The organism is Pseudonocardia sp. C8 (assembly GCF_014267175.1).
Classification (GTDB): domain Bacteria; phylum Actinomycetota; class Actinomycetes; order Mycobacteriales; family Pseudonocardiaceae; genus Pseudonocardia.
Map to the genome: position 1 here is coordinate 4,883,206 of NZ_JACMTR010000002.1, position 113,758 is coordinate 4,996,963.

Sequence of the window (113,758 nt, forward strand, 5' to 3'; positions counted from 1 at the left end):
GCGCGAGGATGGGCGGGCAACACGAGCACGTCGGCGTCGTGCACTCGGCACAGTCGCAGCAGGGCGGCGGCCACGCGCCGATGCCGGCCGCCCGGCCCGCGACGGTGATGCCACGCGGTGGTGTGGATCCGCACGCCCCGCTCGGCCAGCCCGGATGACGGGAGCCGTGACAGCGCGGGAGCGAGCGCCGCGGCGGTGACCTGCTCCCGGCGGACCTGCTGCCAGGCGATCAGCCGCGCGTTGAGCGTGAGCCCCGGCGGCGGGTGCAGCACGGCGAGCACGAGGTGGCCGTGGTCGGCGATCAGTTCGACCGCCGCGGGCAGCTCGGCGGCCGGCGCGGGATCGGTGGCGTCGACGACGCAGACGAGGGTTGTGCACTGGGCGGGCATCAGCGGACCTGCTTTCCACGGCACGGATCGAGGAGGCCGCGCGCTGGCCTCATTTCCAGATTGACGAAGTACGGTTCGCCAGTCAAGCCTTGACAGGCGAACCGTATTTCGTCATTCTGGTGGTGCGGAGGGGAGTACCCACCACGTCCGGGATCGTCATTACGGCAGTTCGATGGCTGCCCGGTCCCGGCGCCACCGGACCCAGCGCACGTGCTCTGGCGGTTGGGGAGACCTCCGGTTTCACTCGACGTGACCGGAGGTGCTTGACTGTGGTTGTTCCGTTGTGGGCGTGGGCCGCGGTGCTCGGCGTGATCCTGGTGATGCTCGCGATCGACCTGTTCGCCCACCGCCGCGCACACGTGGTCGGGGTCCGCGAGGCCGCCGCCTGGTCGGCGGTGTGGGTCGCGCTCGGCCTCGGGTTCGGCGCGATCGTGTGGTGGGCGTGGGGCAGCGAGTTCGCCGCCCAGTACTTCGCGGGCTACGTGATCGAGAAGTCCCTCGCGGTGGACAACGTGTTCGTCTTCGCGATCATCTTCGGCTACTTCGCCGTTCCCCGCGAGTACCAGCACCGCGTGCTGTTCTACGGCGTGCTCGGCGCACTGGTGTTCCGGGCGGTGTTCATCGCCGCGGGCTCGGTGCTCATCGCGTCCTTCGCCTGGATCCTGTACGTGTTCGGCGCCTTCCTGGTCGCCACCGGTGTCCGGATGGCCGTGCACCGCAACGAGACCATCGACCCCGACCGCAGCGTCGTGCTGCGCCTGTTCCGCAAGGTCATCCCCACCACCGAGGAGTACCACGGGCAGAAGTTCCTGGTGCGCCAGGCCGGGCGCTGGGTGGCCACCCCTCTGTTGGCGGTGCTGGTGCTGGTCGAGGTCACCGACATCGTCTTCGCCGTCGACTCCATCCCGGCGATCTTCGCCATCACCCAGCAGCCGTTCCTGGTGTTCACCTCCAACGCCTTCGCCATCCTGGGCCTGCGCGCCATGTACTTCCTGCTCGCCGACCTGATGCACCGCTTCATCTACCTCAAGCTAGGCCTCGCCCTGGTGCTGGTGTGGGTCGGCATCAAGATGCTGCTGCTCGACCTCTACAAGATCCCCACCTGGTTCTCGCTGGCCGTGGTCGCCCTCCTGCTCGCCGTCGCCGTCACGGCCAGCTGGATCCGCACCCGCACCACCCCGGCCACCCCAGCGGCTGCCTCTGCCGATTCGCTGGCCGGTGCGGAGCCCGACACGGTCACGACCGAGCCAGCCCAAACCGGGGCGGCCGCAGCCGAGACGGCCCCGTCCTCGCCCACTGGCCTGTCGACGCGCGACTGACGCGCGTCGACCGCCCCGGTGCCGCCCACCGCTCACTCCCCCCACCAGCGGTGGGCGGCACCACCCCACAGACCCAGCCCATCCGGAAAGGAACCCGCTCATGCGCATCTCGACTCGATGGACCTCTGTGCTGCTCGGCGTGGGCGTCGTGGCGGCGATCAGCGGCTGCGGCGCTGTCCAGCAGGCCGGCGACACCGCCGGTTCGGCCGCGGACACCGTGACCGGCGCGGTCGCCGCCGCCGAGGTGTGTAGCGACGCGCTGGCACTGGTCGCCAACCCGCCCGACCTCAGCGCACCGCAGGCCGCACTGGACCAGGCGCACACCACCGCCACCGAGCTCACCGACCTGGCCGCGACCACCAGCGACACCGACATCGGCCGCGCCATCACCGACCTGGCCGCCACCCTGCAGACGGCCACCCTGGACACCCTCACCAGTGCTCCAGCCGCCTGGCTGCAGACCAGGGCCGATCAGGCCGCCGCGCTCACCACCGCCTGCGCGCCCTGACCAAGTAGGGTCACGGGCACGACAGGAAGCAGCCCGTGATGAGCACCGTCGGCGACCCCGCTGAACGTTCGTCGGTCGTCCCTCCCTTCCAGGTGAGCGGCCCACTCGCAGGCGAGGTCAGGTTGTCGAGAGCTCCACCCCAAGCTCCTGGGCGAGGGTTTCCTGGGTGAAGCCGAGAGCCTCGCGCCGTGCTGCGAGAGCATCTCGTCGTATCGCCATAATCACTCCCAGATTCGCTAGCGCACCCACGCTACCCGGCGTTGATCGGACCTGATCAGCGGCCATGTCAACGACGAAACGGCGGACGTTCACGTCCGGACGTGCGACCCAGACCGCCCATGAAAACGCCAGAGCGGGATGGTGCTTGGGACGATCTGTGCTTGTCCGCAGGGGCCGCCACCAACTAAAGCCCCGCCCGACAGGATCAGCGCGCCTCGACCGCGTGCTCTGCCGCGAGCCTGCGCACATACGCGCGGATTCGGTCGCGATCCTCGGGGAACACGCTCTCCCACGATTCGTCCAGGTCGACCCACTTCGGCGGCTGTCCCTTCTCCCCGCCGAGTGGCGCGTCGCGGTTGATGACGGCTCCGTAGGACAGGCTCAGCGTTGGCGTCCAGTCGGCGCGGAAAGAGCGGACAGCGACGGCCGCCGGCACTGACAGCAGCTCGCCCAGCAGGCCGGTCTCCTCCAAGAGTTCACGGGCTGCTGCGGCTCGAGGCGTCTCGCCTGGCTCGACGGTTCCGCCAGGCGGTACCCAGCCTCGCACCCGGTGCCGCACGAGCAGCACGTGGCGGTGCTCCGGGTCGGTGACCCAGACCTCGGCTGCGAGCGGCTCCAACGCGGTCGAACGTGCGTGTAGCCACGCCTGAGCGTCGTCGTACTCGGTCTCGGCAAGGCGAGCATCGACGGCCGCAGCGTCGATCGTCGCCTGGTCAGGCATCGCGTTCGATGCGCTCGAAGATGTCGATATCCGTCGCCTTCTGCCAGTCCGGCAAATCGTTCCAGTCCGCGACGTACGACGGCTTCGGCTCGGGGAAGTGCTTGAAGATCTGGCCGATCCAGCACAACGCCACAAAGCGGCCTTTCTGGTCTGGGGTCAGTTTGGTGGTGGCGCCGTCGGTGGCCTTGATGAAGGCGACGACCTGGTCGTACACGGCGGTCGCGGCGTCGCGTTCCCAGTCGGGGGTCTGGTCCCACGGGGTGATGTAGCCAGGCTTCGGCTCACCGGGGTAGTGCTTGGTGACTCCGGCGATCCACGCCTCGCGGAACACGCGGCCACGGTCGTTGTGCATTCGGTCGTCCTCCATCACGCGGCGCGGTTGCCGACGAGTTTGGTGATCTCGGCATCGAGTCGCTGGATTTGTTGGTCGTTGAGCAAGGAAGCAAGGTGTGGCTGAAGGACCCGCAGCTTCTGTGCGATGACCCCCGAGCGGGTCTGGCGGGCGGTAGTCAGGACGGTGTCGGCGTAGGTGACGACCTGGTCCGGGTCGCGACGGTGCACGCCGATCATCGCCAGGTCGGTCAGGACGCCTGCTTTCCGGCGGGCGGTCAAGGTGCCCTGCAGGGCGTCGACCAGAGCCGCTTCAGCTAGGTCGTGGCGGCCCAGCGTGACGTAGCAGGTTCCGCGTTCTTCAGCCAAGCGGGAGCCATCAAACCGGAGCCAGCCGCCGTTGTGCACCTGGCCCCGTAGGCGCTGGACCTCAGCAGCGGTGTCGAGGGCATGTTGGCAGGAGTCAAAGTCGCCGAGGCCGGCGAAGGTCTCGGCCTGCACCACGGCGACCCAGTGTCGGGTCGACAGGCTGGGGTCGCCTCGACGTGCGATGGTGGCGGCCACGTCGAGCATCGGCGCGGCATCCGCGAATCGGCGCTCGTACACGGCGACGAAAGCATGCCTGGTCAACGCGCAGGCCCACAGGTCGGAAGCGACGGCCTCCTTGCTCGCTGTTGCCGCAAGCGTGTAGCAGTGAGCGGCGTCGGTGTATCGGTTGCCGTCGAAGAAGATTTCCCCCGCCAACTGGAAGAGGTCGGCGGTCAGCTCGCAGAGCCGTTGTCGGATGGTCGGTGTCTGCGGTCGTCGCAAGGAGTCGCTGAGTACACCGAGTTGGGCTCGGACCAGCGGCGGCACCTGGGCCTTGGTCGGCGACAGTGCGTACACGCGCCACAGGTGGGAGTTGAGCTGGGCGAACTCCGCTGCTCCCGCCGTGTCCACCGTGCCCGCGTGAGCTGTGGCGGCGAGCCGGTCGACGTCGCCGAGTACTGTCTCGCCAGCAGGCAGCGCGAGCAACGCGCCGGTCATGCTGAACAAGCGCAGCAGGTCACGACGGTTCATGTCGTCGGCCTCCGCAGGGTCGGCTGGTTCAGTGGCAACGGTAGAAGCTTGCCGGTTCGGCGTGAGCAACGCATCCAACTGGTCGAGGCTCACATCGAGGGTCTTAGCCAAACACGGTCGACGGTACGGCTGCGGGGTCAGGGTGCCGCGTTCCCAGCGTCCGACCGTGGAGAACTCCACGCCCACCGCCGCGCCGAAGCTCTCCTGGGTGTAGCCCATCTGCTCACGCCGCGCGGCGAAGGCATCTCGTCGGTCACTCATGAACACCACCTCACCCCGTCGGTCACCTGCCACGATAGCCAGCTACGGGTCAAGGCTGATCACCCGCTCGGCGAGCTGTACCCGTTCGGACTACCGCCTCTGAAAAGGCGTTTATGCAGGTCAGAGGTGATGACGCCTCATTGCCGCCTCATCGACGCCGCGTCGGCGCTCTGGCTATCGTTGATCACCAGGGGTTTGACTGATATCGCTGCGGTCCGGGCGAGCTTCCGCTTCGGCGCAGCCCGAGTATCCGGAAGCGTCTTTCACCGGGACGTGCCGTCGAGGGGTGTGTGGTGGTAGGACTGCCCTCCACTTCGATGGAATTCCGCTCGCGGGTGTGCTGGCGGGAGCGCTCGGTACCTCGGTCGAGTTCCGGGCTGGTCCGCCTGGCGGGCGAAGTCACGGCCGACTCGCCGGGACTCGGAGCGTAAAACCCACGAAGGAGGATCTGTGACGGTTCAGATGGAGTGGTCGCCGACCACGGTGGCCACGCCCGCCGCGGAGGTCGAGATGGGCTCGGAGTTCGACCTCGACATCACGCTGGTCGAGGTGGTGGACCCGGCGCATCTGATCAACATGACGGATGACGGCTGCGGGACGACGTGCGAGAAGTCGACCTGCATCAGCGCCGCCTGATTGTCACGAGCGACCGGACTCCCGCCAGGGGCTTCTTGGGCGGGCGTCCGGTTTCCATCCGTCGCTTTGGAGAGGTGTCCCGTGTCCACGGCCTTGCCCGACCGCGTCGGCTTTCGAGCCGCGGGTGGCCTGTTGGTCCGGGCTGTTGCAGAGGGCGAGCTGAAACTTCCGCCGTGGCCGACGCTGACCGCGACCGGGGCCGACGCCGTCACCGCGTGGGTGGACTGGCTGCGCGAAGTGTGGGAGGTCGAAGCCGTCCGTGACGCCATCGGCCTGGCCAGCCCTGTCCTTGCTGACCGCGTCCACAACCTGTGTGGCGCTCAGGTTGCCAGCGAGCGCGAATCCCGGCGCGTGGTGCTGTCCGTTCTGCGGTACCTGGCACGGTTGACCGGCCGTCCGACTCCCAACGGCTTGTTCGCCGGGGTCACCGCCGCGCGGTTCGACGCGGATCCCTCTCAGCGTTGGGGTGATGATCATCGCGCGGACGCTGCGGCCGACGCCGGGTGGCTGGCCGAGGTCATCCGACGGTTGGAAGGTCAGGCCGAGATCCTGGAGCGCTTGGTCCTCGTCGCGAACTCCACGTTGATGGTGCGCGGTGAGCGGCTTGTGGTTCCGTACCAGCCGACCGTCAACCATCGAGGCACCGGCGCAGTCGAAGTCGAACTTCGCTACACCGGCCCGGTGCGCGCGGCCGTGCGAGCTGCGCGGACACCGATTCCTTTCGATGACATGCGCGAGCAGGTACAGGCCGAGTTCCCGAGCACCGCCGGGAGCACGGTGACCGGCTTGCTGGCCACGTTGGTCGCTCGTCGCGTGCTCGTCACCAACCTCCATGCGCCGAGCACGGAGCCCGACGCACTTGGCCACTTGGTGCGCGAGCTGGCCACGGTCGGCGAGGCTGCCACCGAGCGGTGCATGACGCTGAACGACATCCACGACATGTTGCGGCGACATCGGAACAGCCCAGCGGAAGCGCGGCGCAGGCTACGGACCGACGCCGCCGCGTCCATGAGCCGCCTGGCTCCGTCACGGCGGAGCCCAGTCACGGTCGACCTGCGGCTGGACCTGGACGTCGTGCTCCCCAGCGCAGTCGCCCGCGAAGCGGAACGTGCCGCGCTGGTCCTGGCGCGCCTGACCTCCCGCGCCAGCGGTACGGCAGCCTGGGCGGACTTCCACCGACGCTTCTACCAGCGGTTCGGCACCGGCGCACAGGTGCCACTGCTCGAGGTCATTGCCGACAGCGGGATCGGCTGGCCTGACGGCTACCCCGGCACCAGCGGAGTGGTCACACGACCCCAGCAGACGCCTCGGGACGAACGGCTGCTGGCGTTGGCCCAGGCCGCCGCGTTGGACGGTCAGCAAGAGGTCGTCCTCGGCGAGAGGTTGATCGCCGAGCTGGAGCTGGCGCCTGTGCACTCGATGCGGCTGCCCTCGCACCTCGAGTTGTGCGCCCGTGTCGACTCCCCGAGCCTGCAAGCCCTGAAGCAGGGCAACTTCCAGCTCGTCGTTACCTCAGTCTCGCGATCGGCCGGCGTCGTCAGCGGCCGTTTCCTGCACCTGTTCGACGAACACGACCGCCGAATGCTGATCACGCCGCTCGCCCCGCCCGCGTCTGACGGGGTAATCCAGGCCCAGTTGTCATTCCCGCCTCTGGACCCCGCCACCGCACACGTCGCCCGCAGCGCCCAGGTCCTGCCAACCATCGTCAGCCTCGCCGAACACCGCGACACCGCCGCGTCAACGGCGGTCCTCACGGCGGCGGACTTGGCGGTCAGTTGCGACAGCGACCGCCTGTATCTGACCGCACCCGCCCTCGGCGCGAGGGTCGAAGCGTGGGGCTTGCACGCACTCAACCTACGCAAACACACTCCGCCGCTGGCCCGCCTCCTGGTCGAACTGACCCGCGCACACTGCGCGGAGGTCACCGACTTCGACTGGGGCACGGCGGCCACGTTGCCGTTTCTTCCTCGGCTGCGCTTCGGCCGCATCGTGCTGTCCCCGGCCCGGTGGCGGTTGGCCGCAGCCGACCTTCCCGACCGGACCTCCAGCTGGGCGACCTGGGACAGCGCCCTGGCCGAGTGGCGCACCCGCCGCCGCCTCCCGCAGGCGGTGTTCCTGGTCGACGGGGACTGGCGGTTGCCGCTCGATCTCGTCGAGGACGCACACCGGGTCCTGCTGCGCGAGCACCTCGGTACCCACCCCCACGCGGTGCTGGAGGAAGGACCCGCTGAGGACGCCGCCGGATGGCTCGATGGCCGTGCTCACGACGTCGTCGTGCCCATGGCCAGCTGTCAGCCGCAGGCCACGACGCGGCCACCGCGCCCGACGCCCCAGCGGATCGTCCGGCCAGGTGAGCACGGGCTGTCGCCGGGTGGTTCCCCCATGCTGTTCGCCAAGCTCTACGGCGACCCGCAACGTCACAACACCGTGCTCGCCAAGCACCTGCCCGCACTGCTGGCGGAGTGGGGCGATGCCCAACCGCGGTGGTGGTTTCTGCGATTCCGCGAGGGCAACGAGCACTACCTGCGCTTGCGGATCAGTCTCCTCAGCACTGAGCCAGTGGTGTTCGGCGAGGCGGCCGGCCGGGTCAGCGCCTGGGCCGACCGGCTCCGCCGCCTCGGCCTGCTGCGCGACATCGCTTTCGCGACCTCCTACCCGGAGACCGGCCGCTGGGGCTCAGGTGCGGCACTATCAGCCGTCGAGGCGTTCTTCACGGCTGACTCCCGCGCCGTGCTCGCCGAGCTCGCCTGGCCCGCGCGACCGCACGACCATGCTCTGGCCGCGGCGAACTTCGCCGCCATCGCCGTCGCCTTCATGGGAGGGACCGAGGCCGGGATGCGGTGGCTGGTCGACCATGTCCCGGCCAAACCTCCTACCGTCGTGCCCCGGCCGGTGTTCACCGAGGCACAATGCCTCGCCGACCCCTCCGAGAATTTCCGCGCCTTGCGCAGCACGCCGGGTGCGGCTTCGGTCGTCGCGACATGGGCCGAGCGCGCCCAGACCGTAGCTGCCTACCGAGCGCACCTGTCCGGGGCTGAGGCCGAGGGCGTCGACCCGGACGCCGCCTTGGGCTCGTTGCTGCACACGCACTTCCTGCGGGCCTACGGCATCGAGCCCGACGACAAGGCGGTGTGCCTTTACCTGGCCCGGACCGCGGCCCTGACCTTCGCCGCCCGCACCGGAGGACCGCGATGAACGCCGACCTCGCCTCGGATGCCGCGGTCGAGTACGCGACGGGGATCGCCGATCGCCTCGCCCGGCCGGACGCCCCCCACCTGCCCACGGACGAGCCGTGGTGGCACCAATCCCTCGCCCACGGCGCTCCTGGTGTGGCACTGCTGCACATCGAGCTGGCAGCCGCCGGGATACGGCCGTTCGACCGCGCCCATGACTGGCTGACCGCCGTCACCAGCAAGCCGATCACCGCCGGAGCGAGCACCGGCTTGTTCTACGGCGCGCCGGCAGTCGCGCGCGCCCTCGCGGGAGCCGCCACAGTCCGTCCCGGCACGTACCAGTCCGCCCTCACGCCCTTGACCCGGCAGATCGCCGCCGACGCCCACAACCGCGTCGACAAGGCCCACGAGCGCATGGACGTCGTCGGGATGTTGCCGCAGATGGCCGAGTTCGACACGATTCGGGGCCTCGCTGGTCTCGGTGCCCATCTGCTGCACCACGACCCCGACGGCACCGCCCTGCCGGCCGTTCTGGGCGCCCTCGTGCGGCTCACCCAACCGGTGATGGTCGAAGGAGAGGCCCTGCCGGGGTGGTGGACCCTCACCGGTCCCACCGGCCACGAGGACGACGAGTTCCCCGGAGGCCACGGCAACTTCGGCGTAGCACACGGCATCGGCGGCCCGCTGGCACTGCTGGCCCAGGCCCTGCGCCGGGGCATCGCCGTGGACGGGCAGCGCCAGGCCGTCGCGACGATCTGCGCGTGGCTGGACTCCTGGCGCATAAGCACTCCGAGCGGGCACCGGTGGCCCTACATGGTCACCCGAGACGAGGCGCGTTCGACGCCGATGTACGTGCGGCACAGCGGGGCCAGCCGACGCCCGAGCTGGTGCTACGGAACAGCGGGCATCGCCCGCACCCTGCACCTCGCCGCCCTGGCCCTCGACGACGCCGATCGCCGCCAGATCGCCGAGGAAGCCGTGATCAGTGCGGTGACCGACCCGGAACAGGATGCGTTGATCAGCGACGCTTCGCTGTGCCACGGCTACGCCGGACTCGCCCGGATCACCGCTCATACCGCCATCGACACACCGGAGCCGGCCGCTTCCCGACTCCGCGCGCTGGCCACCGAGATGCTGCACCGCGCCTGCGCCCAGGCCGTTCCCGAAGGCCCCGGCTTCCTCGAAGGCGCTGCCGGGGTCGGCCTAGCTGCCCTCGCCGCTGAGATCGAGCCCGCGACAGGCTGGGGCACCGGCCTGCTCATCACCTGATCCGTCCGAACGCGATCCGTCCGACCGAGAGGAGATTCCGCGCTGATGCTGCCGGACAGCTGGCACCACTACCTGGTCGAGTTCGCCGACCCGACCACGGCCGAGCACACCGCCGCGACCCTGCTCGTACCCGCTCTCGACCAGGCCCAACAGGACGGCGAACTCGACACGTGGTGGCACCTGCGCAAGACACCCGCCTGGCGGCTGCGTTACCAACCGGTCAACCCCGAGACGAAAGCGGTCGACACGCTGCTGTCCGACCTGGAGGCCGATGGGCATCTCGCGCGCTGGACTCGCGGCATCTACGAACCCGAAACCCTTGCCTTCGGTGGACCCGCCGCGATGGACATCGCGCACTCGCTGTTTCACCACGACAGTCGCCACTGCCTCGCCCGTGCCACGAAACCCGCTGCCTTGGGTCAGAGAGAGACCACCGTCCTGCTGTTCAGCTCGATGCTGCGCGCCGCCGGGCTGGACTGGTTCGAGCAGGGCGACGTCTGGGACAAGGTGGCTGCGCTCCGGCCCACCGCCCAACCCCACTCCAACAACTCTCCGCACACCGAGCGGTTGAGCCAAGCCGTGCGCCGACTGATGACCACCAACACGCACAAGGTCGCCGACGTCGCCCCCGACGTGGTTCCCGAGACCTGGTGGACAGCGTTCGACACGGCCGGTCGCCAACTCGCTCGCGCCGGACACCTCGAGCGGGGCCTGCGCGCCGTCCTGGCGCACCACTTCATCTTCCACGCCAACCGCGCCGGTCTCTCCGGCACCGACCAGGCCACCCTCGCCGCGCTGGCCGTCGACACCGTTTTTTACAGCACGCCTACCCGGCAGGCACCAGCCGGGACCACCTCCAACACCGTTAGGGTTCCCGCAATGACAACCACCGTCAGTGACGGTTCCACCGGCTCCGCCGACGAGCTGCGTACCAAGCTCGCCGACCGCCTCGTCAAGGACGGCACCGTCCGCACCGACGCTGTGGAGGCCGCGTTCCGGCAGGTGCCCCGACACCTGTTCCTGCCCGACGTCCCCCTGGTCGAGGCGTAAGCCGACGAGCCCGTCTACACCAAACACGAGGGCGACGGCACCCGAATCAGCGCCGCGTCCCAGCCCAAGATCGTCGCCATGATGCTCGAACAGCTCGGCATCCAGCCCGGCGAACGGCTGCTCGAACTCGGCGCGGCCACCGGCTACAACGCCGCCCTGATGGCCACCCTCACCGGCGCCGACGGGCATGTCACCACGATCGACATCGACGAGGACCTCGTCGCCGGAGCACGCGAGCACCTGGCCGCAGCCAGCATCGACAACGTCGAGGCGGTCGCCGCCGACGGCGCACTCGGCCACCCAGAAACTGCGCCTTTCGACCGCGTCATCGCTACCGTCGGTGCCCACGAGGTCCCGGCTGCCTGGCTCGACCAGCTCACACCCGGCGGACGTCTGGTAGCTCCGGTGCGCCTGCGTGGTTGTGCCTCTCGCAGCATCGTCTTCGAACGCGACCAGGACGGCTGGCGCAGCCTGGGCAGTGAGATGGCGATCTTCATGCCGCTGCGTGGCCTTGGCGACGACGCTCGCCGCGTTCTGGACCTCACCGGCACCGGGGAGGTGACGCTGCAAATCCATAAGGACAACAACCACGCCACCGACCCGGACACCCTGACCGGCGTCTTCGACAGCCCTGCCTGCGAAGTGTGGACCGGCGTGCACTTCGTCCCGATGGAATCCTTCGAATGGCTGGATCTCTGGCTGGCTTGCCACCTGCCCAACCCGCTGATGCGCATGGAGGTCGCTCCCGCTGCGAAGGAAAGCGGCCTTGTGCGGCCGATGTTCCCCTCGGTGGCGATGGCCACCACCGCCGCCGACGGCAGCCTCGCCTACCTCACCATCCGCGCCGCGGACCCCGATCCGGACGGCGGCCGACGCTACGAGGTCGGCGTCATCGGCCACGGCCCCAACGCGCAGGAACTCGCCGAGCAGGTCTCGGTCGAGATCTCGACTTGGGACCAGGGCTTCCGCGCCAGCACCGTCCGATTCGCCATTCCCGACACCGCGCCCCAGCCGGACACCAACCCCGGCTTCGTGGTCCTGGACCGCCCCACCAAGCCCATGACCGTCACCTGGGAGTGACGCCCGTGGACCCCGCCGGCCAGTTCGCCCGCCGCTTCCCCCTCGTTGCCCGAACCCGCCCGGCCTGCCTCCCGCTGGCCCGGCGGGTGGCCGAGCTGTGCGACCGAGCACGCCAAGTCGAGCACAGCGGCGAGCTCGCCGAAGCCGCCGCCGTGCACAACAACGCGGCGCTCATCGCCTCCGACTGCGGCCTGCCCGAACTGGCCCGGCGGTGGTGCCACCAGCAGGTGAACATCTACCTGCGCGCCCGCCCCTTGGGCGCGCAGGTAGCCCGCCTCGCTCTCGAACCGATCACCAACCTCGCCCGCCTCTACATCCGCGAGGGTCAGGGCGAGCGCGCCTTCGCGCTGATCGACACCCTGTTCACCGCGGTCTCCGCCCGAACTGACGCCATCGTCGACGGCATCGAGATCCCGGCCGACCTCACCGACTCCGCCGAGACGCACCAGCACATCCGCAGCTGGCTGTGGGCAGTCCTGCTGGCCACCGGTGGCCGCGCTCTGGCCGCAGCCGGCCGCTGGGCGGAGGCACGCGCCCGGCTCGACGCGTACAAGGGCGTCGGGCGACGGATGCTTGACGGTCGCCAGATCGCGGTCATCGCCCACGCCGTATCCGGGGACACCGACAGCGCCCTCACCCTCTTGGCCGACACAACACCAGGAGACCCTTGGGAGAACGCCGTGACCGCCTGCCTGACCATCCAGTGCCACGGCGCCTCGGGCGTCGCCGATCTGCCCACGCTCCTGAACCAGTACCACCGACTCGACACCTCCGCGCCCGGCTTGGCGGTCTTCCACACACGGCTCGGGTTGTCCTTCATCGACGCCATCGGCACCGTTGACGATCCACCCGTGCACCAGATCGCCGTTGATCTGATCGACTACGCCGCCGCGACACGAGACGGATACGTCGCTCGCGATGTACTCGCCCACAATGGTTGCCGCGAGCTGCTCACCGACTCCCAAGCGCGCGAGTTGTCCGATTCGGTCGAAGCGTGCGCGCTCGGCAGCGGCACGCTCCCGGCCACACTGCTGGCAGACCTCACGACAGCACTAGCCTGCGCCGAAGAGGCCATGGCACGCAGCGTGAAGACGATGTCCTGCAACGTCAACGCTCCAGCGAACCCGTAGGGCGGGTCCTAGGGCGTGTTGCTAAAAGTTGTTCCGGGATGTGTGGGCGATGCTTGGGGGGTGTCGCGAGATGTCATCACTGACGAGGTTTGGGAGCTGATCCAGGACGTGTTCCCGCCGGTGAGGACGCGGGGCCGTCCGCCGGTAGATCGACGCACGGTGGTCGAGGCGACCGCGTGGCGGTTCCGGACGGGCTCAGCATGGCGGGACCTGCCCGAGCGGTTCGGGAGCTGGAACACGGTTTACAAGAACTTCCGCCGGTGGGCCGCCGCGGGCGTCTGGGACGACCTGCTCACTCACGTGCAGAAGCGAGCGTCGTTGGCAGGAGAGATCGACTGGGTTGTGTCGGTGGACTCGTCGATCGCGCGTGTGCATCAGCACGGAGCGACGATGAGGCGGGTCACGGGGGGCTCCATCGAACTACAAGAAGGCCGGGCTGGAACCGCCTGATCACGCGATCGGCCGGTCACGGGGCGGTGTGACGACGAAGATCCACCTCGTCTGCGATGGGCAGGCCCGGGCTCTGGCGTTCGTACTGACCGGCGGGCAGGTCGCGGACACGAGCATGTTCACCGACGTGCTCGACGAGATCCACGTCCCCGGCCGGGGCCCTGCGCGCACACGCCCGGACCGCGTGCTCGCAGACAAGGGGTACCCGTCGAAGACGAACCGGGGCTGGCTACGCGAGCGCGGTATCAAGGCCACCATCCCCGAGCGCGCCGACCAGATCGCGAACCGGCGCACGCGGCCAGGCCGCCCGATCGACTTCGGCAACGAGCAGAAGGAACGCTACAAGGGCCGCAACGTCGTCGAGCGGTGCTTCAACGCGTTGAAACAGTGGCGAGGACTCGCATCGCGGTTCGACAAGACGGCCTGCTCATACGCGGCCGGGATCCGTATCGCCGCAGCCCTCCAATGGATTTAGCAACACGCCCTAGCGCGGTCGTGGGCACGATCCGAGCCCCCGCTAGCGAGAGCGCTGCCCAGCCCGATCTGCGGGTGGGGGCACCACAGGCCCCACCCGCAGATCGACGCTCTAGCGGAGTCAGCCTGCGGCGATGGAGCGGCACTGGCGGGCGCACTCGCGGCAGGCGTGCGCACACGCCCGGCAGTAGTCGGAGTCGCTGCGCTCGCACTGCTCGGCGCAGGCATCACACACCTGCGCGCACAGAACAGCCACCTGCGGTGCCCACTGCGAGCCGCGCGCCATCAGTGTCTCGCACAGCCGACAAATCTCCGCACAATCCACGCACAGCCGACCACAGTCGGCGCTGCCGTTGGGCAAACAGCAGTTGTAGTGGCAGGTCTCGCAGGACTGGCGGCAGCGCGCGCACGCCTCCACTGCTTCCTGATAACGCTGCTCGATCATCGTTGCGGCCATCACAGCCTCCTCGGAAACGGGATCTTTGGCAGGTCCGGTCACGGCCTGCAACGCCGCTTTTACCCATTTCCCCCATGGGCAAGCGCAAATCACGATCAAGCTTCCGCGTGGCGTAGGAACCGGGACGAAGCCCGGGGTGCAGAAAGACCCTGTGGCCGGTGCCGTCGAAACCCACCCCGGAACAGGACAACTGCGCCTCCCGTCGGACTTCTCGACCAGTGCTTGTGTGAAGCGGCGTTGTGTAACGCCAGTTACCGAGCAGACCGGACGCGGCCAACCACGCTGGAGAGGCGAACTGATTGTTGCGTCAAAATTGGAAGGACCTGCTCATGTCCACTACTGCTCGCCCCGTCCACCCGGTGCAGGCGGCTGCCTCCCGCGTGCTCTACGGGGCGGTCGCCGGGATCGGTGGCGGCATCATGTTCGGCATCCTGATGGCGATGATGGGCATGCTGCCCAAGGTCGCGATGCTCGTGGGCAGTGACAGCGCCGCCGTTGGAGCCGTGGTGCACCTGGCGATCTCGGCGATCCTCGGCGCGGGCTTCGGGCTCGTCGTGCCATTGATCCGGTTCTGGCCGCTGCTGGGGGCGGGGGTGGCCTACGGCGTGATCTGGTGGGTGCTCGGCGGCCTGCTGCTCATGCCCGCCGGGCTGGGCATGCCGGTGTTTCAGATGGGCGCCAATGCGATGCAGAGCCTGATGGGCCACCTGATATACGGCATCGTCACCGCGCTGATCTTCTACGGGTTCCGGCGCAGGGCGAATCACGCATGACGCGCCCAGAAGTACCGGTGCTGCGGATCTACACCTCACCCGGCTGCGCCAGTTGTCGGACGGCGGAAAAGCTCGCCGACACCGTGCGCCGCGTGCGGCCAGCCCAGCCGGTCGAGGTCATCGATCTCGCCCAGCACGCGGGGCCGAAGCCCGACGGGCTCGTGGGCACCCCGACCTACCGGCTCGGGGAGACCACCATCGCACTGGGTAACCCGTCATTGCGGGAGCTCTTGTACCGGCTGGACAACCCGCGGATCGATGACGATGGTGACTAGTGTCGCAACCACTACCGGAGGGCCGGTGCCGGACAACCTCTACTGCCTGTCCGAGGTCGATCTCTTCCGGGACTTGTCCCGGCGGGAAATGGCCGACCTGGGAGCGCACGCCCCGCTGCGCAACGTCGCGGCGGGGCAGGTGCTCTACAGCCCACAGCGGCCGACCGAGACACTGTTCATCGTCAAACGAGGCCGAGTGCGCCTCTACCAGATCAGCGCCGCTGGCCAGACGGTCACCACCGCGCTACTTGGCCCCAGCACCGTGTTCGGGGAGATCCCGCTCATGGGGCTGCGGATGGGCAGCAACTGGGCCGAGGCCCTGGAACCCTCGCAGCTGTGCCTGATGAGCCTGCACGACGTGCGGCAGCTGCTGCTGGCTGACCCGCGAATCGCCACCCGCATCGTCGAGCACATGACCGAGCGGATCACCGAACTCGAACACCGCCTGACCGACCTGGCATGCAAGAGCCTCCCGGAACGACTGGCCAGCACGCTGTGGACTCTGACCAAGGGAACCCTCTCGGGAACGGTGCCGGAGCCGGTCCGGTTGACCCATCACCAGCTCGCCGGTCTGGTCAACGCCACCCGCGAACGCACCACCACCGCCCTGGGAGAGCTGGCCGACCACGGGCTAATCCGGCTGCATCGCGGAAAGATCACCGTCACCAGCCGGGAGCGTCTGTTGACCTATGCCGAGGGCGGTGGCCGAACGGCGACCAACTTCCCGCTTGAGCACTAGATCAGGGAGAGCGGCCCCGGCGTCTTCGGCCCCAAATGAGAGCGGTAGCGGGAAGGAGGCGTGGGCTTGCTGTGTATCGGGCACACCTGCAGCAGTGTGCGGAGTCTTCCTTGGAGGTCAAGCTGTCGATCATGCGTACCAGCGTTGGCGAGGCTGCCCTGGCGACGACTGCCGTCGGTGCTCCTGCTCTGGCGGCAGCGGAGTTGTCCACCCCAATGCTCATGGCCCGCCCTCCCGGCTATCGCGAGTTGGAGATCGCCTGGCGGGGCCGCATTCCCCTGGCAGCGACCGGAGTGATCTCGGCAGCGGCCCTGGTCGGGCGGGCCGTGCGCGGCAGAGCGCCGCGGCGCACTGCGTTGACGACGGTGGTTGGCTTGCTCGGCGTGTCCGCTGGTGCGGCGGTGAGCTACGACCCGTGGCTGTTCGCTCCGCGGCGAGGGCGCCCCCAGGTCCGTCCGGCAGCAGAGGCCGACCGCGTGCTCGGCAGCGATACCGAGGTGCTCGGGGTGCGACTCAACGGGCAGGCGCGCGCCTATCCCGCGCGTGCCTTGGCCCGGCCGCACATCGTCACCGACATCCTGGGCGGCGAGCCCGTGGCGGTCAGCTATTGCGGCCTGACCAACAGCGCCATCGCCTACCGTCTCGGCGAGGGCCGAACGCGGATGCGGCTGTCCGTGCTGTCCGCGCCCCGCAACAACATCCTCTACCGCGAACACTCCACGGGAAGCTTCGTCCAGCAACTCCTGCCCGAAATCGCCCACGGCGAACTCCTCGGCCAGCGGCTGACCACCGTGCCCGTCGTCTATACAACCTGGGCCGCGTGGCAGGAGCTCGCCCCGGAGACCACCCTGGCCGACAGCCCGGTCCGGTCACCGGGTGACCGGCTGGTCACCAGCTTGATGCGAGCCGAACACACGCGCACCCGGTCACGCTCCCGCACACTGCTGGCCACCGACAGCGTGGACGAGCGGATCCCGGCCAAGACCCAACTACTCAGCTTGGTCGAAGACGGCGACGCCATCGCCTACACCCGAGCCGCGCTCCATGCCCAGCCGGTCATCAACGACGTCGTCGGCACCCAGCCCACCGTCGCCTTCTACGAACCAAGCAGAGATATCGCCACAGCATTTCGCCGCCACATGGACGGCCGCCCACTCGAATTCCGACCAGCCACACCCACCACCGGCGGGTATGAGGTGGCGGAGGACACCGACACCGGCAGCACATGGGACGTGCTCGGTCGCTGCATCCGTGGCCCCCGGGGCGGACAACAGCTGCAGGCAACGCCGTTCTCCTTCGACAAACCCTTCTGGTTCGCCTGGGCCGCCTACCACCCGCACTCCCGACTGCACGCCACACCCGACGAGCTCACCACTGGTCAGTCGCGGTGAGCGACGCACCAGGTGCGTGATCGACGATCCGAAGACGCCCCCGCCTCGCGAGGAGGATCACATGCAAGAACGGACCGCCGTCGTCGACGACATTCCCATGCGCTGGATCGAGCACGGTGACGGCCACCCGGTGGTGTTCGTGCACGGCATTCCCACCTCGGCCGAGCTATGGCGCCACGTTCTCCCCCGTCTCGACAGCGCACGGTGCCTGGCCTGGGAAATGCCTGGCTACGGCGCCAGCATTCCGGCAGGAACCGATCGGGACCTCTCAGTGGCTCGCCAAGCCGACTACCTCGTGGCGTGGCTGGACCACCTCAGCATCGACCGAGCCGTGTTCGCGGGACACGACCTCGGCGGCGGAGTCATCCAGATCCTGGCCGCCCGTCACCACCATCGGGTTGCCGGTCTCGTGCTCACGAACGCGATCTGCTACGACTCCTGGCCCATCCCCAGCGTTCAGGCGATGCAGCGCGCCGCACCGGTCCTGCGGTGCCTGCCCGACAGCGCCATATACCCCTGTTCGTCTCCCTCCTGCGGCGTGGCCACGACAACACCGCCCGCGCCAGCGAGTCGATCGGTGTGCACTGGCGGCACTACGCCACCCACGGTGCGGCCCGTTCCCTGGTCCGGCAGGTCAACGCGCTCAACTCGCGCGACACACTCGCGGTCACCGACCAACTGCCTCAGCTGGATGTGCCCGCTCGGGTGGTCTGGGGCACCGCCGACCGGTTCCAGAAGGAGCACTACGGCGCCCGTTTGGCCAGTGACTTAGGGACCGACCTTCGGCGCATCGACACTGGTCGCCACTTCACGCCCGAAGACCACCCCGACCAGCTCGCGGCCGCCGTCGACGAGATCACCGCACGGGCGTCCCGTTGATCCCACGATGTGCTTCGCTCTTGCTTGTCCCTGCCATGCCACCGTGGGTACGGCGGCTGGAACTACCCCGGCGTGTCCTAGCGCTGAGATCCTCCAAGGCCGGTTCGATCGCGGTGCGGTTTCGATCAGAGCGGTGTCGCTGCCGAAGCGGGTGAACACCTGGGCGAATTCCATGCCGACCGGGCCCGCGCCGAGCACTATCAGGGAGCGTGGGACCTCGCGGGCCCGTACGGCGTCTCGGTTGGTCCAGAACGGTGTGCCGGTCAGTCCTCGATCGGTGGGATCGCCGGTTCAGTACCGGGGTTGAGCACGATCCCGCGATGGGCCCGGAAGGACCAACTGTCAGCAGCCGGACACGAACGCCTGCTCGTTGGAAAGCCGTGCGAACGCCACCGCAACCCGTGACCAGGTCGCTCTACGCCGATCTGCCCGGCACCAACCCTCCTGTGTTAAGCGGGGTTGGCTTCGAGAAGCCGGTACAACCCGTCACGGTCGATCAGCTCGATGGCGGCGTAGCGCACAGCGATCAAGCCCTGCCGCTCGAACTCCTTGAGCACCTTGTTCAGCGAGGGCCGCTGCACCCCGACCATGGCCGCCAGCGTGCGCTGCGGCAGCAGAACCTGGTCCACAACGGCTTCGTCGAGCAAGAGCTGGGCCACCTGCTCGGTCAGCGACCGGCCCAGCAGGCCGATCACCCGGTGCTGGCTGGCCGCCAAGCGCTCGGCCACACTGGACAGCCACCGTCGCGTGATCGTCAGGCGTTGCCCGAGCAGCTGTTCGAAGTCGGGCGCAGCCAAGAACAGCACGGTGGCTTCGTCCAGCGCGTGGGCGGTGTAGGGCAGGGGCATGTCCAGCAGATGCTGGATGTCGCCGTCGACGTCGCCGGGTTGCAACACGTGCACCACCGAACGCCGCCTGCCCGCGCCCACCGACAGCTCGACCCGCCCGTGCTGGATGATCCACACCCCCGGCGGTGCCGAACCGGCCGGGAACAGCAGCTCGCCCCGAGCGAGCGCGCGGGTGCGCAGGAATGCCGCCAGCGCGGTGAGATCATCCGGACTCAACGGCGAGGACTCCCCGCGCCCGACGCACCGTGCCACCCACGCGGCCTGCCGGATAGCCATCTCCGTAGCACCACCGGGACCCAGCAGACGCACGGCACGGTCCAACGCCGCAGACGACACGCGGGAGAACGTCATAGGCCCATCATGTCATCGCGCTGACATTTTCGTCGGCTCCAGCGCGAGGGCGGGGTCGGATGGGGGCACGGTCAGTAAGCGGCGGGAAGACGCGCTCGCCCGCCCGAGCGCCGAGGCGGGAAAGGCATGCCTAAAGCCGCCATCGTCGTCCTCGCCGACACCGGGGAGGCATGCTGAGACCAAGGCGCGTGGTGAACGCAACTCGGTGGTCGCCGTCTGACATTCCACAGCCCTGTTGCGGAGTGGTCTGCCAACCACCTAACTTGGAATGGTCGTTCCAAGTTGGAGGTGTGGTGCCGGACGTTAGACACTTCGATCCTGATGTGGCGGTGGCCCAGGTGGTGCCGCTGCTGTGGCGGCGCGGCTGGTCACACACCGGGATGCAGGACATCGTCTCCGCCACCGGCCTGAGCCGCTCCAGCTTGTACGCGACATTCGGCAGCAAGAGCGCGCTCTGCCTGAATGCCCTGCGGCGATACTTGGCCGACCACGCGGACCCGGCGTTCCGAGAATTGGAGACCGACGGGCGGGGGTTGCCGGCCATCGCGGCGTTCTTCGATCAGCTGATCACAGCGCGCTGCTCGGGGCCGCACGCCCGCTGGGGCTGCCTGGCCACCAATCTGCAAATCGCCGCCGAAGGAGCCGACCCCGATGTCCGCACGGTGCTGGACGAGCATCACCAGCACCTCGTCGCAGCCCTGGCCACGGCGCTGCGCGCGGCCGAGCAGGCTGGTCAGCTCCACGAGGACGTGGTGATCGGTGCCAGTGCCGAACACCTGGCGCTGTTGGCACAAGGGGTCAACCTGCGTTCGCGCGCGGGCGCCGAGCCGTCCAGCTTGCGGTGGGCCGTCGAGGCCGCCTTGGGCGCACTGCGCCGCCCGGGCAGCCATGCCACGCCCGGCCCGGAGATGTCCCCTGGCTGATTCCAGCACACCGGTTCCCGCCAACGAAGCACCAGCACACCACGCACGAAAGGATCGAGTCCATGGTGGAATTCCGCATCCACGACGAGCACACCGCCCCACACGACGTGGCCCCCTCGCTGGAGCACGCCAAGCAGAGCTTCGGGTTTGTGCCGAATCTATACGGCGTGTTCGCCGAGTCGCCGCAGGCGTTCAACGCCTACCAGGCGCTCAGCGACCAGTTCCAGAACACATCACTATCCACACAGGCCAAACATGTCGTGTGGCTGGCAGCCAGCCGACAGAACTCCTGCCACTACTGCATGGCAGTGCACTCAGCGATGGCCCAGCAAGCCGGGGTGAATACCGACACCATCGACGCCCTGCGCAACGACAAGCCCATCCCGGACGAGTCGCTGGAGGCCGTGCGGCGCTTTACCCAGGCCGTGGTCGCCCATCAAGGCTTCGTGCCCGAGGACGAGACGCAGGCATTCCTTGCCGCCGGGTACAGCCAACGCCAGATCCTGGACATCGTGTTGGGCGTGGCGATGAAGACGCTGTCGAACTACACCAACCACTTCGCCAACACTCCGGTCGACGACGCGTTCCAGCCGCACACCTGGAACGCCTGACCCACCGGGGGTGGGGTGGCACGAACGCCCACCCCACCCCCGGTCCTCATCGGGCAAGCAGCCACGACCACAGGAGGCAGATCCCCATGCCCACCCGGCCTCGAACAGTGGCGTTCGACGTCGTGGAGACGCTGATGTCCCTGGAGCCTCTCCGGCCCCGATTCACCGAGGTGGGCCTGGCCCCGCAGCTGCTGGAGCGGTGGTTCGACCGGCTGCTGCGCGATGGCATGGCGTTGACCCTGGCCGGCGACTACGAACCGTTCCCGAACGTGGCCGCAGCGGCCCTGCAGACGCTGGCCCGCGGTGAACTCGACGATGAGGCCATCGCCCATGTGCTGACTGGCTTCGGTGACCTGCCTGCCCACCCCGACGTCGAACCCGCCATGCAGATCCTGGCCGACGCGGGGATTTCCGTGGCGTGCCTGAGCAACGGCACCGCCGAGACCACCACCCAGTTCCTGCACCGCAACAAGCTCGCCGACTACGTTGATCAGGTCCTGAGCGTGGCCGATATCCACAGCTGGAAACCGCCAATGCGGGTCTACGAGCATGCGCTGAATGAGATCGGCCATGCCGCTTCCGAGGTCGCCTTGGTTGCCGTGCACGCTTTTGACTGCCACGGCGCGAAACGCGCCGGACTGACCACCGGCTGGGCCAGTCGGCTGGAAGGCCACTACGCCGACGTGTTCCTCCCCGCAGACGTCGTCGGGCAGGACCTCGTCGAGGTCGCTCGGCGACTCACGGCACTGGCCACCGTCCTGCCGGGCGACCCGACCCGGCCATAAGTAGCGGCTGCTGATTCCCCTTGTTTCGGATCGGGCGGCAGACGTGTGCACCTGCGCCGTCTGCGAGCAGGCGCACCGACTGGACGTCGCATCCGGACATCTCCCTCGACTCAGGTCCCGGCCGGCACCCGCACCGCCGACACCCCGCAGTCGCCCCGCGAAGCCTGCTCGCTAACGCGCCACGTCGGACAATGCTGACAACCAGGCTCGGTCTGTACCGGCAATCGAGCGAGCCGGGCAGCACGTCGCACCTGCTGCCAGGCCAACAGCCTAGGGTCACCGTGCGCTGGCCACGCCAGCTTGCGTCGCGGTGTCGAGATAAGCGTCGAGGCCGCGGATCATCAGGTCCAGGCCGATGTCGAACTGGGCATTCATGTCGCAGTCGCCGCAGACCAGCAGCGCGGTGCGGACCAGGTCGTCGGAGGCATCCGGGGACAGCATGTTGGTGATACGGCGAATGCGGCTCACCGCGTCGTCGCCGTCCGCGGAGTCCGGGTAGGCCAGTTCGGCAAGGGCATAGCCAATGGCGTACGGGAAGATCGTGCGCAGCAAGGCCACCGCACATTGTTCCGGGACGCCGCTATTGCGCATCACGGTCAGCAGGGCGCTGGAGATTTCCAGCGGGCGCTCGTGGATGGTTTGCCGGCTAGTCAGCAGCGAGGCCGAGCGGGGATGCTGATGGACGAGGTTCCGCAGGGCTGCCGCGAGCCGTTTGATGGCCTTCCGCCAGTCGGCGCTGGCCGGCTCAATGGGGATCTCCGCCCACAGCTGCTCGACGATCCCGTCGAGCAGATCGTCCTTGCTGGCCACGTGCTTGTACAGCGACATGGCCTTCACGCCGAGTTCCGCGCCGAGCTTGTGCATGCTCAGCGCATCGAGGCCGTGCTCGTCGACGTAGCGCACCGCGCTCGACAGCACATGGTCGCGGGTTAGGGGTGCGCGGGTCTGTTCACTGTTCGCCATCGCCACAGTCATAGCTTACATCGTAGCCCTTGACGTGATACACCGTAAGCTTATTCTGGATTACACCATAATCCCACGTTGGAGGCGATGATGCCGACGTTCACTACTGCCCAGGCCCCTCCAGCCCTGGCCGACATCGACCCGGAACTGCACCACGTACTGACCGGTGGCGAGATCGCGAGCACAGCGGATCCCTACCCGCTCTACCGGACACTGCGACGCGACTACCCGGTCGCGGACATTTCCGGCGCCGTGTGGGTCTTCCGCTACGATGACGTGGCCACGGTGCTGCACAACCCGCAGATGTCCACCGACGACCGCAACTCGGCGGCACACCAGGCCCAGCAGGCGCAAGGCGCGCTCTCGGCGCCGTATCTGGCGCAACTGGACGATCAGTCGTTCCTGCACCGCGATCCGCCGGAGCACACCCGGCTGCGCAAACTGGTCGCCAAGGGCTTCACCCCGCGCCGCGTCGACGCCCTGCGCGGATTCATCCAGCACTTCGTCACCGACGTACTCGACGAAGCAACCCGGCGCGGGCGACTCGATTTCGTGGACGAGCTGGCCTACCCGTTGCCGATCGCAGTGATCTGCGAGCTGATCGGCATTCCCGAAACCGACCGTGCGTTCGTCGCCTCATGGCCGCGCACCCAGCTGTGCTGCTCGTTCGAGTCCGGCAGCCTCAAAGCCGCCGCCGAGCTGGACCAGGCCGGCGAGGGTGCCCGGCAGGTCGAGGCCGACCGCATCCAGCAGCAGTTGCGGGACTACTTCGCCTGGCTGATCGACCATCGCCGCGAGAACCCCGGCAATGATCTGGTGTCCGCGCTGCTGGCGGCCGAGGCCGACGGTGGGCAGCTGTCGATCGAGGAGATCAACGCCACGCTGCGGCTGCTGTTCGTCGCTGGCTACGAGAACGCCGTCAACCTGCTCGGCCACGGCACGCTGGCCCTCCTGCGCCATCCCGATCAGTGGGCCGCGCTGCGCGAGAACCCGGCCCTGGCAGCGAGCGCCGTCGACGAGGTACTGCGCTACGACGCTCCGTTCCAGTTCACCCGGCGCGTCGCCCTAGCCGACCTCGACCTCGGTGGCTACCGCATCGGCCGTGGCCAGCACGTGTTGGTCTGGATCGCTGCCGCCAACCGCGACCCGGCCCGCTTCGCCGATCCGGACACCTTCGACATCCACCGCAGCGACAACCGGAATCTGGCCTTCGGCAGCGGCATGCACGCCTGTCTCGGCGGGCCGCTGGCCCGGATGCAGGCCGAGATCACGTTCGTGGTCCTGACCCAACGTCTGGACAATCCGCGCCTGGACGCCGATCCACCCCGCTACCGCCCGGATGTGTTCCGGTCGCTGGAGGCGCTGCCGATCAGCATCAGCCACCCACCCGCCGCAGCTTGAGCACCCACCACACGAGACGGAGAAACGTCATGGACGCCAATGACCGCAGCGCCGAGGACTTCTGGGCCACGGCGCGCACGCTGCTCACGAGGTTCGCCGCCCGCGGACATATCAGTGTCGGCCTGCACCTGGCCCGCCTGACCAATCTCGGAGAACACCCCGTGCCGATTGAACGTCTGGCCCAAGAGGTAGGCCGCCCGGCAGAGGAAACCGCGACCCTGGCGCAACAGGGACCTGGTGGGCATTGGGTACGGCTGAACGACGGTCAGATCACCCTGGATCTGTCGCAGCACACCGGCATGCTGCGGCGCCGGCTGCGTATCGGCCAGCGCAGCTTCCCGGTCAGCGGATGCGCCCCCGACGTGCTGCTGTGGGCGGCCGTGCTCGACGAACCTCTCACCATCGAGGAGACCTGTCCCGCCACGGGTGCCCCGATCCGGGTGGACCTCACCCCGGACGGTGTGGCTAGCCTCGACCCGGCGGAGGCAGTCGTGGGCTATCCGGCCCTGCCCGCGTTCGAGGAAATCGCCGCCATGCCCTCCGAGGAAATCGACGCGACCATCTGTACCCAGGGGCCGCTGTTCGCCTCCGCCGAGGCCGCCAGTACTTGGGTCGCCGACCATCCTGGCGTCCACGTCTTCGGCGTCCGGGACGCCTACGATCACCTGCGCGAGATCGCTCGCGCCCTTCTGGAAGCGGTCAGCCCGACCCCACAGTGATCCGGCTCCGGTCCCGTCCGTGGCCACCTCGCAGCCTAGGCAACGGCGACCACGGGTGAGTCTTAGTGGCTGGCGGAGTGCTCTCGGCCACAGCACTCTCCATCCTCCCGCGCCACGGCGGTGTGGCACGCGAGACGTCGGATACTCCACCACACCAGGAGAACGAAGAGTACGACCGTGCCCATGAGGATCACGGTCGCGTACGGGGCGATGGTCTTCATCGTGGCGGTGGCACCGCCGGCACCGACACCGAACAGCGCGAGGACCGTGGACAGGACGGGGCTGCAGCACAGGCTGGGCACGAGGCTGGCCAAGAAGCCAAATCCCCCGAGGGCAGCCCGGCCGCTGGCACTGCGGCGAGCGGCGAGGGCTTGGCGCGCGGCATAGACCTGCACAGTGAGCACGGTGGCCAGCCCCAGGGCAAGCACAATGCTAAAGCTCCACTGCAGCCCGGTCAGATATGTCCAGTTGGACAGACTCAGGCGCCCGCTGGCTTCTTCGGAGGGCAGCACCGTGGCGTAAACGGCGAAGCCGATGACAGCCAAGACCACCAACAGCACACGCGAGGGGCGATCACGGGCCAGACGAGCCAGCGCGGTGCTAGTGCTGACGGAGCGGGAACGTGCGGGGGTCGCGTGGGACGGCGAGGACATCACCACTCCTGATCAGAACGCGGACGGGCAAGAACGGGCGGATTACGGCGCGGATGGTCGGTCATCATCGTGATTCCCGGGCAGACCTGAGCCGCCACCAGTGCTGTACCGCCCGCGGTGCCGGGCCCAGACCTGCCAGGCCACGACGAGCGCGGCGCCGAGGGCTGCGCCGATCACCCAGGGGTTCCGCAGCCACGCGCCGAGCACGCCGAGCGCCCCCGCGGCGATCAGAGCAGGGACGGCGCAGCACAACACCAGCAGTACGCCAAGGCCGATCGTCGCGAGCACGCCGCGCTTGTCCGTGGTGGCCATTACGCGCCCCTGGTCGAAGTTTGCGCCTTGGCGGTGGAGGTGGCGTCGATGCGCTCGCAAGCTGCCAGCGCCGCGCAGTTGTCGGCCGCCAGCGCGCGGGCCAGCATCACCAACTCGGCCACCCGCGGGTCGGCCACCCGGTAGTAGCACCAGCGGCCCTCGCGGCGGGCATGGACGTAGCCGCAGTCGGCCAAACACGTCAGATGCGTGGAGGTCCGGCCCTGCGAGAGCCCGATGTGGGACACGCAGTCGCTGACGCTGCGCTCGCGGTCGAGCAGGAACTCCAGCAACCGCAGCCGGCTCGGATCGCCCAGCGCGCGGAAGAACTTCGCCACCGTGCCCACCTCGCCGCCATCACCGAGCAACCCGCCAGACCGGGCACTGTCCGCAGCCTCACTCATGCGGGGGTTCCTCCCAACCATCCTGTACATATTCGCCAAGGCGGATACTATGATGCCAGAATACATCCGGAAATACGAATACGACCAGGCGGGCGGGGTCCGCTCGCCACGAAAGGGGTGACCGGGATGGTGTTCGATCTGGCGATCATCGGGTCCGGGGGTGCCGCCTTCGCCGCAGCGATCGCCGCACGGCGCGAAGCCCGATCGGTGGTGATGGTTGAGCGCGGCACCGTCGGCGGCACGTGCGTGAACACCGGGTGCGTGCCGTCGAAGGCGTTGCTGGCCGCCGCCGAGGCCCGGCACGTCGCGCTCTCGGCCGACCGCTTCCCCGGTGTTCGGGCCAGTGCCGACGAGGTCGCCGTCGCCGAGCTGATCAAGGGCAAAGCCGACTTGGTGGCCGGGATGCAGCAGGACAAGTACACCGGTTTGGCCGCCGAGTACGGCTGGGAGATCCTCGCCGGCCAAGCTCGGTTCGTCGACGGTCCTGCGCTGGAGGTCGTCCTCGCCGAGGGCGGCACGCGTCGGATTGAGGCCGAGCACTACCTCGTCGCCACGGGATCGGCGCCGTGGACCCCGCCGGTGGACGGGCTCGACGAGGTCGATTACCTGACCTCCACCGCGGCCATGGAACTCAAAGCCCTGCCCGAGTCGATGCTGGTGGTCGGCGGCAACTACGTCGGGCTGGAACAAGCTCAGCTGTTCTCCCACCTGGGCACGCGCGTCGAGGTCGTGGAGATGCTGGATCGCCTGGCCCCGGCCGAGGAACCGGCGATCTCTGGCGCGCTCGCCGAGGTCTTCACCGGCGAGGACATCGGCGTGCGCACCGGCACGGTCCTCGCCCGCGTGAGCCGCGAGGACGGGCAGGTGGTCGCCGAGCTACGCGACGCGGACGGACACACCCACTGGCTGCGGGCCGACGAGCTGCTGATGGCCACCGGCCGCAAGCCCGTCACCGACGGGCTCGGTCTCGACCGTGTCGGGGTGAGCCTCGGTGAGCGCGGCCAGATCGTCACCGACGAGCAGCTGCGCACCGACAACCCGCGGATCTGGGCCGCTGGGGATGTGACGGGGCACCCGCAGTTCGTCTACGTCGCCGGTGCGCACGGTGCGGTCGTGGTCGACAACGCCTTCCACCAGGCCGGGCGGACGCTGGATTACCACCACCTGCCGCGGGTGACCTTCACCCGCCCCCAGGTCGCCGCCGCCGGTCTCACCGATGCCGAAGCCCAGGCGCAGGGCTGGGACTGCGAATGCCGCGTGCTGCCGCTGGAACACGTGCCCCGCGCGCTGGTCAATCGCGACACCCGCGGCCTGGTCAAGCTGGTCGCCGAACGCGGCACCGGGCGCCTGCTCGGCGCGCATGTGCTGGCCGACGGTGCCGGCGAGGTGATCGCCACCGCCGTCTACGCGCTGCACAACCAGATGAGTGTCTACGAGATGGGCGAGCTGTGGTGCCCGTATTTGACCATGGCCGAATCCCTCAAGCTCGCCGCGCAAACCTTCACCCGCGACGTGGCCAAACTTTCCTGCTGCGCCGCATAACCCCAACGCACAAAACAGAAAGGGCCATGATCGTGGCCACCGAACGCGACCAGATTGCGTCCACACTGGACTCTGTCTTCCGGCCCGAAACCAGCGCGAGCGAAGGATGGCGCGGGCTCACGCTGCTGCGCCTGCTCGCCTGCGGCGAACCGGTAACCATCGAGGATCTGGCCGCCGCCCACGGCCAACCGGTGCGGGAGGTTCGCCGCGCTCTGGCGAGCACGCCGGACATCGAATACGACGAGGCGGGCCGGATCGTCGGCGCAGGACTCACTCTACGGCCGACCCCGCACCGCTTCGAGATCGACGGGCGAGTGCTCTACACCTGGTGCGCCATGGACACCCTGGTCTATCCCCGGCTGCTCGGCCGACCCGCCCGCGTCACCTCGCCGTGCCAGGTCACGGGTATCCCGATTCACCTCGCCATCGACGACACCGGGGTGACCGACGTCGACCCACCTACCGCCGTTGTCTCTCTGGTCACCCCCGAGGACCTGACCTCCGTCCGCGCCGACTTCTGCAACCACGTGCACTTCTTCACCAGCCAACAGGCAGCACAACCATGGCTGGACGACGATCCCGACGCCTCCGTGCTGCCCGTCACCGAGGCATACGACCTCGCACGAGGTCTCACTGCCACGTCGTGCCAGCAAGCCGACACCGAGGGCTGCTGACCCACGCTGCAAGGGCAATCCGCCGCGTGCCGACACAGGATTGCCCGAAGCTCCTGGGGGGCACTCCGACTGCGGACATCCAGTAATGCCCGAAGAGGTACGTATCCATGCCGACGACCAGGTTCCAAGATCTTGCTGAGCAAGTGGCAGTACCTGACTCCCTGGCAACACCACCGTCTGCGCCACCGCCTTGGGGAACAGAGTCGCCATGTCGGCCATCGTCGACGCAGCCCTTACCTGCGTTGAGCTTCAGCACTCCCAATCATGCCTACCCCGCCAGCAGCCACCTCCGCAGCATCCTCGCCCAGCTCACCTTCGGCGCAGCCCACGCCGCAATCACCGAGAGCGGCTGGACACACTCAGGCGCCACCGTCGGTGACAAGCACCGTAGGAGAACAGGAGCAGCATCGTGACCAGTGACTTCGACGCGATCGTGATCGGCGCCGGCCCCGGCGGCGAGGTCGCCACCTCCCGCCTGATCGCAGGCGGTTTGCGGGTGGCCGTCGTGGAGCGGGAGCTCATAGGCGGGGAGTGTGGCTACTGGGCCTGCATCCCGTCGAAGACCTTGCTGCGCCCACCGGAGGCTCGTGCCGAGGCCACTCAGGTTGCGGGGCTGGCCGAACCTGCACTCGACTGGCCAGCCCTGCGCGACTATCGGGATGGCATGATCCGCCACCTCGATGACAGCAAACAAGTCGAATCATACCGACAGCGCGGCGCCACCGTACTCAAGGGAACGGCACGCGTGACCGGGCGCGATCCGTGGCGCGTGCAGGTCGGCGGCGAAGAACTGAGCACGGAGCATGTGGTGGTGGCCACCGGCTCCGAGCCCGTCCGGCCCCCGATCGACGGGTTGGATCAGGTGCCGGTGTGGACCAACCGCGAAGCCACCACGTTGACCGACATTCCCCAGCGCGCCGTGCTCATCGGCGGTAGTGCCGTCGGAGTGGAGCTCGGCCAGTTCCTGGCCCGCATGGGTAGCCAGGTCACCCTGGTGCAACGCGGTCCTCGCCTCCTCGACCGCGAAGACCCACGCGTCGGGGAGCTCACCGCAGAGCTCCTGTCCCAAGACGGGATCGACGTGCGACTCGGCAGTGAGGCCCGTGCTGCCCGTCGTGACGGGGCGGACACCGTCGTCGAACTGGACGACGGCACCACGGTACGCACCGACGTGACCGTCCTCGGTGCCGGGCGCCGGCCCCGTACCGACGATCTCGGGCTGGAACAATCGGGCATCCACCCCGACGCCAGCGGTGCGCTGCCCGTCGACGAGCACTGTCGAGCGGCACCGGGCCTGTGGGCGCTGGGCGATGCCACCGCCGTCGCCTTGTTCACGCATGTCGCGCAATACCAGGCGCGCGTCGCGACCGACACGATTCTCGGTCGACCACGCACTGCCGAATACACCGCAATCCCCCGTGTCGTGTTCGCACACCCCGAGATCGCCGCGGTTGGCCTCACCCACGCCCAAGCCACCGAACGCGGCATCGATGCCGTCAGCACCGAACTCGACCTTCCAGGCGCGCTGGCGCGCCCCTGGACCTACGACACCAGCCCGCAGGGCACCCTCGGACTCCTCGTCGACCGCGCCCGTCGAATTCTGATCGGCGCCTGGGTCGTAGCCCCGCTGGCCAGCGAATGGATCCACACGGCCGCGTTGGCCATCCGTGCTCGCATCCCCCTCGAAACTCTCCTCGACGGCATCCCACAATTCCCCACCTACAACGAGGCTTACCGAGCCGCCCTGGAACAACTCGACCTCGAACCAACGCGGATGCCCCGCTGACACCAGCGTGACTCGCGGGATGACGCGCTCTTCAGCGAAGTCACGCTGATCCGCCGGGGGCCGTCCGCCGGTGGGTGAGGTTAGTGGCTGGCCCCGCCCGGGCGGGGCTTACTCGGATGGGTGGTTTAGCCACTCCATTGCTGGGTACGACGTTGACCTTGTCTCCGGGACAAGCCTTTACGTTCGCGAGGCGGTCGACGGCGGCGCACCTGACCTGTGTGCGGGTCGCTGTGGACGCGCAATGCCAGAAGACATAGCTATCGAAGGAGGGTTCGTCATGGCTGTCGCGACCGTGGGTGAGGCGAACAAGGCGTGCTTGGATGCGTGCGCGGAGTGCCAGCAGGCATGCGAGACGTGCAATTACAACTGTTGCGCCAACAACCCGGACATGGCCGAGTGTGCCCGGTTGTGTCTGGACTGTGCGGCGATCTGCGCTGCCTGCGTGACGCTGCTCGCCCGGGACTCACGCTGGGTTGCCCAGCTCTGTCAGCTCTGCGCTGAGGTCTGCGAGGCGTGTGCGGCCGAGTGCGACAAGTACGACCTGGATTACTGCCGCGAATGTGCCGCAGCCTGCCGCCGCTGTGCTCAGCAGTGCCGGGCGATGGCCTCGGTCTCCGCCTGAGATGACGCGTCGCACACCGAGGGACAAGACTCACGGCCCAGCCCCTCGGTGTGCGATGCCGAGGAGAGCCTCATTTCGGTGGGTTGCCATTGGGGTGGCAGCCCAGCCCAACAGATGCGCGCTGCACTGCGCAGAACGCTGACAAGTGACAGCGCAGAACCGCAGGTCGGAGCCACCCGATTCTTTCGGAAATGCGCGTGGCGGGTAGCTGGGAAGCTGAAGGGTGTTGCGGCGCCAAGGTTCCAAGGGCTTCCCCGTGCAGGTCGAGAGTCGAGCTGCACGGCTGTCTTGCTGGGACCGGTGACAATCGCGACGTTCGGGACGTCCCGTCCCGCATAGTCCGTTCGCCGTCTCGGGTGTGATTGACGCGTTTGACCTTTCCCCTGGGGCAGGGTTCTAGCGTGCGTGGAGAACACCGGGTGACCGGTTCGTGCATGGTTGAGGAGTCAGTGATGCCCACTCCCGCTTCGGAGACGGTTGCCGAGGGACGCGCACGGCTGACGATGCCAGTCAGCGGTATGCAGTGTTCGCTGTGTACCGGGATCATCGAGCGGAGGCTGGCCGAGCTGCCAGGGGTGGAGCAGGTTTCGGTGAACCTGCCGGATGAGCAGTTGCTGGTCGACTACGACCCGGAACGCACTGGCCCCGAGCAGCTGCAGGCTGCGGTGGGCGAGCTCGGGTTCGCCGTCGGGGACTCGGCGGCCTCGCGCGGCGGGCAGGAGTCGGACGAGGATGCGGCCAAGGTCGTCAGCGAGGGACGCCGATTGCTGATCCTGGCCGCGCTGAGCGTGGTGACGGTTCCGCTGATGCTGCTGGAACTGACCGGCGTGGTCGGTGGCTGGGTGGGCTGGCCGCTGGGGGCGCTCGCGGTGGTTTCGCTGGTGGTGGCCCCGGAATTGTTCTCGGACACGCTGCACTCGCGGCGGCGCGGGTTGCTGACCAACCGCCCCGTGGTGCGCGCCTCCATCCTCGGCGGGCTGGTCGGTGGGCTGCTCGGCCTGGCGCTTCCGCTGGAGGACTACCCCACCGGTGGCTACTTCGCCGTGACGGTGCTGGTGGCGACGTATCACGTGTTCTCGATGTGGCTGTCGCTGCTGGTGCGCACGCAGAGCTCGCACTCGGTGAAAAAGCTGATGGCGTTGCAGCCGGACACGGCCCGGCTGGTGCGCGACGGACTCGAAGGGGATGTACCGATCCAGGCCCTGTCGGTGGGTGATGTCGTGCGGGTGCGGCCGGGCGAGCGGATCCCCATCGACGGGCGCGTGTTCTCCGGGCACTCGGCGGTGGACGAATCACTGGTGACCGGCGAGTCGGTGCCGGTGCAAAAACGCGAGGGTGGTGAGGTCATCGGTGGGGCGATCAACGACTCCGGAACTCTGCTGGTGGAGATCACCCACGTCGGTGAGGACACCTTCCTGCGGCAGATCGTGCACAACATCGAGGAGGCCCGCGCGCTCAAGCCCGCGGTGGTGGACCTGGTCGGGCGCGTGCTGAAGGTCTACATTCCGACGGTGCTGGTGCTGGCCGGAGCAGCGGGGCTGTTCTGGGCGCTGGGTCCGCTCGTGCTCGGCGAGACGCCTGAGCTGAACCGGATCCTGTTCGCCACGCTCGGCGTGTTGATCATGGCCTATCCGTGTGCGATGGGCATGGCCGCACCCCTGGGGCTGGTGCGCGGTGCGGGCGATGCGGCCGAGCAGGGCATCGTGTTGCGCACCGGGGACGCGTTCCAGACTTTCGGGCAGGTCCGCCGGGTCGTGTTCGACAAGACCGGCACGCTAACCGAGGGGGTGTTCACCGTGCGCGAGCTGGACACCAGCGGCGATCGGGATGAGCTGCTGGCGCTGGCCGCAGCCGCGGAGGCCCCCTCCGAGCACCCGCTCGGGGCGGCGATCAGCGCCGCGGCCCGCGAACGCGGGCTGGCGCTGGCCTCTGCCGAGGAGTTCGAGGCCATCCGCGGCCACGGAATCCGGGCGACCATCGATGGGGCTGCCGTGCTCGTGGGCAGGCCGTCGTTCGTCGCGGACCGCGCCGGCGGGCTGGGTCGGTTTGCCGAGCGCGCCGAAGAGCTCGAAGCGGCCGGGCGCACCGTGGTGGCCGTCGCCCGTGACGAGGAGGTCCAGGGGGTAATCGCGCTGGGCGACGAAATCCGCGCCGACGCCCCTGCGGCGCTGGAGCAGCTGCGGCGCCGGGGCATCACCCCGGTGATGGTCACCGGGGACAACCACCGCGCCGCGGTGGTCGTCGCCGAGAAGCTCGGCATCGACGAAGTCCGCGCCGAGGTCCTGCCGCAGGACAAGACCGAGATCGTGCGCGAGCTGCAGCAGCACGGCCGGGTGGCCATGGTCGGTGACGGCGTCAACGACGCGCCCGCGCTCACCCAGGCCGACGTGGGCATTGCCATGGGCAGCGGCACCGACATCGCCATCGAATCCGGCGACGTCATCATCGTCGGCAACCGGCTCGATGCCGTGCTCACCGCCCGCACCATCGGCCAGCGCGGCTACCGGCGGACCGTGCAGAACGTGACCCTGGCGTTCCTGTTCAACGGCATCGGCGTTCCCCTGGCCGCCACCGGGCTGGTCGAACCCATTTGGGCCATGGCTGTCATGATCGTCAGCGTTACGGCGGTCTTCGCCAATTCCATGCGCGGCAAGTGGTCCATGATGTTCTCCACCCTGCGCGACATCATCACACGCCAAGCGCTCACCCCCGCACCGACGGCATAAGCGCTTCTCCGGCCGGGGCCGCGATGGTCCGGCTGCGTCCGCATGGACCTAATAAGGGCGTCACCCGTCATGTGACCGGTGATGACCGGGCGGCAGGCGGTGGCGCGATCATTGCCCGGGCTCAATCAGCGTCCGGCGTCTTCTCGCCGGCTGCGCCCTGCTGGTCCTCGCTGTCGGTGTGGTTTTCGATGAGGCGGCAGACCACGGCGTGCTCGCCGCGGCGCTGGCTGTCGCGGGCGGAGCGGCGCACGGTAGCCAGGGAACGGCGGAGCTGGCGCAGGTCGGCCACAGTCCGGTCGATCTCGGTGATCCGGGCATCGAGGAGTTCGGTGACCCGCGCGCACGGCACGGATCCTTCGCGTTGCAGGTCGAGGATGTCTTTGATCTCGGTCAACTGCAGCCCGAGCGCCTTGGCCTGCCGGATGAACCGCAACACGCCGAGATCGTCCTCGGTGAACAGGCGATAGCCGGCCTCGGTGCGCTCGGCCGGCGGCAACAGTCCCTTGGATTCCCACAGCCGTACGGCTTTCGCGCTCACGCCTGCGGCCCGAGCCGCAGTTCCCACCGTCATGTCCACGACAGTCTCCCAACGCGTCGAGATTTCTCCCTTGACCTTACCCCAGCGGCAAGGTTCTAGCGTGTCGGTGAGCAAGAAAACGGCAGCTCGGACCTAGTGAGGAGCAGGCGATGGAATCGATCGTCATGCAGGTATCCGGCATGCATTGCGGCGGGTGTGCCCAGCGGATCGGCACCGTGCTGCGCCGGGTCGAGGGCGTACGAGATGTCCAGGCCGACCACGTCAGTGGACGCGTCGAGATCCAGATCGGTCCGGAGTTGGCCGACCGGGCCATGGTGGCCGACTTGACCGAGCGGATCGAGGCCGCCGGGTTCCAGGTCGTGGGAGAAGAGGTGTCGTCATGAGCACGACCACCGAGGAACGCAGCGAGCTGTGGGCGCCGGAACCGAGCCCGCACCCTGGGCACGAGCGGATCCGCGCGAAGATCGCGGGGCTGCACTGCTCGTTGTGCACCGGCACCATCGAGAAGGCCCTGGGCCGGATGGACGGCGTGGGCACGGTGGCGGTGAGCCTGACCCACGAACAGGTGCTGGTCGACTACGAGGCCGACCGCACCAGCCCAGAGGCGATCCTAGGCACGCTGCGCGATGTCGGCTACGAGCTGTACGACCCGCGCAAGCTCCGCGCGTTCGAAGACGAGGAACGCGACCTCATCCGCGAAGGCACGCGGCTGCTGGGCGCGGTCGCCGCCAGCCTCACCGCGATCGGGCTGATCGCCGAGGTCACCGGCATCTGGTCAGTGCTCGTGCCACTGACCGTGGTCGCGCTGATGGTGCCGGTCTCGTATGCCGTGCTGCGCCCGGCCGGGCACGCGAAGGCCACGGGTGGCGCGGCAGCGATCGTGGCGCCCGGCCTGGCTGCGCTGGGTGCCCGCGGCGCCGGGTGGCTGGAGCCGCCGGTGATCGGGTGGCTCGCCGGGGCGATCGGGATCGGCGTGGTGGTCGGCGTGGCACCGCACATCCTGCGCATGGCCTATCAGTCCGCCCGGCGCGGGATCCTCAACCAACACGTGCTGCTGGAGGTCGGCGCGTTCGCCGGCATCGCCGGGGGTTTGATCGGGCTGACCAACGTGTTGCCCGGCTATCCCACGGCGGCGTTCTTCGCCGTCTCGGTGCTGGTGGCCAACTACCACATCTTTTCGGAATGGTTGTCGTTGCTGGTCAAGACCCGCTCCAGCCAGTCGATCAAGAAACTGTTGGACCTGCAGCCCGACCTGGCCCGCCTGGTGACCACCGAGGGCGAGGCGGAGGTGCCCGTGGAGCAGGTGTCCGTGGGCCAGCACGTGCGCGTGCGCCCGGGCGAGCGCATCCCGCTGGACGGCACGATCCGCTCCGGCTATTCGGCGATCGATCTCTCCCTGGTCACCGGCGAACCCGTCCCGGCCGAACGCGGACCGGGCGAGGAGGTCGTCGGCGGGGCCATCAACGGCACCGGCAGCCTGCTCATCGAGGTCACCGCCACCGGCGCCGAAGGATTCCTCGCCCAGGTGGTGCGCCACGTCGAAGACGCCCGCGCCCTCAAACCCGGCATCCTGCACCTGGTCGACCGGGTGCTGCGCGTCTACACCCCCACCGTGCTGAGCATCTCGGCGCTCGCTCTGATCGCCTGGCTGACCGGCAGCTGGGTGCTGGCCGGGGAACCGGACGTGCGCCGCGCGGTGTTCGCCGCGCTGTCCGTGCTGGTGATGGGCTATCCCTGCGCGGTCGGGATCGCCGCGCCGCTAGCGATCGTGCGCGGCACCGGGCACGCCGCCGACCGCGGCATCGTGATGCGCACCGGTGAGGCGTTCCAGACCTTCCGGCTGGTGCGCCGCATCGTGCTGGACAAGACCGGCACGCTCACGAAGGGCACACCGACCGTGCGCGGCATTCATGCCCTCGATGGCGACACTGACGCGGTGCTGGCGGTGGCCGCCGCCGCGGAAAGCCACTCCGAACACCCACTGGCCCGCGCTGTCGTCGACGCCGCGCATGACAAGGGGTTGACCGTTCCCGAGGTCGAGGAATTCACCTCGGTCACCGGTGCCGGGGTCCGCGCCACCGTCGGCGGGCACACCGTGCTGGCCGGGAAACCGAGCCTGCTCACCAATGAGGGGGTCGACAGCAGCACGGTCACCGCCCCCACCGACCAGTGGGAGACGGCCGGACACACCGTCATCCTCATCGCCCGCGACGGGGCTGCCATCGGGTTGATCGCGCTGGGCGACGAGCTACGGCCCGACGCCACCGAGGCCGTAACCAGGATGCGCCAGGCAGGCATGGAACCGGTGCTCGTGACTGGCGACAACGAACGCGCCGCCGCCCACATCGCCGGCCAACTCGGCATCGACGAGGTCCGTGCCGGCGTGCTGCCGGAGGGCAAGGCCGAGATCGTGCGCGAGCTGCAGGCCGACGGCACCCGCGTAGCCATGGTCGGCGACGGCATCAACGACGCACCCGCGCTGATGCAGGCCGACGTGGGCATCGCCGCGGGTGGCGGCACCGACATCGCCGTGGAATCCGCCGACATCGTGCTGCTGCGCGACGAGGTCAGCACCGTCCTCGACGCCCGCGAGATCAGTGCCCGTGCCTACCGGCGCACCCGCGCCAACGTGGCCATCGCGTTCACCTTCAACGGCATCGGCGTGCCCCTGGCCACCACCGGCCTCGTCTACCCAGTCTGGGCGATGATCGCGATGGCCGCCTCGGTCACCTCGATCTTCATCAACTCCATCGGCACCCGCCCCTCCCTGCTGTCCCAAGCCATCGGCAGCGTCGGACGCACCCAGCAGAGCGCGAAGGAACGTCCGGAACCCGCGCAACCGGCCCACGACTGACTCTCCCGTGCGAGCGAGGGTGCCTCGCTCGCACGGTTCCACCACTCATCGCGATGAAGGAGCACGACGTGAGCACGCAGGCACAAACACCCGCCGCGCTAGTGATCGGCGCCGGGGTGATCGGGCTGAGCACCGCGATCACCCTGCGCCAGCACGGCTGGCGGGTCACCGTGGCCGCCGCCGACTCCGGCCCGGGAATCGTCTCCACAGTGGCCGGCGCGTTGTGGGAGTGGCCCCCATCGGTCTGCGGCCGGCATCACGACGAAACCCTGCTCGAACAATCCAAGAGCTGGGCCATGGTCTCCTACCGGCAGTTCCAACACCTGGCCACGCACCCTGAACACACCGGGGTGCATCTGCGCCCGGCCGTGTCCTACTTCCACCGGCCAGTCGACGAGCAACCACTGGAACTGGCCAAGATGCACGAAGTCGCCGCACACGTGCCGGGATTCGCCCACGATCCGGGGCTGATCGACCGCCACGGGATCAACCCGCGTGCCGGCGTGCTGGATGCCTACCAGTACACCGCGCCGATGGTCGACACCGACCGCTACAACGCCTGGCTGCGGGACCAGGCTCTGGCCACCGGTGTCCGCCTCGTCCCGCGCCGCATCACCGGCGACCTCCGCGACCACGAGTCAGCTTTGCTCACCGAGTTCGACGCGGACGTGATCGTCAACTGCTCCGGACTCGGCGCGCGCGAACTCGCCGGCGACACCACCCTCTCGCCGCACCGGGGAGCGCTGCTGTGGCTGCGCAACGACGGCACCAGCATGCCCCGGATCACCACCGCGCACGCGCTGGCCAACGACCCCTCCAGCCCGCAGCAGGACATGGTCTTCATCGTGCCCCGCGGCCAGGATCGGCTGCTGGTGGGCGGAATTGTCGAAGATGGCACATGGAACACCGACCTCACCCCGGACAACTACCCACCGGTGCGGGACATGCTCCGCCGCTGTCAGGAATTCCTCCCCGCCCTGGCCGACGCGGAACTTGACACCGACGACCCGGTGCGCGTGGGCTTGCGCCCCTTCCGGCGCGACAACGTCCGCCTGGAAACCGAAGCCGGCACCCGCATCGTGCACAACTACGGCCACGGCGGCGCCGGCGTCACCCTGTCCTGGGGCTGCGCCGACGACGCCACCCAGCTCGCGCACCAGCTCGTCGGGAACACCACCGCACCCGCCGCCTAGCCACACCAGTGCAGAGCCGGCTTCAGAGGACGGCCCGTCCCTACAGCCGGACGTGCGATCAGCGGTTACGAACTCGGTTTCCCGCGCGGCAGCGTGTGACGGAACGCGCAATCGTGTCGGTCTGTCGAGAACGTGCTTGACCTTTTCCCCGGGGGAAGGTTCTAGCGTTTCGCTGCTGACGCACCGTTGACTCGCCTTGGAGTCAACGCGTCCGGATCGCTGCAGGCATGTTTGAGGAAGGACTGGATGCCCCACGAACACGAGGACGCCTCCGACACCGTGGCCGGTGGATTGTCTCGGATTGACGTGCCGGTAGCGGGGATGACCTGTGCCGGGTGTGCCAATACCCTGCAGCTCGGCCTGGCCAAAGTCGCTGGCGTGTCGCATGTGGACGCGGATCTGGATGATGATCGTGTCACCATCCACGGTACGCAGTTGGACGAGACGCGGCTCCGCGCGGTGATCGAGGAACTCGGCTACACCGTTGGAATCGGGATTCAGGACACGGCACGCCGAGCTGGGTGGCTGCGGCCCGCGGCGATCGCCGCCAGTGTGGCGCTTGTGTTGGGCATGGGCACCGTGGCTTTCCAGATGAGCTCGGGAGCGTATTTCGCCGCTGGAGCGCTGCAGCAGCTCAACGCCCTGTTCAGCGAGGTCTCCGTGGCCACGGTGGGCATTGCGCTGCTGTTCGGCTTGGCCGTCGGGTTCGCTCCGTCCAGTTACGCCATGGCTCCAGCGGTCATGGGCCTGGTCACCAGCACGCAGACTCACTCCGCCGGACGCGCGGCTCGGCTGTCCGGGTCGTTCGTCGCCGGTATGGCTGTCGTCGACATGCTCCTCGGGGCCGCGATCGCGTCCTTTGGCACCGCGGCGTTGTCCTACCTCGGGGCGCACTTGGCCTTGTTCAACGCCGTCGTGACGGTGCTGTTGCTGGTGCTGAGCCTGGTGATCCTGCGGCTGTGGCGTCCTCGGCTGCCCTCGTTTCTGCCCCGATTGCGCCAGCGCCACACCGCGGGCGGGGCCTTCGCCCTCGGGATGCCGTTCGGATTGCTCACCTGCCCGGCCTGCACCCCGTTACTACTGCCCGTGGCGCTGGGCGCCGCGGCCACCGGCCAGGTGTGGTACGGGGCGCTGCTGCTCGGCGCTTTCGCCATCGGGCGCGGAATCCCGCTAGTGGTGCTGGGCACCTCCACCGCAGCGTTTCACAACATGCGTGGTCTGACCCGATGGGTGCCCTGGATCGAACGCGCCGTTGGGGTCCTGCTGCTCGTCGGAGCAGCCTACTTCGCCGCGGAATTCCTTGCCGTGGGCGGATTCCCGGCCTTGCTGAAGGGAATAGCGGGATGAGAAAGATCGTCATTCGCTCCGTCTCCCGCACCGCGCTCATAGGAACGCTGCTGGTCCTGATCGCGGGCATCCTTCTGGGCTCCACTGCGCACGCCGGTGCGACCGAACAGGCAACGCTTACCGTCGACGGGATGGCCTGTCCCAACTGCGAACGCACTGTCGAAGCAGTGCTGCGTGACAGCAAGGGTGTGCAGACGGCCGACGCCGACAGCGCCAGCCAGCAGGCCCGGGTTACCTTCGATCCCACGCGCACCTCGCCGGACGCGTTGGCCCACGCCATCAACACCCAGACCTACTACCGAGCCTCCACCGCCCGCGGCGACCACCCGGCACAACCCCCAGCCGGGAACAGCCAGGACCAGGCTGGTGCAGACAACACGGGCAGCGGAACCATCGCGCTGTTAGTCACGGCGCTCGGGATCATCGCGCTGGCCGGCGCAGGGCTCTTCCTCCGCCGCGCCCAGCAGCCCTCGCACAGGCAGTAGGAAACCACCATGGCCCGCGGCACGAAGCCGACAAAGGCCGCTGCGATCTCCTGCGGGCACGCGGTCTGACCGGTTGCTTCGCCTGCATTCCCAGGGGGTTCGCGGGCCTGTGTGCATACCCGCTTGATGATGTGGCCGGCCGATCCGCCGGCTACCGGAGCGAGCTCGATGCGGTGAAGCACGGATCCGCGGGTTGACCTTGCCGCGGGGGCAAACTTCTACGGTCACCGCAAACCACGGCACGGGTCGGCCGTCTCGGCGGGCCGCTGCGGCTTCCACCTCGCGGCGGGGCCAGTCGTGGTGGGCAAATCAGCAGCGTGGGTAGGGAGAAATATGCCGATGGATCAGGCGGCGCGAGCCGCACCTCGGGGCGCGGTGGCAAGCATTGTCGGCGTCACATCTATGGCGACGTTTCTGTCCAATTTGAGTTCCACGGGTACCTATTTGGCGGCCCCGGAGATCACCCGAGCTTTGGGGGTGGCGCAGCCTGCCTCGATCGTGAGCGTGATCGCGTATCTGGTGCCGTTCGCCGTGGTGATGCCGGTCATCGCCAAGCTCGGCGACGCGTTCGGGCACAAGCGCGTGCTGCTGGCCGGGCTCGGCCTATACGCGGCCGGGTCGCTGGCAACCCCAGCCTTCTCGGGTTTCATCCCGTTCCTCGGGCTGCGGCTGGTGCAAGGCCTCGGCGGGGGCATCATGCTGGTATCGATGGTGTTCATCGCCCGCCAGCTGGCTGATCGGCAGCGCGAAACCGGGCTGGGGATCTGGCGCGCGGCGCTACTGGCCGGCACCGTCGCCGGCCCACCGATCGGCGGGTATCTCGCGAGCCTGCTCGGGTGGCAGTCGATCTTCTGGGTCACCGGCCTGGCCGGGGCCGCCGCTTTCGGATGGGCGGCGGTGGGGCTGGAGGAGCTGCCCCGTCAGCGGGCGCGCCGGTTCGACTGGGTCGGCGCCGTGGCCTTCACGGTCAGCTTCACCGCCTTGGTGGTCGGGCTGGCCGCAGCCGGGTTCCTGCGCACCATGGGCGGCGGTGTCGCCACTGGGCCGGTGGCCACGCTCAGCTCCCTGGCGCCGGTGTTCCTGGGCATCTTCGTGGTGGGGCTGGCCGTGCTGATCGTCAATCAGCGGGTCAACGCGCAGCCGTTGTTCGCGTCGTCGTTGTGGCGCAATCGGCAGTTCGTGCTGGGCAACGCGGGCACGTTCCTGGTGTGCGTGGGCATGTTCTCGGCGATGATGTTCACCTCGCTGATGCTGCGCAACGTTTTCGACTTCCCCGCGATGCAAGCCTCCAACGCGCTGTTGCTGATGACCGTCGGCGCCGTGGTCTTCGGGATCTGGGGCGGGTCCCTGGCCGGCCGGTTCGGCCCCAAGCTGCCCTGGGCCACCGGGTTCGTGCTCACCGCGGCCACGTTCGTCGCGCTGGCGGTGTTCGTCTCCCCGGTGACCTCGGCGGTGTGGCTGTTTGTGCTCGCCCCGCTGTCCGGGGCAGGGCAGGGCCTGCCCCTGGGGCCGACCGCCTCGGTGGCGCTACAGGATGTGCCCGCCGAGACCAGCGCGGAAGCCACCGGCTGGTTCGACTTCTCGCACAACATCGGCCGCGCCGTGGCCATCGGCGGCCTGGGCGCACTATTCGTACCCGGCGAGGCGGCCAGCTACACCACCATCTTCTGGGTCAGCGCCGCCCTCACCACCCTCGGCGCGGTCCTGGTGCTCGGCCTCAAACGCCCCACGCCCGTCGCCGAGGCCCAGCCCGCGCCAGCGACCTAACCCACCTCCCGCCATTCCCGCGCCGGACTCCACGCCGCGAGTCCGGCGCGGGCAGCACAAGCCCGACTGTCGACCCGACGACACGGGTCGCGACGAGACCGAGACAAGGAAGACGTGTGTCCGATCAAGCCGCCCCTCCCGCCGCGCCCCGCGGCATGCTGGCCCTGCTGACCACGGCCGCATTCGTGATCTTCGCGCAGATCTTCATGATCGCGCCGATCCTGCCGGCCCTGGCGCGGGACTTCCACACCACACCGTCCGTGGTCGGGCTGGCCGTGCCTGCCTACCTCGTGCCCTACGGAGCCATGGTGCTGCTGTGGGGGCCACTGTCGGACCGGTGGGGACGCCGCCCGGTCATCCTCACCTCACTGGCCGCCTTCACCGCACTGGCCGCCGCAACCCCGCTGGTCAGCGACGCACCATGGTTCATTCTCCTGCGGCTGGTCACCGCGCTGGGCGCCAGCGGCGTCGTACCCATCGGGCTAGCACTGATCGGCGATCTCGTGCCATACCAACGCCGCGGCCGAGCCCTGGGATGGCTCTTCGGCGGCATGGCCGGCGGCATGGCCCTGGGTGCTGCTGGCGGCGCGCTCGGCGAACCCTTCCTCGGCTGGCACGGCCTGTTCGGCACCGTGGCCGCGATCGGGCTCGTGCTGCTCGCCCTCGGCACGCGGCTCATCCCAGCCACACCGCGGCCCGCCGCACCGCCCCCAGCTCGCATGGTCGCCGCCGGATTCGCCAGCCTGCTGCACACCCCACGCGGACGGCGCACCTACGGCTACGTGCTGGTCAACGCCGTGCTGCACTCCGGCATCTACACCTGGCTCGGGGTCTATCTGCACCAGCACTTCGGCCTGGACGAAACCCACATCGGCCTGGCCCTGCTCGGCTACGGCATCCCCGGGCTACTACTCGGACCGGTCATCGGGCACCTCGCCGACCGGTACGGCCGCGCCCGCATCATCCCGCTCGGGCTGGCCGTGGCCGCCGGATGCGCCGCACTACTCGCCGTCGAGCCCGCGCTGGCCGCCGTCCAGGCCGGCATCATCACCCTCTCGTTGGGCTACGACATGACCCAACCGCCCCTGGCCGGCATCGTCACCGACCTACCCGGACACCGCGGTCAGGCCATGGGACTCAACGTCTGCACCCTCTTCATCGGCATGGGCACCGGTAGCCTCGCCTTCCAAGCCATTCTGCTGCCCGCAGGCTTCCCCACCGCCCTAGGCGCCTTCGCCGTCGTGGCACTGGTAGCCGCTGGTCTTGCCGCAGGACTGTTCCGTCGCGAACGACCCGCCGAACACCCCGAACCGGCCCGCTGACACAGGTGCCCGGCCCGGACTGTTCAGGCGGACACATTCCTGGCACCCGCAGACGGTCTCGGTGAGCGCCGACATCGCTCACAGGCATTCGTTGTAGGCGGCGATCTCCTCAGCCGCTTGCTCCAGGGCCGCGATGATCCTGGCAAGGCGCTCCGTTGCCGCAGATGCCGCGGTCACCGCTGCCTGCGCCGAACGATGATCGCTTCCCCTCCAGGCAGAGGCCAGGCTCGCCCGAGCATCCTCGGTACTTCGGCGGGCCGTGGAGAGCGGGGAAACAGGAAGTTGCGCTGCCAGACTCGTCAACTCAGTACGAAGTTCCGCAACCGACATGCACACAGCATGTACTCGACCCCCGACACCACGCGATCAAGCAGGCAGGAACATCGGTTGCGGCGAGTCCGACCGCTGATCGTCAGCGGCTATGCATGGTCGACTCCGGTAAGACGGCTGGGGCTGCCCTGTGGGCGGCCCCAGCCCATGCCGACGGCTCAGGCGGCAAGCGCTTCGCCGCTGGGAAGATCGAATTCCGCAATGCGGACGCCTGCGACGAACGCGGACCACTCACCTGGCGTGTACGACAGGACCTGCTCCGGAGTGCCGTGCGCACGAAGACTTGCCCCACCGTCCGAGTTGATCAGGATCTGGATCACGGTGTTGGAGCCTGCCGGTGCACGTCCAGCGACTTCGTCCAAAAACCGTGCCCAGTGACCAGCAGGGACACTCAGAACCGGGCCGGCACCGCGGTCCTTGCTGTCGCGGATGTGGACGAGATCGGTGCCGAAGAAGACCTCGACGCACTGATTGCCGTCCGGGTTGCTGAAGGTGCTCTTGAACCACGCCCCAACGATGCTGCTACGGCGAGTTGTGCTGGTGTTGTTGGAGGTCATCTCCGCTGGTTTCCTTCGTCTGTTCCTGCTTCGTTGGCTGCGACGTCATAGGGTGCCGGCGAGATCAAGTAGGAAGCGACGCGTCTGCTCCGGGCCTGATGCCGCGGCTTTCTGCTGCTCCCACAAGGTCAGGTACCGGGTCGTTCGCTTGCTGTCGTCCACGTACGTCCCACCATCGTGTTGCTCCAGGTAAACGATACTGACCGGTGGCCGGGTGTCGTAGCCGAAGATGCTGTAGTCATGCCCTTGGCCCATGTAGTAGCCCGTGCTGAACGGCACGATCTGTAGCTCGACGTTCGGCCGGTCCAGGGCCTCGACCAGCCACATGGCCTGCTCTTTGACGATCTCCGCGCTCCCGGTGGTACGGCGCAGCGCGGCCTCATCGATGACGAACCAGAACTGCTGGTCGGTGTTATCGAGCACGCGTTGGCGCGCCAGCCGGTCCGAGGTGTCTCGGTCGATCTGCTCCTGGCTCGGCGAGGGGCGCCATGCGCGGAACAGGGTGCGCATGTATCGCTCGGTCTGCAGCAGGCCAGGCACGACCATGGCCTGATACGAGAAGAAGCGCTGGCAGCTTGGTTCCATGTCCACCAGCAGGCGCATGTGCTGGCGAAACCGTGTACTGAACGCCCCGCGCTTGGTCCGGCGGTTGCCTTCGGCTTGCAGGTCGCGGGCATAAGCCTGGTCAGTCTCGCTGGCTCCGTAGCGCTCCAGCAGCGCATCCAGCTCCATCGGCCGGATACCGCTGCCGGACTCGATGTGCGCGATCTTCTGCTGGGTACAGCGCAAGACCTCCGCCGCGTCATCCTGCTTCAACCCGGCTTCGACACGCTGCCGGGCGAGTTCATTGCCCAACACGATCTTCATCACCGCTGGCGGGAGCTGCTGGGCCACGCCTACCTCCGTATCGCAACCAGCCTGATCACGCATGGCACAGGCTAATTCACCCGATTGTACGTGTACTCAACTTGAGTACACGAGTTACGGTCTAGGTCAAAGTCAGATGCCGAACCGCTACATCCGCGAGGTTGCTCCTATGAGTACACAAGTTATGAGGGTACTCGATGAGGACGCTGGCGATGGTGGCGCACCCCAAAGGCATCTCTGTCCAGCAGCAATGCCACCGAATCTCGCGAACCACCGGCCCAGGCATGCTCGGTCGCGTCGCCCCGTCGGGGCCGACCGGCCGAGCCGCCGGCGGCGGGTAGCGCTGCGTCGAGTCCCCTTCCCGCGAGCGACGACTCCGCGTGCTACCCGCCGCTCTCTCCTCGTAGTGCGACTGCAGCTTCTCGATCGTCCTGCCCGATCCGCTGCCTGCACGGCGGTCCCCCGAACGGATCGGTCAGGGCTCGACCACGGCGGCCCCGCGGATGCCCCGAACTCCGTCGGGGCCGCCGTGGCGTCTATGACCCCCGGTGGGCAGGCGTTGACCCCGACCTCCGCCTGCCCACCGGGTTCCACTTCCAACCCGAACGCAGGGGACCCGTCATGAGGCGGCGCAGGCTCGCGAACACCGTGCTCGCGCTGCTGGAGCACGCAGGGTGGATGGCGTCGGCTGACTGGATCGTGCGTTGTCGCGACGAGCGAGGCCGCAAGGCGCAGCTGCGGGTTGGAGTGTCCACAGACGGGATCATGATCGACACGTCCCAGTCGGGACGGCTCACGCTCACCACCACCGAATCAGGGCAGCTTCGAGCGGCCCTGCGTGACGCGTTGCTGACCCGCGCGCCGCTCGTGCCGTCGGAGCCGCCAGCGCCCCGTCGCCCCGGCACGCCTGGCGCCCAAGCGTTGCCCGCGCCAGACGGCGTCGCACACCCACGTCTCGCGAGGACTTCCCGTCGCCCGTCTCCTCCCGCCCCGAGCGAAGGATCGGAGGATCGCCATGGCAAGCACAATGCACCGAGGTGGCCCGACATCGACCCCGACTGCCGCCTGCGCCGAGCAGCGTGACCTCGCCGCTGGCGTGGAGTTCTACCGTCACTTGGGTTGGCCAACCAGCCTCGACGCTCGTCGGCGGCGACTCGTGGTGCATACCGGCAATGCGCTCGACGCGCTGATCCTCCCCGCGCAGTTGGCCAGCGCTGTCGCCACCGAGTTGAGCACGAGCCTGATGAGCGGCCCCGTCAGCACCGGCAGCGACACCGATGGTGGACCTTCCTGACGGCGCCGTGCCAGCGGGCCAATCTGGAGCTGCCCGCCGAGCTGCGAACAGCCAGGGTGCGTGCCGTCCCGCGCGGCGGTCATGTCGTCGTGCCGCACCCGGCCGATGCCGAGCACTGGCCACAGCGCCCGCAGCAGGACCGACCGCTGCCGCCTTGGTCCGCTGTCGTGGCGATCGCCCGCAAGGTTCTCCAAGCGCGGCATTGACCAACCGCACCCGCATTTCCGGGGTCCGACATCGCGCTGCCCACCGAACACGGCAGTAGCACCACATGCCCGCCCATCCATCGCCATCGAAAAAAGGTTCGTCATGCGTATACCTCTGGACGAAGTCACCGCCACCACGCCCTGTCCCGGCGTGCTTGGAGCCCGGACGAGGCATTACCCGCGGATGACTTCCGGCAAGCCCGTCACGATGCCCTACGTCATGAACGGGCCGCTCGGTCAGCATCAGATCGTCATGCCGTCGCTGTGCGCCAATGAGTACCTGGTACCGCCGCGCTTCGACGAAGGCGAGCCGACCGAACCGGTGTGCGTGGAATGCCGGGACCGGCTTGCCGCCCTGCAGGACGACCGCACTTCGCTACGGCTCCGTACGACCGCTCCGGTTAGCACGCCGGCCTGATCGACGTCACACATCCGATGGATGCCGGCTTGCTGTGGGGCGTCACGAACTTCGCGACAGCACGGGGAATCCGATCACGGGCGTGTCTACCTCTGACCACAGCGGACGTCATAGCGCGGAAACGATGGAGGAGCCAACCGTGCCGTTTTTTGCCTTCGAGCGAGCACTCTTGGCCACTCCAACCGAAGAGCTACCAGCAGTTCTCAACGATGAACCGCAATGGCCAACGGTCGACATGGACGACCCCGACATCAAGGAAGAGAGACACCGCGCCGCCGAGGTCGCGTTCCAGCGAACAGAACCGGAACGAGCACCACAGCAAAGAACTGGTCAGTGGCAACCACCTATGACCGGGGACGAGCTAGCGCACATGCTCGAACTGATGCGCAAGAAGTGGAATATGTAAGGAATTCTATCGTGCGACACCTCAAGAAACCCGCGTCAGGAAGCTATTGCGGCCCGGACGCGCCGCTGCGTTTCATCCTTGGCGTTCTGATAATGGTGGCACTATTGGCCGCTGCCTCGCTTGTCCTCGACGGCCAGCCACTCGGTGGGTGAGCCATCGTCCCATCCTCACGGCATAGTACTGCCAGATTGGCGCGATCAAGGCATTCAGCCCCCAGGAGCGGAATCAGCTCGTTGTGGAGCGGCACTCTCGCTGAACGCCTCACCCAAGATACGGTGGACCGTGTCGTCCAGTGGGGATTCTTCAGGAATGACGCGCTCTTCGGTAAAGCCGAGTTGATCCGCTGCCCGGTACCACTTCTGCATCTCGTCATGGCCAAACTCGGCGGCCTGTGGCCGTGTTTCGTGTCGTCGTAGGGTCTCGGCCCAGGAAATGTCGAAGTAATAGAACGTCGTCCCGCCGACATGATCACGGCGCAGCCGGTCCAGCATGTCTCGGTAGCGCGCCGCGTGCATGATTCCCTCGCAGATCACGTGCCACCCGCGGTCAAGCGCGAACCGTATAGCCGTAGAGATCAGCTCGATGTTCGCCCCGCCGGGAACATCGCGCTCCTTGAGCACAGTCCGGCGAAAGTAGTCTTGCTCGATCAGCGCGACGCTGCGACCAAGCTGCGCGCGCAACCGGCGTGCGGTCGATGACTTTCCCGAGCCCGAGGGGCCGCGGAGCACAACGAGCCGTGAGTTCTTGCTTCCGGTCGGGCTCGTCGCCGACGGCGCTGATGCTTGCTCGTCGAGCATGGGGTCGTCAGCGGTTCTGCAATGACTGGAGGACGGGCATTGCCGCGATCTGGTCTGCGCTCAGATCCTCCCAGTGGAGTCCGCTGGGGCGGCGCGGCGGCGTGCAGGTGATGACTTCGTCGGTCGTGACGATCACGTCGACGCTGAAGTCGTGGTTTGTCTCGGGAATGTCGTCCTCGATCACCTGGAGCGGATGCACGGTGGTGACGATCGTGGTGCTGGGACCGATCAGACCGGCCTGGGCAAGCAGGGCGACTTCGATGTCCGAGTAGCCGGCGCCTTTGCCGATGCGCACGCCATGGCGGTTGACGGCGACGCTGCCGCACACGATCAGGTCGACCGGCCGCAGCTCATCCAGGCCGACGTTGCGCGCGACCGACGGCGCGGTACGGCTGGAGGCGGCGTCCTCGGCGGACACGGTCAGCTCAGCGGGGTCGAGTAGGTAGAAGGGCTGCGGTGGCGCGAGCTTGGGCGCGGCCATGTAGACCACCTTGCCTTCACGCAAGGCGCGGGCGCGGGCCGGGAGTTGAGCTTTGTCCGGCACGGCCTTGATCACCCTTGTGTCCTTCCACACCGGCAATGCCGCGAGTCGATCAGCGGCAACGTCGGCGCCGATGAAGTTCGGGATGCGCCCGTACGCACTGCCTTCGCCAGCGACGACACCCTGCTGGTCCAGCAGGTTCCACACCTTCCGCCGGATGGTGTCCTTGCGCGCATCCACCTCGGTCGTGGTCACTGTGTGCGGCTCCTCGTCACGCTGTGGTCATCAGGGAGAACAGCCGATCGTAGATGTCCTGGACGACGGGCTCGCCACGCCAACGGCGGAGTTTGCGTACGGCGTCGGAGACGATGTTCAACCCGCCGCCACCCCGGGTGGCCTCCAGGACATCGATGGCATCGTGCAGGCTCGCCGCAGCCGCATCGAGGTCACGCTGATGCAGGTGAGCGAGGCTGAGGTTGCCCAGCACGATCGCACGGGACTTGCTCTGCGCGGTCATGGCTTGAGCCACAGTGACGAGAATGCGCTGGGCGCGGCGATGGTCACCCAAGAACAGATAGCAGGAGCCGGCCAGCCGATCGAACTGGGTCTCGGAGAACAGATGCGCCGCACCGTCGGTAGCCCGGACGCCGCTGAAACTGCACTCCGCGGCGGCCAGGGCTGACTCGCACCGCCGTGCGTCGCCGAGCATGGCGTGGGCCTCGGCCGAGTGCAGCCGCGCCAGCCCGGTTAAGACGTTGCTGGCTGAGCGCGTGACCTCGGCAGTCTGCTCCGTCAGCCGGAGTCCTTCGATGGGATCGCGCTCACCGTAGAGCGCGAGATAGCTCGTGCGCAGCAGCGCATGCCCTTCGGCAGTCGGGCTGTCGATCTCGCGGGCCGCAGCGGTCGCCTGATCGAAATACTGCCGCGCGGCCCGGTGATCTCGGCGCTGGGAAGCATCCCACACCAGCTACCCCATCAAAGTTGCCGCCGTGGCCTCAGCCGCGAAGAGATCGCGCTGCAGAGCGCCATCCCCGCCGCTGCGGGCGAGGAAGCCGATCTGACCGAGGGCCTGGCCGGTACCGGCCAGCAGGGATGTCGACGGCATCCAGTCATACCGCTCGTCCAGGCCACGGACTTCCTGCCACAGGCGCTCCACGGTGACCGGGTCCGGGCTGCTCGGGGAGCGGAGGGCATACCCGACCCGTCCCCTGCTCGGGGGCTTATCCGGGCCTGCTTCCGGCGTGAGGAGGTCGATCAGCTCGGTGGGCGAAACACCGAGCGCGCGGGCGAGCCAGGGCTGCTTGCGCGGCGGAGGGGTGGTCTCTCCAGACTCCCACCGATAGATCGTCGACCGATCGGTTCCCATGCCCACGGCGGCGGCAAGCTCCTCTTGGGTCATCCCCATCGCGCAGCGCTGCCGCGCAAGACGCACCCGCTTGCCGGACATGTACGCGCCCCCATTCGACCAGTGTCACCCCATGATCCTCGTCGGATTTTCGCAGGTCAAGGACCACACAGCGGTGCGGCAATCCAGGTTTCAGAAAGCGGTCCAGGTCCACGGCCGCGGGATCTCGCCCCGCAGGCATGCGATGCGGTGGCGTGTTTCGCGTGCGGCGTGGGCGCTGTTGGCGGCCTTGCCGAGGACGAACACCACCCAGCGCAGCTCCTGGATATCGGCGAAGACGCGGAACGCGGAGCTGGTCGTGACATCATGCCCGCCGTAGGCAGCGACGAAATCGTGGTAGTCGGTGCTGCTCAGGCGGGCGAAGTCGACATGGTCGACCGCGATGGGGATCAGGTCCCAGTCGGGGTGCCCTCGTGCCACGTGTTCGAGGTCGAGTAGGACCGGTGTGCCGGTCTCGGGAACGGCGACGTTGCCTTGCCAGGCGTCTCCGTGGACGACACTGTCGGACTGGTCGATCCCCAAATTGCCCAGTTGTTCGCGCAGCTCCTCGACACGTCGGACCAACCAGTCTCGGTCGTCCCCAGGCAGATGCTGGGCTGCGGCAACGCGCTCGTCGATTCCCGCGAAGGGATCGAAGCGGGGTAGCTTCGGGTGCGTCGGCGGGCTGAGCGCGTGCAACGATCGCAAGACTGCACCGAGTTCTGCCGTCGTGGCCGGGCGATGCTCCGGTAGCTGTTCCCACCAGGTCACGGGCCGACTGCCCACGACGGTCGGCTGCTGAACGCCGTCGAGCGCCCTGACCACAGCGAGGTCGGAGTCGGTGAGCCATCGAGCGACCTCGACCTGCCGCGCGGCGTTGTCGTGGGTGTGCTCAGGCCCGATCCGTGCAACGACACGGCCGGGTAGCTGGTACATCACGTTGGAGCCATCGCGAATCATGACCGCGTTCGTGGCATCGAGGCCAGCCAGTTGCGCTGCAGTGGCGAGTACGTTGTCTGCCGTCTCCAGAGGTGCCGTCACCCCGCTGATGGTGTCAGGTCGACGGCCGCCCCAACGTGGCGATGTCGTGCCGCAGCTCGGCGACGTCGCTGAACTGCACGTGCGGGGTGGCACTTCGAGCAAGGCCGTGGAGTTCGGTCATGAGCCGTTTCGACCGTAGTGCGGCGGTGTCGATCACGGCTTGGCGGCCGATCGGCACAGCTTCCCGCGGGTACCCGGTCGACATCATCAATGAGGCAAGCCGGACGCGGGAGAACGTGCGCGAGCGAGGATAGTCAGCCGCCTGTAGCTCGACTGCGGTGGTGAGCCGACCGGCCGCCAGCTCCGGGTTGCCGCGGGCCTGTGCGATGGGGATCAATGCCTTCCCGGTGCTGCCCTGGTGCTCGGCGGCGTCGTAGTAGCAGAGCCAGGGCGGGTCCGCGTCGGGGTCGTGGTCAGTGAAGTGGGCGTCAGCACGGTCGACGTCGGCTTGCGCTTCGGCGTGCCGGCCGGTCAGCGCCAGTAGCCGGGCTCGGATCGTCGTCAGCATCGCCCGAGCCGTGGCGGTGAGTCGATCAGCGCGTACTTGGGCGAACTCGATCAGTTCCAAGGCGTCGTCGAGATCGCCCAGGTACGCGGCTTTGCGTGCCATCTCCGCCAGCGTGTTGGCCCGCAGCGCCCACGAGCCGGCTTCGTCGGCGCACCAGAGGGCGAACTGGAAGCACCGGTCAGCGGCGGCGTAGTTGGCGATGTCGAACGCCGAGAAGGCAACGACGCTGGCCAGGTTGCCGACCGCTTCAGCGACGCACCGGTGCACCTGGTTGGGGGCCTGGACGTCCAGAAGCTGCCCTGACCAGCGCAATTGCGCCGCTGCGGCCTCACAGGAGAGGCCCCCGCCGAACAGGTTCTCCGACATCGCTACGGCACGAGTGGTCGCGCGCACGTGTTCGACCTCTGTCCAGCCGAGCCGTGTGGGCAACGGTGTCTCGACGACGGTGCTGGCCAAGAAGTCGCGCGGGCCATTTCCGATGTCGATTCGGCCCCGATAGTTGTGGGCGCGCCTGGGAGTCGTGACCTCAGTCAACGGCTGTTGAGACCGGAAGGTATCGCTTGTTCCGATGCCCCGCGTCGTCGCCGGCACAGGGCTGGGGTTGTCGTCGATTACGAGGAGGTTTGCCAGCTCTGCCGGGGTCACGCTGAGCGCGCGTGCCAGCTTGGGTTGCAGGTCCGGCCGCGGTGCCACCTCCCCGGACTCCCACCGGTAGATCGTCGACCGCTCGACACCAAGCACGGCGGCAAGTTGTTCCTGGGTCAGCCCGATGGCGTGACGCTGGCGCGCGAGCCGGTCCCGCTTACCTGGCACGTGACCACCCCTCGCCGTCAACCGCATCCATCCGATCCCGCCAGCATATGCGCAGTTCACAGGCTTGCGCGCAGCAACCGTGCAGCATCTGTGCAGCGATTCTGCTCTGGTTCATCGTGCACCCCGCCGGTTGACTGCCAGCTGAGCACCCCACCGAAGCGGACACGGACCGCTTGGCGAACACCGGTGCTCGGACCTGAATAAGGGGCTCGCTGCTTACGAGGAGACATTGTGACGCTCCCTCAGCGATTCGTGGGCGAAAGCGCACCACGATCCCGTTGCGTAGACCGTCGGCTCGCACCGCACGCCATCCCGCACCGTCCGACCGGTGCAGGCTCGCCGCCCTCCGCGTATCGAGCGATCGGGAGGAACCGGTGCTGATGAGACGACTGCTGACGACCCACCGTCGCTCGCGCGTGCGTAGCGAGAACGCACATGTGCACGACCGCATCCCATGCCGGGATGGGCGCGGACGACGCGCGCGCATCACAGTCCACGAGCTGGCAAGCGGGAATGTACGGGTCGAATTCCCTGCGCACGGTCCCATCACCGTGCAACCGCTCGACGTTGGGCGTCTGCGTCGAGCACTCCGGTCAGCCGCAGCGCCGCCCGAAGCGGCAACGTGCCCCCGGCAAGGCTACTTCGCTTCATAGGTCTACTGACCCGCCGCGCCGCCGACGGCTTCACAGCCGCAGCGCACACAGGCCGCGGTGGAGGTGAAGCGCGCCCCGACCTTCACCTCCACCGCGCACCACCGACCAAGGAATCCGGAGAATGAGCGCCAGAATCGACACTGCTTCCTCGCACTCACACCACATCGAGACGGCCGCACTCTCGGGTAAGCCCGGAATTCACCGTCATCCTCGCCACGCGGTCGTGATCGCCTCCGGCGGCCTTGATTCGACCGTGCTCGCCTACTGGCTCCATGCCCGCGGAACGCAGTTGACCCTCCTGTCCTTCGATTACGGCCAGCGTCATCGAGTCGAACTGCGCTACGCGGCGGCAGTGGCATCGGCCCTGGAAACGCGTCATGAGGTGGTCGACCTGTCCGCGCTGGGACGCGTGCTCGGCGGATCAGCGTTGACCGACTCGGGTGTAGGGGTTCCGGACGGCCACTACACCGACGAAACGATGCGGGCCACCGTGGTTCCCAACCGCAACGCCATCATGCTCGACATCGCGGTGGCGATGGCGGTTGTCACGAAGGCCGACGCGGTCGCGTTCGGTGCTCACGCTGGCGACCACCCGATCTACCCGGACTGCCGGGAGAGCTTTACGACGAGCTTCGCGCGAACGGCGCACGTGGCGAACGAAGGGTTTCTCCCCAGCGACTTCCAGCTGGTGGTGCCGTTCCTGGCTAACTCCAAGACCGACATCGTGCGACTGGGTGCCGCGCTTGGCGTCCCGTTCGAGCAGACGTGGTCGTGCTACCGCGGCGGTGCACAGCATTGCGGCACGTGCGGCACGTGCACGGAGCGCCGAGAAGCGTTCCGCGACGCAGGCGTGACCGACCCGACGACCTACGCCGTGAGGGACGCGTGATGGCGGCCGATGCGCAGCCGGACCGCATGGAAAGACCTGAGTGGGGCCGTCTTTCCCGTCCCGACGCGCGTGTGCTGGGATGCGCGTTCGCCTCACGAGATGATGGGATCGTTCCCGCCACTCAGGCGGCGCCGACTTTAGCGCACGTGGAAACCACAGCACCAGCGGGCACTCCTGCCACTCCGCAATCGCACTCGTTGATGCCTTTCTTGAGCGAGAAGCATCTCCGTCGAGCGCTGCGCGAGTGCGGGCGACGGTCTTCCAGTCCTGGAGCCGACCGGATGACCTGGGGTGATCTTCGTCGGCAGGCAGGAGTAGTGATTCCAGACCTCGCCGCGCAGCTCGCTACGGGTACGTGGTGCCCTGGACCGCTTCGAGAGCTGACGATTCCCACCTACACCGGGAAAGCGATGCCGACCGCGATCCCCACGGTAGTGGATCGGCTCATACACCGGGCGGTGCGGAACGCGGTGGAGCCGGTGCTTGAAGCACGGGCGTTCGCGTGTTGGGTCTCAGGATACCGGCCACGGCGGAACCGCAACACGGCACTTCGCCAGGCGGCGGGATTCTTGTCCGATGGGTACCGATGCGTGGCCGACATCGACGCAGCCAGGGTTTCCGAGGGCGTCGGTGTCGACGAAGCGGTGGACTGGTTCGCTGAGTGCGTCCATGACGGCACCTTCCTTCGCCTGCTTCGCACCGTGCTCGCAGGATTGCCCAGTCCTGTGGTGCCGGGGTCAGGACTGGCTCCACTCCTGATCAACCTTCGTCTGTCGCAAGTAGACAGAAGGCTATCGGGCCTTCGGGTCGTGCGGTTCGCCGACAACTACTGCGCTTTCACCGAAACGGTCGCGGACGCCGAGGAAGCATTCCGGTGCATCAGTGACGCCATGGCTGCTGTGCGGCTGGAGCCCAACGCGGCCAAGAGCCGCGTGCGACGCCAGGCCAATGCCGAAGACCTCTTCCTCATCGACGGATAGCGCAATGAGCCTTGATTGGATCGAAATCCCGGGCGGCACGTGTTTGTTTGGAGACCAAGCACGCCCTATCACGGTGCCCACGCTGCTGTGGACACGCACGCCGATCACCCAGGCACAACTGGGCGACGTCCCCCGCGAACACCGTCCAGCTACACATATTGACCAGTCCACGGCTGACCGCGTCTCTTGCCAGCTCGGGGGAAGACTGCCCCGCTCAGTGGAGTGGGAGTGGATGGCCTCCGGAGCCGAACGACGGGTGTGGCCATGGGGGAACGCGCCCTGGGGTCCCAAGTTGGCCAATCTCCGGGACTCGGGCTACGAGGACACGACCGATGTTGCCGCACATCCGGAGGGGGCGACGCCGGATGGGATGCTCGACGTGGCAGGGAATGTCTGGGAGTGGACCGCCAGCTCCACTATGGGAGACGGCTTCGTGATCCGCGGCGGCTCCTATGCCTCGCCGCCCCTGTACGCGCGGTGCACGTTCCTCAACTCCGCACCGGCCGAACTTCGGTCTCCCGGCATCGGGTTCCGGGTGGTGCGTGAGCCGTGACGACACCTGTTCCCGCTGAACACGGTTTGATCGTCGCTGGATGCTCGCGGCGGAAGAAGTCGACCCCGGCGCCGATCCCCGCCTTGGACCTCTACGAGGGCGGGTGCATTCCCGGACTTCGGGATCGTCTCGGAGCCAACGTTCAATTGCGCCAGCGGATTCGGATCGTGTCAGCGCTCTACGGCTTGCTCCACGCCGACTCACCGATCATGCCCTACGACCGCCGCCTGACTGATTCTGCCGACGCCGATGTCCTGCGCCAGCGCGTAGCTCCGAATCTCGCGGGTGAGTTGGCTGCCGTGACGCACGTGTTGGCGGTCGTCGAACCCCTGTACCTGCTCGCCCTGGAGCCGGTGGTGCGCCGCCTCGACGCGATCCGTCTGTATTGGATCTCCGCCCCGCGGGATTGGCATCGCGCCGCTGCAGTCCTCGACACCTGGGGGTGGACATGAACGTCTCGCTCACCAAGACCTTGGCACACCGCGGAAATGACCACGCGGGCCACACACGAAACTTCGAGCGGACGACGGGGATTGCCTGGCATGCCCCCGTTCCGTCCGGCTGGGTCGGCGGTCGGCGCCTGTCGGTGGTCCTACCCGCACACAACGTCGGTTACTGCCTGACGATGGTGCTCGACGCGTTGGAGGCACAGACCTACGGGCGCCGCTTCGAGGTGATCGTCGTCGACGACGCCTCAACAGACGCCACCGCGAAGATCATCGCAACGCATCCGGCCGTCACAACAGGACTGCGGCTTCCCACCCGGCACGGTGCGGCCACCGCCCGCAACCTGGGCACCTACATCGCCCAAGGCGAGACCGTGCTCTACGTCGACGCCGACATGCTCCTGCCGCCCACGACCGTGGCCGACCTGGCGGCGCGTGCCACCGACCACGCCGTGCTGACCGGATTCCGGCACAACCTGCCGCACGGCGCTGCCTGGCCCGACGCCGGCCCCGATCTCACCGCCGACCACCGAGTCACCTGGCGACCACCGGTGAACACCTCCTTGCTCTACAGCGGCATCACCCTGCGAGAACCCGTCGATGGCCGGCCACTGGAGCACACCCGCGACTTTCGCGACCTCGGCCACGGGCGGGCGTACTACGACTGGGATCTGCAGCGCATGGTCGTCACCGCGCTGCTGGCCGTACCCCGCGCCGCGGTCCTGGACGTCGGCGGATTCGACGCCGAGTTCGGGCGCATCGGCTGGGGTATGGAGGACACCTATCTCGGCGCCTGCCTCATCGCCGCCGGGCTCCTGGTGATTCCCCTGCGCCAAGCGGTCGGATTCCATCTCGATCCACCCGACGCGGCCGAGCAATGGCAGCACAAGCTCGGCACCTGGCCAGCCACCCTTGCACGCTACCGAGCCCTGCTCGGCGAACCCGCCCGCTCCGGACGACGCGCCGCGCTCACCGCCTCGATGAACTCCCTGTTGCACTCCTGCGAGGTCTTGCGATGACAACCGTTCACCACACCGCGATCACCACCACGACGAACCGAGTCTTCGCCACGGGCGCGTGCGACCAAACCCGATACGTCCACGACCCCCTGACCGGGCTGACACACCGCGCCGAGGGCTTGATCGCCCTCGGGCGAACCCGCCTGCCCGGCAGTTCGGTAGCGAGCTGGCCCACCCTCCATCCCGGCGAGCTGGATCGCGAGGTGCCTGTCAGCGTGTGCTGGTCTCCGCTGGTGCGCTGCAACCTCGCCTGCCCTCATTGTCTGGACGACAAGGCCGTGCCTGAACTCGCCCGAAAGGATCGCCAGCGGATCGCCGCCTTGCTCGGCGAGTCCGGGGTCTTGGCCGTGGACATTTCCGGAGGCGAGCCCTTGCTGCTGCGGGATCTCGGCGAACTTGCGGCCACGCTGACCAGCTCCGGGTGCGTGGTCAGCGTGACGACCAACGGATGGCACTTGCAGCGGCGCGCCGAAGCACTGGCCGGGCAGGTCGATGCCGTGCGGGTCAGCCTCGACGGTCCAGACGCGGAATCCCATGACCACTGGCGCGGATCGGGGAGTTTCCGCCGCGCCGTGGCTGGCGCTCGCGCCGCCGTCGCCCACGCCATACCCACCCAACTGCAAACGGTCCTGATGACCTCCACCCAAGGGACTGCGCAGCGCATGGTTGACCTCGCAGAGGAACTGGGCGTGCACGGCGTGACCTTCCTGCAGATGCTGCCCATCGGGGAGGGCGCCGCGCTGGCCGACGCGGAACTGCTCACCGACGAACAGGCCCGCGCCACCGTTGCCGAACTCGACATTCCCGATGCCGTCACTGTCCGACTGCGCACCCGCGACGACGCAGGAGGCTTCACGGTCATCCGGGCCGACGGGCGCGTGTGGCGCAACGACTCCGTGGCCGAAGGCATCACCACCCTGCATTCCTTGACCAATCCGTCCGACCTGGCGCTGACCGGGAGGGATGGTTCGGCATGAGCACCAGCATCGCCTCGTCCGCGCCGGGCCGCGTCTTCGAGCACCACCGCCTGTGGCAGCTGCACACCTCCGTGATGCTGCAGGCGTGCCGCCTGCTGGCCACCGCAGCCGTCCAGCTCACGACCCGCGAGCACCTGGACGCAGTCAGCGCGGTGATCGGTATCGCGCACGGAGGCACCACTCCTGCACGCCACATCGCCGCACGCCTGGGCTTGCAGACGCACACCGTCCGAGCCAGCCACAACACCACCGACGCGCCGTACAGCCCGGCGACCGGAACTGTGACCTGCGATCTCAACTCCTGGCAGCCCAGCGCGCCCACCCGGCTCGCGGGAACCGTGCTGGTGGTCGACGACATCTGCGGCTCCGGCGCCACCTTCACCGCAGTCCTCGATGTGCTCCGGCCCTTCGCCGAGCCCGACACCCGGTTCCTCACCTGCGCCCTGTGCCGCAACCGCGGCGCGTACACGCCGCCCGATCTCTACTGCTGGGACGTCGCTGACTGGGTTGTCTTCCCCTGGGAGGACGTTCCCGCCGGTCAACCGACGACGCCGCTCCCATACCCGAATCAGGTGATCATTCGTGACTGAAACACCCGAACAGCTACCGCTGACGGTGGCGTTCGTGCTCGCCTCGTACACAGTCGACGCGCCGGCCGGCATGGAACGCGCCACCGCCGCACTGGCCAGCGGCTTGCGCCAGCTCGGCCACCGCGCAGTCATCCTCACCGCAGCCGAGCAACCAGAACCCGACCCCGACGTCATCCGGCTGCGCACCCTCGCCGCGTCGTTCCCGTGCGACGACGACACGCTGCGCCGAGCCATTCACGAGGCAGGTGACCGGCTGCACCGCGAGATCGTCGCCACGTTCGACGCGGTCGGCGTCGACGTCGCCGTGTACGTCGACGCCCTGTGGGGGCTGGGGCGGGTGGCCGTCCAGCATCGGGCGCGGTCGGTCCTCGCCACACACGTCATCGGGCACGACGAGGACCTGGCCGTGGCCTTAGCCAGCGTCGAGCACGTCGTCGCCCCGTCGAGCACGGTGCTCGACCAGGCTCACGAGCAGGGCTACGACACCGATGGTTGGTCCGTGATTCCCAACGGCATGTTGCACGAGCATCCGCGCCCGGACGAAGCAGCTCGGGAGACGCTGCGCAGGCGAGCCCCGATCCGCGTACTCGGTCGTCTCGGGCCGGAGAAGAACATCCCGGCCCTGGTCAATGAGGCGCGGTTGCTCGAACGCCCGGCAGAAGTCGTAGTCGCTGACGCCGGGTTCGAGACCGCACCCGGCGCCCAAGGCGGCGAGTGGTCCCGCTGCAGGCATGCCGCAGCCCACAGCTCCTGGGTGCACCTGCGGTCAGGCGGGATCAGCTGGGCGGATGTGCCCGGCTGGCTTGCCGAGGCAGCCGTGGTGATCGTGCCCTCCCTGCGGGAGTCCTTCGGCCTCGTCGCACTGGAAGCCATGTCCGTGGGAACGCCCGTGGTCTGCTTCGACGTCGACCACCTGCCCTCCCTTGTCGGTGCTGGCCCCGAGGCCGGCGGCGTGGTTGTCCCCAGGTCACATGGTGAACACGCGCTCTGGAAGGCTGCCGAGGAGGTGCTGGGTGATCCGGTACGCTACCGGCACCTGTCCAGGGCTGCGTACTACCGATCGCGGGACTTCCGGCCCACCACAGTCGCCGAGTGGTTCGTGAAGGCGGTGCGGTGATGCCTGCTCAAGTCCCGTTGTTGCTGGTCGACGGCCACAACCTGCTCTGGAGGGCAGCCTTCGGGTTTCCTGCCGAGATCCGTTCGCGGGACAAGACCCGTGATCTCACCGCCCCTTTCGGCTTCTTCGCCCTGCTGCGGGTCGCGATCCGCGACGAGCTTCCCTCAGCCCCCGAGGTGATGGTGGTCTTCGACGGCGAGCATGGCTCGGTCGAACGCCAGGACTCCGACGCCGACTACAAGGCCAACAGGGCGCTCGATGACGGCGCACGCAAAGCGCTGGAAGCGATCCCAGTAGTCCAGCGCGGGCTCGACCTCTACGGCGTGGACTGGATCGAGATCGATACCGCCGAGGCTGACGATGTCATCGCTACCCTCATCAGCCGCGCCCGCCGCCACAGCCGGCCTGCGTGGATTTTCTCGACCGACCGCGACTACTACCAGCTGCTCGATGAGCACACCCGCGTGCTCAACACCGCAATGCACCCGGGAAAGCGCCACATCGGGCCGGACGAGGTTGACGCACGCTACGGAGTACGGCCAGAGCAGTGGCCATGTTTCTGTGCGCTCAAGGGCGATCCGGCCGACAACATCCCCGGCGTGCACGGCATTGGCGCGGCCACCGCCGCCCGGCTGCTCGCCGGAGGACTCACACTCGACGACCTGCCCGCGTCCGGACGGCTCACCGGCGCCAAGGGCCAGCTCATCCAGCAGCAGTGGCAGCAGGTCCTGGCTTGGCGGGATCTCGTGCGTATGCGCACGGACCTGCCGCTGTCACTGGAGCCCACCGGTGATCCCAGCGCTGAGTTGCCCAAACCCGCCGAGGTGATCGAGAAGCTGGAGCTGTGGTGACCACGCCAAACCCCCAGAGCAACCCGGCGTCCGTGCTGACGGTCATGGCCCACCCCGACGACGCCGAACTGTGGGCCGGCGGAACACTCGCCCGCCTCGCGCAGGCCGGCGCTTCCGTGACCATCGCGGTGCCCGAACACGCTGACGCCCTCCGCAACACAGAAGCCGCCACGGCCGCTGACGAGCTGGGCGCCCGGTACCACCCGTACCCGGCCGTCAACGCGAACGCGCTGCACGACCTGCTCGACGCGACTCGTCCCGAGGTCGTCATCACGCACCCGCTCGACGACGTCCATCCTGATCACCGGCATGTGGCTCACACGCTCACCTCAGCGCTGCCCGAGGTCGTGATCGCCACGGGCCGCCCGCGCCGGGTCTACACCAGCGACACCTACAACGGGCTCACCAGCCACAGCCCGATCGCCGCGCACAGCGTCATCGACGTCACCGACACCTGGGAGACCAAGATGCGGGCGCTGGCCGCGCATGCCTCACAGCCCATCACCGAGCACTTCGGCCCCATGGCCGAAACCTTGGGCCGCCTGTGGGGCAGCCGAATCGGCACCCGCTACGGCGAGAACTTCACCCCGCTGCCCGTTCTCGGCCGCATCCCAGCAGCCACCACGCTCTGACTCACCACACAGCAACTTCTGGGGACATCACCATGGACACCGCTGCACAGACGCGCGTCCTCGACGAAGCCGTCTATCAATACAGCACCCTGACCGCGGCCGACCAGCTTGAACGCCTCACGAAGGTGGTCTCCTTCGGAGTACTCGGCGCCATCGCCGGAGACCACGTACGCGAATTCGAGCAGCAGGTTGCCGGCCACCTCGGCCGCCAAGGTGCGGTCGCCACCTCCTCAGCCAGTGCCGCGCTCGAACTCCTCCTGCGCTGCCTTCCCCAGCGCGAAGCCGCGGAACGTGTCGTCATCCCCGAGGTCTGCTGGATCTCGGTACCCGCCGCCGTCCTCCGCAGCGGGCGAACACCGGTCATCGCTCCCGCGACCAGCGACCTCACCCCGCACTGGGAACAGATCGAGCCCCTGCTCGACGCGCGCACCACCGTGGTGATCCTGGCGCACATGCGGGGCCGCCCGGCCCCGGACACTCAGCGCATCGCCGATGAACTCGCCCAGCGCGGCATCACGTTCATCGAGGACTGCGCACAAGCCTGGGGCGTCACCCTGGACAAGCAGCCGGTCGGTCGACACGGGCTGGCCGCAGTGTTCTCAACGGAGACCCACAAACTCGTCGCCACCGGAGAGGGCGGGGTCATCGCCGCTGACGACAGCCAGCTGCTACACGCACTGCGGGCCGTCGGCGGGAACACCCGCATCGCCCTCCCCGAGAATGCCTGCGGCCGGGGCAACGACCGGATGAGCGAGATCACCGCAGCGAGCGCTCTGCCACAGCTCATCCACCTCGATGTCTTGCAGCAGACGCTCCGTCCGCTGCAAGACAAGCTGATCGACCGCTTCCAGGACTTGTCGGAAGTCCGCAGAGTTCTTCCCACCATGGTCGGGGAGTCGCCGAATCTCGGCACCGACGCGTCCAACGGATCGCTCGTCGGCGTCTGGCTCCCGACGTCCCGTCACGCCAACCGCGTCGCTGATCGGTTATTCCGGCTAGGTGTTCGGCACTGGTGGCCAGGACCCGGTGACCCGCATCTGGCCGAGAACTGGCCCAGCACGCCGACGACGACCACTCGCTGCGTCGCCGACATGGCCTGCTACCTCGACATCCAAGTCCCCGTGCTCGACGAATCCCAGCATCCAGCGTTCCTTGACCTGCTCCGTTCCGCCCTACGCCTGGACGACAACGAAAGCGAGAGCGCATGACCAGCCGTCACCAGCCACCCCTGCGCTGCGCGATCATCGGATGCGGCCAGGTCGCGCAGGAATACCTCGCCACGCTTCAGCACGCCGCAGACCTCACCGTGGTGGCTTGCGCGGACATCGACACCAGCGCGGCGAAGAAGTTCGCTGAGCGCCACGGCATCCCCGAAGCCGGCGCCCCCGACGAGATCCTCGCCAACAGCATCGATGTTGCCGTGATCCTCACCCCGCCGGAAACCCACGTCGACCTGGCCCGCGACGCGCTCGATGCCGGAGCGCACGTCTACGTCGAAAAGCCGCTCGCGCTCACTGCTCCCGACTCCGACCTGCTTCTTCGCGAGGCATTGGACAAGGGGCTGATCGTGGGTGCCGCACCCGACACCGTGCTCGCTCCACCCACACGCGCCGCTCACCAAGCGCTGGCGACCGGCGTCATCGGCACTCCCCTCGCTGCCGATGCGGCGCTGTTGGCACCGGGACCCGAAAGCTGGCACCCGGCACCGCAACCGTTCTACGCCTCCGGCGCCGGCCCACTGGGAGACATGGGGCCGTACTACCTGGCCATGCTGACCTACCTGCTCGGCCCCATCGAGTACGTCGAAGCCTGTGTGACCTCGACCCGTAGCGAACGCGTCGTTCGTACCGGTCCCTACGCCGATGACACTTTCCGAGCGGACAGCCCGACCCACCTGGTCGCGTTCCTGCGCTCTCACGGCCAAGTCCTCATCACGTTGACCACGAGCTTCGATATCGCCGCCACCACGCGACCGCATCTGGAGATCTACGGCACCGACGGCTCGCTCGTGCTGCCCGACCCCAACTTCCATAACGGCCCCGTGCGATACCGCAGCCGCGGCGAACGGGCCTGGCAGGAACTCGCGCAGGAGGACGCGTTCGTGTCCACCGGCCGCGGACTCGGCGTGCTGGATCTCGTCGATTCCATCCGCAGTGGTGCCTCGGAATGCCCCAGCGGCCACCGTGCCCACCACGTCGTCGAGATCATCGAGGCCATCGAGTTTGCGCGGGCCAGCGGACATCCCGCCGAGCTACGCCTGCTGCGAGAGGAGCGGTGTGCGGGTCTACGCTGACATCTCCACGGCGTGGCAGCGACTGGCCACCTACCTCGGCACCGAATTTTGCCCTGAACTAACGGATTTCACTGTGCTACGGGCGTTCCTCGATGCCGAATGGACTCGCCTTGGGGCCGCTTTTTATGAGCAGAGCGTGGGATACCTCTACGACCTGACGCATTTCCACTACATGGGCGTCAAGGACCCATTCTTCGACTTCCTACTGGAATTCGCGCACGAACACGGCATCACTGACGTCGCGGACGTCGGGTGCGGTATCGCATTGGACGCCCAAGCCCTCCTGCACACCGGCCTCGACGTGCACGGCTACGACCTCGACAACCCGTGCTTGGACTACGCACGCTGGCGGCTGAGCCGCGATCTCAACGCAGCCCAGCGAATTCACGCTCTCGAAGACCTTATCAACCAGCGTCATCAGCTCGCGTACGCCGTCGACGTCCTGGGACACGCCGACGATCCGCCGGGCCTGGTTGAGCTGCTGTTCACCGCGGCCGACTACGTCTGCCTCAACCTCGCACCCCACGACCCAGACCATCGCTACGGTCCTGCTGACCTCCACCCCGGCCTGGACCACGAACGCGTCCTGGCCGACCTCAGCAAGCATGGCGATCTCATCCGCGTGGGGACACAAGCGCCCAACGTCCTCACTTTGTGGCGCTCGCATCTGCGCCCTTAACGACAGAACTCCCAGCCAGAAAGGAAGAATCACCTCTGTTCGCCGCGTCAGCCGAGCCAACTCCCGGCGAGGCCCCCACCGCACGCTGTCGGATCGAGATCAGGTCGTTCGGTCTACCGCCTACCGCCACCCTCGGTAGGACACGTCCTCGATGTTCGATGGCTGCCCAATCCCTTCCATGACCCCAATTTCCGGGACCTCTCCGGATTGGACGCGCCGGTACAGCGGTTCCTGCTCGCTTGCCAGGAGACCGAACGGTGGTTGGCGGCAGCGATCGAACTCCTCCGCCCTTGCCTGCGGGCCACGCACCCCGGCACCTCACCCGTGTCCGTCGCGGTGGGCTGTAACGGGGGCCATGATCGGTCCGTCGGCATCGTCGAGATCCTGGCGCGCCGTCTCCAGAACTGGGACGAGCTGGACGTGTGGGTCCTGCACCAGGATCTGCACCACCGCGCTGGTCGTCGGACCGAGCCCTTCGCATGGCGGCTCATCACCGCGGAACGTGAGGGCAGATGAGCAGCACCCAAGCAGTCGCGGCCACCTTACGTGCGGTGCTGCCCCAGATCCCGAACGATGTGGTGAGTCGTCTGGATGACGACCTCGCAACCGTGACCGACTTGCTCTCCGAGACGCTGACCACCAGCACTCGCCATCCGGAGGTAATCGGGCAGGCCAGCCAGCTACGGGCTGGGCTAATCGAGTCACTGCGCAGCCTGCTCGGGGTCGTCGAGCAGGCGATCTCCGATAAGGCAGCAGCCTTGGCCTGCGACAGCGAACCCGCGGGTCCGGCCCTGCCAGCCGAGGTCAGTCGCAAAGTTCAGGAACTGCGAGGCAAACCACCTCCGAAGACGCCGAACAAGGAAACCAACCAATACGTCCGGGAGATCACCAGCCAGGGGTGGGCCGTCGAGAAGACCGGAGGCAACCACCTCAAGGTCTGGGGACCCAACGGGGAAGGCCCCTTCGTGTTCTCCTCAACGCCAAGCAGTGCAACGAGCAATCGCAAGCTCCGCGCGTTGCGCGACCAGATTCGACGAAAGGACAGCACCGAGTGACCACCGAGCAGCCGACATCTCCTGAAGCCCCATCGCAATGGTTGATGATCAGCGGGAGCCAGACCGAGCCAGCCGACTTGCGGCTGTACCAGCAGATGGCCGACCAACCTGCCCGAGACCAGCAGAAGCCAGGATCGGCATGGTTTGTCGGGATTACCCGGGTCTTCACCGGCTGCCCCGATCCGCGAGCTGACCTAGGGCGTGTTGCTAAATCCATTGGAGGGCTGCGGCGATACGGATCCCGGCCGCGTATGAGCAGGCCGTCTTGTCGAACCGCGATGCGAGTCCTCGCCACTGTTTCAACGCGTTGAAGCACCGCTCGACGACGTTGCGGCCCTTGTAGCGTTCCTTCTGCTCGTTGCCGAAGTCGATCGGGCGGCCTGGCCGCGTGCGCCGGTTCGCGATCTGGTCGGCGCGCTCGGGGATGGTGGCCTTGATACCGCGCTCGCGTAGCCAGCCCCGGTTCGTCTTCGACGGGTACCCCTTGTCTGCGAGCACGCGGTCCGGGCGTGTGCGCGCAGGGCCCCGGCCGGGGACGTGGATCTCGTCGAGCACGTCGGTGAACATGCTCGTGTCCGCGACCTGCCCGCCGGTCAGTACGAACGCCAGAGCCCGGGCCTGCCCATCGCAGACGAGGTGGATCTTCGTCGTCACACCGCCCCGTGACCGGCCGATCGCGTGATCAGGCGGTTCCAGCCCGGCCTTCTTGTAGTTCGATGGAGCCCCCCGTGACCCGCCTCATCGTCGCTCCGTGCTGATGCACACGCGCGATCGACGAGTCCACCGACACAACCCAGTCGATCTCTCCTGCCAACGACGCTCGCTTCTGCACGTGAGTGAGCAGGTCGTCCCAGACGCCCGCGGCGGCCCACCGGCGGAAGTTCTTGTAAACCGTGTTCCAGCTCCCGAACCGCTCGGGCAGGTCCCGCCATGCTGAGCCCGTCCGGAACCGCCACGCGGTCGCCTCGACCACCGTGCGTCGATCTACCGGCGGACGGCCCCGCGTCCTCACCGGCGGGAACACGTCCTGGATCAGCTCCCAAACCTCGTCAGTGATGACATCTCGCGACACCCCCCAAGCATCGCCCACACATCCCGGAACAACTTTTAGCAACACGCCCTAGATGTGCTGTTCGGGCACGTTGGTGACAGGTCGGCACGCGGTGGATGATCTTGATATGGGTGAGGGCCTCCGGGTTCGGTGTGGATCACCACGAACACACGCCGACCCGAGGAGGCCCTCTGGTGGTCCACCGTAACGCTCCGCTGACTCCGACCGGGCGGCTGCGGCTGGCCCGATGTGTCGTCGATGATGGCTGGCCTGTTCGTCGTGCGGCCGAGCGGTTCCAGGTCGCCCACACGACCGCGGCCCGCTGGGCGGGCCGTTACCGCCACGACGGCGAGCAGGCTATGGACGATCGCTCCAGCCGTCCGCACCGCAGTCCGCAACGCACGAGTCGGGCGGTCGAGGACGAGGTCCTGCGGCTGCGTGACGAGCACAAGATCGGGCCGGGGCGCATCGCCGGCCGGGTCCCGGTCGCCGCGTCGACCGTGCACCAGGTCCTGCGCCGCCACCACCGTCCGATCCTGGCCGCGTGTGACCGGGCCACCGGCGAACCGGTGCGCCGCTACGAACACCCCCGCCCCGGCGAACTGGTCCACGTTGACGTGAAAAAACTCGGTCGGATTCCCGAGGGCGGCGGCCACCGCGTCCTGGGGCGTGCCGCCGGCCGGGGCAATCAAGCCCGCGCCTGCGGTGGCGGATATCTGTTCCTGCACACCGCACTCGATGACCACTCCCGACTGGCCTACACCGAAACCCTGGCCGACGAGAAGGCCGCGACCTGCGCCGCATTCCTACGCCGGGCGCAGGCCTGGTTCACCGGCCACGGCGTGACCATCGAGCGAGTACTCACCGACAACGCCTGGTCCTACCGCAAAAACACCTGGCAACAAGTCTGCACCGACCTGGGCATCGCCCGACGATTCACCCGCCCCTGGCGCCCACAAACGAACGGAAAAGTGGAGCGCTACCACCGCACCCTGCTCGACGAATGGGCCTACCAACAGCCCTACCACTCCGAACGCGAACGCCAGCGAACCTTCGCCGACTGGCTCGACTGGTACAACTTCCACCGACCCCACACCGCCATCCACGGAGCCCCACCAGCAGACCGCGTCCCCAACCTCTCCGGATCACACACCTAGAACGAGTCGGACGATCGTGGTTCGAGCACTCCGGCCTGACACCTCTGCTCGCGCAGGTCGACGCCGACGCCGAAGCCGTGACCTTCTGGAAGGCCGTCGAGGTCGACGACCCTATGGAGGCGATCCGCGTGACGGCGCAGGGCATCGCGCGGGCGATCGAGCACGCCGAGCTGGGCGACGGGACCGTGCGGCCGGGATTCAGCGTCGAGGTGATCGCCGAACAGGACAGCGATGACCAGCGTTGACGATCTCCTCGCGGCGCTCCAGGTGACACGCGAATCCCTGCCCCACGACGCGGTTGATGAGTACCGTTCCAGGCTGGACGGCGTCGAGCAGCAGGTGCTGACGGCGCTACGCACGAGCCGCGATGAAGGCGCCGTCCTCGCAGTGATCGCCAAGGCCCGCGAGGATGGCTCCACCCAGATCCAGAACTGCTTGACCAGCCTCGATGAGCTGATCGCCTCAGCCGGGAATCACTGGTAGGACCCGATGCAAGCGCCGGCCCAATGTCAAGCAGGCCGATCTCAGTGCATCGCGTCCCCAGTGAACGGAAAGCGTTCGAGGACACGCCATCGGTACTGGTGGTCGGCGCGGTACAGCTCGACCAGCCGCAGCTCGTTGATGACGATCTCGGCCGACGGAAGCGTCTGGGCCTCGCGAGCAGCCACGACGAAGGGACGTGGGTCCTGCGCACGGCTGCTGTAGGCGATCCCCACATGCGGGCGGTACAGGGTCAACGGGTCGACTTCGTCGTGGCCGGAGGCCACCGACACCGCTCGGTGCAGCGCAAGCAGCGGGGACCACGGGGCGACGCTGAACCGGACGGCGCCTGGTGAGCCCGCCAGAGGCAGCAGGTGAAGGCGGAAGGGACTGGTCCCCTGACAGTGCTCGCCGACGCCTTCGACCGCGGCGTCGAGCTTGTCGACGGGGACTTCATCGACGTAGCCGAAGCGCCGCACGGTCAGGTGCAGGCTCTCCGGTGGGATGAGGTCCAGGCCGTCTTCGGGGAGGACCGTTCGGCAGCGCTGGCTCAACTCGACGGCGCGAGGCTGCTGGTCCAGTGTGATCATCCAGTGCAACGAACGCCGATGCGGCCGGTCCCAGTGGCACAGCATCTGCTCGACCTGCTCGAACGCAGCTTGGTCGTGCTGAGCGACGCAGGTGGGGTCGTCGGGGTCAGCGGGCGGCGTGACGGGGAAGGTCGAGCTGTACGAGGTTCCCATGCGGTACACACCTACCGGCCTTCGATGAACGGCCGTCAACGGGTTCCGCCTGAGATCGCCTGGACCTGGGGGCGACCGCGCCAGGTGCGGAGTTGGTCGGCGAACTCGATGACCCGAGGCTCGTTGGCCCAGCGCTGGGTGAGTTCGTGCAGCGTGGTGGCGCGCTGCCAGACCGATCGGATCGGATGGTCGGCGCACACGCGCAGCGCTTCCCGCCCCAGCGCAAGGGCCTGCTCCAGGTCGGCATCGTCCTGTCGGAGCACGGCCATAGCGATGTCGAGCCTGACCAGAGCCCGACTCCAGTCGGAATCCGCTTGTTCGACGGCGGGATCAACGTCGCCGGTGTAGTGCAGCACGCGTGCGGTATCGCCCAGCGGGACGTAGGCGGTGGCCGCGTTCGCGGCCACCCGAGCGTAGCCGTACGGCTCAAAGGAGATACATGGCGTGAGCCCGGGGTCGATGTCGTACCGATCGATCAACGCCAAGGCTTGTCCGACGGCCGCATCGGCACCGGCGCGATCACCGAGCTGACCGAGCGCCCGAGCCTCGCCGTTGGCTAGGAGGCGAATGGCCTGGGGGCTGTTGGGTGCCAATGCCCGGCCCCGCGCTGCGTGGGCGTGAGCGTGGGCGTAGTCGGCCTGGTAGTACGCGCCCAGCGACCGGGTGCCCCATACCCAGACCTGGAGGTCGATGTCTTCGATCTCGGTGGCGAGGTGCAGGGCTTCCGCGCAGTACGCGCTCGCGAGCCGAAAACGGCCGGTGTTGATGGCCATGTAGCCCAGCAGGCCGGAAAGCTGCGCCGCGGCCCGGTGCAGCCGGTAGCGGGTTCGCAGGAGCTGACGGCCGCCCAGCAGTTGGTGGACCTGTCGGCGCAAGCGGGCGGTGGGTGGTCCGAGTTCAGCGGGGCCGCGCTGCTCGTACTCGGCGACGATGCGATGCACCTGGTCTTCCAGAAGCCGCAGTTGGCCGTCACCGATGTTCGACTCCTGCAGTTCGTGCAGGTGCAGCAACACCTCGTCCGGGTCGTCCCACGATGAAGTGGGCGAGGCGGCGCGGTGCTCCGGCAACTGGCCGGCAGCTGAACGACGCTCAGCGGCGGTCTCGCGTAGAAGCTCATCGACCTGGGCGGGTGTCATACCGAGCACGATCCGGATACGTCGGCACTGCTCAGGCAGGGGAGCGACGGCGCCGGTCTCCCAGCGCCAGATGGTGCTGCGCTCGACCCCGACCGCTTCCGCGAAACGCTCTTGGGTGTAGCCCAGGCCGGCACGGCGTGCAGCCAACCCACGTCGCTGACGCGCCATGCCACCCCCGAATACGTTCGCCATTCGCTGAGTACATCTCGGCGAAGCCACAGCCAGCCGGGCTAGGACCCCATTCGATCAGGTGATTGTAGTGGTCACGGCCACAGCATCGGCACAGGTCAGCTCCTCGTGTGCAGCCGCTGTGCAGCATTCGTGCAGCAAGTGTGCTCTGGTCGCCCACCTGCGGGGCGGGTTGACTGCCACTCGGTTGCGGCGAGGCGGCCCCCGACCCGCTCCCCGCCCTCCCCCGATGCCTCGCCGCAACCAGTTCCACTTGCAGCCAACCGTGAACCGGTACCGCCACGTCATGAACTCCAATCACCAGCCCGCAGACGCCGCGTTCCCCCCGGAAATCGACGAGCTGTTGACCTCCGTCGCACGGGATGGCTTCACGCTGCGCTACTGCAACGGGCCGCGACAGCCCACGCTGATCGTCGGTACCTATGACTGGGGACCGTTCGTCGACCTCGTCGTCATCCGCGACCTCGACGATGTGATCAGTGCCCGAGTGCCGACCGCAGACGTCACGGACATCTTCACGCCCGAGGTCATCGTGTGGCTCTACGCGGCCGACGCTCAACGGGCGCTGCAAGCCCTGCTCGACCTTCCTCACCCGGAGCATCCGCAGGCGCCAACGACATCGGCGCCCGCGCCCTCCGCGCTGCACGTCCCGGCCGCACGGCAGTGCCCGGTGACCGTTCGCCCGCCATCAGAGTTGGCTGCCCGCACGCGGCAGGTGCGCCTCGGCGCGGCCCTACTCGCCGAAACTGCCGAAGTCCCAAGTGAAACGGGGTGAACCGTGAGCTACCGGATCGGCAAGTGCTTCACTTTCGATGCAGCGCACTGCCTGCCGAGTTTGCCAGCTGACCACAAGTGTTCCCGTCTTCACGGGCACACCTACACCGTCGAAGTGGTGCTCGCGGCAGAGAGTCTGACTCCGCCGGGGTTCGTCACCGACTTCGGTGAGTTACGGCCACTTCGCCACTACCTCGACGCCACGATGGATCACCAATACTTGAACAAGGTTCTCGACATCGAGCCGACCAGCGAGAACCTTGCTTGCCACATCGCCGAATGGTTCCGAAAAAACGTCGAGCCGACGATTCCCGCCCGCCTGGAGACGGTACGCGTCCATGAGAGTCCGACCAGCTGGGCCGAGTACGAGGTTCCGCAACCATGACAGCGCTAACCGATCCCATCGCACGCCCCTTGCTCGTGTCGGAGCGCTTCGGCCCCACGGTGCAAGGGGAAGGTTCCTCAACGGGAAGGCAAGCGCTCTTCATCCGGCTCTCGCGATGCAACTTGTCGTGCCCAGGTTGCGACACTCCATACACATGGGACTGGTCTCGATTCGACCCGAGTCGAGAGAGCCAGAAGATGACCGCCGACGATCTATATAGCTGGGTTACTGCCCAATCCGTCGATCTCGTCGTGATCAGCGGTGGAGAGCCGCTGCTTCAGCAGGAATCGCTGAGCCCTCTCGTTCGATCCCTCGCCGCAGCCGGCCGCCGCATCGAGATCGAGACCAACGGAACTATCGTTCCGATCCCGGCCATCCTCCACTCCGTAAGCCAGTTCAATGTCTCACCCAAGACCGCAGCGTTCGCCGGAAGGACGGTGAGCAGGAGCACCAGGATCAACCCAGAAGCAATTCGCACACTTGCTTCATCAGGGAAATCCATTTTTAAATTCGTGGCGGCTCACGAGAGTGACCTCGAAGAAATTTCTCACTACGCACAGGAATTCGATCTTTCGCCGATATGGGTCATGCCGGAAGGAACGACACGCGAGCGAGTTCTCAGCCGGATGTCCTGGCTCGCCGACGAAGCGATCCAAAGGAACTGGAACCTCTCCACGCGGCTGCACATCCTGCTGTGGGGAGATGAGCGCGGGCGCTGATGCGTAAGCATCATCGAAAGAGCGGGGAGTTGACGTGTGCCCTCCGGGTACGCCCCAGTCGACCGATTATGCCAGGACACGGCTGGGGCACGATGGCCGACAAGGCCGTGTCGGGCGCACGCATGAGCGGCACAATGCAACCCTGCCTGTCGCACCAGGCCCTGGCTGCGACTGCCAGGCAGGCAGTACGTATGTTGCGCCGACACGCATCCATCAGGCGCTGTGCCTCGTTGACCGGTCAATTGGGGCGCCGCCCAGGATGCCGACCGCGACTTCAGCTGGCTGTCGTCAGGAAGGGATGGTCCTATGCCTGCTGCTATCGGGGTCATGTCTGACGGGCTCATTGGGCACGACCAGTATGTTCTCCTGTGTCGATATCAAGGTGGCCAGCATTGGACGCTCCCTGGAGGAGCGGTCACGCCCGGTGACCCCGTGGAAAGATCGTTGCTTCGGACTCTGCGGGAAGATTTTGGGCTCTCAATTCACGACTATCGATTTTCTGCGGCAATCGAGAACATCGACGAAAAGGGCGCCAAAACCAGTCACGAGATTCATTTCGTTTTCGAGGTAGATCTCGCCCAGCCGGCGAGTGAGGGTATCCGCAACGGCCGCGAGTTGAAATGGTGCTGGTGGGGCAGCATCGATAGTCTCGACATCCGCCCGCGTTCTGTCGCCGAGCATCTGCGCGATCCTGAGCAGCAACAGCGCGTATGGGCGCCCTGGGCCGCGAACGCTGATCCGGGGACACAGTGAGCTTCACGGAGCAAGCACCAGTGCCGTGACTGTCCCCAGCACTAGGAACGGACCGTGCCGAAGCGCCAACGTGGCCAACCGCCTCCTGACGGCTCGCGCGACGAGGTAGGCCGCAGCCTGAAGCAGCCAGATCAGCAGCAGCGCTCCCGCCAGCCAGGCGAGGAGTTGAACCCCCGCCGTCAGGAGGTGCGGATGCGACGCCGTCGGCCACCCTTGCCACCCGAGTACAGCTCCGGACACCGCCGAGAGCTTCAGGTCGCCGCCGCCCATGTGACCAGGCAGAAAGACGTACCACGCGCCGTAGAGCGCGGCGAACACAATCGAGCCGACCAGAGCGGCGAGCAAGCCGCTCGCTCGCAGGTGCACCAGCGTGGCCACGAGCAGGCCCGCGAGCGTCAACACGTGCGCGAGCAGCGTCAGCCAGTTGGGCAGTTTGCCGGTGCGCAGGTCGACTGCGGCCAGCGGTACGGCAGCTGCGGCGTAGCCTGCGGCGGCCGAGACTTGCAGGGCGCTGCCGTGGCGCCAAGCAAGCACAGCGAAGAGCCCGCTCGTGAGGATGACCTGCGCCAGCAGCTGTTGCCGCGGGGTCTGCTGCTCTCGCCGCCGGACAGCGAGCGCGATCAGTGAGCCGGCCGTCAGACCGCAGCCGGCCCACAGAGCGATGGCAAGAGCAGATGGCACGTGAGTGACGCTCCGAGGTGACGTGACACGTTCTGTGATCGCATGACGTGTTCGCTGCGTGTTGGATCAGTAGCCCAGTGGAGCAACTGCAAGAGCCTTATGCCCCCAATTACTACTCCAATCGAGTGAATTTCCCTGCGTCGGGGGCTGTGGAAGGCGATTCGCCTCCTTGGTCTGGTTGATGTGACCGAGGTAACCGGATGTACATGTGGTCGGGTACCTCGATCACGTACAGCGGATGACGACCACCGTACTGGGGAGTTGTATGCGTAGTCCGGTTATCCCGTCGGTCGCCCTGTCGGGTTCGGTAATCCTTTGCTTGGCGGCGGTCGCTTGCAGCTCGCAAGATCCGCAAGCGCCGGCCTCCCCGCCGGACCCATCGACGAGCGTTGAAGCCCCGCCGTCACCGTCAGCCCCGTCCCCAGCCGATACGGCCCGAGAGCAGGCCAAGGCAGCTTATGTCGGAATGTGGCAGGCGATGGCCCGAGCAGGGCAAACCTCTGACTGGCGCTCGCCCGAGCTGGCCCGCTACGCCACGGGCAACGCCCTGACCACGATCACCAGGTCGCTGTATGCGGACCACTTCAACCATGTCGTCAGCCGCGGAACCCCGAAGAACTTCCCGCAGGTCACGTCGGCTGAGCCGCCGAATGCCCCGGAGACGGTCATGATCTCCGACTGCGGCGACTCAACCGGAACCTCGAAGGTCATGGAGGCAAACGGTCAGCCAGCTCCTGGCGACACTCCTGGTGGCCGTCGATCGATCGTGGCCGAGGTCAAGAAGCAGCCAGACGGCACTTGGAAGGTGAATCAGTTCGCCGTCCAGGGGGTGGGCACATGCGGCTGAGAAGTTCTGTAGTCGTGACCCTGTCGGTGTCCACGCTGCTTGTTGCTGGCTCGGGAACCGCGCTAGCGGATGTGTGGGGCGGTGTCGACTGCGGCCAAGCGAACTACGCAGGGTGCCGGCTCGGGGCGGGACAGGGCGGTCAGCCCGACAAGCCCCCGTCACCGCCTCAGCAGCCGGGCCAGAGCGACGGCTCGGAGTCCGATGGTGGTAGTCCCCCGCGCCAGCAGGGGGACCAGATCCTGGGAGACCCGAACCTGGCGAACTGCCGGTACGTGCCCAGCGACTACCAACCGCCGAGCCAGGGGACCACCACGGTGGCGTACCACCCGCCGAAAAGCGGCGGTGCGATCACGGTGACCCCGGCGGTGTACCGGCCGTCCACATCGCCGGCCCAGGCTCGGTTCGCCCAGCAACAGCCGCCGGGCCAGTCAGGAGCTTGGTACGTGTACCAGTGCTCCGGCCAAGGTTTCGCCGATGCGCTGTACCGGCCGCCGATCTGGATTCCCAACGGGCCGCAGCCGACTCCCTCACCGGAGCAGTTGGCCCAGCAGGCGTACAACCAGTTGCGGTTGCCGTCACCGCAGATTCACGCGTCACCTGCCGAGACGCAGCTGGTGAACCTGCCGACGTGGCTGTGGATGGACCGCAGCCAATGGCGACCGCAGACGGCGACCGCCTCCGTGCCTGGGGTTTCGGTGACGGCGACCGCGACACCGCAGTCGGTGACGTGGTCGATGGGCGACGGCTCCACGATCACCTGCCAGGGCGCGGGTAGCCCGTTCCCAGCAGGCGGTGATCCGAAGGCGGCCAGCCCCGATTGCGGCCATACCTACCGGCAGACCTCGCAAGGGCAGCCGAACAACACCTACCCGGTCGCCGCGACCGTGCACTGGACAGTGGCGTGGTCTGGAGCCGGACAAGACGGCACCTTCCCGGACCTGACAACGACGTCGAACGCAACGTTCGCAGTGGCCGAATCGCAGGCGCTCAACAACGCGCCGCGGTAGCAATAGGTCCACTGTAGACATACAAGGAAATCCGACGACACAACACCCCATTTCCTGAAGGGAAAGGGGTGCGGGGTACCGCATTGTCTGGAGGCGCTGGATGTCCACACCTACATCGACTCATGAACCCGCCCAGGGGCCGCCTGCCGCCTCGCGGTCGTGGGCAGGCCGTAAGCCTGGCGCGCCGTCGCGGATTTCCAGTGGCGGCAGCCGGCGCCGACGGGTGCCGTACCTCGTTTTGGGGGTACTGCTGGTCGTGGTCTGCGCGGCCGGGTCCGTGATCACCGTGCTTCAGGTTGGCGATCGCGAGCCGATGCTGACCTTGGCGCGGCCGGTCAACGTCGGGCACGTGTTGGCTCCACAGGATTTGCGGCAGGTGCCGATGTCGGCTGGTTCCGGCACGGATGTGGTTCCCGCGAGCCAGGCGTCGTCGGTACTCGGCCAGCCCGTCGCTTACTCCCTGCCGGCCGGGACGCTGCTGTCCCGGTCGGCCTTGGGGCATCCGCAGGTTCCGCCAGCCGGCCAAGGCGTCGTTGCCGTGGCGGTCAAAGCCGGCCAGGCTCCACCGGACATCGCCCCAGGCGCGACCGTCTCGGTGATCGTCGCGCCGAACAGCGGAACGAGTTCGACCACCGGCTCGACTTCATCGACCGCCTCTGGCGGCCCATGGCAAGCGGCAGTGGTCAGCGTGGCGCCGCAGACCAATGACCAGTCGACGGTGGTCTCGCTGCAGATGCCCACCGCCACCGCCCGCCAGGTCGCCGCGATTCCGCCCGGCCAGTTGGCTCTGGTCGCCGTTCCGGCAGGAGGACAGTGATGCTCGTCGGAATCTGCTCGGTGAAGGGTTCGCCCGGGGTCACCACGGCAACGCTCGCCCTGGCAGCGCGTTGGCCGGTTGGCGACCCGTTGGTGATCGAGGCCGACCCGGCAGGCGGGGACCTCGCCGCACGGCACCGGCTGACGGCCAGTCCGGGACTGGTATCGCTGGCCGCGGCTGCGCGCCGGCAATCCAGCGCGGAGTTACTGGCAGAGCACAGCCAGCAGCTCCCCGGCGGCCTACGGGTCGTGCCCGGCCCCGTGGCCGCCGAGCAGGCCCGCGCCGCATTGGGCGTGCTGACCACGCGGGGTGTGCGGGCGATGCGGGCGGCGGCCAGTCCGCAGGATGCGGCGGTGTTGGTCGACGTCGGCCGGTTGGATTCCTCGTCTCCCGCGCTCCCCCTGATCCGCGGGGCGGAGGCGCTGGTGGTGATGGCTCGGCCTCGTGCCGATGAACTCTCCCATGTGGCCACATTGCTCAACGAGATTCCGACGTGGACGCGAACTCCTGGGCTGGTGCTCATCGGGGACGGCTACAACCGCATTGAGGTCGAGCAGGAACTACGCGTGCCGGTGATGGGCACCTTGCCCGACGACGCCTCCGGTGCCGCACTCCTCTGTGGACACCAGCGGGGGCGCCCGCCAGAGAAGTCCGCGCTCGGCCGCGCCGCCGCGCGGATTGCTCGCAGCTTAGTGGCGCACGTCCAGCCCTCTGCGCCCTCCGATGGCTCGCAGGCTGGCGACGCACTGGCTGCACAGGTACCGGCAGGCGGAAATGGAGTGGTGCCGCGATGACAACGAACTCGTACGAGCCCCGGACATCGGCGATGCCGCCACACCCTCAGCCTCAGCAGACACGCACACCACCCGGCCCGGCGAGTCTGGACGGGGAGCACCCTGCCGTTGGGCCGTTGCGCACACGTCTGCGCCAGGCGGTTTCGGAAGGGCTGGCCGAACGTATCCGCGAGGACGAGCAGTACGGGCGCCCTCCATTGGACTACCACGCGCGCCGAAGCCTTGCGGAGAAGCTGGCCGGCGACGCCGCTGATGCCTACGCCAACGAAGAACTGGCCCATCCGTCGGGCGCTGGTCTACCGCCCGATGACGTCGAGCGCCAGGTGATCACCTCGGTGCTCGACGAGATCTTCGGCATGGGTGGTCTGCAGCCCCTGCTCGCCAACGAGGACATCGAAAACATCAACGTCAACGGCTACGACCGGGTGTTCGTGCGCTACAGCGACGGTCGGCGCGCGCAAATGCCACCGGTGGCGACGTCGGATGATGAGCTGATCGACCTCGTGCGTTCGTTGGCGGCGCGCGCTGGGGTCGAAGAACGGCGCTTCGATCGCGGATCGCCTGGCGTCAACGTCGAACTGCCCGATGGTAGTCGGCTCTTCGCGGTGATGGCGGTGACCGGGCGTCCGTCGGTGTCGATCCGGCGGCACCGCTTCTCGCAGGTCACGCTGGCGCGATTGCGCCAGCTCGGCACGATCGACTCGGGTTTGGAAGCCTTGCTCGGTGCGCTGGTACGTGCCCGGTTCAACATGCTCATCGTCGGCGGAACCGCGATCGGCAAGACAACGATGCTGCGCGGGTTAGCTTCGGCCATACCGCCGCATGAGCGGCTGATCACCATCGAGGACAACTTCGAGCTGGGCCTGGATCGCGATCCGCAGCATCCCGACACCGTGGCCTTGCAAGCCAGGGAACCGAACGTCGAGGGCGAAGGAGCGATCTCGCAGGCCGACCTGGTGCGGTGGGCGCTGCGGATGAGCCCGGACCGCGTGATCGTCGGCGAGGTCCGCGGGTCCGAGCTGATCCCGATGGCCAACGCGATGACCCAGGGCAACGACGGCAGCATGGCCACCGTCCACGCGAGCGATTCGCGGGGAGCGTTCACCAAGCTGGCGACCTACGCGGCCCAAAGCCCCGAGCGGTTGGGGCTGGAGGCCACGAACCTGCTCATCGCATCTGCGGTGCATTTCGTCATCCACCTTGCCGAGGCCCGGGATGACAAAACCCGTGTCGTGTCCTCGATTCGCGAGGTCGTCGGTGCCGATGACAAGCAGATCGTGTCCAACGAGGTGTACCGGCCCGATCCCACCGGCCGCGCCGTTCCCGGGGTTCCGCTGCGGACCGAGACCGTCGAGCGCCTGACCGAGGTGGGATTCGACCCGGATGTACTGGAACGGCCGGAAGGGTGGTGGAACCCGTGACCGGCTCGATCGCGGTGGCGGGAGCCCTCGGGGTTGGGTTCGCGCTCGGGGTGCTCCTGCTCATTCTCGGTGTGCGGAGCCGCGACCCCGCCGCGTCGGCCATGCCCAGCCGCTGGGCACAGTGGGTAGAGCGGCTGCGGCACCGCACGTCCGCGCGGTGGATCGCGGTGAGCGTAGCGGCCGGCGTGCTGGTGGGCGCGGTCACCGGGTGGGTCGTCGGCGGCGCCTTGACCCTGCTCGGTGTTTGGGCGCTGCCCCGGGTGCTGGGGCGCAACCAGGATCAGGCCAGGCGGGTTGCGCGGATCGAGGCCATCGCCGCGTGGACCGAGATGCTGCGCGACACCTTGTCCGCCGCTGCTGGCCTGGAACAAGCCATTCAGGCCACGGTGGACACCGCTCCGGCGGCGATCCGCGACGACGTCCGTGAACTCTCGGTGCGCATCGAACGCGGGGACAAGCTCGCCGACGCGTTGGGTGGTCTGGCTGATGACCTGAACGACCCGACGGCTGACCTGGTCATCAGCGCTTTGGTGCTGGCCTCCCAGCACCAAGCCCGCCAGCTCGCCGATCTGCTCGGGGAACTGGCGACCGAGGCCCGGGAGCAGGTCTCCATGCGCCTGCGGGTGGAGTCCGGACGGGCACGCACGCGCACGAGCGTGCGGGTGATCGTCGCGACGACGCTGATCTTCGCCGCGGGCCTGGTGGTGCTCAACCGTGGCTATCTCGACCCCTACGACAGCGCGTTCGGCCAGATCATGCTGCTGGTCGTCGGCGGATTGTTCGCCCTGGCGTTCGCGTGGCTGGCCAAGATCGCGCGCATCGGCGAGCCGGAACGGTTCCTCACCCACCTCACCGGCGCCGAGCCGCGAGCGACACAGGAGGTACAGCCATGATCACCACTGCTGTGCTCCTCGGAGCCGGTGTTGGGCTCGGCCTGTGGGCGCTGCTGGTCTGGTTACTTCCGCCACGTCCCTCACTGGCCAGTGCCCTGGCTGCCGTACGCACGACCAGCCAAGACCGGCCCACGATCACCGCTGTCGACTCGGGCGGCTGGGCCACGCGCTGGGGCCGTCCCGCGGTGCGACCGCTGCGGGCGCTGGGCCTTCCCTCCGAGCGGCAGCGCCGGGATCTGCTCGTGCTGGGCCGGTCGCCGGACACGTTGCTGGCGGAGAAGGCGGTACTGGCCGTCGCCGGTCTGCTGCTGCCCGGCCTGCTGCAGGCGATGCTGTGGGCAGCCGGGGTGGTCTTCCCCTGGCAGGTGCCCTTCGTCGTCGGCGTCGGCTGCGCGATGGGCGGATTCCTCCTGCCGGATCTGGATGTGCGCCAGCAAGCCGAACGCAAGCGCACCTCCTTCCGGCACGCCTTGAGCGCCTACCTCAACCTAGTGCGGGTTTCGCTGGCAGGCGGCGCCGGGGTGGACGGCGCGCTGAACGACGCGGCGGCCATCGGTCAGGGATGGGCTTTCGCCCGCATCCGCCGGGCATTGACCACGGCACGCCTGACGCGCACCACCCCCTGGGACACCCTGCGCCAGCTCGGCGAGGAACTGGACATCCGCGAACTGGTCGAGCTGTCCTCGTCGGTCTCGCTAGCCGGAACCGAAGGTGCCAAGGTTCGCGCCTCCCTGGCGGCGAAAGCCGCGGCGATGCGCACCCACGAGCTGACCGAAGCCGAAGGCCAAGCCCAAGCAGCGACCGAGCGCATGAGCCTGCCCGTCATCTGCTTGTTCGCCGGCTTCCTGGTCTTCATCGCGTACCCGGCCATGGCGACCGTCCTCGGCTCGTTGTAGCCCGCACAGAAAGGGATCAGACATGTTGGCGTACTTGACCGTCATCGTCGCCACCGTCCGCGCCCGCATCGACCAGATCCGCGCGGACGAGCGCGGCTATTCCACCGAAACCGTCCTGGTGACCGCGCTGCTGGTCGCCGCAGCCATCGCGGTGATCGCGATCATCGTCGCAGCCGTCACCCGCAAGGCCAACGAGATCGGAGGCAAGATGTGACGGCGCGGCCCGCCGCGATCCAGCGAGTGCGCCAGGTGTGGCGTCGCTTCGGCGGCGATGAACGCGGCTCGGTCACCGCCGAACTGGTGCTGGCCGTACCCGCGCTCCTGCTGTTGCTGCTGGTCATCGCGCAGTTCGCAGTGTGGGCGCATGCCACCCACATCGCTCAGGCCGCCGCTTCCCAAGCCCTCTCGGGCGCGCGGGTGCAGGGCGGAAGCAGCGCCGACGGTCAAGCCCAAGCTGGGTCGGTCCTGGCCCAACTCGGGGGTGGTCCGCTGCATGACCCGCGTGCGGCGGTCACGCGCGGCCCGGAGCAGTCCACTGTGGAGATCACCGGACATGCCGCGCGGGTGGTGCCGTTCCTGGATCTGCCGGTGCGTGCCCGAGCGGTCGGGCCGAGTGAACGGTTCGTGCCACCGGAGGCCAACGGATGAGAACTTCTTTGACGCGGCTGCGCCGCGATGAGCGCGGTTCGGTGGCCACCGAGCTGACCCTGCTCACACCGGTACTGATCGTACTGCTGCTGTTCGTGGTCTTCTGCGGACGGCTCGCCGACGCGCGCCTGCGTGTCGACGATGCCGCCCATCAGGCCGTCCGGGCGGCAACCCTGGCGCGCAGCAGCGTCCAGGCCACCAGCAGCGCACGAGCCACGGCCGAAGCCGCTCTGGGACAGGCAGGGATCACCTGCCGCAGTCTCGGTGTCAAGGCGCAGGTGGGAAGCCTGCGACCTGGCAGCACCGTGATCGTCACGGTGAATTGCGAGATCGGCCTTTCGGACTTGTCCCTACTGGGTGTGCCAGGTGCGACGACGACCGAAGCGTCGGCGTCATCCGTCGTTGACCAGTGGCGCGGCAGTGTGACGGCGGGAGGTGCAGGAGGATGAGTCACCGTGGACGTTCGCTGGCCGGGGATGAGCGTGGACGCGTCACCGCCTTCGTCGTGATCATCACGACCGGCTGTTTGCTCTTCGCGGGTCTGGTCCTCGACGGCGGATTTGCCCTGGCCGCGAAGTCGCGCGCCATCGGTCAGGCGCAAGAAGCCGCCCGAGCTGGTGCGCAGGAACTCGACCTGGCCGCATATCGCTCCGGTGGTGCTGCCCGACTGAACCCCGCCGCCGCGCGGGCCGCCGCGCAGCACTATCTGAACTCCGTCGGCGCGACCGGCACCGTCACGGCCGACAGCAACCTGGTCCGTGTGCAGGTCGAGGGACATCAAGCCACACAACTCCTCGGGCTCGTCGGGATCTCCGATCTGACCGTTTCCGGCGATGGGCAAGCCCATCCCGACCAAGGTTCGCTGGGAGGCAGCGGATGACACGTCTCAGGCGGCTCGCGTCCGGACTTCGTCGCCTGCTCGTGGCGCTGGCCGCTCTGCTCGTGCTGGCAGCACTGCTGGTGGGTGTCCCATGGGGACTCGTCGTCTACATTGGATGGCCGCTTCCCGATCACATCCCGACCGGCGACGAAATCGAAGCGACGCTGCTCAATCCCTTGTCGGTCACATTGCTGCTGGACATCCTGGCCTGCATCGCCTGGCCTACCTGGGCGGTATTCGCTGTGGACGTGGCCCGATGCGTTCCCCATGCGCTGCACGGCGTACGTCCGCCGACGATCGGGCCGGTGCATGCGGTGGCCGGTGTGCTGGTCGTTTCCGCGGTGCTCGTCCTGTGGCACCCGCGCGCCCCCGCAGCGATAGCAGGCCCGCTGCCATCGGCAAACCCGGCTTCGGCGGTGATGGCCACCGACGTCACGATACCGAGAGCGGTCACTTATTCGGTGCCGCGGACAGCCGACACAGCTGACGCCCGGCCCGAGCACGGTGTCGTAGTCGTGCAGCCCCCGCAGGCCGGCATCCACGACAGCCTCTGGCGCGTTGCCGAGCGCGAACTCGGCGACGGTAATCGCTGGACCGAGCTGTACCAGCTCAATCAGGGACGTCCCCAACCTGACGGACGCGTCTTGAGCGACCCGCACCTGATTCGGCCCGGCTGGATACTCCAGTTGCCGGATGATGCTGTGGCGAGTCCGGCGCCACCGCCGCCTGAACCGGCGCCCGCGCCCGCTCCACCGCAGCCGATCCCGCCCCAGCCGCCCACCGTTCATCCCGCTCCGGATGCTGCGCCGGACCGGCATCATGCTCCTGCCCCCGACGCTGTCAGCGGCACCTCGGGAACCGCGATCACCCTGTGGAGTGGTGGGCTTGTCGCCGCGGCCCTGGCTAGCGCCGTTGCCCTCGCGATGGTGATCCGCCGTCGTAAGCGCCTGCGCGTTTACAAGCCCGGAAGTGGCGACCGCACACCGCCTCCCGCGCCGGCCCCAGCCGTGCACGCCCTGCGTCTGGCCTACGACGAGGTGCAGCTGGAGGAGGGCCACGACGACGATGAGCAGCCAATCGGGCTCGACGACGAGCAGCCGCCGCATGAGCCTACGACGATCGCGGCAGGGCACGGCGACATCGACAGTGCTTCCGTTGAAATCGGTGTCCGCGACGAACGCGCCCGCGCTCTCGACCTCGCCGCGGTGCGCGGGCTCGGGCTAACCGGAGCAGGCGCCGAGGCCACAGCGCGCTCGCTGCTGGTGCACCTGCTGGGCACCACGCACGCCACCGTTGTGATCCCCGCAGACAATGCGCGCGCGTTGCTGGGCGCGGAACTGCCCGCGTCGGCACGGCTGCACGTCACCGACGATCTCTCCGGTGCCGTCGCGGCGCTGGAGAAACGCTGCTCTCCCAACGATTCCGGACACAAGCTCGGTGCACTGCATACCGTGCTGGTCGCTGAGACCGACCGCCCGCACGCCCGACTGCAATCGCTCCTCGATACCGGTTCCGACCGCGGCGTCGCTGGCATTCTGCTCGGCCACTGGCCAGCCGGGGCCACCGTGCGAGTACGCGCTGACGGCGTCGTGTCGGCAGCCAGTCCCTCCCTGGATGATCTCCGGGGCAGTTGCCTGTTCCATCTCGACGCCACCGATACCCGTGACCTGGTGGCGCTGCTGGCCGATGTGCCGTCATCGAGTCCGCCGGAGCCAGCCGACAGCACTCCCGAGCCTGCCCTCGACGACGATGTCCGCACCACCGACGAGCGCGAGGAAACAGACGACGGGAGCGCCAGCGAGCGTATGACCGGCTCCGCTCCTGAGCCCGAGGTCGACGTGGGACCTGCAGAGGACGACGCTGATTCTCAACGTGACGGACCGGGGAGCCCGGGGCAGGACAGCAGCGCGATCGAGGACGCTGATATCGAGACCACGTCCCTGCTTCACCCCGAGGTCGAGCAGGCATCCGTGGGGACGACCTTCGCGGAGGCCGCCAACGTGCCTACGTTGGTGGGAGTGACCGAACGGGCACGCCAGTACCCGGAACGGCCGTGGGAGCTGTCGGTCTTCGGCCCGGTCACGGTGACCTGGCACAGTCCGGACGGGCACGCCCACAACATCACGTCCGTGCTGGCGCCGAAGCACCGGGCGCTGCTGGTCTTCCTGGCCCTGCATCCGTCAGGCACGACCCGCGAAGCCGTCCGTGAAGCGCTCTGGCCGGACGCCCGGGGCCGGCGGCCATTCAACGCCTTCTACGCGTCCCTGTCGCAGCTGCGCAAAGCGTTATCACACGCCACCGGCGACCGGGCGGTGGACCTCATCTTCCAGCACGATGAGCAGGTCGCGCTCGACCCCAGCCAGGTCGAGGTCGATTACTGGCACCTCCACGAGGCCGAGCACGACAGGCACACCGCGGTCACTGACGAGGACCGCATGGCCGCCTGGTCACGCATCGCGGCCGTCTACCGGGGCGAGATCGCTGACGGCATGTCCGCGCTGTGGCTCGAAGGCCCGCGCGAAGCCGCGCACCGCACGGTGGTCGACGCGCTGGCTGGGATGGCTGCCCACTACCGTGGGCACGATCCGCACCGTCAGCTACAGCTGCTCGAACACGCGAGGCTGCTCAACCCGGAGAACGAGGACATCTACCGCGACATCATGCGGGTGCAAGCTCAGCTCGGGTTCGCCGATGCCATAAGCCGCACCGTCCAACTGTTGACCACCACGCTTGCCGAGATCGGCGAGCGCCCCGACCCCAACACATTGACACTCGCTCGCGCCCTGCAAGCGCGCCAGCACCGGGTCGCCAGCTGACGTACGGCCGCCGAACTCCATGTTGACCAGATCAGGTCTCGTCGTCGCGGCCACGATCACGTTCCCGCGTGACCCGGCGCTGGCGAATCCGTTCGATCAGATCCTGATGGCTGGCTATCCACTCTGCTGGTGGTCGCGCTCGTTCCTCCAGGAACTCACGAAGAATTGGAGACACCTCATACCAGACCGCCCGCGGAACCGAGGAGTTGTCCTCATGCCGGAGCACCAGTTCCTCCCTCTCCATACGGGTCAGAGTCAGCGACAAGCTCTGCCGGGTGAGCGGTTTCGTCTTGTTTGACCACCGGTGCTGGGTACTACTGTCCTGGATTTCCTTCAACAGGTCCAGGAAGCGCTTTTGGCCGTCCCAGAGTGCTACTACAATCTCCGGAACCCATTCCCCCTGCTGCCAATTCACGGCATCGAACCAGTTCAGCACCTCGTCGGCGCTAATCCCCATGCCTGGCTTCCTTTCCCCGTGTGCTCCTCGATACCCTCATGAGGTGAGGGGCGACTCCCTTGTCTGCCACCCACGCGGTCGGCGTCGGTAGCACCCCCGGACCGTCCATGGTCACTCCGACGCAGGTGGGCACGCCGCTCAAGCGCGCCGTCCAAACCTATTGAGTGGTCAACTCCACCCGATCAGAGCAGTAGATGATCTACGCACTGTGACCTCATGTGATCAACCTGCTCATCTGCCCGCTCATCTTCCCACTCATCTGCCTGCTCATCTTCCCATTAAATAAGAAGCCCCCGACCGCGCGTTGTCGCAGGTCAACGGGCTGCTGGCCCTTCCTGAGCACACCAAGCCTCGGTACCCCGCGGGAACCGGTTGACGACTGGAGGGAGAGAGAGGCATGAACCGGAGGGACCGTGGGTGGTGGACGACGCATGGCGTGTGGCACCGACTTACCATTAATCCCGTTTCCTCTATTTCTATTCGCGCCCACCAAAGACGCTTTCCGAATTCCATATAAAAGAGTCAAACACGGCTTCAGTTCAGCGTTCGCTACTTCTCTTTGATACACACATCAACACTGGTCAGGCTCGGGCAAAGGCAGCTTGACCCGCCAAGGAAAATCGTCAGAAAAACCCATCGAGCGATGTTGTGCCGCGCGCGGCGCCGGCGTTAGGCTAGAACCATCGGAACAACAGGGAAGAGATCCCGGAAAGTTCCGAACAGAAACAAACATTGCGGGTAGGGATTCGCACCCCGATATTCCCGCAGCCGTAATCAGTGAAAGGCATTCTCATGACCAGTGTGTCTGTTGAAGCGTGGTCGCACGGTGACGGGTATCTGACCGTGGACACGCAGGAATGGATCAACGATCGCGGCGAGTACGCGGACGATCTGACCGACGACTTGCGCGAGTGGATGGACGCGAACGGCCACAAGTGGCCGCACGATGAGGTGATCGCGAAGTGGATCTTCGATCGCACGAGCGAACCTCCGGCCGGTCTGCACGGTGACGGGGAACTGTGGCATCACAACCTGGTCAACTTCTCCGATCACCTGATCGATGATCTCGGGTTCGTGGTGCTGTCCTCGGCCGAACTCGGCGATTTGATGATCACCGTGAGCGATCACCTCGGCCTGTACGTCGCCCCAACCGTCTACCGCTCCACTGTGGACGAATTGGAAGAGTGGGCCGACTACTCCAACGCCACGGGTGAATGCGTGAACGGGCATCGCTGGGAGACCGCCGACACGGTGCACCTGTACTCCTGGTCGGGCAGTCCGCACGCCTACCGCGTGCCTGAGCTGGTGCGCGTGCCGTTCGGCGACCGTGACCGCGCCTACGTGGCCTGCCCGACTTGCGGCAAGGCCGTGCGGTTTACCTGCCGATTCTGACCCTTCCGTGCGGCTGGCCGCGCCGCTGTTCCCGTACGCGGCGGCCGGCCGCACCTCCCGTCCTTCCCTTCCGTCTTGATCTCCCTTCTGCGAGGTGCGCTGTGTTTGTGCTGTCCGCCAACGGCGAGATGATCTCCACCGACTACGACGACGACTCCTCGGTGATCACGTTCGAGAACGCCGAGGACGCCGAATACCGGTGCGAGGCGTGCGGCGAGTCTTTGTCCGAGGAACCGGACGGCTACGCCGACGAATCCGGCTCGTTGGTCTGCGATGCCTACGACCCGTACGAGGACCCCGAGATTGACGATGTGGAGTCCGCGCCGGACTTCCGCGAGGGGCCGCACCGTCCACAGCGGGTACCGCTGTCGTGGGCCAACGGCGCCACGATCCACACCGATCCCGGCGAGGATTCGATCACGGTCACGATCAGCGTCGGCGACCCGCGCGGCGCGTTCGCGTTCACCCTGCGCCGCATTCCCGATGACGCACCGAACAACGGCGGCCGGCTGATCATGCACACCCCGTACCCGGGGGAACCGATGCCGCACGTCGAGCTGACCACCGCCCACACCGGAACCTACTGGGTCGGCTGACCCCGCAGGGGCGCCCGCGACGTATCCGGGCGCCCCTTCTTTCCGAGCTTTCTTATACCGCAACACCTTTCCTTGGGAGGCACGCGCGATGACCACCGCGACCGACACCACCACCGTCGCGTCGACGGCGCCCGTACTGTTCCGGACCGACCGCGCCACGCTGGCGCACGCCTTGACCACGGTCGGCGTGGGGCTGGCGCGTCGGCCCGCTGTGCCGATGCTGGGCGGCGTCCTGCTGGACGGGCGCGACGGAGACCTGACCCTGACCACTACCGACCTGGAAACTGTGGCAACCGTGCGCGTGCCGGATGCCGCGCCCATCCCGGGGCGGGTGCTCATCGATTACACCGAAGCAACCAAGCTGCTCGGCGCGCTGGTCAAGGGCTGGCGCAAGCGCGATGCCGACGCCGCGCCGGTCACGGTGCGCACGACCGAGGACGGGACGGCCGTGCTCGAACTGGGCGGCTACACCATGCCCGTGACCACCTACGCGGCCGAGGACTTCCCCACACTGCCAGAGACTCCACCCACCGTCGCCGAGGTCGACCGCGAGCGGTTCACCACGGACGCGCGGCGCGTGCTGGTCGCGGCGGGCACCGACGACACCATGCCGATGTTCATGGGCGTACAGGTGCGGATCACGCCCGGCATGTTCACCCTCGCCGGCACCGACCGGTTCCGGCTGGCCGTCGCCACGCTGGCTGCGACCACCACCACCGAGGAACGCGCGGTGCTGTTCCCGGCTCCGGTCTTGTCCGCCGCACTCAAACACGCCGCCGCTGAGCGCGTGCGCTTCGGTATCGGGAACGACTGGGCCGGCGAGTGGTTGTCGCTGACCTGTGGCGACCTGACCGTCATCACGCGGCCGATCGAGGCGCAGTTCCCTGCCTATGAGGAATTGTTCCCCGAGGTGACCGTCACCGCGTGCGCCGACCGCGACGCGCTGGCCCACGCGACGGCACGCGCCGCCGCCGCGCTGGAGGCCAAGAAGCACGCCACCCGGGACAAACACGGGCGCCGCACGGCGGCACAGGTGGCGCTGACGGTCGATCCCGCCGGCACGGTGTCGATCGCGCCCGTGCTCGGTGAGCACGCCGACGCGGTGGCTGCCCCCGCGCACCCGGCCGAGGTCGACGGCTCCGGCGAGCCAATGCGCGTGCTGTTCTCCGCGCCGTACCTGCGCGACGCGCTTAACGCGCTCGACGGGGACACCGTGCTGTTCCAGCTCGCCACCCCGACGCGGCCCGTGCTGCTCACTGGAGCCGACGGGCAGGAATACCGGCATCTGTTGATGCCCGTCCGCCCGCCGAAATCCTGAGCCTGCGGCGGTGGTCCCGAGCCGTGACGCCGTCCACGCCCGGGGCCACCGCAAGGCGGATACACCGAGGACCTGGATTCACACACCGTTCGTATACAAAGGACCACAAACCATGAGTGAAACCCGCGAGTACCGCTGCGTCATCGAGTGGGATATCGACGCCGAGGACCCGATTGATGCTGCGCAGCTCATGTGGTCAATGGTGAAGAACTCACCAGGGCCGATCGTCAACGTCTGGACGGATTCCGATCACAGCGTCGAAGTCGATCTGACTTACCCCAGCGATACCCGAGACGTCGACGGCCGCACCGCCGAGAACTACCGCCGCCAGGCTCGCACCGCATCGGCGGTCATGACCCAGCACGGCCGCTGGACCATCCCGGCCTCGGACGCGGACACCCACCGGAGCGAGATCGACAACCGCCCGCATCACTGACGGCCCCAACTGTCCTTATTGGAGGGATGCAGCATGTCCTGCTTTGTTCTGCTGATCACGGATCTAACCACGATGCGCCGCGAGATCGAGCAGTACGCACGCGGGGTGCGTCTGGTGGCACGCCCGCCGCACCAGCTCGCTAGGGAAGACTGGAACCGTGCCGCTTTGGTGCTGATCGACGCGCAGGCCGCGCCGATCCTGCGCGCCCGCCCGCACGAACTCCCTCCCCGCGACGCGGTGATGCTGCTCGCCGATCCCGAGGATCAGGACGAGCCCGACCTGTACCGACACGCTCTCGCGCTCGGCGCAGCCCACCTGGTCACGGTCCCGGACGGCTCCGGTGTGTTGCGAAAGCAAATATCGATGCTCGTGGAGCGCCCGGCCTTGATGGTGGCGGTGCTTGATCCCGACCCCTCGGGCGAGGTCGGCACGGCGAGCACGGCCAGCCTCGCGCTAGCTGGGACGGCAGCCGGAGAACACCTCGGCCTGATCGACGCGCGCCCCACCCGGCTCGACCTGCACCGAGCCATCCAGCGCGCGCGGCACGATCCGCCCGCCGCCGACTCGGGCAGCCTGCGCACGCTGTTCGTCATCGATTCACAGCCGCCCCCGGAGGACGCGGTGCGGGAAGCCATGACCGATCTCGCCCGCCGGCACGCGGTGACGCTACTGCATCTGGATCCGCACCAGGCCGACACCCTGGCCACGCTCGGCGGCGTCGACCTGATCATCGTTCCCGTTCGCGCCCGCTCGGTCACGGCGCCGGCAACGCGGAGCGTGGTCGCCGCCGCGTGCCGCGCCACCCCGCACGTCCACGTGCACGTCATCGGGGATGCCGCCGACACCGATGTGGTCGCGGCGGTCGCCGCCGGCATCGGAGCCGGTTACCCGAGCATGACCGGCGGCGGCCCGGCCGACATGCCGCACGAGTCACCGGACGTGGACGCCCAGCTCGGTGACACCAACCACCACCGACGGCTCTGGGAGGTGGTCGCCCGGTATCGGCCGCGTACCTCGCACCCCGCCTGACCAGCACCGGAACCACAACTACACAGGGCGAGCGGTACGGGGCTCTGCGGTGGCTCAGTGAGCTACCCTGGCCGTGCCTCCCTTCGGGGACGGCAGCCCTTTCACAGGGTTACGGCAGGCCGGCGGACCGTGCGAACACCCTCCGGGTGGGTCCGTCGGCCCTCTTACTGTCCGGCCTCCCATGCCGCTCGCGTCGCCGCTGCGACCGAACTCCGCCATCGGCGCATCCGATTCCCCTGGTCGTATCCCTTCCTGTGCTGCCTTGTCCTTGTTCTCTCCGTTGGGAGGCCGCTGATGAAAACCCGCTGTGAGCGCCCGTACCGAAGCATGATCGCCACCGCCGGAGCGGTGCGCCACCTGCCCGAGGACGCCACGGAATGGCATGTGCGCCGACTGGCGACCGACCTGGCCCACGCGGTGATCGACCTGGACGCGCGCATGCGCGCCGGCCTGGTTGCTCCCCGCGCCTGGCAGGTGGCCGCGCCCGCGCCCGACGCGTACGAGGCGCACAACCCGCCCGGCGCCTGCGCCCCGGAGGGCAACCGCTCTGGGGACGGCGAAACCGAGGACCGCTCGAAGCCCGATGTTCCGGTCTTCTACTGCCTGCCCGCTGCGGATCTCGAAGAAGGGATGAGCACCGACGACGGGCAGGACATCGTCTCGGTCACCGTCTCGGACGATCGGGTCTTCGCTGACGTGTACACCCCTCGCTCCGATGATCCCGAGCAGGACGCCCACAACCGCGACGAGACCGAATGCCGCATGTACCGGGCTGACGAACTCGTCGGCATGGCGACCTTCACCGACACCGCCATCGACGGTTCTGAAGCCGACAACGCCCAACCCCATCCTCACGCGGCTCCCCACACCGACTGATCCCGGGGAGACCGCGACACCGACCACGACTACGCGCGCATGCACGCGCAGAAAGGCCGATATCCATGGACACCGACGCCACCCGCGCACACACCCTGTTCGCCCTCGGCCGCGGTGCACACGCCCAACCGCTCGGCGGGTTCAGCCGTTTCGTGGCCCCCGACGACGTGGCGCGATTCCCCATCGGACGGCAACTGTTCGCCTCCACCGCACCGAACGAGGTTCGCGACCGCTTCGCACGGTTCGCGCTGGCCTGGGACGTGGCTGGATTCGACACGTTCGCCCGGACTTCCGGGAAAGCTGCCGTCCCCGAGGCCACCGTCCACCGCGCCGACTGGGTACCGCACGAAAGCCGCTGCGACATCTACGCCTTCGACGATGCCCAGTGGTTCCATTGGATCGCCACGGACTACCCCCAGTGGCTCCGCCTGACCCTCGCTGACGACGGCACCGTGACCGAGCAGCCTGTCGCTCGCGTCTACGGCACCGACTATGCCCGTACTCAAGGGCTGGATCTGGCCCAGCTTGCGGCCTGGATCACGGGCGCGGCCACGACGCGGCTGGACCGCCCGGATGTGGCCTTCTCCGCCTGTGTCGACGCGGGCGTGGCGACCGGGGAGCCAGTCATCCATCTCGCAGTCCATCACGCACAGCCCGATGAACTCGGCGTCATCTCGGCCGAGCTGGAGTCGATCGCGCAGTCCTGCAACTGGTCGAATCCCTGCAACCCGGAAGACTGGCGCTTCGACTGGTGTGCCCCCTGCGTCGACGTTGCCGACGGAATGCAAGCAGGCGACATGGCAATCGTATCCGACCAGCTGGACGACGAATGAGGCAATTCCTCTAACGCAACAAGATTCACCGATTTCTCCATTTCCGAATTCTGATTTCTCCGCTCAGACGCATTCCTCGTCGGCCACACCTGTGCCCGATGCAGGAACGCTCCGGGCACGACCGCCGCACACCAGGAGGGCGGACACGTGAGCCAATCCACCACGCAACGGCGCGCCCACCGCGACCCCGGTGAGCACGCCGTTGCCATCGCTGAAGCCGTCGACACGGCGTGGAACCAGTCCAACCACTCCGGCCGCCGCGACGTGGCCCTGTCGGTCGTGGCCGCGTTGTCCCTGATCAGTCAGCGCGACCCGCACGGTCCCGACCTCGCCGAGCAGCTGCGCGCGCAGACCGCCGAGGACTTCGCCGGCACACTGCGCGAGATCTACACCTCCGTGGTCAATTCCCGTCCCGACCTGACCCATCTCCTCTATCCGCTCATGCACTGGGTTTTCGATGAACCGCGCCCCGCGTTGCAGCGCGCCGCGAAGCACACCGCGGACGCTGCCCTGCACGCGGGACAGCTCGAACTGACCGGCACCGACAACCGGTACGACACCGACCTGCTCGGGATCGTGCTCACCCTGCTCAAGTCCGACTCGGCCGGTAAAGCCAACGCCCAGATCTACACCCCCAGCGCACTCGCGGAAACGATGGGCGAGGTACTGATGGCTGAACTCAACACGCCTCGCGAGAATGAGTCCATTATGGACCCTGCCGTCGGGACCGGTGGGTTGTTCCGCGCCGCTGCCCAGGTCATGCGTGCAAAGGGACAGGACCCTTCGACGGTGAGCTGGTATGGCGCCGACATCGACGACCTGGCGATCGCCGCATGCGCGGTCAATAGCCTGCTGTGGCGACTTGGTCCGCACATGCTTCTGTGCGTAGCCGACACTCTCACTGAGGGCGATTGGGCGCGCCGCGCCGAAGCGCAGCGCACCGAGATCTTGCAGCTCACCGAGAAGATCCGCCGGGACAAGCTGATGATCAACGCCGTCCGTGCCGCCCAAAGGCTCACCGAGCTAGTCTTCGATGACGATGACCCCGACACCGATGACCGACCCGGTGATCAGGAGTAGCCTCGGTGATGGCTCCGTGCTCCCGGTGACCCCCAGGCCGGTCGAGCCCGGAGCCACCACCGTTGCCGAAACCGACCTACCGGGGCGGCGCAGCATGGTAGATACGGCGCGTGTGGTTACCAGCTCAAGCCCAGACCGCCCTGATCAGCGCCGTGACGGCGGCGGTGATCACCATGCTTGTCGAATACCTGGCCAAACCGGGCCTCGAAGCACGCAAGGACCGGATACTCGAAGTACACCGAGCCCGCCGCGAAACCGCTACGCAGTTGCTCAACCTGATTGCTAGCCTGCATAACCTCTACGGGCTGACCAGAAGCAACCCGCTTGCATGGGCGATGGGGAAGTCAGCTCTCCAGGGCATGACAGACGCATGCGATCGATTGAGCGATGATCTACCGCGTTACGAATTCAGCCTCCCCAAACGCCAACGAGACGTGGTGGGAAGGGCGGTGAGGGCGATTGGCACGTACACCGTTCCTCTCCAGACCAACGTCCTGCTGTACGAGAAGACAGGAATCCTCGATCAGGAACGTGAACGAGGAGCAGAGGAGCTTCCGATGGGAAGCTTTATCGAGGGGCTGATACATAATGCGCTGCACGAAACCGCGCGTGCGTACACCGCTTTGATGCTTTCACGGCGACGCCCGCTGAAGTACTATTTCAAGCTTCGGCAGCTTGCCGACGGGGCACCACCTTTGCCGGACTCTGCGACTGACGACGAATCGGAGGCGAGTAAAACGGAGGAACAGGAAGGACCTTGCCCACTCGGCTAGTCCATCCGTAGCTAGATGTACTTTCGACTCGAACAGACTTGACCGCACGACCTTATGTTTCCGCGCGAATGATCGATCGGGCAAGCGGCAGGTTGATCAGCGCTGGCTCAGAATGTCTCCAGAATACTCGATTCTAGCACCCCCTCGCTTCCGTCTCAGGAAAACGAAAGTCCCAAATCTCTGGATCATTCTGCAGAATACGAAACCTGCCAAATTCAAGCTCGCGTCGCTCCAACATGTACGCAGTCAGCTTCGCCAAAGAAGAATTTTCCGAGTATCTGGTTAGGCTCCCGATGTCTGCTGCCACCACTTGCCTGGCAAGTGCGCACGAGAACATCAGTGCCTCTGACGTTGTAGCGACCTTCTCGTCATATTCTTCGGGATCTATATCTAATGCCCTGTCCGCGTGGATCTGGATACGACGCAAGGACGGGTCATAGTTGACCAGGTGAGCGGTCGGATGCTTGTCGAACAAAGCATTCCCCTCCATACGCCAGTCCGCCGTCGACCGTTCAGCCTCCGTGATCTCACGAAGGAACTGATGTCGGGCAGCCTCGACATCCGAAGATCCCCGTCGGATGTCTATGATCCTCCTCAAACATGCCTCGTGCTCGTGGGCCGCCCGCGCGACAAATTCACGCTGATGACTCCAAACCACGTATACCGGAAGCACCGCGTCATTCGCATTATGGCCTTCCGCTGCCAGTACAAGGGCGAACCTCGCTGAACGATCTCCGAATGATTCGATCAACGAATCTCGTAACCGAGCAACGACGGATACCCGGGCTGCCTCTCCGTCACCGACACAGGGAAAACGCCCGACTTCAAGAGGGTACCATTGCTCCCGATCTGTCTTGCTAAGTTTGGGATCGTCAAGCCCCTGCAACGACCGGTCGACCCACAGCTCGTGGTCGGACTTCATCTGACGAAGTACAGCCGAAGTATAGGATGCCGACTGGTCGTCAACCTTTTTGTGGTCAACCCGACAAAGAAGTATCAGATTATCGTAACTGTCCACCAAGTTGGCCGGGGATTCGCCATAACGCGGACCTCCCGGCGACCGAGCAGCAATATGAGCTTCATCGCCGACGACGGCCTCGGGATCGGTCGCCGTACGCTCAGCTACAAGCGGCTGCCGGCACAGCGCGCATCGATTGCCTGACCGCGCCCACAACACCTTGCGGTCCTTATCGCTGATGGTCACAACGTCATGATGCCGCATGCCCATCTCAACCAACTGACCCACGAGCCGTCAGCGGGCGCACCCACCATCGATGTGAGAGGACGTCACCGGAAGGCTGTTGTCATCCCGAACTCAACGGCAGTCCGCAACATCTGATCATTCGATCATCACGGCCTTCCGAAGTACGGGAGCAGCCGAAGTCGAAGCGGTGTTGCTCAGCGGCATGAGCGACACGGTCACCTGCGGGTACAGGTGCGCAGATCAGTCAAGGGGCTTGGCCCCAAACCAACGTCTAACGAGTTCGCGGCCCTTGTCTGTCAAGGACACGTACTTTGCGCGCCGCTCGGTGGCCTGCTGCTCGTGAAAGCTGATTGGACGCGGACCGTCGGGACGACCGGACGGAAGCAGCCAGCCGTCTTCGCGCAGCTCGATCATGCCGTCAAACAGCAGATCCCCGACCGCCCAATACATGCCGTCTGGCAGCATCGGGCGACCGCGTCCGGGCGCGTAGTCGACCAACCATCGCAGGAGTCGGAGTTCAAGGTCAGTGTAGCGGCTGGTTAGCACACCGAGATTGATCTTGTATTGCTTCATCGATTTGGTGTCGATCTCACCGCGGGTCTTGCGGGCGTGGCAAGTCGGGCACAGGGCGATCAGGTTGTCAAACTCGTGCCGTCGCACTTTCGCCCAGTCGATGATGTGATCAACATCAACGGGGTACTGCCGACAGGTGGGAATGGCGCACCGGTGCCCTGCTTCGACCAGCACAGCGCGGCGCAGCTCAGCGGGGATTGGCGGACGATCGCTTGACACTACGCAAGGGTAGAACTCTGTCCCGACACCCAGACGACGACATAGCGGGTCGACGTACGGCACAGCGGTCCGGCTGACGCACTCCACCGCAGCATTTAGACAAATGATCAGCGAGTGCTCAGCGCATCTACAGGCGCTTTATGGGCGGGGTCGACTGGCTCCCGCGTAGTCGTCTCCCTTCCACCGGTAGTCGTCCACTTTGACTGGCTGGCCGAAGTCCGGAGCATTGATCATCTTTCCGGCGCCGATGTAGATCCCCACGTGGTGGATGTTGCCGGGCGTGCCGTAGAAGACGAGGTCGCCGGGTGCCAATGGGGCGTCCTTCGAAACCTGTGGGCCAGCGTTGTACTGCTCTTGCGCGGTTCTCGGGAGGTTGATCCCAGCCGTTTGGTAGGCGGCCATGGTCAGTCCCGAGCAGTCGAAGCCTTCGTGACCATGATCGGGTCCGTTTCCTCCCCAGACGTAAGGCAATCCGAGTTGCCCTTGCGCGTAGTTCACGGCCTGCTGTGCTGGTGGGGTTGCCGGCGCGTCGCTTCCGGAGCTGGCTGCCGCCTGTTTGTATTGGGCTGCTTGGTTGAGGACTTGACTGACGTACCAATCGGCATGGTTATAGGTGAGGATGGCACCGTAGATGTCGCGACCATCGCGGGCGCCCGACTCGCACAGGTAGCCGGCGGCGGCGTAGATGGCGTCGTGCGGGTTGTACCGCGAGGGCGGGTTGCCGCCTCCGGGCGGGATGGGATGGCGCGCTACCACAGAGTCGAATGTGGACTGTAGAAACTGCATCGGCCCGCCGGCGCCTGCGTAGTTCGCTCCATTGTGGACACCTGGGAGATTTGAGCGCCCGTGGTTCGTCTCGATCTTGCCGACGCCGGCCAGGATGCTCCAGTCCAGCCCGGGGCAGGTAGTGGCGGCCTGCCGGTAGAGGGCCAGGTAGTCGCCCGGGATGTCGGCCAGGGCGGCCTGGCTGGGTTGGCTCGCGGTCACGGAGCCGCCTCCACCGAAGATGGCGGAGGCAACTCCGGACACGGCGGCTGCGACCAGCACGATCAAGGCGACGGCGGCACCCAGGACCGTGGTGGCGAGCTTGAGCATGCACGCATCACCCCGTGGGTTTCCAGGTCAGGTCGTGGTGTGCGAAAGGCGGCATCGGAGCCGGCGGACTGAGCCGAGGCACTGGGCTGGTTTCGCGTGCGCTGGGGGTGGCCTGCGTGCTGCTGGTGGGCTCGCCCACGTGGGGCCAGGCGGCGTGCAGGTCGGCCAGCCGCCAGCGGCCTGCGTCGCGATGGGCCAGGGGCAGCCAGATGCTGGCTGAGGCAGTACCGGTGCGGTTGAGTTCCTCGGTTGTGGTGGTCGCGATCGGCACGTCCTGCGGGCGGGGTTGGCTGCGCAGGTGCTGGGTCAGCAGCCGGCGGGCGTGGGCTTCCCGGCCGGCAGTGGAGAACACCGCCAACAGCGGTGTGACGATTCGGCTGCTAGCGGCGAGTTCGAGGTAGTCGGGGACCTTGGCAACGAAGCGGCCCAGCGGGGCGCGGCCGGTGTCCCATTCGAGGAACCACTCGATCTCGCGGTCATCTTCGCGCCAGCGGCCGTAGCCGTCCGGCCGCACGATGTCGCCGAAGTGCCGAGCGCAGCGGGCTTCGGACCACCAGGCGGTGACCTCCCGGTCACCTTGGGCGAGCGCGTCGGCGATGAGTCCGGTGAACAGGCTGTTGAGCCCGTGCAGGTGCGCCAGACGCAGGCTGTAGGCGATCCCGATCGAACGCTCGGCGCGGAAGCCCAGCAAGCGGGGGTCGATCCCGTCTTCGTGCGCGAGCAGGTGCGCGCCGGTTGTGTCGAGCACGTAGAACATCGGGGACCGCCCCTTACCGACATAGGGCTGGAAGCGGTCCAGGACGCGCCACTGGTAGAGGCGCTGGAGCCGGTAGTTGGCCGCGCGTCGGGTGGGGAAGGCAACTTGGACGATCTGGGTGGAGGTCAGCGTGCGGTGCTCGGCGCACATGCGGGCGATCCACCGGTCGCGTTCGGTGAGGTGGGCGGCGACGGTGGCCTGGTGCTCGGTGGAGGCGGCCACACGGGAGCTGGCGCGGGCCGGAATCGGTGTGCGCAGGTCGCGTTGGGGCGTGCTGGGGTCGAGCATCAATGTCTCCTTGCGGACAAACCGAATGGGCAGGACGGCAAAGCGCAGAGAAAGGGGCAGGCCACGCCCTGGTGGTTGGGTGTGGCCTGCCCCTTTTCCGCGAAGCGTTGAGCGTTATGCGGCGCGACGAGGATCGGTTCCGGTGGACTCCGGTGCGGCTTGGTCGCGTCCCTCTTCAGCCGCGGTCGATAGCGGCTGGGTGTGGCGGGCGGCGGCTTGGCGCACCATGCGCGCTCGGCCGCGGATCGCCGGGGGCAACGGCTGCGTGGCCAGGGTGAACGGCTGGGTTTCCTCGCCGTTGACCACGAGCCGCGTAGCGGCGTGGAAGGCGCCGAGGTGGGCAAGATCGTGCTCGCTGACCCGAGGTGCGGTGTGGCGGGCCAGTTCGCGGGCATCCTCGGGGCTGGCGTTGAAGAAGATCTTCGACCGGGCGTTGGTCGAGATGCCCTCCTTCAAGTCCTTGCCGAGCTGGCCGAGATGCTGGTGGGCCAGCGTCATGGACAGCCGGTAGCCACGTGCTTCGGCGAGCATGTCCTCCATGGCATACGGCAAGTTCAAGAAGTTGTGTGCCTCATCCACGTACAGCGACGCGTCGAGTCGTTCGCGCTCCGGCACTGCGGCGCGAGCAGTGGCCGCCTGCCAGACCCGAGCCACGATCAGCGACCCGAGCAACCGGGTGGTGTCCTCGCCCAAGCTCCCCTTGGGGATGCGCACGAAGCACAGCCCACCGTCCAGCGCCGCCGAAAGGTCCACTGTGGACTCTCCAGCCGAGACGGCCTTGACCACGAACGACCGCAAGAGGAACGCGCGCAACTTGTTCAGCAGCGGTGCGGTCGCCTGTGCCCGCGCGGCGTCGCTCAGCTGCTCGTACCAGTCCCAGAAGCCACGCAGGGTCGCATCGTTCTCGACCGTCTGACGGTGACGTTCGCGGGTGGCCGCATCGGTGAGCAGCTGCGGCAACGCGGAGAGCTTCGGGGTGTCCGATGCGGCCCGCAGGGTCAGGCATGCGGCGCGCAGGATGTCCTCAGTGCGCGGCCCCCATGCGGAGGAGAACACCCGTGAGAACACGCTGACTAGGTTGTCGACGGCCGCCTCTTTCGGCCCTTCCAGCGGGTTCAGGCACGGGGTCGTGCCGGGTGTGTCGGCGTCGAAGAGCACCACGCGCTCGGCGGCCTGTTCGGGCAGGCGCTTGAGCACATCGGTGATCAAGTCGCCCTTGGGGTCGATGACGACCGCGCCGCGCCGGTGCTCGGCGTCGGCGAGGATCATCCGCGCCAAGATCGTCGACTTGCCCGACCCGGTGGCGCCCAGTACGTGCAGGTGGTGGCGGGCATCGCTGACCTGCAGCCCAACGGGGCGGGCGTGCCCGGTGTCGGAGACGCCGACTGGGCGGACCAGCTCGCCCTCCGTGGGGGTGTTCGGCGGGGGCGGCACGGCCTTGGCGCCCGCCCGGCTCAGCCCCGGCAGGGCCTCGTCAATGGGCAGGTGGCAGATGCCGGCCAGTTCTGGCACGGACAGCAAGTCCCCATGGCGCAGCCGCCGCCGGGCCAATGTCTCTTCGGGGTCGCGCAGCCGCTGGCGGCGATAGTGGTTGTGCTCGGTGAACCCGGAAAACGCGCTGGCGATCGCGTGGGCGCGGCCCCGGATCTGCTCCCGCACGCGTGCGACCTGGTCCGGCGGCGTCTGTGCCGGCACGCTGGTGGCCACCGCGTAGCGGATCACGGTCTCCCATTGGCTACCGCGCTGTTTGGCCACGATGGCGCGGTTCTGTCCCTGGTACTCCAGCGAGGTTTGCGGGTCCAGCTTCGGCTGACCGCCTGTCCCCGCGGAAGGTTTCGGTGTCGCACCGGGGGTGATCAGGTCCAGCAGCCGGCCGACCAGGCGCGTCGAGCGACCGGCGTGCAGGTGACGGGCGGCGCGCCGGGCCTGCTTGACGCGCCGCCCGGTCACCGGACGCGCCAACACCTGGACGCACGCCTGCTCGTGAATACCGAGTCCGGTGGGCGCGCCCAGCAGCGCACGGATGGGGTCGGCATCGAAATCGCTGCGGATGGGCAGCGCCTCGGAGCGCGCCAGCCGCAACACACCCCCGGTGGCCACCTGCCGACGGCCCTCGTCAGCCTCCACCGCTAGCGGCGGGCCGGCCTGCTCGGTGCGGGTGTGCGCGCCCGGCCACGCTGCCTCGACCGCGCGCTCGACCATCCCCGGTGGCACGGTTCCCGGCACCCAAAGCCGGATCTGCACGCCGTCGTGGCCGAACACGTACTCCCACGCCAGATGCGGCTGACCACCCACCAGGCGAGCCCACATCGGGCGCAGCAATCCGACGAGGTTCGACCATGCTGCTTCAGCACCGTCGGGGTCCACGGTCGGTGGCGTCAGAATCGTGACCACGCGAGCTTGGTCGTGCAACCGGTCCTGGCACCGGTCGTTCCACCAGCGCCGCAGGCTGATCAGGCCGCTGATCGCGGTGAGCGCGACCGGGCCGACGATGGGTCCCCACACCTGTATCCACGACCAGACAGCGTTCAGGACTGCCCGGATCGCGCCCCAGGGATCAGTGAGCAGCCCGCCCAGCGGGCTGTCCACAATGGATGATTGCAGCAGAATCACAGGAATAAACCTCCTGAACTGGTCACAAGTGCCTGACGGGACTACGCGGCCTGTCGGCGATCGGTGCGGTCTCGGCGGCGAGCGGAGGGTGCGCTGGTGATCGCGCGAACGGCAGCGGCACCCCGGCGGGTATGGCGCTCCGCGTCGACTTCGGCCTGCCACTCGGAGAAGCGGCGGCCGTCCAGCCGCCGCAGGAAATGCGGGATGCGGTTCGCGGGCACGCCCACCAAGCGCGGCCCCAGCACGGCCAGCAGATCCGAGGCTTCCTGCGAGGACCAGCCGGCCGCGGCGATGGCCTCCTCGTCCGGGAACACGTCGGCGACCCGGTCAGTCTGCGGGTCGATCACGTGATCCTGGGTGCCGCCGTAGCTATAGACCCACAACAGGTTTTCGGGCGGGTCCGGTTCCACGAGTCGGCGGAACCGGTCGATTTCCTTGGTGTAGCAGTAGAAGTTCACCTCTGGCCGGTCTCGCATGATGCGCAACCAGCGGGTTGTGTAGTCGTCGCTGAAGAAGTCGCCGCTGTCGTGAACCCTGATCCAGCGACCAACGAACTTGGGTGCGGCGAGTTCGGCGAGCATGGCCTGCTGCCAGCCGTCCGGGTCGTCAAGCACGAATTGCAGGTTGGAGTGGTGCTTGGCGCGCACGGCCGGCCACAGGTAGGTGCCGTGCCGCGCGTAGCAAACCTGACGACAGATGCCGGCCGAGGGGCAGGTGTTGTAGGTGCGCCCGTCGGGCAATCTTCCGGCCCACGCGGGCAAGGTCCAGTTGTAGACGCCGATCTGCTTCATCTCGCGGTTCTGGGTGAGCAGGCGTCGCGGGCGCGCGGGTAGCGTCCCGGATTCGGGTGTGGACGAAGACATAGGTGTACCCCCGTGAAATGGGATGCGAAGTTGCGATAAGGCGCGCAAGGCACGACGAGTGCCAGGTCAGCCGCGCGTCGACACAGCTGGCGGACGAGGCGCCGGCTGATCAGGCCGGCCCGTCGGGGCCTGGCTCTGCGTCGTCCGGGTGTTCGGTCGAGGTCGAGCGGCCGGGGCGCTGCTCGCGGCGGCGGTAATGATCCAGATTGATGATCTTGGTGGTGACGCCGTCGGGGTGGACCGTGACGAGCTGGGCGTACTCGGCGCCGCGGCGGCGGCGTACATGCCTGGCGCACGCACGGATCAGGCCGCGTGCGCCGACGAACGCCAGGGTGCCCAGGTAGGCACCGCAGAACGTCACAACAGCGCAGGCGAGCCAAATCACTGCCACCAGCCCGAAAGTCAGCGCCAAGGCGGGCAGCACATCGTGCAGAAACGTGTGCCAGCTGGTGGGGTCTGAGCTATGTTGAGCAATGGCGATTGAGGTGGACACTGGCATTCCTCCCTCCTGATGGTCACTCGTCGAGAACGAGGTCATGGCCGACGCCGGAGTCGTATTCCTCGTCGTCGGCGGGTTCGTCGTTCATGGCGGCGAGTTCGGCCGGATCAGTGGTAATCAGCTGGTGCTCGGCGTCGGAGGCAATGGCCTGCATGGCTACCCTCTGAGTCCCGGTAGACAAGAGCCCCTGTCCCGTGCCCGCCGAGAGCAAGAACTGTCGCTCTCCTTCGGACAGGGCGAAGGTGCGCACGATGTCGTCGATCGCCTGCGGCGCCTGCCTGAGCAGAATCTGGGTGGCCGCGTTGCTGATGATCGCTTTGCCTAGATCGGAGCCGAGTACGTCGCCCACGTCCTGGGTAGCCACCGTCAAGCCACACCAGTGTTTGCGGGCGGACTTGGCCATGCGCCACAGGAATTCCGCACCGGCCTGCTGCTGCATCAGCAGCCATGCCTCGTCGACCACGCACAGCCTCGGCCGGCGCGTGCTGGGATTGGAGATCCGGCGCCAGACCGCATCCAGGGTCAACAGCGTGCCGGCCGGCTTCAGCTCATCCGGGAGATTCCGCAGGCTGAACACGAGCAGATGCCCTTCGGGCGGGGTCGTCGTCGGCCCGTCGAACAAGCCGGAGAACGCGCCGTGGGTGAACGGGTGCAGCCGGCTGGCGAGATCCCGGGAGGTCTCGTCGTCGGACTGGCCCAGCACCGACCGGAGGTCGGCCAGCAGCGGCGCCTGCCGTGTCCAGGTGCGAGCGTCCTCGGTGATGCCCGCAGCCCGGTAGGTCGGCGTGACCGCTTGATCCAGTACCGCCCGCTCGTTCGCACTCAACGCCTGTCCGAAAAGGACAGCAAGGAGAGTGTGAATGAACAGCGAACGGCGGGTGAGCGCATCGGATGGGGCCGAGCGGCGCCCATCAGGCCGGGTGTGGATCGGCAAGTCCAGGGGGTTGAGCCGCACACCCTCGCTGCCGAGCGGAAAATACGTACCGCCGACGGCCCCGGCGAGGCGGGCGTACTCGTCCTCGGGGTCGAGGATCGCGATCTCGGTGCCGTGGTACAGGCTCCGGATCGCTTCGAGCTTGACCAAATAGCTCTTACCGGCCCCGCTGCGGCCGAGGATCACGGAGTTGAAGTTCTCGCAACTGAACCGGTCCCAGTGCACCAAGCCCTGGCTGCCGAGGTTCCAGCCGTAGAGCACGCCGCGGGCGGCTGATGCCGAGGTCGGGTCCGGCGGCGGCAGATCAGGGCTGGTGAACGGGAAGGCTGCCGAGAGGGCGGCGGTATCGAACGAACGGGTCATCCGGATCTGGTCCAGGCCCGTCGGCAACGCCGTGACCCAACCCTGCAAGCTCCGGTACGTGGTGGGCTTTGCGTCCATGAGCAGGCTCGCGGTCAGCGCCCGTAGTGCGCTGACCTCCTCGACGAGTTCGTGCTCCGAGTTCGCGTGGACGGTGAGATACAGGCCGACCCGGAACAAACGACCCTCGCCGCGGGCGAGCCGGTCAGATAAGTCCTGGGCGTCCTCGGTGGCCGCCTCGACCTGCGGGTCGGCTAGCCGCCCGTGCGCGGCGGTGTGCCGCCGACCGGACTCCAGGCGCCCCAGCTGCTTCTTCAGCCGCTCGGCGGCCACCTGCGGGTCGATCGGTTCGATGTGCAGCGACACGTCCAGCCGGGCCGGATGGGTCAACAGGGGTTGCAGCCAACCCGCGTGGACCTCTCTGGGGTAGCCCGCGACGGCGAAGCTGGCGACCCATTCGTCCCCGATTTGCAGGTGACGCGGGTGAACCTCGACGGCGTCGGGGGCGAAGGCAGCCGAGGTCGCCGGGGAGGTGCGGCGGCGGTTCCGGGTGAACATCACAGATGGTCCTCCTCGTCGGGGTCCCAGCCCGCTCCGGCCGGGGTGGTGATCACCTCGTCGGCGCCAGCCATCTCCGGCGAGGGCGGCAGCGGACTGTCCGGGTTCGTGGCGGCTGACAGCACAGCGGTGGCCTGCGCAGCATCGAGCGGAGTGACCTCGATGCCGGCCGCAGACAACAGCTCGCTGGCCTCGTGCATGCGCCGCAGCAACCGGGAGGTCGCCGCCCGACGCGCCCCATCCGTGGGCTCGACCTCCTCCTCGCCGCCCCCGCGGCGTCGACGCAGTCGGCCGCGGCGGGTCAACGAGTCCGCCGGCGCGCTGCGCACGGGCTCACGGATCACCAGCAGGATCTGCCGGCGCAGCAGCTCGGCTTGCTGGCCCAGCTGGGCGAGGTAGTCGGCGTGATCGAGCGCGGCGGTCTCCAACGCCGGGTGCGGCAAGCTGGCTGCGCGCTCGCGTAGCTGCCCGATCTGCTCGGAGAGATCCAGGCGCTGGGCGCGCACCAGGATTTGCACGGGTGCGGACAGGCTGTGCAGGTAGCGTCCCAATGCGGCGGTCAACGCTTCCTGCTCGGCCGGGGTCCGCAGCGAAAAGTTCACCGTCGAACAACCGGCGAGCAAGGCGAGCCCGTCTGAGCCGAGATCGACCACTCCGGCCTCGCTGACCCCGGTGGCCGGCAACTCCAACGCGCCAGCCACCGGCTCGTCAGTCTCTTCGGCGACGCCGGACAGCCACTCCGGGACCGTTGCTGGCGCATGCCCGGCAGCAACCCGCCGCTGGGGCTGGAGCCGTTGCTGGAGTGCGGCCAGCAGCAACCGGTCCAGCGTTACGCCGTCGCGGCGCACCACCACCAGCGCGCCCACGGCCACCCCGAGAGGGACCGCGACGATCAGGTAGGCCACCACCGGGAGGAACGCCCGGGTGGCCACCCACCCGCCGTAGAGCAGCAGACCGGTCACGGCCATGACCGCCACCTGCCGGGCGGTGAAGCCCGCGAGGATGGTGTCCTCCCGGTCCACGTCTGCTGGGATGCGCACGCTGTACTGGCTCACGTCGACTCACCTCCTTCGCGGCGGGTGCTCGGGCGGGGTGGGGAGACCTTCGGCAGGTCCAGCGGCAGCGCTTGCTGGCGTGGCTGCGCACTGCGGTTCGGGCGCGGCGGTGCGGGCGCCTGCGCACTGGGCCGGGTCGGCTTGCGTGTGCGCTGCACATTCAGTGGCAGCTGGTACTGGCCTTGCCGGTTGGCTCGGGGCTTGTTCTCCGGCCACTCCCCGTCAGCCGGGAACTTCAGCTGTTGGCCCGCCGTCGACGGCCGCGGCGGGCTCGGCGGAGGTGACGGAGGCGTCGGGCGCCGCACGCGCTGCGCGGTGATCGGCAGCCGATACTGCCCGTCGCGGCCAAGACGAGGCCGGTTCTCCGGCCACTCGCCACTGGCTGGGAAACGCAACTGCCGTCCTCGGTTACTCGATGCGGCCGACGACCGCGGCGCCGAGTCGGCTGCTGGTCTCGGAGCACGCTGGCGTTGCACGTCCAGCGGCAGTTCGTACTGCCCGTCCCGGCACAAGCGCGGCTTGTGCTCGGGCCACTCCCCGTCCAGGGGCAACTTCAGCTGCTTGCTGTGTCCGCTGGGCCGGGGCCGCGGTGCGGGCTTCGCGCCCGCGCGCTGGGTGGCCTTGGACGCTCGCTGCCGCTTGACCCCTTCCAGGGGCAGCATGTACTGGCCCGACGGGGTAGCGCGTGGCGACGCATAGGGATCAGTCGGCCCCGGCTCCTTGGGGCCGCCGCCCCGGGGCTTCGGGGCGCCACCGCCGCCTCCGCCTCCGAGCCCACGCAGAAGTCCGAAGGTCTTGTACGCGATAAACCCTCGAACCAGGGACCCGACCAGCGACCGGCCGCCGCCGCCACGAATCGAACCCAAGATCCAGAACGGAATTTTGAACAGGATGTACATCAGCGCCAGAGACACGAGAAGGTTCACCAGCCCGTCTGTGGTCGGCCCGAAGAACGTGAATCCACCCGGGGACAGGAACACCCGCATCGCGGTGATCAGCGCCAGCGACTGACCCAGCTGAATGGCCAGACAGCCACCAAAGGCTTTCCACCACCATTTCGCGATGCCCTCGGTGTGCGGCAGCGCGTGACACATCAGGGCCAGCGGTGCACCCGCAATGAGGATCACGGTCAACGCGACGCGGACAATGTAGGTCAGCAAGAGCGCGACGAGCATTCCGGCGAGAAAAAGGCCGATGAAGATGATGAAGAATCCGCCGTTAAGCGAACTCATCACCAATTGCTTGAGCGTGTCGGCCGAGGAATTCTCGTCGACCCCGCCGGACATGATCGCTTTCGCGAGCGCGTTAGCGAGATTGATCGCCTGCGCGCACACCCAGAGCGACAACGCGCCAGCCAAGAAACCAATGATGACCCGCGGAAGAATCTCCTTAATAGAGATTCTGGTCTGCATGGTCTCGTAAGCCATGACGATGATTCCCGCAATGAGAATCAACATCCCGTAGCAGGCCAGCATGATCTGCCACGAGGAATTCCACAGCTCACCAATGCGGGGCAGCTGGTCCAGCGTCGGAGTGGTCAACAAGGTGTTGGCCAGCAGGTCCAGCAGGCTGTTCAGCGCCGGGGTCACCAGATCCCGGAAAAACGAGTCGATCGCGTCGTTGACGCAGGCCGGGATATCGGTGATCCCGCATGAAGACTCCTGCTCGGAATTCTGGCCGCCGGGTTGGCCCGGCTGGTGACCAGACGGCGGTGGTGCCGGCGTGGTGGGCTGCGGGATACACCCCGGCCCCTGGCACGGCGGCGGCCCCGGCGGTTGGGCGGGCGGCTGCTGTGGAGCCGTCGGGTTCGGCTGCCCCGGAGCCGGCGTGGGCATGTGGCAAGCCGGAATCGGCGAATCCGGGGCACAGCCGTCGACGGTCGGCAACGGCAGAGCCGGGGGCGGCACCGGCGCCGGTGGCGAGGGCGCCGGTGCCGAGGGGGTGGGTGCGGGCTGGGCCGAGGCGGTGCCCGCGCCGGCGATGCCGACCAGAACGCTGAGAGCAAGCAGGCCAGCCACTGCGGCGAACGCGCGGCCGAACCGGTGGCCGGCCCCAGAGGTGGGGGTTGCGGTGGCCAGCATGCGATCAGGCCCCCACGATCCCTTTGAGGATCTCGACCACCAGGGGCGCCAACGCGGCCAGGCCGTAGCCGAAGCCCGCCGACTTGAAGGACTGTTTGGCCTTCTCGACCTCACTGGGGTCGCCGTTGGCCAGCACGTAGCGGACCCCGCCGATCGTGAGGAAGACCGTGGCGAGCAGCGCCAAGATCCCCATGAGCCAGTTGCGGATGTTGTTGAGGACTTCGTCGACCGAGCGGGCCAGCGCGACCACGTGCGTGGTCTCGGCTGAAGCCGTGGTGGCGGTGACCACCAAGCCGGCGATGACAAGCACGGCCACGGCAAGGACCCGGCCGACCCGGCGGCGTGGCGTGTGGCCACTGGCCGCGGGGCGAGCAGAGGGCGCGATCGAGCGCATCGTGGACCTCCAGGGCTTTCCAGCGGGCGAAGAGCGCGAGAAGCGGGCAGGGATCACCCGCGGCCCTGAAGTCCGGATTTCGGGGGCTCATTGGACAGCCCCTCGTCGACTTTTTTCGCTACACTCTGTGACCGCTCCGGGGTATCGGATGCAGCGCTGGGCGAGGTCTGCGACGTGGCCGCCTCGCCCGTGGGGTCGCTCTCGACAGGGCCGTCGGCGGACTCGGTCAGCCAGGCGGCGAGTCGGTACTCGGCCCGCTTGCGGGTCTTGTACGCGGCCCAGAACTCGATCTTGTGGTGAGCGGCCCAGTCATTCAGCAGGGTTTCGCCGAGCCGCGTCTCCGAGATCACCTCGGCCTCGATCGGGGTCAGGACTCCGACCTGAACCGCGCGGGCCAGGACCAAGTCCGGGTGTCCCGACGGGGGCTTCGGCTCGGCGGAGAAGAACCCGGGCGCCTTCGGTGTGGGTCCGTCCAGCGCCGCGGTGAGCGCTCGGTGCCCGAAGCGGTAGGCGGCCCACCGCAGGCGGATCGTGATCCGTCCCTTGGTGAGGTCGATCGTCTGCAGGGCGTCGAGGAAGCCCTGCACGATCTCGGAGTGGACGTCGGCGGGGTCGCCGGCGTACCGGTCGGTCAGCCGAGCCGCCATGGGGGTCAACATCGGCAGGGCGAGCCCGACGGCCACGATCGTCCACGTGCCGCCCTCGCTGCGGGCGCGCGTGATCACGTGCCGCCAGACCTGGTCCCACACTCGGCGTGGGCAGGACCGGCGCAGCAGCAGATCGCGGAGTTCGTCGACGGGGATCTCGCGGTTGGGCAAGTGATCGAACTCCCGCCCGTCCACCGCCACCGGGTGGTCCCCGGCGGTCAGCCACGCGAACGCGTCGCGGGCGGCATCCAGCGGGTTAGTGGGCCACTCTGCGTGCCCAGAAACCGAGGGGCGTGCCATCTCGCGGCTCCTCTCGAACGGCGGTCAATGACGCCGCCGAGAGGGCCAGGCGCGGAACAGCGCAGCGCACGGTTCCGTACTAAGAACTGCTTAAAACGATCTCCTTGTCTCGGAACAAGAAGATCGACAAATCTGGAGATTCGAGATCACTAACGAACTGCCAGCAAAGCTGTGCGCTGCTGCGTTAGTCATCTCTTGTTCCATTGCTGTCACCCGACAAGCCGCTCCCACCGGAACAAGAGAGTTGATCTCGACGAATTTCCGGGGCGATCTTGAACAGGCCCGCGCATGATCACGAAACTGGCGGTCGAACCCAGACGAAGTTGATCAAGAACCGGGGCGCGAAAGATCAACAAGTGGTTGCGGTCAGCCGCCTCATGGCATTACCGACTGTCACAGTTTGATGTGACTTGAATCACTCCATCGTTGTCCGGGGTCGTGTCCAATCGCGCCCGGTTTCGCGGACTTCAGGGGTGTCCTTGCCCCTCCGCGATGATCATGGAGCGTCTGACATGTCGCCACCGCCGATCCCGAGCGCGCCCGACTCGCACGAGCCCATCCAGCCCCCGTTGCCCCGGCAGCCGGCGCGCCGTCACCGACACGCCGCGGGGCGCCGCCGCGACCCCGCAAGGGCCGTGCCGGCAAGCGTCAAGTTCTGCCGCCTCGCCCCCGACGCCGGTCATGAGGAGAGGATCGTCGCGGCCGTCCGCTTCGTCGTCACCGCCTACAGCAACCCCGGCGACCGGGTCGCGCTCGCCGACGCTGCCGAGCGTGGGTCACCCGCACCCGCGAGCCGCGAGCGCCGCGACCGCCTTGTGGAGACGGTCCTGCGACTCGCCCGCGGCGCGGTCACCGAACCGCCCCGACCGGCGCTCGGTGATCACCTTCTCGACCGCGGAGAAGACCGGACTGGGACTGCGCCTGAGTCCGAGTCCGGACCCGGACCCGAGCACCCGTCGGTCGCGGAACCGACCGCGTCCCCCGCCGTCCGTCGCGCCGGAGAGCGGAACCCGGACCGGTTCGCTGCGATCGTCTGCGGCTGCACACCCCAGCCAACCGACCCCGGTCTGATGACCGACTGGGCACCGCTGCTTGCTCCCGACGGCGCCCTCATCGTTCTCACGCACAGTAATCACGGGTCGGAGGTGCGGACGACGCGCTCCGGGAGCATCGTGCCGGCCGCGACACTGGCCGGCCTGACATTGACCGACCGGCTGATCCTGGCGCATGACGCCCCGAGTACCGCGCCACCGACGACCCGGCACAGCCAGCGCGCCGTCGCTCTCGGCGCTCATCGCCGCATCCACGCCACCGCCTGCGTGTTCCGCCCCTCGACCCCGTCGCTGGAGCCCCGTCATGCCTAAGAACGTTGTGCGCCCGGCCAGTGTTTGGGCTACAGGAAGCCGCTCGCCCCGCCAGCAGATCGTCGGCCGGCATATCGGCGCCACGCGCTCGGACAACGCGCTGACCCCGACGATCGCTCGCTGGGTCATCCAGACCTACACCGACCCCGGCGAGATCGTCTGTGATCCCAACCCCGGTCCCGGCCTCGTGGTCGCCGAGGCCGTCCGCGCCGGCCGCCACGCCCTGGCCCTGCCCACCCAGCCCCGTTGGGAGTCCACGCTGGAAGCGAACCTCGACCTCGCCCGCCTCGCCGGCAGCACCGGTCACGCCACCCTCCTGGACAGCATCGACGACCCGCGCGCCACCGACCTGCCCGGCGCGGTCGACCTCGTACTGACCGGCCTGCGCCATACCCCGACCAGCGACCCCAGTCGGGTCCTGGTCGACCTCTACGAAGACCTCGACGCGGTCGCCGACTGGGTCTGGCCCGGCGGGCACATCGTGATCACTTGCCGCCCCTGGCACCGCCGCGGACGCCTCGTGGATCTGCCCGGACAGATCCACGAGGCGGTGGACGCGGTCGGGCTAGTACCCGCCGATCACTGCATCGCCCTGATCGCCCCGATGCACGGTCAGCAGCTCCGGCCCCGGCGCAGCACCCGCATGGGAGACCGCCCGGAGGGCACCGATCTGCACGGCTGCCGCACCACGCTGCCGACGCATCTCGATGTTCTGGTCTTTCAGCTCCCGCCGGCCGCAGGCCACGAGATGAAAGGCGGTGGGCAGTGAGCAGCCTCTACTACCGCGACCCGAGCACGGAATTGCACGTCGGCGATGCCATCGACGTGATGGCCACGCTGCCGAGCGCATCGGTGGATTGCGTGGTGACCTCGCCGCCGCAGTGGGGCTTGCGCGATTACGGAACTGCCGAATGGGTCGGTGGAAAACCCCGGTGCCGACACACGCTCGGCACGACACCGCATCAGCGACGGTCGGTGAAGAAAACCGGGATTGGTGGTCATCGCGCCCGTACTGAGAAGCACTGCCGACGGTGCGGCGCGATTTCACGAGACAAGCAATACGGGCTTGAGTCAACGCTCGACGAATACGTTCACAAGCTCGGCGAGGCAAGCGCGGAAATAGCACGTCTCCTCAGCCCGGAAGGAACATTCTGGCTCAATCTTCGCGATGGATACAGTTATCACAACAGCGGCACCGGAAGCACCCGAAGGATCGGCCCCGGAGAATCCGGCGAGGTGGTTCGCCACAAGAGCTTGATGGGCATTCCGTGGCGCGTTGCCCTCCATCTGCAAAAGCAAGGGTGGATCATTCGGAACGCGGTTGTGTGGCACAAGCCGAACAGCATTCCTGACCCCGCAACGGACCGATTTTCCTCGCGGTATGAGATGGTCTTCCTCTTGGTCAAGCAGCCGGATTACCACGTGGACGCCAGCCGCGTCCTTGAACCTCTCTCGCAGGAACGTCCCGCCCATCGCAAAGACCATCGCGGGGGCACTAAGCCGCATACGGTCAAATCCCCGTGGAGCCCACGATCCCCCGGAAAGAATCCGGGCGATGTGTGGTCGATGTCGACCCGGCCATTGCCAGACGCGCACTGCGCCCCGTTTCCCATCGACCTTCCCTGGCGCTGCATCGCTGCCGGATGCCCCGAGGGCGGCCACGTTCTCGACCCGTTCTCCGGCGCCGGCACGACTGGGCTGGCTGCCCGCCAGTTGGGGCGCTTCTACCGAGGCATCGACCTGCGGAGCGACTACCACGACATCGCCCTGCGCCGACTGGCTGGCAGCCAGCCCGCCGACATCGACCTGCCCGAGGCGGCGTGACCCGAGCGCCGTCTTTGCCGCACCGAACCCGTCCAGCCGATCGCGAAAGGCGGTGACTCGTGAGCTGATCGACGACCCTGATCTGAACTTCGCCGAAGGATCACGATCCTCAGCTTCGGAATCTGGACCCCGCGTCGACCGTCCCCGCGCCAGCTGAGCCGGGGACGCCGAGGTCCAGTCGGTCGGTTGATCGCTGGCCCCGACGGGTGCCCCAGTGCAGTCGGGGAGTCGAAGCCCTACCGATCGCCCGCGCCGACACCCCCAGCCACCACAGCGCGCGTCATGGCGCGTGCCCGCGTCCCATCAAGCCCGCCGGGTACCGGCGCGGGTGCCCCGGCTGGGGTCGTGTCCGCTGCGTCGACGGTCGCCCAAGTCCGCCGACCAGCACCCGCGACCTTCCGCTCAGCAGCGGGCTCGCGGGCTCGGAGGTGCGCTCATGTGCGCTGACGAACCCCACATCGACCACGACGACACCAACGACGGCGCAGACCAGCAGCCGAACACTGTGGTCCCGTTCACCAGCGACGCCGACAGCGCCGGCGTTACGGTTCACATCGATCACATCGAGACCACGCCGATGACCGACGAGCAGTACCGGCTCGCCGTCACCGCACTGGCCGAGTTGATCAACCAATGGAAACACGCACAGCAGCACAGTCCGGACGAAGCCGCCGACGCTGCGTGACGTGAGGCCCCGCAGCCTCGTCCCGAACCGCCGAGGCCGAGCCTTCCGGCCTCGGCGGTCGAGAAAGCTACACATCGCAGTCCAGCAAGGGAGTCTTGTCGATGGCGCGATCCGCCACCGCACAACGCACGAAAAAAGCCGCCAGCCTCGACGACCTCGACACCGTCCGGGTGGGCATCTACACCCGGCGCTCCACCGACGACGAGAACCAGCCGTACTCGATCGAAGTGCAAGACGAGCGGCTGGACTCCTACGTCGGCTCCCAGCCCGGTTGGCAAGTGGCGATGAGGTTTTCCGACGACGCCTCCGGCGGCACCACCGACCGCCCCGACCTGCAACGTGCGCTGCAGGCGGCTCGTGCGGGCCTCATCGATGTGCTGCTGGTCTACCGGGTCGACCGGTTCTCCCGGAACCTGCGCGACACGGTCACTTTGCTCGATGAGCTGGACCAGCTCGGAGTGGTATTCCGCAGCGCCACCGAGCCGTTTGACACCTCCACCCCGATGGGCCGAATGCTGGTGCAGATGCTGGGCATGTTCGCTCAGTTCGAGCGCGACAGCATCATCGAGCGCGTTATCGCCGGCATGGAACGCAAGGCCGCCAAGGGTTTGTGGAAGGGCGGACGCCGTCCCTTTGGCTACACCGTTGACAAGGGAACCCACCGCCTTGTTCCTCATGCCGACGAAGCCGCAGTCGTCAGGCTCATCTTCCGCAGCTACACCCGAGACCGGCTCGGCTCCAGCTCCATCGCCACCCTGCTCAACGAACGCGGGCACCGCACAACCAACGGAGGAACCTGGTCCGCTTACCAAGTCCTCCGGGTGCTGTCCAACCGCATCTACATCGGTGAGCTGGCCTTCCGTGGCATCACCGTCGAGGACTGCCACGCTCCGCTCGTCGACAGCGAGACGTTCGAGCACGCCGAACGCATCCTGGCTGAACGCGGCGAAGACCATTCGCATCGTGCCGCTTCCGGTTACGACTACATGCTCACCGGCCGGATGCGCTGCCCCAAGTGCAGCAAGGCCATGCTCGGCACGCGCGCCACTGGCCGGAGCAAGACCTACCGCTACTACACCTGCTTCACTCGCGCCCGCTACGACTCCAGCACATGCGACACCCCGCGGCTGAACGCCGATGACGTCGATGCCGCCGTGCTCCACGCGCTCGGACACTTCTACCGCGACCAACACGCCCTGATCACCGACGCGATCAGCATGGCCCAGCAAGAACACGAAGCAGGCCACGCCGACCGCCATGCCGAACTCGCCGCGGTCGACACCGAGATGAACAAGGTCAACGCCGCGATCGACCGCTACCTCTCCGCGTTCGAGCGCGGCACCCTCGACGAGGAAATGGTCGCCGACCGGCTCCCCGCCCTACGCGAGCAGACCAAACAGCTTCGTGCCCGCCGTGACGAACTCGCCGCCGCCCTCGACGAGCAGCCCACCGCCCCCGACGCGACCACGCTCACCGAGGTCGCCGACCACATCAACGAGATCATCACCGACGGCACCGCGAACCAACGCAAGGCCCTCATCGAAGCCCTGGTACCTCAAGTCAAGATCACCGGACCAGACCGACTCGTCCCGGTCTTCCGCATCCCCCAGCCCCGAAACAACGAAGAGGCCGCTCCCGCCTCACCAGCGGAAACGGCCTCGAAAGGAGCGGTTCGTACAATGACTAATTTGGTGGGCCCCCGGGGGATCGAACCCCGAACCCGCGGATTAAAAGTCCGCTGCTCTGCCGATTGAGCTAGAGGCCCCAGACCTACCCCGACGGGTGCCGGGCCCGGCCCGCCACCGGAACTCCCCCCGGACGGTCTCGACGAGCCGCCGCACACCTTACCGTGCGCGATCGTCGATCTCGTCACCACGACACCATCCGGCGTCGCTCACTGGGGGCGGCTCTCGATGGCCTCGGTCAGCTCCTGCCGCCAGGCGGCGTGCTCGTCCGGGTGGTTGCGGCCCAGGTCGGAGATGCAGTCCGCGCAGCGCCCGACGATCGTCAGGAGCACGCCGTTCGCGCAGCGCACGCACGGAACCGGCTCGGCGAGCGCGTCATCGGGACGACCGGCCACCTCGGCTGTCACACCGTTCACGGTAGCGGATCCCCAAAATGGTCGACTCGCACCGCGACGGCCACCATCCGGCGTCCGGTTCGCCCAGAATGACGCCCATGACTGTCCGAACCACCGCACGGTGGGCACTGCTCGGCGCGCTCGCGCTCGTCGTCACGGCGTGCGGCGGCACGTCCGGGAGCGGCGGGGCCGCGGCCGCGTCGGAGCGGCAGGTCCAGGTCTCCGCCACGTTCGCGCAGGGTGGGGG

General features: G+C 67.7%; 117 protein-coding genes, 1 tRNA gene and 6 pseudogenes (2 of these 124 running past the window's edge). 83 read left to right on the forward strand and 41 right to left on the reverse strand.

Annotated features, from left to right (window positions below; translation table 11 throughout):
- Positions 1-389 carry the 5' portion of a hypothetical protein gene (locus H7X46_RS23140; protein ID WP_005456773.1) on the reverse strand. Its footprint begins 109 nt before the window's first position, so only the first 389 of its 498 coding nucleotides appear in the window; its start codon is at positions 387-389; its stop codon lies beyond the left edge, outside the window.
- A gap of 269 nt (positions 390-658) precedes the next feature.
- On the opposite strand from H7X46_RS23140, the gene H7X46_RS23145 reads away from it, so the two are divergent.
- Together H7X46_RS23145 and H7X46_RS23150 are read left to right on the forward strand one after the other, a co-directional pair.
- The gene (locus tag H7X46_RS23145; RefSeq protein WP_005456772.1) at positions 659-1,708 is read left to right on the forward strand and encodes a TerC family protein; all 1,050 of its coding nucleotides are present in this window, start codon (positions 659-661) and stop codon (positions 1,706-1,708) included.
- Positions 1,709-1,808: 100 nt separating this feature from the next.
- Complete coding sequence (locus H7X46_RS23150) at positions 1,809-2,216, forward strand: bacteriophage spanin2 family protein (RefSeq protein WP_005456771.1); 408 nt, start codon at positions 1,809-1,811, stop codon at positions 2,214-2,216.
- A gap of 424 nt (positions 2,217-2,640) precedes the next feature.
- On the opposite strand, the gene H7X46_RS23155 is transcribed toward H7X46_RS23150, so the two are convergent.
- From H7X46_RS23155 to H7X46_RS23165, 3 genes are read right to left on the reverse strand one after another with little or no spacing between them, the layout of a single operon-like run.
- Positions 2,641-3,156, reverse strand: coding sequence for an NUDIX hydrolase (locus H7X46_RS23155; RefSeq protein ID WP_113694550.1), 516 nt, complete (start codon positions 3,154-3,156; stop codon positions 2,641-2,643).
- A complete protein-coding gene (locus H7X46_RS23160; RefSeq protein ID WP_073575400.1) occupies positions 3,149-3,508 on the reverse strand; it encodes a hypothetical protein in 360 nt (119 codons plus the stop codon). Before H7X46_RS23160 ends, H7X46_RS23155 begins: the two co-directional genes overlap by 8 nt.
- A 14-nt stretch (positions 3,509-3,522) precedes the next feature.
- Positions 3,523-4,806: a helix-turn-helix domain-containing protein gene (locus H7X46_RS23165; RefSeq protein ID WP_186361384.1), complete on the reverse strand. Its 1,284-nt coding sequence runs from the start codon at positions 4,804-4,806 to the stop codon at positions 3,523-3,525.
- A 450-nt stretch (positions 4,807-5,256) separates the two neighbouring features.
- Here H7X46_RS23165 and H7X46_RS23170 point away from each other — a divergent pair, with 450 nt between their 5' ends.
- The 7 genes and pseudogenes from H7X46_RS23170 (at position 5,257) to H7X46_RS23200 (ending at position 14,069) form a co-directional block, all read left to right on the forward strand.
- Positions 5,257-5,442, forward strand: coding sequence for an FxLD family lanthipeptide (locus H7X46_RS23170; RefSeq protein ID WP_009151814.1), 186 nt, complete (start codon positions 5,257-5,259; stop codon positions 5,440-5,442).
- An 81-nt stretch (positions 5,443-5,523) separates the two neighbouring features.
- The gene (locus H7X46_RS23175; protein ID WP_186361385.1) at positions 5,524-8,637 is read left to right on the forward strand and encodes a lantibiotic dehydratase; all 3,114 of its coding nucleotides are present in this window, start codon (positions 5,524-5,526) and stop codon (positions 8,635-8,637) included.
- Positions 8,634-9,884 carry a lanthionine synthetase C family protein gene (locus H7X46_RS23180; RefSeq protein ID WP_091679561.1) on the forward strand — a complete coding sequence of 417 codons (1,251 nt, stop codon included), beginning with the start codon at positions 8,634-8,636 and terminating at the stop codon, positions 9,882-9,884. Before H7X46_RS23175 ends, H7X46_RS23180 begins: the two co-directional genes overlap by 4 nt.
- A gap of 45 nt (positions 9,885-9,929) precedes the next feature.
- A complete protein-coding gene (locus H7X46_RS23185) occupies positions 9,930-10,934 on the forward strand; it encodes a thiopeptide-type bacteriocin biosynthesis protein (RefSeq protein WP_222131397.1) in 1,005 nt (334 codons plus the stop codon).
- A 15-nt stretch (positions 10,935-10,949) separates the two neighbouring features.
- Positions 10,950-12,014, forward strand: a pseudogene (gene fxlM / locus H7X46_RS23190) (methyltransferase, FxLD system); the annotation flags it as partial.
- Between the two features lie 5 nt (positions 12,015-12,019).
- Positions 12,020-13,144, forward strand: a complete 1,125-nt coding sequence (locus H7X46_RS23195; RefSeq protein WP_075849513.1) for a hypothetical protein — start codon at positions 12,020-12,022, stop codon at positions 13,142-13,144.
- Positions 13,145-13,186: 42 nt separating this feature from the next.
- Positions 13,187-14,069: pseudogene (locus H7X46_RS23200) on the forward strand (IS5 family transposase).
- Between the two features lie 120 nt (positions 14,070-14,189).
- Here H7X46_RS23200 and H7X46_RS23205 read toward each other — a convergent pair.
- Positions 14,190-14,525, reverse strand: coding sequence for a four-helix bundle copper-binding protein (locus H7X46_RS23205; RefSeq protein ID WP_222131398.1), 336 nt, complete (start codon positions 14,523-14,525; stop codon positions 14,190-14,192).
- 329 nt (positions 14,526-14,854) lie between these two features.
- Between H7X46_RS23205 and H7X46_RS23210 the strand changes: the two genes are divergently transcribed.
- The 6 genes and pseudogenes from H7X46_RS23210 (at position 14,855) to H7X46_RS30075 (ending at position 18,582) form a co-directional block, all read left to right on the forward strand.
- Positions 14,855-15,298, forward strand: a complete 444-nt coding sequence (locus H7X46_RS23210; RefSeq protein ID WP_186361386.1) for a hypothetical protein — start codon at positions 14,855-14,857, stop codon at positions 15,296-15,298.
- Positions 15,299-15,315: 17 nt separating this feature from the next.
- Complete coding sequence (locus tag H7X46_RS23215) at positions 15,316-15,573, forward strand: hypothetical protein (RefSeq protein WP_186361387.1); 258 nt, start codon at positions 15,316-15,318, stop codon at positions 15,571-15,573.
- 25 nt (positions 15,574-15,598) lie between these two features.
- Positions 15,599-16,312, forward strand: a complete 714-nt coding sequence (locus H7X46_RS23220; protein WP_186361388.1) for a Crp/Fnr family transcriptional regulator — start codon at positions 15,599-15,601, stop codon at positions 16,310-16,312.
- A 110-nt stretch (positions 16,313-16,422) separates the two neighbouring features.
- On the forward strand, positions 16,423-17,703 hold the full coding sequence (locus tag H7X46_RS23225; RefSeq protein ID WP_186361389.1) for a DUF3179 domain-containing (seleno)protein: 1,281 nt from the start codon (positions 16,423-16,425) through the stop codon (positions 17,701-17,703).
- 97 nt (positions 17,704-17,800) lie between these two features.
- Positions 17,801-18,184 (forward strand): annotated as a pseudogene (locus H7X46_RS30905) (alpha/beta fold hydrolase); the annotation flags it as partial.
- Positions 18,185-18,192: 8 nt separating this feature from the next.
- Positions 18,193-18,582: an alpha/beta fold hydrolase gene (locus tag H7X46_RS30075; protein ID WP_255426198.1), complete on the forward strand. Its 390-nt coding sequence runs from the start codon at positions 18,193-18,195 to the stop codon at positions 18,580-18,582.
- Here the strand turns inward: H7X46_RS30075 and H7X46_RS30080 are convergent.
- Positions 18,472-18,780 carry an NAD-binding protein gene (locus H7X46_RS30080; RefSeq protein ID WP_369775716.1) on the reverse strand — a complete coding sequence of 103 codons (309 nt, stop codon included), beginning with the start codon at positions 18,778-18,780 and terminating at the stop codon, positions 18,472-18,474. The genes H7X46_RS30075 and H7X46_RS30080 overlap by 111 nt on opposite strands.
- 251 nt (positions 18,781-19,031) lie before the next feature.
- Positions 19,032-19,781, reverse strand: a complete 750-nt coding sequence (locus tag H7X46_RS23240; protein ID WP_186361390.1) for a Crp/Fnr family transcriptional regulator — start codon at positions 19,779-19,781, stop codon at positions 19,032-19,034.
- A gap of 329 nt (positions 19,782-20,110) precedes the next feature.
- Between H7X46_RS23240 and H7X46_RS23245 the strand changes: the two genes are divergently transcribed.
- From H7X46_RS23245 to H7X46_RS23255, 3 genes are all read left to right on the forward strand, one after another.
- Positions 20,111-20,704, forward strand: a complete 594-nt coding sequence (locus H7X46_RS23245; RefSeq protein WP_370588923.1) for a TetR/AcrR family transcriptional regulator — start codon at positions 20,111-20,113, stop codon at positions 20,702-20,704.
- 62 nt (positions 20,705-20,766) lie between these two features.
- Positions 20,767-21,315: a carboxymuconolactone decarboxylase family protein gene (locus H7X46_RS23250; RefSeq protein ID WP_186361391.1), complete on the forward strand. Its 549-nt coding sequence runs from the start codon at positions 20,767-20,769 to the stop codon at positions 21,313-21,315.
- Positions 21,316-21,422: 107 nt separating this feature from the next.
- Complete coding sequence (locus H7X46_RS23255) at positions 21,423-22,100, forward strand: haloacid dehalogenase type II (protein ID WP_369775718.1); 678 nt, start codon at positions 21,423-21,425, stop codon at positions 22,098-22,100.
- Positions 22,101-22,376: 276 nt separating this feature from the next.
- Here the strand turns inward: H7X46_RS23255 and H7X46_RS23260 are convergent, their stop codons facing one another.
- Positions 22,377-23,075 carry a TetR/AcrR family transcriptional regulator gene (locus H7X46_RS23260; protein WP_186361393.1) on the reverse strand — a complete coding sequence of 233 codons (699 nt, stop codon included), beginning with the start codon at positions 23,073-23,075 and terminating at the stop codon, positions 22,377-22,379.
- Between the two features lie 75 nt (positions 23,076-23,150).
- Between H7X46_RS23260 and H7X46_RS23265 the strand changes: the two genes are divergently transcribed.
- A complete protein-coding gene (locus H7X46_RS23265; RefSeq protein ID WP_186362850.1) occupies positions 23,151-24,464 on the forward strand; it encodes a cytochrome P450 in 1,314 nt (437 codons plus the stop codon).
- A 29-nt stretch (positions 24,465-24,493) separates the two neighbouring features.
- Complete coding sequence (gene merB, locus H7X46_RS23270) at positions 24,494-25,183, forward strand: organomercurial lyase (protein WP_186361394.1); 690 nt, start codon at positions 24,494-24,496, stop codon at positions 25,181-25,183.
- 62 nt (positions 25,184-25,245) lie between these two features.
- Here merB (H7X46_RS23270) and H7X46_RS23275 read toward each other — a convergent pair whose 3' ends face one another.
- The 3 genes from H7X46_RS23275 to H7X46_RS23285 all read right to left on the reverse strand — a co-directional run bounded on the left by H7X46_RS23275 (position 25,246) and on the right by H7X46_RS23285 (position 26,549).
- Positions 25,246-25,743, reverse strand: a complete 498-nt coding sequence (locus tag H7X46_RS23275) for a hypothetical protein (protein ID WP_186361395.1) — start codon at positions 25,741-25,743, stop codon at positions 25,246-25,248.
- Between the two features lie 135 nt (positions 25,744-25,878).
- On the reverse strand, positions 25,879-26,148 hold the full coding sequence (locus H7X46_RS23280) for a hypothetical protein (protein WP_186361396.1): 270 nt from the start codon (positions 26,146-26,148) through the stop codon (positions 25,879-25,881).
- Complete coding sequence (locus H7X46_RS23285) at positions 26,148-26,549, reverse strand: metalloregulator ArsR/SmtB family transcription factor (protein ID WP_186361397.1); 402 nt, start codon at positions 26,547-26,549, stop codon at positions 26,148-26,150. Before H7X46_RS23285 ends, H7X46_RS23280 begins: the two co-directional genes overlap by 1 nt.
- Positions 26,550-26,675: 126 nt before the next feature.
- Between H7X46_RS23285 and merA the strand changes: the two genes are divergently transcribed.
- The 5 genes from merA (at position 26,676) to H7X46_RS23310 (ending at position 33,899) form a co-directional block, all read left to right on the forward strand.
- The gene (merA, locus tag H7X46_RS23290; protein WP_186361398.1) at positions 26,676-28,091 is read left to right on the forward strand and encodes a mercury(II) reductase; all 1,416 of its coding nucleotides are present in this window, start codon (positions 26,676-26,678) and stop codon (positions 28,089-28,091) included.
- A gap of 26 nt (positions 28,092-28,117) precedes the next feature.
- On the forward strand, positions 28,118-28,765 hold the full coding sequence (merB, locus tag H7X46_RS23295; RefSeq protein ID WP_186361399.1) for an organomercurial lyase MerB: 648 nt from the start codon (positions 28,118-28,120) through the stop codon (positions 28,763-28,765).
- A 409-nt stretch (positions 28,766-29,174) separates the two neighbouring features.
- Positions 29,175-30,551 (forward strand): NAD(P)/FAD-dependent oxidoreductase, encoded by a 1,377-nt coding sequence (locus H7X46_RS30910; RefSeq protein WP_186361400.1) that lies wholly within the window; start codon positions 29,175-29,177, stop codon positions 30,549-30,551.
- 277 nt (positions 30,552-30,828) lie between these two features.
- Positions 30,829-31,173, forward strand: coding sequence for a four-helix bundle copper-binding protein (locus H7X46_RS23305; RefSeq protein ID WP_186361401.1), 345 nt, complete (start codon positions 30,829-30,831; stop codon positions 31,171-31,173).
- Between the two features lie 452 nt (positions 31,174-31,625).
- Positions 31,626-33,899, forward strand: a complete 2,274-nt coding sequence (locus H7X46_RS23310; protein WP_186361402.1) for a cation-translocating P-type ATPase — start codon at positions 31,626-31,628, stop codon at positions 33,897-33,899.
- 121 nt (positions 33,900-34,020) lie between these two features.
- Here H7X46_RS23310 and H7X46_RS23315 read toward each other — a convergent pair whose 3' ends face one another.
- Positions 34,021-34,476 (reverse strand): heavy metal-responsive transcriptional regulator, encoded by a 456-nt coding sequence (locus H7X46_RS23315; RefSeq protein WP_186361403.1) that lies wholly within the window; start codon positions 34,474-34,476, stop codon positions 34,021-34,023.
- A gap of 110 nt (positions 34,477-34,586) precedes the next feature.
- Here H7X46_RS23315 and H7X46_RS23320 point away from each other — a divergent pair, with 110 nt between their 5' ends.
- The 7 genes from H7X46_RS23320 to H7X46_RS23350 all read left to right on the forward strand — a co-directional run bounded on the left by H7X46_RS23320 (position 34,587) and on the right by H7X46_RS23350 (position 43,405).
- Positions 34,587-34,820: a heavy-metal-associated domain-containing protein gene (locus H7X46_RS23320; protein WP_186361404.1), complete on the forward strand. Its 234-nt coding sequence runs from the start codon at positions 34,587-34,589 to the stop codon at positions 34,818-34,820.
- Positions 34,817-37,291 (forward strand): cation-translocating P-type ATPase, encoded by a 2,475-nt coding sequence (locus tag H7X46_RS23325; RefSeq protein WP_186361405.1) that lies wholly within the window; start codon positions 34,817-34,819, stop codon positions 37,289-37,291. The genes H7X46_RS23320 and H7X46_RS23325 overlap by 4 nt, the downstream gene beginning before the upstream one ends.
- A 68-nt stretch (positions 37,292-37,359) precedes the next feature.
- Complete coding sequence (locus H7X46_RS23330; protein ID WP_222131401.1) at positions 37,360-38,484, forward strand: FAD-dependent oxidoreductase; 1,125 nt, start codon at positions 37,360-37,362, stop codon at positions 38,482-38,484.
- Between the two features lie 246 nt (positions 38,485-38,730).
- The gene (locus H7X46_RS23335; protein ID WP_186361407.1) at positions 38,731-39,831 is read left to right on the forward strand and encodes a cytochrome c biogenesis protein CcdA; all 1,101 of its coding nucleotides are present in this window, start codon (positions 38,731-38,733) and stop codon (positions 39,829-39,831) included.
- On the forward strand, positions 39,828-40,316 hold the full coding sequence (locus tag H7X46_RS23340) for a heavy-metal-associated domain-containing protein (RefSeq protein WP_186361408.1): 489 nt from the start codon (positions 39,828-39,830) through the stop codon (positions 40,314-40,316). The genes H7X46_RS23335 and H7X46_RS23340 overlap by 4 nt, the downstream gene beginning before the upstream one ends.
- Positions 40,317-40,649: 333 nt before the next feature.
- Positions 40,650-42,083 (forward strand): MFS transporter, encoded by a 1,434-nt coding sequence (locus tag H7X46_RS23345; RefSeq protein ID WP_186361409.1) that lies wholly within the window; start codon positions 40,650-40,652, stop codon positions 42,081-42,083.
- A gap of 116 nt (positions 42,084-42,199) precedes the next feature.
- On the forward strand, positions 42,200-43,405 hold the full coding sequence (locus H7X46_RS23350) for an MFS transporter (protein WP_345368060.1): 1,206 nt from the start codon (positions 42,200-42,202) through the stop codon (positions 43,403-43,405).
- A 78-nt stretch (positions 43,406-43,483) separates the two neighbouring features.
- Here the strand turns inward: H7X46_RS23350 and H7X46_RS23355 are convergent, their stop codons facing one another.
- The 3 genes from H7X46_RS23355 to H7X46_RS23365 form a co-directional block, all read right to left on the reverse strand.
- On the reverse strand, positions 43,484-43,735 hold the full coding sequence (locus H7X46_RS23355; RefSeq protein WP_186361411.1) for a hypothetical protein: 252 nt from the start codon (positions 43,733-43,735) through the stop codon (positions 43,484-43,486).
- Between the two features lie 158 nt (positions 43,736-43,893).
- Positions 43,894-44,292 carry a DUF397 domain-containing protein gene (locus tag H7X46_RS23360; RefSeq protein WP_186361412.1) on the reverse strand — a complete coding sequence of 133 codons (399 nt, stop codon included), beginning with the start codon at positions 44,290-44,292 and terminating at the stop codon, positions 43,894-43,896.
- A 45-nt stretch (positions 44,293-44,337) separates the two neighbouring features.
- Positions 44,338-45,186, reverse strand: a complete 849-nt coding sequence (locus H7X46_RS23365) for a helix-turn-helix domain-containing protein (protein ID WP_370588924.1) — start codon at positions 45,184-45,186, stop codon at positions 44,338-44,340.
- A 988-nt stretch (positions 45,187-46,174) separates the two neighbouring features.
- Between H7X46_RS23365 and H7X46_RS23370 the strand changes: the two genes are divergently transcribed.
- From H7X46_RS23370 to H7X46_RS23380, 3 genes are all read left to right on the forward strand, one after another.
- Positions 46,175-46,453, forward strand: a complete 279-nt coding sequence (locus H7X46_RS23370) for a hypothetical protein (RefSeq protein WP_186361414.1) — start codon at positions 46,175-46,177, stop codon at positions 46,451-46,453.
- Positions 46,454-46,843: 390 nt separating this feature from the next.
- Positions 46,844-47,077 carry a hypothetical protein gene (locus H7X46_RS23375; RefSeq protein ID WP_186361415.1) on the forward strand — a complete coding sequence of 78 codons (234 nt, stop codon included), beginning with the start codon at positions 46,844-46,846 and terminating at the stop codon, positions 47,075-47,077.
- Between the two features lie 124 nt (positions 47,078-47,201).
- On the forward strand, positions 47,202-47,483 hold the full coding sequence (locus H7X46_RS23380; protein WP_186361416.1) for a hypothetical protein: 282 nt from the start codon (positions 47,202-47,204) through the stop codon (positions 47,481-47,483).
- 206 nt (positions 47,484-47,689) lie between these two features.
- On the opposite strand, the gene H7X46_RS23385 is transcribed toward H7X46_RS23380, so the two are convergent.
- From H7X46_RS23385 to H7X46_RS23405, 6 genes are all read right to left on the reverse strand, one after another.
- A complete protein-coding gene (locus H7X46_RS23385; RefSeq protein ID WP_186361417.1) occupies positions 47,690-48,280 on the reverse strand; it encodes an AAA family ATPase in 591 nt (196 codons plus the stop codon).
- A gap of 7 nt (positions 48,281-48,287) precedes the next feature.
- Positions 48,288-49,016: a 5-formyltetrahydrofolate cyclo-ligase gene (locus tag H7X46_RS23390; RefSeq protein ID WP_345368057.1), complete on the reverse strand. Its 729-nt coding sequence runs from the start codon at positions 49,014-49,016 to the stop codon at positions 48,288-48,290.
- A 16-nt stretch (positions 49,017-49,032) separates the two neighbouring features.
- Entirely contained in the window at positions 49,033-49,725 is a 693-nt protein-coding gene (locus H7X46_RS29170; RefSeq protein WP_222131402.1) for a hypothetical protein, read from the reverse strand.
- 3 nt (positions 49,726-49,728) lie between these two features.
- Positions 49,729-50,208: a helix-turn-helix transcriptional regulator gene (locus H7X46_RS29175; RefSeq protein ID WP_222131403.1), complete on the reverse strand. Its 480-nt coding sequence runs from the start codon at positions 50,206-50,208 to the stop codon at positions 49,729-49,731.
- 90 nt (positions 50,209-50,298) lie between these two features.
- Positions 50,299-51,186, reverse strand: a complete 888-nt coding sequence (locus H7X46_RS23400; protein WP_345368056.1) for an aminoglycoside phosphotransferase family protein — start codon at positions 51,184-51,186, stop codon at positions 50,299-50,301.
- 13 nt (positions 51,187-51,199) lie between these two features.
- Positions 51,200-52,507 carry a helix-turn-helix transcriptional regulator gene (locus H7X46_RS23405; RefSeq protein ID WP_345368055.1) on the reverse strand — a complete coding sequence of 436 codons (1,308 nt, stop codon included), beginning with the start codon at positions 52,505-52,507 and terminating at the stop codon, positions 51,200-51,202.
- Between the two features lie 774 nt (positions 52,508-53,281).
- Between H7X46_RS23405 and queC the strand changes: the two genes are divergently transcribed.
- The 15 genes and pseudogenes from queC (at position 53,282) to H7X46_RS23480 (ending at position 65,241) form a co-directional block, all read left to right on the forward strand.
- A complete protein-coding gene (queC, locus tag H7X46_RS23410) occupies positions 53,282-54,049 on the forward strand; it encodes a 7-cyano-7-deazaguanine synthase QueC (protein ID WP_186361419.1) in 768 nt (255 codons plus the stop codon).
- 410 nt (positions 54,050-54,459) lie between these two features.
- Entirely contained in the window at positions 54,460-55,029 is a 570-nt protein-coding gene (locus H7X46_RS23415) for a reverse transcriptase domain-containing protein (RefSeq protein WP_255426201.1), read from the forward strand.
- A 4-nt stretch (positions 55,030-55,033) separates the two neighbouring features.
- The gene (locus tag H7X46_RS23420) at positions 55,034-55,582 is read left to right on the forward strand and encodes an SUMF1/EgtB/PvdO family nonheme iron enzyme (protein WP_186361420.1); all 549 of its coding nucleotides are present in this window, start codon (positions 55,034-55,036) and stop codon (positions 55,580-55,582) included.
- Complete coding sequence (locus H7X46_RS23425) at positions 55,579-56,034, forward strand: DUF6884 domain-containing protein (RefSeq protein ID WP_345368051.1); 456 nt, start codon at positions 55,579-55,581, stop codon at positions 56,032-56,034. The genes H7X46_RS23420 and H7X46_RS23425 overlap by 4 nt, the downstream gene beginning before the upstream one ends.
- Positions 56,031-57,047 carry a glycosyltransferase family 2 protein gene (locus H7X46_RS23430; protein ID WP_186361421.1) on the forward strand — a complete coding sequence of 339 codons (1,017 nt, stop codon included), beginning with the start codon at positions 56,031-56,033 and terminating at the stop codon, positions 57,045-57,047. Before H7X46_RS23425 ends, H7X46_RS23430 begins: the two co-directional genes overlap by 4 nt.
- Positions 57,044-58,024: a radical SAM protein gene (locus H7X46_RS23435; protein ID WP_186361422.1), complete on the forward strand. Its 981-nt coding sequence runs from the start codon at positions 57,044-57,046 to the stop codon at positions 58,022-58,024. The genes H7X46_RS23430 and H7X46_RS23435 overlap by 4 nt, the downstream gene beginning before the upstream one ends.
- The gene (locus tag H7X46_RS23440) at positions 58,021-58,614 is read left to right on the forward strand and encodes a phosphoribosyltransferase (protein WP_186361423.1); all 594 of its coding nucleotides are present in this window, start codon (positions 58,021-58,023) and stop codon (positions 58,612-58,614) included. The genes H7X46_RS23435 and H7X46_RS23440 overlap by 4 nt, the downstream gene beginning before the upstream one ends.
- Complete coding sequence (locus tag H7X46_RS23445; protein WP_345368050.1) at positions 58,607-59,731, forward strand: glycosyltransferase family 4 protein; 1,125 nt, start codon at positions 58,607-58,609, stop codon at positions 59,729-59,731. Before H7X46_RS23440 ends, H7X46_RS23445 begins: the two co-directional genes overlap by 8 nt.
- Entirely contained in the window at positions 59,707-60,582 is an 876-nt protein-coding gene (locus H7X46_RS23450; RefSeq protein WP_345368049.1) for a 5'-3' exonuclease H3TH domain-containing protein, read from the forward strand. Before H7X46_RS23445 ends, H7X46_RS23450 begins: the two co-directional genes overlap by 25 nt.
- Positions 60,579-61,214, forward strand: a complete 636-nt coding sequence (locus tag H7X46_RS23455; RefSeq protein ID WP_345368048.1) for a PIG-L family deacetylase — start codon at positions 60,579-60,581, stop codon at positions 61,212-61,214. The genes H7X46_RS23450 and H7X46_RS23455 overlap by 4 nt, the downstream gene beginning before the upstream one ends.
- Positions 61,215-61,246: 32 nt before the next feature.
- Positions 61,247-62,422, forward strand: coding sequence for a DegT/DnrJ/EryC1/StrS family aminotransferase (locus tag H7X46_RS23460; protein WP_186361424.1), 1,176 nt, complete (start codon positions 61,247-61,249; stop codon positions 62,420-62,422).
- Positions 62,419-63,507, forward strand: coding sequence for a Gfo/Idh/MocA family protein (locus H7X46_RS23465; RefSeq protein ID WP_186361425.1), 1,089 nt, complete (start codon positions 62,419-62,421; stop codon positions 63,505-63,507). Before H7X46_RS23460 ends, H7X46_RS23465 begins: the two co-directional genes overlap by 4 nt.
- Entirely contained in the window at positions 63,491-64,186 is a 696-nt protein-coding gene (locus H7X46_RS23470) for a class I SAM-dependent methyltransferase (RefSeq protein WP_186361426.1), read from the forward strand. The genes H7X46_RS23465 and H7X46_RS23470 overlap by 17 nt, the downstream gene beginning before the upstream one ends.
- Before the next feature lie 153 nt (positions 64,187-64,339).
- Positions 64,340-64,702, forward strand: a pseudogene (locus H7X46_RS30915) (RNase adapter RapZ); the annotation flags it as partial.
- Positions 64,699-65,241: a hypothetical protein gene (locus tag H7X46_RS23480; RefSeq protein WP_186361427.1), complete on the forward strand. Its 543-nt coding sequence runs from the start codon at positions 64,699-64,701 to the stop codon at positions 65,239-65,241. The pseudogene H7X46_RS30915 and the gene H7X46_RS23480, both read left to right, overlap by 4 nt.
- Positions 65,242-65,448: 207 nt before the next feature.
- Here the strand turns inward: H7X46_RS23480 and H7X46_RS23485 are convergent.
- A pseudogene (locus tag H7X46_RS23485) lies at positions 65,449-66,331 on the reverse strand (IS5 family transposase).
- 155 nt (positions 66,332-66,486) lie between these two features.
- Between H7X46_RS23485 and H7X46_RS23490 the strand changes: the two are divergent.
- The 3 genes from H7X46_RS23490 to H7X46_RS23500 all read left to right on the forward strand — a co-directional run bounded on the left by H7X46_RS23490 (position 66,487) and on the right by H7X46_RS23500 (position 67,932).
- A complete protein-coding gene (locus H7X46_RS23490) occupies positions 66,487-67,449 on the forward strand; it encodes an IS481 family transposase (RefSeq protein ID WP_186361428.1) in 963 nt (320 codons plus the stop codon).
- 77 nt (positions 67,450-67,526) lie between these two features.
- Complete coding sequence (locus tag H7X46_RS23495) at positions 67,527-67,694, forward strand: hypothetical protein (RefSeq protein ID WP_186361429.1); 168 nt, start codon at positions 67,527-67,529, stop codon at positions 67,692-67,694.
- Positions 67,681-67,932: a hypothetical protein gene (locus H7X46_RS23500; protein ID WP_186361430.1), complete on the forward strand. Its 252-nt coding sequence runs from the start codon at positions 67,681-67,683 to the stop codon at positions 67,930-67,932. Before H7X46_RS23495 ends, H7X46_RS23500 begins: the two co-directional genes overlap by 14 nt.
- Before the next feature lie 41 nt (positions 67,933-67,973).
- Here H7X46_RS23500 and H7X46_RS23505 read toward each other — a convergent pair whose 3' ends face one another.
- Together H7X46_RS23505 and H7X46_RS23510 are read right to left on the reverse strand one after the other, a co-directional pair.
- The gene (locus H7X46_RS23505) at positions 67,974-68,672 is read right to left on the reverse strand and encodes a 2'-5' RNA ligase family protein (protein ID WP_186361431.1); all 699 of its coding nucleotides are present in this window, start codon (positions 68,670-68,672) and stop codon (positions 67,974-67,976) included.
- A gap of 35 nt (positions 68,673-68,707) precedes the next feature.
- On the reverse strand, positions 68,708-70,000 hold the full coding sequence (locus H7X46_RS23510) for a helix-turn-helix domain-containing protein (RefSeq protein ID WP_186361432.1): 1,293 nt from the start codon (positions 69,998-70,000) through the stop codon (positions 68,708-68,710).
- A gap of 283 nt (positions 70,001-70,283) precedes the next feature.
- Between H7X46_RS23510 and H7X46_RS23515 the strand changes: the two genes are divergently transcribed.
- The 4 genes from H7X46_RS23515 to H7X46_RS23530 all read left to right on the forward strand — a co-directional run bounded on the left by H7X46_RS23515 (position 70,284) and on the right by H7X46_RS23530 (position 72,628).
- Positions 70,284-70,772, forward strand: coding sequence for a hypothetical protein (locus tag H7X46_RS23515; RefSeq protein WP_186361433.1), 489 nt, complete (start codon positions 70,284-70,286; stop codon positions 70,770-70,772).
- A 3-nt stretch (positions 70,773-70,775) separates the two neighbouring features.
- Entirely contained in the window at positions 70,776-71,156 is a 381-nt protein-coding gene (locus tag H7X46_RS23520) for a 6-carboxytetrahydropterin synthase (protein WP_186361434.1), read from the forward strand.
- Complete coding sequence (locus H7X46_RS23525) at positions 71,153-71,875, forward strand: 7-carboxy-7-deazaguanine synthase QueE (RefSeq protein ID WP_186361435.1); 723 nt, start codon at positions 71,153-71,155, stop codon at positions 71,873-71,875. Before H7X46_RS23520 ends, H7X46_RS23525 begins: the two co-directional genes overlap by 4 nt.
- Before the next feature lie 327 nt (positions 71,876-72,202).
- A complete protein-coding gene (locus tag H7X46_RS23530) occupies positions 72,203-72,628 on the forward strand; it encodes an NUDIX domain-containing protein (RefSeq protein WP_186361436.1) in 426 nt (141 codons plus the stop codon).
- 3 nt (positions 72,629-72,631) lie between these two features.
- Here H7X46_RS23530 and H7X46_RS23535 read toward each other — a convergent pair whose 3' ends face one another.
- A complete protein-coding gene (locus tag H7X46_RS23535) occupies positions 72,632-73,309 on the reverse strand; it encodes an A24 family peptidase (protein ID WP_186361437.1) in 678 nt (225 codons plus the stop codon).
- A 466-nt stretch (positions 73,310-73,775) separates the two neighbouring features.
- Here H7X46_RS23535 and H7X46_RS23540 point away from each other — a divergent pair, with 466 nt between their 5' ends.
- The 12 genes from H7X46_RS23540 (at position 73,776) to H7X46_RS23595 (ending at position 84,328) form a co-directional block, all read left to right on the forward strand.
- The gene (locus H7X46_RS23540) at positions 73,776-74,156 is read left to right on the forward strand and encodes a hypothetical protein (protein ID WP_186361438.1); all 381 of its coding nucleotides are present in this window, start codon (positions 73,776-73,778) and stop codon (positions 74,154-74,156) included.
- A gap of 272 nt (positions 74,157-74,428) precedes the next feature.
- A complete protein-coding gene (locus tag H7X46_RS23545; RefSeq protein ID WP_222131405.1) occupies positions 74,429-75,163 on the forward strand; it encodes a hypothetical protein in 735 nt (244 codons plus the stop codon).
- A 223-nt stretch (positions 75,164-75,386) separates the two neighbouring features.
- Positions 75,387-75,980, forward strand: a complete 594-nt coding sequence (locus tag H7X46_RS23550) for an SAF domain-containing protein (protein ID WP_186361439.1) — start codon at positions 75,387-75,389, stop codon at positions 75,978-75,980.
- Positions 75,980-76,774, forward strand: a complete 795-nt coding sequence (locus H7X46_RS23555) for a chromosome partitioning protein (RefSeq protein ID WP_186361440.1) — start codon at positions 75,980-75,982, stop codon at positions 76,772-76,774. Before H7X46_RS23550 ends, H7X46_RS23555 begins: the two co-directional genes overlap by 1 nt.
- A 116-nt stretch (positions 76,775-76,890) precedes the next feature.
- The gene (locus H7X46_RS23560; RefSeq protein ID WP_369775446.1) at positions 76,891-78,195 is read left to right on the forward strand and encodes a CpaF family protein; all 1,305 of its coding nucleotides are present in this window, start codon (positions 76,891-76,893) and stop codon (positions 78,193-78,195) included.
- Positions 78,192-79,088: a type II secretion system F family protein gene (locus H7X46_RS23565; protein WP_186361442.1), complete on the forward strand. Its 897-nt coding sequence runs from the start codon at positions 78,192-78,194 to the stop codon at positions 79,086-79,088. Before H7X46_RS23560 ends, H7X46_RS23565 begins: the two co-directional genes overlap by 4 nt.
- Positions 79,085-79,984 carry a type II secretion system F family protein gene (locus H7X46_RS23570; RefSeq protein WP_186361443.1) on the forward strand — a complete coding sequence of 300 codons (900 nt, stop codon included), beginning with the start codon at positions 79,085-79,087 and terminating at the stop codon, positions 79,982-79,984. The genes H7X46_RS23565 and H7X46_RS23570 overlap by 4 nt, the downstream gene beginning before the upstream one ends.
- A 22-nt stretch (positions 79,985-80,006) precedes the next feature.
- On the forward strand, positions 80,007-80,198 hold the full coding sequence (locus tag H7X46_RS23575; protein ID WP_186361444.1) for a hypothetical protein: 192 nt from the start codon (positions 80,007-80,009) through the stop codon (positions 80,196-80,198).
- Entirely contained in the window at positions 80,195-80,632 is a 438-nt protein-coding gene (locus H7X46_RS23580) for a TadE/TadG family type IV pilus assembly protein (RefSeq protein ID WP_186361445.1), read from the forward strand. The genes H7X46_RS23575 and H7X46_RS23580 overlap by 4 nt, the downstream gene beginning before the upstream one ends.
- A 41-nt stretch (positions 80,633-80,673) precedes the next feature.
- On the forward strand, positions 80,674-81,081 hold the full coding sequence (locus H7X46_RS23585; protein WP_345367115.1) for a TadE/TadG family type IV pilus assembly protein: 408 nt from the start codon (positions 80,674-80,676) through the stop codon (positions 81,079-81,081).
- Positions 81,078-81,512 (forward strand): pilus assembly protein TadG-related protein, encoded by a 435-nt coding sequence (locus H7X46_RS23590; RefSeq protein ID WP_186361447.1) that lies wholly within the window; start codon positions 81,078-81,080, stop codon positions 81,510-81,512. The genes H7X46_RS23585 and H7X46_RS23590 overlap by 4 nt, the downstream gene beginning before the upstream one ends.
- Positions 81,509-84,328 (forward strand): hypothetical protein, encoded by a 2,820-nt coding sequence (locus H7X46_RS23595; RefSeq protein ID WP_186361448.1) that lies wholly within the window; start codon positions 81,509-81,511, stop codon positions 84,326-84,328. The genes H7X46_RS23590 and H7X46_RS23595 overlap by 4 nt, the downstream gene beginning before the upstream one ends.
- A 31-nt stretch (positions 84,329-84,359) precedes the next feature.
- On the opposite strand, the gene H7X46_RS23600 is transcribed toward H7X46_RS23595, so the two are convergent.
- Positions 84,360-84,785, reverse strand: coding sequence for a helix-turn-helix transcriptional regulator (locus H7X46_RS23600; RefSeq protein ID WP_186361449.1), 426 nt, complete (start codon positions 84,783-84,785; stop codon positions 84,360-84,362).
- Between the two features lie 792 nt (positions 84,786-85,577).
- Here H7X46_RS23600 and H7X46_RS23605 point away from each other — a divergent pair.
- The 9 genes from H7X46_RS23605 (at position 85,578) to H7X46_RS23645 (ending at position 93,118) form a co-directional block, all read left to right on the forward strand.
- Positions 85,578-86,177, forward strand: coding sequence for a hypothetical protein (locus tag H7X46_RS23605; protein ID WP_186361450.1), 600 nt, complete (start codon positions 85,578-85,580; stop codon positions 86,175-86,177).
- 107 nt (positions 86,178-86,284) lie between these two features.
- Positions 86,285-86,773, forward strand: a complete 489-nt coding sequence (locus tag H7X46_RS23610) for a hypothetical protein (protein WP_370588925.1) — start codon at positions 86,285-86,287, stop codon at positions 86,771-86,773.
- A gap of 88 nt (positions 86,774-86,861) precedes the next feature.
- The gene (locus H7X46_RS23615) at positions 86,862-88,091 is read left to right on the forward strand and encodes a DNA polymerase III subunit beta (protein ID WP_186361452.1); all 1,230 of its coding nucleotides are present in this window, start codon (positions 86,862-86,864) and stop codon (positions 88,089-88,091) included.
- A gap of 112 nt (positions 88,092-88,203) precedes the next feature.
- Positions 88,204-88,527 (forward strand): hypothetical protein, encoded by a 324-nt coding sequence (locus tag H7X46_RS23620; RefSeq protein ID WP_186361453.1) that lies wholly within the window; start codon positions 88,204-88,206, stop codon positions 88,525-88,527.
- A 72-nt stretch (positions 88,528-88,599) separates the two neighbouring features.
- A complete protein-coding gene (locus H7X46_RS23625; RefSeq protein WP_186361454.1) occupies positions 88,600-89,556 on the forward strand; it encodes a hypothetical protein in 957 nt (318 codons plus the stop codon).
- 327 nt (positions 89,557-89,883) lie between these two features.
- Positions 89,884-90,432, forward strand: coding sequence for a hypothetical protein (locus H7X46_RS23630; protein WP_186361455.1), 549 nt, complete (start codon positions 89,884-89,886; stop codon positions 90,430-90,432).
- Between the two features lie 65 nt (positions 90,433-90,497).
- Positions 90,498-91,265 carry a hypothetical protein gene (locus tag H7X46_RS23635; RefSeq protein ID WP_186361456.1) on the forward strand — a complete coding sequence of 256 codons (768 nt, stop codon included), beginning with the start codon at positions 90,498-90,500 and terminating at the stop codon, positions 91,263-91,265.
- Positions 91,266-91,412: 147 nt separating this feature from the next.
- Complete coding sequence (locus H7X46_RS23640) at positions 91,413-92,345, forward strand: N-6 DNA methylase (protein ID WP_186361457.1); 933 nt, start codon at positions 91,413-91,415, stop codon at positions 92,343-92,345.
- Between the two features lie 110 nt (positions 92,346-92,455).
- On the forward strand, positions 92,456-93,118 hold the full coding sequence (locus H7X46_RS23645) for a hypothetical protein (protein ID WP_186361458.1): 663 nt from the start codon (positions 92,456-92,458) through the stop codon (positions 93,116-93,118).
- A 133-nt stretch (positions 93,119-93,251) separates the two neighbouring features.
- Here the strand turns inward: H7X46_RS23645 and H7X46_RS23650 are convergent, their stop codons facing one another.
- From H7X46_RS23650 to H7X46_RS23705, 12 genes are all read right to left on the reverse strand, one after another.
- Positions 93,252-94,322, reverse strand: a complete 1,071-nt coding sequence (locus tag H7X46_RS23650) for an HNH endonuclease (RefSeq protein ID WP_186361459.1) — start codon at positions 94,320-94,322, stop codon at positions 93,252-93,254.
- 240 nt (positions 94,323-94,562) lie between these two features.
- A complete protein-coding gene (locus H7X46_RS23655; RefSeq protein WP_186361460.1) occupies positions 94,563-95,114 on the reverse strand; it encodes an HNH endonuclease signature motif containing protein in 552 nt (183 codons plus the stop codon).
- Positions 95,115-95,252: 138 nt separating this feature from the next.
- The gene (locus H7X46_RS23660) at positions 95,253-96,209 is read right to left on the reverse strand and encodes a bifunctional lysozyme/C40 family peptidase (RefSeq protein WP_186361461.1); all 957 of its coding nucleotides are present in this window, start codon (positions 96,207-96,209) and stop codon (positions 95,253-95,255) included.
- Between the two features lie 7 nt (positions 96,210-96,216).
- Positions 96,217-97,254: a replication-relaxation family protein gene (locus H7X46_RS23665; RefSeq protein ID WP_186361462.1), complete on the reverse strand. Its 1,038-nt coding sequence runs from the start codon at positions 97,252-97,254 to the stop codon at positions 96,217-96,219.
- A gap of 114 nt (positions 97,255-97,368) precedes the next feature.
- Positions 97,369-99,858, reverse strand: a complete 2,490-nt coding sequence (locus H7X46_RS23670; RefSeq protein WP_255426822.1) for a type IV secretion system DNA-binding domain-containing protein — start codon at positions 99,856-99,858, stop codon at positions 97,369-97,371.
- A gap of 50 nt (positions 99,859-99,908) precedes the next feature.
- A complete protein-coding gene (locus H7X46_RS23675) occupies positions 99,909-100,730 on the reverse strand; it encodes a hypothetical protein (protein WP_255426203.1) in 822 nt (273 codons plus the stop codon).
- Between the two features lie 109 nt (positions 100,731-100,839).
- Positions 100,840-101,223: a hypothetical protein gene (locus tag H7X46_RS23680; RefSeq protein ID WP_186361464.1), complete on the reverse strand. Its 384-nt coding sequence runs from the start codon at positions 101,221-101,223 to the stop codon at positions 100,840-100,842.
- A gap of 22 nt (positions 101,224-101,245) precedes the next feature.
- Complete coding sequence (locus tag H7X46_RS23685; RefSeq protein WP_186361465.1) at positions 101,246-103,081, reverse strand: VirB4 family type IV secretion system protein; 1,836 nt, start codon at positions 103,079-103,081, stop codon at positions 101,246-101,248.
- Positions 103,081-104,136, reverse strand: a complete 1,056-nt coding sequence (locus tag H7X46_RS23690) for a PrgI family protein (RefSeq protein WP_186361466.1) — start codon at positions 104,134-104,136, stop codon at positions 103,081-103,083. The genes H7X46_RS23685 and H7X46_RS23690 overlap by 1 nt, the downstream gene beginning before the upstream one ends.
- On the reverse strand, positions 104,133-106,217 hold the full coding sequence (locus H7X46_RS30095) for a type IV secretion system protein (RefSeq protein ID WP_255426204.1): 2,085 nt from the start codon (positions 106,215-106,217) through the stop codon (positions 104,133-104,135). Before H7X46_RS30095 ends, H7X46_RS23690 begins: the two co-directional genes overlap by 4 nt.
- 4 nt (positions 106,218-106,221) lie before the next feature.
- The gene (locus H7X46_RS23700; RefSeq protein WP_255426205.1) at positions 106,222-106,611 is read right to left on the reverse strand and encodes a pilin; all 390 of its coding nucleotides are present in this window, start codon (positions 106,609-106,611) and stop codon (positions 106,222-106,224) included.
- 53 nt (positions 106,612-106,664) lie between these two features.
- Positions 106,665-107,558 carry a hypothetical protein gene (locus tag H7X46_RS23705; protein ID WP_186361467.1) on the reverse strand — a complete coding sequence of 298 codons (894 nt, stop codon included), beginning with the start codon at positions 107,556-107,558 and terminating at the stop codon, positions 106,665-106,667.
- A gap of 635 nt (positions 107,559-108,193) precedes the next feature.
- On the opposite strand from H7X46_RS23705, the gene H7X46_RS23710 reads away from it, so the two are divergent.
- From H7X46_RS23710 to H7X46_RS30100, 4 genes and pseudogenes are all read left to right on the forward strand, one after another.
- The gene (locus H7X46_RS23710; RefSeq protein WP_186361468.1) at positions 108,194-108,922 is read left to right on the forward strand and encodes a hypothetical protein; all 729 of its coding nucleotides are present in this window, start codon (positions 108,194-108,196) and stop codon (positions 108,920-108,922) included.
- 7 nt (positions 108,923-108,929) lie between these two features.
- Positions 108,930-109,691, forward strand: coding sequence for a DNA modification methylase (locus H7X46_RS23715; protein WP_370588926.1), 762 nt, complete (start codon positions 108,930-108,932; stop codon positions 109,689-109,691).
- Entirely contained in the window at positions 109,688-110,746 is a 1,059-nt protein-coding gene (locus tag H7X46_RS23720) for a site-specific DNA-methyltransferase (RefSeq protein WP_186361470.1), read from the forward strand. Before H7X46_RS23715 ends, H7X46_RS23720 begins: the two co-directional genes overlap by 4 nt.
- Before the next feature lie 786 nt (positions 110,747-111,532).
- Positions 111,533-112,540 (forward strand): annotated as a pseudogene (locus H7X46_RS30100) (recombinase family protein); the annotation flags it as partial.
- Between the two features lie 270 nt (positions 112,541-112,810).
- Here the strand turns inward: H7X46_RS30100 and H7X46_RS30105 are convergent.
- The 3 genes from H7X46_RS30105 to H7X46_RS23735 form a co-directional block, all read right to left on the reverse strand.
- On the reverse strand, positions 112,811-112,990 hold the full coding sequence (locus H7X46_RS30105; protein ID WP_255426206.1) for a hypothetical protein: 180 nt from the start codon (positions 112,988-112,990) through the stop codon (positions 112,811-112,813).
- A gap of 130 nt (positions 112,991-113,120) precedes the next feature.
- A tRNA-Lys gene (locus tag H7X46_RS23730) sits at positions 113,121-113,196 on the reverse strand.
- A gap of 129 nt (positions 113,197-113,325) precedes the next feature.
- Positions 113,326-113,523, reverse strand: a complete 198-nt coding sequence (locus H7X46_RS23735) for a hypothetical protein (protein ID WP_186361471.1) — start codon at positions 113,521-113,523, stop codon at positions 113,326-113,328.
- Positions 113,524-113,609: 86 nt separating this feature from the next.
- Here H7X46_RS23735 and H7X46_RS23740 point away from each other — a divergent pair, with 86 nt between their 5' ends.
- Positions 113,610-113,758: the 5' end (the start) of a superoxide dismutase family protein gene (locus H7X46_RS23740; RefSeq protein ID WP_186361472.1), read on the forward strand. It continues 439 nt past the right edge of the window; only the first 149 of its 588 coding nucleotides appear in the window; its start codon is at positions 113,610-113,612; its stop codon lies beyond the right edge, outside the window.

Excerpts from the sequence above, each read along its gene's own strand:
- H7X46_RS23150 (WP_005456771.1), top strand. The coding sequence starts at position 1,809 with ATGCGCATCTCGACTCGATGGACCTCTGTGCTGCTCGGCGTGGGCGTC.
- H7X46_RS23155 (WP_113694550.1), bottom strand. The coding sequence starts at position 3,156 with ATGCCTGACCAGGCGACGATCGACGCTGCGGCCGTCGATGCTCGCCTT.
- H7X46_RS23160 (WP_073575400.1), bottom strand. The coding sequence starts at position 3,508 with ATGCACAACGACCGTGGCCGCGTGTTCCGCGAGGCGTGGATCGCCGGA.
- H7X46_RS23165 (WP_186361384.1), bottom strand. The coding sequence starts at position 4,806 with ATGAGTGACCGACGAGATGCCTTCGCCGCGCGGCGTGAGCAGATGGGC.
- H7X46_RS23180 (WP_091679561.1), top strand. The coding sequence starts at position 8,634 with ATGAACGCCGACCTCGCCTCGGATGCCGCGGTCGAGTACGCGACGGGG.
- H7X46_RS23185 (WP_222131397.1), top strand. The coding sequence starts at position 9,930 with ATGCTGCCGGACAGCTGGCACCACTACCTGGTCGAGTTCGCCGACCCG.
- H7X46_RS23205 (WP_222131398.1), bottom strand. The coding sequence starts at position 14,525 with ATGGCCGCAACGATGATCGAGCAGCGTTATCAGGAAGCAGTGGAGGCG.
- H7X46_RS23210 (WP_186361386.1), top strand. The coding sequence starts at position 14,855 with ATGTCCACTACTGCTCGCCCCGTCCACCCGGTGCAGGCGGCTGCCTCC.
- H7X46_RS23240 (WP_186361390.1), bottom strand. The coding sequence starts at position 19,781 with ATGACGTTCTCCCGCGTGTCGTCTGCGGCGTTGGACCGTGCCGTGCGT.
- H7X46_RS23250 (WP_186361391.1), top strand. The coding sequence starts at position 20,767 with ATGGTGGAATTCCGCATCCACGACGAGCACACCGCCCCACACGACGTG.
- H7X46_RS23260 (WP_186361393.1), bottom strand. The coding sequence starts at position 23,075 with ATGACTGTGGCGATGGCGAACAGTGAACAGACCCGCGCACCCCTAACC.
- H7X46_RS23265 (WP_186362850.1), top strand. The coding sequence starts at position 23,151 with ATGATGCCGACGTTCACTACTGCCCAGGCCCCTCCAGCCCTGGCCGAC.
- merB (WP_186361394.1), top strand. The coding sequence starts at position 24,494 with ATGGACGCCAATGACCGCAGCGCCGAGGACTTCTGGGCCACGGCGCGC.
- H7X46_RS23280 (WP_186361396.1), bottom strand. The coding sequence starts at position 26,148 with ATGGCCACCACGGACAAGCGCGGCGTGCTCGCGACGATCGGCCTTGGC.
- H7X46_RS23285 (WP_186361397.1), bottom strand. The coding sequence starts at position 26,549 with ATGAGTGAGGCTGCGGACAGTGCCCGGTCTGGCGGGTTGCTCGGTGAT.
- merA (WP_186361398.1), top strand. The coding sequence starts at position 26,676 with ATGGTGTTCGATCTGGCGATCATCGGGTCCGGGGGTGCCGCCTTCGCC.
- merB (WP_186361399.1), top strand. The coding sequence starts at position 28,118 with ATGATCGTGGCCACCGAACGCGACCAGATTGCGTCCACACTGGACTCT.
- H7X46_RS23305 (WP_186361401.1), top strand. The coding sequence starts at position 30,829 with ATGGCTGTCGCGACCGTGGGTGAGGCGAACAAGGCGTGCTTGGATGCG.
- H7X46_RS23310 (WP_186361402.1), top strand. The coding sequence starts at position 31,626 with ATGCCCACTCCCGCTTCGGAGACGGTTGCCGAGGGACGCGCACGGCTG.
- H7X46_RS23320 (WP_186361404.1), top strand. The coding sequence starts at position 34,587 with ATGGAATCGATCGTCATGCAGGTATCCGGCATGCATTGCGGCGGGTGT.
- H7X46_RS23325 (WP_186361405.1), top strand. The coding sequence starts at position 34,817 with ATGAGCACGACCACCGAGGAACGCAGCGAGCTGTGGGCGCCGGAACCG.
- H7X46_RS23335 (WP_186361407.1), top strand. The coding sequence starts at position 38,731 with ATGCCCCACGAACACGAGGACGCCTCCGACACCGTGGCCGGTGGATTG.
- H7X46_RS23340 (WP_186361408.1), top strand. The coding sequence starts at position 39,828 with ATGAGAAAGATCGTCATTCGCTCCGTCTCCCGCACCGCGCTCATAGGA.
- H7X46_RS23345 (WP_186361409.1), top strand. The coding sequence starts at position 40,650 with ATGCCGATGGATCAGGCGGCGCGAGCCGCACCTCGGGGCGCGGTGGCA.
- H7X46_RS23355 (WP_186361411.1), bottom strand. The coding sequence starts at position 43,735 with ATGTCGGTTGCGGAACTTCGTACTGAGTTGACGAGTCTGGCAGCGCAA.
- H7X46_RS23360 (WP_186361412.1), bottom strand. The coding sequence starts at position 44,292 with ATGACCTCCAACAACACCAGCACAACTCGCCGTAGCAGCATCGTTGGG.
- H7X46_RS23370 (WP_186361414.1), top strand. The coding sequence starts at position 46,175 with ATGGCAAGCACAATGCACCGAGGTGGCCCGACATCGACCCCGACTGCC.
- H7X46_RS23375 (WP_186361415.1), top strand. The coding sequence starts at position 46,844 with ATGACTTCCGGCAAGCCCGTCACGATGCCCTACGTCATGAACGGGCCG.
- H7X46_RS23380 (WP_186361416.1), top strand. The coding sequence starts at position 47,202 with ATGGAGGAGCCAACCGTGCCGTTTTTTGCCTTCGAGCGAGCACTCTTG.
- H7X46_RS23385 (WP_186361417.1), bottom strand. The coding sequence starts at position 48,280 with ATGCTCGACGAGCAAGCATCAGCGCCGTCGGCGACGAGCCCGACCGGA.
- H7X46_RS29175 (WP_222131403.1), bottom strand. The coding sequence starts at position 50,208 with ATGTCCGGCAAGCGGGTGCGTCTTGCGCGGCAGCGCTGCGCGATGGGG.
- queC (WP_186361419.1), top strand. The coding sequence starts at position 53,282 with ATGAGCGCCAGAATCGACACTGCTTCCTCGCACTCACACCACATCGAG.
- H7X46_RS23415 (WP_255426201.1), top strand. The coding sequence starts at position 54,460 with ATGCCGACCGCGATCCCCACGGTAGTGGATCGGCTCATACACCGGGCG.
- H7X46_RS23420 (WP_186361420.1), top strand. The coding sequence starts at position 55,034 with ATGAGCCTTGATTGGATCGAAATCCCGGGCGGCACGTGTTTGTTTGGA.
- H7X46_RS23430 (WP_186361421.1), top strand. The coding sequence starts at position 56,031 with ATGAACGTCTCGCTCACCAAGACCTTGGCACACCGCGGAAATGACCAC.
- H7X46_RS23435 (WP_186361422.1), top strand. The coding sequence starts at position 57,044 with ATGACAACCGTTCACCACACCGCGATCACCACCACGACGAACCGAGTC.
- H7X46_RS23440 (WP_186361423.1), top strand. The coding sequence starts at position 58,021 with ATGAGCACCAGCATCGCCTCGTCCGCGCCGGGCCGCGTCTTCGAGCAC.
- H7X46_RS23460 (WP_186361424.1), top strand. The coding sequence starts at position 61,247 with ATGGACACCGCTGCACAGACGCGCGTCCTCGACGAAGCCGTCTATCAA.
- H7X46_RS23465 (WP_186361425.1), top strand. The coding sequence starts at position 62,419 with ATGACCAGCCGTCACCAGCCACCCCTGCGCTGCGCGATCATCGGATGC.
- H7X46_RS23480 (WP_186361427.1), top strand. The coding sequence starts at position 64,699 with ATGAGCAGCACCCAAGCAGTCGCGGCCACCTTACGTGCGGTGCTGCCC.
- H7X46_RS23500 (WP_186361430.1), top strand. The coding sequence starts at position 67,681 with ATGACCAGCGTTGACGATCTCCTCGCGGCGCTCCAGGTGACACGCGAA.
- H7X46_RS23505 (WP_186361431.1), bottom strand. The coding sequence starts at position 68,672 with ATGGGAACCTCGTACAGCTCGACCTTCCCCGTCACGCCGCCCGCTGAC.
- H7X46_RS23510 (WP_186361432.1), bottom strand. The coding sequence starts at position 70,000 with ATGGCGAACGTATTCGGGGGTGGCATGGCGCGTCAGCGACGTGGGTTG.
- H7X46_RS23515 (WP_186361433.1), top strand. The coding sequence starts at position 70,284 with ATGAACTCCAATCACCAGCCCGCAGACGCCGCGTTCCCCCCGGAAATC.
- H7X46_RS23525 (WP_186361435.1), top strand. The coding sequence starts at position 71,153 with ATGACAGCGCTAACCGATCCCATCGCACGCCCCTTGCTCGTGTCGGAG.
- H7X46_RS23530 (WP_186361436.1), top strand. The coding sequence starts at position 72,203 with ATGTCTGACGGGCTCATTGGGCACGACCAGTATGTTCTCCTGTGTCGA.
- H7X46_RS23540 (WP_186361438.1), top strand. The coding sequence starts at position 73,776 with ATGTGGCAGGCGATGGCCCGAGCAGGGCAAACCTCTGACTGGCGCTCG.
- H7X46_RS23555 (WP_186361440.1), top strand. The coding sequence starts at position 75,980 with ATGCTCGTCGGAATCTGCTCGGTGAAGGGTTCGCCCGGGGTCACCACG.
- H7X46_RS23570 (WP_186361443.1), top strand. The coding sequence starts at position 79,085 with ATGATCACCACTGCTGTGCTCCTCGGAGCCGGTGTTGGGCTCGGCCTG.
- H7X46_RS23575 (WP_186361444.1), top strand. The coding sequence starts at position 80,007 with ATGTTGGCGTACTTGACCGTCATCGTCGCCACCGTCCGCGCCCGCATC.
- H7X46_RS23590 (WP_186361447.1), top strand. The coding sequence starts at position 81,078 with ATGAGTCACCGTGGACGTTCGCTGGCCGGGGATGAGCGTGGACGCGTC.
- H7X46_RS23595 (WP_186361448.1), top strand. The coding sequence starts at position 81,509 with ATGACACGTCTCAGGCGGCTCGCGTCCGGACTTCGTCGCCTGCTCGTG.
- H7X46_RS23600 (WP_186361449.1), bottom strand. The coding sequence starts at position 84,785 with ATGGGGATTAGCGCCGACGAGGTGCTGAACTGGTTCGATGCCGTGAAT.
- H7X46_RS23605 (WP_186361450.1), top strand. The coding sequence starts at position 85,578 with ATGACCAGTGTGTCTGTTGAAGCGTGGTCGCACGGTGACGGGTATCTG.
- H7X46_RS23615 (WP_186361452.1), top strand. The coding sequence starts at position 86,862 with ATGACCACCGCGACCGACACCACCACCGTCGCGTCGACGGCGCCCGTA.
- H7X46_RS23620 (WP_186361453.1), top strand. The coding sequence starts at position 88,204 with ATGAGTGAAACCCGCGAGTACCGCTGCGTCATCGAGTGGGATATCGAC.
- H7X46_RS23625 (WP_186361454.1), top strand. The coding sequence starts at position 88,600 with ATGCGCCGCGAGATCGAGCAGTACGCACGCGGGGTGCGTCTGGTGGCA.
- H7X46_RS23630 (WP_186361455.1), top strand. The coding sequence starts at position 89,884 with ATGATCGCCACCGCCGGAGCGGTGCGCCACCTGCCCGAGGACGCCACG.
- H7X46_RS23635 (WP_186361456.1), top strand. The coding sequence starts at position 90,498 with ATGGACACCGACGCCACCCGCGCACACACCCTGTTCGCCCTCGGCCGC.
- H7X46_RS23660 (WP_186361461.1), bottom strand. The coding sequence starts at position 96,209 with ATGCTCAAGCTCGCCACCACGGTCCTGGGTGCCGCCGTCGCCTTGATC.
- H7X46_RS23665 (WP_186361462.1), bottom strand. The coding sequence starts at position 97,254 with ATGCTCGACCCCAGCACGCCCCAACGCGACCTGCGCACACCGATTCCG.
- H7X46_RS23675 (WP_255426203.1), bottom strand. The coding sequence starts at position 100,730 with ATGTCTTCGTCCACACCCGAATCCGGGACGCTACCCGCGCGCCCGCGA.
- H7X46_RS23685 (WP_186361465.1), bottom strand. The coding sequence starts at position 103,081 with ATGTTCACCCGGAACCGCCGCCGCACCTCCCCGGCGACCTCGGCTGCC.
- H7X46_RS30095 (WP_255426204.1), bottom strand. The coding sequence starts at position 106,217 with ATGCTGGCCACCGCAACCCCCACCTCTGGGGCCGGCCACCGGTTCGGC.
- H7X46_RS23700 (WP_255426205.1), bottom strand. The coding sequence starts at position 106,611 with ATGCGCTCGATCGCGCCCTCTGCTCGCCCCGCGGCCAGTGGCCACACG.
- H7X46_RS23705 (WP_186361467.1), bottom strand. The coding sequence starts at position 107,558 with ATGGCACGCCCCTCGGTTTCTGGGCACGCAGAGTGGCCCACTAACCCG.